We start from the raw sequence: 105,254 nt of genomic DNA on the forward strand, positions 1-105,254 counted from the left end.
TCGCCGCCTCCGCCTCCGTCGCCTCCCCCGTCGCCGCCTCCGCCGCCGTCGCCCCAGCCGCCGCCGTCGAAGCCGCCGCTGTCGCCGCCGCCCCATCTGCCGCGCCGGCGCCTGCGCTTGCCCGTCATGCCCGATATCAGGCCGTAGACCGCGAGTGCGATCACGATGACGATCAGCGCGGCCTTCACAGTGCCCCCCCGTGGATCCGCTCGGGCGTGCGCCGCGGTTGGGGCGCAGATCTGTTCCGTACCCCAACCGCCCGCTGTGGAACCCTCGTTGGCGAGGTCCGCACAGGTCCCACACAGGACCTAGCTTGCCGGGTGCGGGTGGCCGAGGTGGGGGAAGGTGGGGAGCAGGTCGGTGTGCGGGGGGATGTGGTCGCTGGTGATCTTGCCGCCGGAGACCATGGCGAGCCGGGCGGAGGTCACGTCGTCCGACAGCGTCCGGCCGTTGGGGTAGGCGGCCAGCCGGGAGCGGTCGTAGCGCAGGATGTCCGGGAGGATGATCTTCAGCGCCTCGGTGGCGGCGTCCGTGGTGTAGTCCCCGGTGTGCTGGAGCACCGCCGTCCAGGGCTCGCGGTACCGCTCCCAGTCGTCGGCGGGCTCGCCGGCGTTGTAGGCGTCCTTGACCTCCTCGGCGTTGAAGTAGGCGGTCAGCGAGGGGTGGGCACCCCGGTCGACGGAGACGAGCCGGCCGTCCTGGTGGAGGCTGACGCGCGCCCAGACGCCGATCACGGGGTCCGGGCCGAGGTCGTCGTCGGGGACTTCGAGGGCGATGCCGAAGATGTTGGCATCGGCCATCGCGTCCCTGCCGGTCCAGGTGAAGTTGTCGACGATGCCTTCGAGGTCGGCGAAGAAGGGGTCGCTGCGCAGGCCGACGGAGAGCTTGCGGCCGTCGGCCTCGACGACGTCGGGCGCGTCGCCGAACGCGACCGGGACGTTGTCGAACAGGACCTCCCCGCCCGCCTCGTGCTTCTGCGCGGCGGCGCCGGTGGCGCGGTGGACGGTGACGGTCTGCGCACCGGCCTCGGGGTCGGAGAAGACGAAGGAGTAGGCGACGTCGGCACGGTTGTCGCCGTTGTTGTCGATGTTGATGCGGTAGACCGCCTCGGGGTGGAACTCGGCCGCCCCGGTGGGGGCGTAGGGGTTCACGTTCATGATGAGCACCGTGCGCCCGGAGGCGTCGGAGGCCGGGAACGCGAACAGGTCGGTGAGGTCGAGCCGGGCGTCGCCCTGCGGGGACCGGAGGTTCGGGCCGCTGAGGTGGTGGGACATGGCGCTGCGCTACCTCGTCTCTGGGTTCCCCCCTGGACTGTCCGGACGTTCGTACCAGCGGCAGGCGGACGGGGATGGCAGGACACCCGTGCGGACGGCCGCCGTCCGCCGGATGGCGCACGGCCCGGGGCCTGGTTCCGGTAGCGGTGGGGTCCGGCTCCCGCCCCCCTGCGGGCCCTCAGGCCCGGCCCTGTTGCCGCAGCAGCGTCGCGAGGTTCTTCTGCGCCTCGGCCATTCCGGCCGCGGCGGCCTTCCTGAACCACTTCTCGGCCTGCGCGAGGTTCCCGGTGTGCCAGGCGCGGACCCCCGCCTCGTTCATGGCGGTCAGGTCGCCCGCGTCGGCGGCCCGCTCGCGCCAGATTCCCGCCTGGGTCCGCGCTCCGCGCCGTTCGAGCAGCCGCGACAGCCGGAGCATCGCGTCGGGCCGCCCGGCCTCGGCGGCCGCCCGGTACCGGTACTCGGCGCCGGCGCTGTCGCCGATCCTCTCGAGCCGCTCGCCCTCCGCGACCAGCGCGTCCGGGTCGGGAGGGCCGGTGAACACCCGGTTGCGGACCAGGGCGAGCCGGCCCACCGTGCTGGTGTTGCGCTGCTCGGGGCGCGGATGCCCCTTGCTCGGCAGCACCCTGGCGAGGTGCTCGTGGATGGCCAGCAGCGTGAGGTACTCCGCCGACTGCGTCGACCCGTGCTCCAGGAGGTTCAGGAGCTCACCGGTGTAGGCCGTGTGGCGCGCCTCGGAAGGCGCGATGGAGGGCCGGTTCGCCGGCGAGGAGGCCAGGGTGCAGGTCCCGGCGGCCTCCAGCTGGCCGGCGACCACCGAGGTGGCCGAGGCCATCGTGTCGATCGCCATCCCGGAGAAGCAGCAGTCCAGGATCAGCACCCGGTTCACCGCCCGGGCGGTGGCCAGGGTGCGGCGCAGCAGGCTGAACGGCAGCCCCGTCCAGGCGATCAGCTCGGGGTCGCTGGAGGTGCCGGGCAGCGACAGGTACAGCTCGCCGTCCGGTCCGACCAGGCCGTGTCCGGCGTAGTAGACCAGCAGCAGGTCATCCGCCTGCGCGGCCGCGGCCACCAACAGGGCGCCGATTCCCGCGAGGTCGGGCCGGTTCGGCGCCGGCACGCAGTGCTCGCGCGCGAGGGACGTGCCCCACGGGCTGGTGAGCACCGCCGCCAGGTCCTCGATGTTGTTGACCACCGCGGGGAGCTCGGGCAGGTCGGGGTCGGCGTAGGTGCTGGAACCCAGCAGCAGGGCCCTGGAGCGCGGCGGGTCCGGCAGGCGCATTCACCGCTCCCGGCCGGGTCCCGCAGCGGGCCCGGGGTCCGCCGCGGGCCCGGGTACGCGGCGGGGCCGGGCCGTCCGGGCTCTCCAGGCCGTCCGCGCTGTCCGGTCACTCCTCCAGGGCATGGCGCAGCACGGCTTCCCCGTCCGGACCCGGACGGCCCGGGTGCTCCTCCAGGGCATGGCGCAGCACGGCTTCCACGTCCAGACCCGGGGCGTCCCGTACCGAGATCCTGACGCTCCGTCCGTCGGGTCCGGTCACCTCGATGTCCGCGGACGGGCGGCGGTGCCTGATCCACACCGCCACCGAGGCGGCCAGCACGGTGCCGGCGCCCTGGGCCCCGAGGGCCACGATCAGGATGTCGGCGAGCCCGCCCATCTGGTCGGGGCGCGTCTCGGGCTTCTCGATCGCCGTCCGCCCGCGGAGTTCGTCCTCCCGCGACAGCCAGGCCGCCAGCTCGACCAGCTCCGCCGGAGCCCCGTCCCCGGTCAACCGGATGCGTGCCTTCATCGCACTCCCCTTCTCGTCCGTCATCCCCAACGCCGCGCGTCCGTCACGGCCTTCAGATCGATCAGCGCGTTGGCGTAGCCGGCACCGACCGCCAGCCGGCACCAGTGTTCCGCCTGGGCCGTCTCGCCGAGTTCGGCCAGCAGCAGCCCGAGCATCGCCATCGCCGACGCGTTGCCGCAGGCGGCGCTCCTGCGCAGCCAGAGTTCCGCCCCCTCCAGGTCCCGGCGGTTCCACTGCAACCGCCCCACCTGGAACATGCCGAACTCGCTGCCCGCCTCGGCGGACCGCAGGTACCACCGCTCCGCCTCGTCCGGATCCTCGCGCCGCTCCGCCAGCTCACCCAGCCGGAACATGGCGAGCGCGTCCCCGCCGTCCGCCGCCGTGCGGAACCACTGCTCCGCCTCCGCAAGCGCGCCGCGCCGTTCCAGCACGACGGCCAGCCGCAGCACCGTCTGCGGGATCCCGGCGCTCACCGCCTCCCGGTACCACCGCTCCGCCTCGGCGAAGTCCTGCCGCTTCTCCAGCAGCCTGCCCAGCAGGTCCATCGCCAGCGGCGCCCCCGCCCCGGCCGCCGACCGGTACCACGGCTCGGCCCCGGCGTCGTCCCCGCGCTCCTGCAGCAGGGTGGCCAGCATCATCATCGAGCGGACGTCCCCGGCCTCCGCCGCCTGGCGGTGCCACTCCTCGGCGCCGGCCAGGTCCCCCTGCTGCTCCCGCAGGCCGGCCATGCCGAAGACCGCGGGGAGGTGCCCGACGCCGACGGCCCAGCGCAGCATCCCCTCCGCCTCCTCCGGTTCGCCGCGCTCCATCAGCAGGGACGCCAGCAGGGTCAGCAGCTCGGCCACCAGCTCGACCGCGTCGTTCTGCGGAGCGTCACTCGCCTGCGACACGATCGTGGCGGCGCTCCGCACCAGCTCCTCCGCCTCGACCAGGTCACCGCGCTGCATCGCCAGGCGCGCCAGATCCCTCAGCGCGTTTCCCCGCACCACGGAGTAGCCCGCGGTGTCGGCCGCCCTGCGCAGCCACTCCCGCGCCGCGTCCAGACGGCTCTCCTGCACCAGCAGGCACCCGATCTTCCACATCGCGTAGGTGTCGCCGTGTTCGACCGCCCGGTGGTACCAGCTCCGGGCGCCGGCGAGGTCGCCGCGCTGCTCGAGGAGGTAGCCCATGCCTCCCATCGCGTTCACGTTCCCCGCCTCAGCGGCCCTGCCCATCCACTCCTCGGCCGCCTCCGGCTCGCCCCGGTCGCGGAACAGCTGGCCCAGCCGCGCCATCCCGTCCGGGTCCCCGCCGGCGGCGGCCCGCCGGTACCACTCCTCGGCCCCGCCGGAGTCCCCGCGCTCCTCCAGCAACCAGCCCAGCCGGATCATCGCCTTGAGATCGCCGCGCTCGGCGGCCGCACGGTCCTGCTGCTCCTCCACCTGACCCCCTGTAGGTGTACGGATGGTGCACGCCGGACACCGGTCGGGCGTCCACCCGACCGGACGGCGGCGCCGCAGCGCCGCCCCTCCCATGCTGCCCGAGATCGGCCATGATCATCCGGCTTTCGGACACCACCGCCGGACGCCCGGCCTCGGTGGGGCGGACCTCCTCCGGCGCCCCCTGCCCGTCAGGACCGCACGTCCGCGGACGGCGTCTCCGTGGTGCTGACGACCAGACCCGCGGTCAGCGTCCGGTGCACCGGGCACTTCTCGGCGATGTCCAGCAGCCGCCGGCGCTGCTCGGCGTCCAGCGGCCCGTCGAACCGGATCTCCCGGGTGATGAGGTCGACCAGCCCGTGGCCGCTCTCGCACTCGGCGCAGTCCTCCGCGTGCACCCGCTGGTGCCGCAGCGCGACGGTGACCTTCTCCAGCGGCCAGCCCTTGCGCTCGGCGTACATCCGCACCGTCATCGAGGTGCAGCTCCCGAGCGCGGCCAACAGCAGGTCATACGGGTTCGGCCCACTGTCCTCCCCCGCCGGCGCGGGCTCGTCGGCCGTCAACTCGTGCCGCCCCGCCAGCACCCGCTGCCCGTACCGGCCGACACCGTTCTCGCTCACCACGACGAGCCCCTGCTCGGTCCTCTGCTGCTCCACCGTCACTCCTCACCTGCGGATCCACCACGGGCACGCACCTCGTGCCTCTCACCCGGCCGAGGCTACGTGCCGGGTGCCACCGGTTCCAGCACGGGCAGCGGGCAGCGGGCAGACCAACGGCGCCCCGTGGAGCCCCTGGCGCGCCCTCCCCGGCCGCACCTTCAGGACCACCTGAACTCCCCCACCACCGGCCAGGCCGGCCACCCGACCACAGTCGGGTGGCCGGCTCACCTCACTGGACTGCGCCCGACGGGACTGTGCCCGAGGGGACTGCGCCCGAGGGGAATCCGACCGTCACCCCGGCCGGGGCCGTGGGGGCGGTGGTGCTGCCCGCGGTGCTGCCGAGGGTGCGTTCGGCTTTGGCGAGGGCCGCGCGGTAGTAGAGGGAGGCGAGTTGGGAGGAGCCGCTGTCGCGCTGGAAGAAGCCGTAGGCGAGGGCGACGCTGCCGAGGCGTTCCAGGGCGAGGTAGCCGTTGAGTTGGACGCCGGCGAGGGTGCCGTCGAGGCGGACGGCGGGGGCGTCGGGGCGGTCGCCGAGGGCGAGGGGGGTGACGGTGAAGCTGACCTCGGAGTCGGTGCCGCTGTTGAAGGTCAGGGTGTGGCAGGTGTTGAACGCATCGCTGAAGGCCGCGAAGTCGGTGGTGAGTTGGGCCTGATCCTCGGCGGTGAGCGACTCGGTGATCATCGGATTGGCGTCTTCGCCGTCGAACTCGACCTCGGCGTGAGGCTGTTGGGGGGAGACGCCGGTGTCGTGCCGGTTGAGGAGGGCGCTGAGGGCCTCGCAGCCGCTCACCGGTGACGGGGTCGCACCGGGGGACGCGGCCTCGGAGGCGGGTACCTCGGTGAAGTTCGGGCCGAGTTCGGCGACGGTGAGCAGGGCCGTCCGGAGCTGCTCCGTGGTGGGCAGGTCCGCGGCCGGGGCGGCGGCCCGGAGTTCGATGGCCGTCGCGGTCGGCGGGCCGGCGAATCCGGTCGCCCCGAGGGTGGCCACGGTGACGACGGCGGCGGCGGTCAGGGCGAGGAGAGGCCTCGGGTGTGACGACATGCGGGCCCCCGGTCGATGGTTCGGGCAGGGACGGGAACGCGGGAGGAGGGGACGGGAGACAGGCACCCAGTGTCCCACCCGGCCTGCCGACCCGCCCGAGGGGAGGAGAATCCGCAGGTCAGGACTGGTCCGACGGCGGCAGCGCGGCCAGCGTCTCGGTGAGCCACTCCACCCAGAAGGCCTCCAGCCCGAGGCCGGCCCGCAGTACGGCGTGCTGGAGGCGGTTCTCGTCCGCCGCCTTCTCGGGCGGGAAGTCGCGCTGCTCGATCTCCAGGTAGCGGGCCAGCTGCGCGCGGTGCAGGGCGAGATGGCGCTCCAGTTCGGCGTCCAGGCCGCTCGCGCCGACCACCGCCGCCGCGCGCAGGCGCAGCAGCAGTGGTTCGCGGATCGTCTTGGGCTCGTCGCCGCCGGCCGTCCAGCGCTCCAGCTCCGCGCGGCCGGCCGGCAGCACCTCGTACTCCTTCTTCTGGCCGCGCACCGGGCCGGTGGCCGCGAGTGCGCGGATCAGGCCGCCGGCCTCCAGCCGACTCAGCTCGCGGTAGATCTGCTGGTGGGTGGCGGACCAGAAGAAGCCGATCGACTTGTCGAACCGCCGGGTCAGCTCCAGCCCCGAGGACGGCTTCTCCAGGAGGGCGGTGAGGATGGCGTGTGGCAGCGACATGCGTCGATCCTAGGGCCCGACCCACCCGAGAGGCCGAACGGCGTCAGAGGGCGGCCGCCAGTTCGGTGCCCTGCTTGATGGCCTGCTTGGCGTCCAGTTCGGCGGCCACGTCGGCGCCGCCGATCAGGTGCGGGGTGAGGCCGAGGCCGCGCAGCGCCGTGTCCAGGTCGCGGCGCGGCTCCTGGCCGGTGCACAGGACGACGGTGTCGACGGGCAGCAGTTGGCGCTCGCCGTCCACGGTGATGTGCAGCCCGGCGTCGTCGATGAGGTCGTACGTGACCCCCGCCTGCATCACGACGCCGCGGTGCTTGAGCTCGGTGCGGTGGATCCAGCCGGTGGTCTTGCCGAGGCCGGCGCCGACCTTGGTGGTCTTGCGCTGGAGCAGGTGGACGCTGCGCGGGGACTCGGGCCGCTCGGGGCGGGCGAGGCCGCCGCGCTCGCGGTACTCGGGGTCGATGCCCCACTTGCGGTGGAACACGGGCGGGTTGAGGCTGGCCGCGTCGCCCTGGTCGGTCAGGTACTCGGCGACGTCGAAGCCGATGCCGCCGGCGCCGAGGATGGCGACCCGCCTGCCGACCGGCGCGCCGTCGCGCAGCACGTCCAGGTAGCCGAGCACGCTGGGGTGGTCGATGCCGGGGAGGTCGGCGGGGGTGCGCGGGGTGACGCCGGTGGCGAGGACGATCTCGTCGAAGGCCTCGGCGGCGAGCTGTGCGGCGTCCGCCGTGGCGCCGAGGCGCTGGGTGACGCCCAACTCGGCCAGCCGGGTGCGGTAGTAGCGCAGCGTCTCGTTGAACTCCTCCTTGCCGGGGATCCGCCGGGCGATGTTCAACTGCCCGCCGATCGTCTCGGCGGCGTCGAACAGGGTGACGGCGTGGCCGCGTTCGGCGGCGGAGACGGCGAAGGCGAGGCCGGCCGGTCCGGCGCCGACCACGCCGATCCGCTTGCTCAGCCGGGTCGGGGCGAGCACCAGCTCGGTCTCGTGGCAGGCGCGCGGGTTGACCAGGCAGGAGGTGATCTTGCCGCTGAAGGTGTGGTCCAGGCAGGCCTGGTTGCAGCCGATGCAGGTGTTGATGGAGTCGGCGCGGCCGCCTTGGGCCTTGGCGACGAAGTCGGCGTCGGCGAGGAGCGGGCGGGCCAGCGAGACCAGGTCGGCGCTGCCCTCGGCGAGCAGCTGCTCGGCGATCTCGGGGGTGTTGATGCGGTTGACGGCGACGAGCGGGACGGCGACCGAGCCCATCAGCTTCCTGGTGACCCAGGCGTAGGCGCCGCGCGGGACGGAGGTGGCGATGGTGGGGATGCGCGCCTCGTGCCAGCCGATGCCGGTGTTGATGATGGTCGCGCCGGCCGCCTCGACGGCCTTGGCGAGCTGGACGACCTCGTCGAGGGTGGAGCCGCCGGGGACGAGGTCGAGCATGGAGAGGCGGTAGATCAGGATGAAGTCGGGGCCGACCCGCTCGCGGACCCGGCGGACGATCTCGACGGGGAAGCGCATCCGCTGCTCGTACGCGCCGCCCCACTCGTCCTCGCGCCGGTTGGTGGCGGCGGCGATGAACTCGTTGATCAGGTAGCCCTCGGAGCCCATGATCTCGACCCCGTCGTACCCGGCACGGCGGGCGAGGTCGGCGCAGCGGACGAAGTCCTCGATGGTCTGCTCGACCTGCTCGGGGGTGAGCGCGTGCGGCACGAACGGGCTGATCGGGGCCTGCAGGGCGCTGGGGGCGACCAGGTCCTGGTGGTAGGCGTAGCGGCCGAAGTGCAGGATCTGCATCGCGATGAGGCCGCCGGCGGCGTGGACGGCGTCGGTGACCACGCGGTGGCGGTCCGCCTCCGCCTCGGTGGTGAGCATGGCACCGCCGGACCAGGGGCGGCCGGCCTCGTTGGGGGCGATGCCGCCGGTCACGATGAGGCCGACGCCGCCCCGGGCGCGCTCGGCGTAGAACGCGGCCATGCGGTCGAAGCCGCCGCGGGCCTCCTCCAGGCCGACGTGCATGGAGCCCATGATCACGCGGTTGGGGAGAGTGGTGAAGCCGAGGTCCAACGGGCTCAGCAGCCGGGGGTAGGGGCTCTCGGCCTGCTGGGCCTGCGGGGTGGGCCGGAGCTCCTGGGGGTCGTTGCTCATCGGTGCTCCTGGTGCGGCGGGCGGCTCGTTGCCACCAAACGGTAGGGGACTCCCCCAGGGTTATGCAACCAGTTGCATAAGGCGCCCGGCGGGCACCGACGGGGAGGCCGACCGGGAGAGGGGCCGCGAGGGTCCGGCGGATTTCGCTGACCGGCCGTCAGCACGCCACCTATTACGCGTATGGTCATACCGCAGTAGTCGCTTCGGGGAGGGCACGGTCATGCGCGGTGACACGGACGGCATACGCGGCGGATCGATCGCCGTGGTCGGCGGCAGCATCGCCGGCTGCGCCTTCGCTCGGGCGGCCGCCCGCAACGGCGCCGAGCAGGTGGTGGTGCTCGAACGCACCCCCGGCCGGCTGGAGGACCGCGGCGTCGGGCTCTGCGTCCACGACGACCGCTTCGCCGAACTGGCCCAGGCCGGCCACCTCGACGACGGCATCCGCCGCCACCGGCTCACCGAGCGCCACTGGGTGGCCCGCGACGGCGCGGCCGGCCCGCGCGGCCGACTGCTCTGGGTGCAGCCGATGCCCTTCCACTCCTACCACTGGGGCGTGCTCTGGCAGGCCCTGCGCGAGCGCACCCCCGACACCGTCGCCTTCCGGCTCGCCGAGACGGTCGCCGGCGCGGGCGGCGACCAGGCCGGCGCCTGGGTGGAGGGCGCCGACGGCCGCCGGGAGTCGTACGACCTGGTCATCGGCGCCGACGGCTACCGCTCGATGGTCCGCGAGGCCGTCTGCCCGGAGGCGCGGCCCGAGTACGCCGGGTACATCTGCTGGCGCGGCAGCTTCCCCTCCGAGCACCTGGCGGAGCTGCCCGGCGGCGCGGGCGTCTGGCCGGAGACGGAGGCGATCACGGCCTGCTTCCCCGGCGGCCAGTGCGTGATCTACCGCATCCCGGGGCTGACCCCGGGCTCCACCCAGGTCAACTGGGTCCTCTACGGCGCCCCGCCGGCCGAGCTCGGGCGGCGCCTGGACAACCCCACCAGCATCCCGCCCGGCGAGCTCACCGACGAGCTGCTCAGCCACGGCAGGCGGCTCGCCGAGGAGCAGCTGCCGCCCTACTGGGCGGGGGTGCTCGGGCTGACCCCCGCCGAGCGAACCTTCGTCCAGCCGATCTACGACCTGGAGACCCCGCGCCGCGCCGCGGGCCGGCTGCTGCTCGCCGGGGACGCGGCCACCGTGGTCCGCCCGCACAACACCAGCGGCGCGGTCAAGGCCGTCCAGGACGCCTGGGCGTTCGAGAACGCCTGGCGCGAGGGCGGCTCCTGGGCGGAACTGCTCGACTCCTACGACCGCGAGCGCGGCCAGGTCGGGCGGGAGCTGGTGGCCCTCGGCCGCCGGCTCGGCACCGCCCAGGTCGGGCCGCATGCGCCGGACTGGTCGGCCATCGACGAGGCCGGCATGACCGCCTGGTGGCAGCACCAGGTCACCGGCGGCGGCGGGTTCGGCGGCCAGGCGCTCAGCGCTCCCCCGGCACCCCGACAGGCCTCCTCGGCGGCCCCGGTCCGGCACCGCTGACCTGACCCCGGTACCCCCGGTGACCTCGGCGGCTCGTCGGCTCCGGCGCGCGGCCCGCAGCACCCACGCACCCATCGCGATGAGGCGCGCCCACGCACCCACCGCGACGAGGCGCCCGCTCACACGTCCCGGCGCCGCACGGCCACCAGCCCGAGCAGGATCGCGGCCGCCGGCCAGAGCGCGAGGACGATCCAGGAGCCGGTGACGGTGGCGTAGTCGAAGCCGCTGCCGCTCCCGGGCGGCGGTGACCAGTGCTGGACCAGGCGCTTCCAGGCCGAGGCCACCATCGCGTGGTTGATGTCGGCGGACCAGCGCTGCGAGGTGGAGAAGAACGGCGGCAGCAGCAACAGGACGAAGGTGGTGGTGGCCGTGGCCCCGGCGGCGTGCCGGACCAGGGCCCCCAGGCCGAGTCCGACCAGCGCGCAGACCGGCGCCAGCAACGCGGACACCAGCACGGCCCGCGCCACCCCGGGGTCGCCGGGCGAGACGTCGGCGTGGCAGCCGCTCAGGACGGCCTGGGAGACGGCGAAGGAGCCGATCGAGACGACCGTGCCGACCGCCGTCCAGACCGCGGCGACCACCGCCGCCTTGGCGAGCAGCACCGACCCGCGGGCGGGCACCGCCACCGTCGTGGTCCGGATCAGCCCGCTGCCGTACTCGCCGACCACGGCGAGCCCGCCGACGCAGCCGGCCACGAGCATCAGCGTCAGATAGCCGGCCATCGGGTAGGCGTCGAAGACCTGGAAGCCGTCGTCGCGCCGGGCGCCGGGATCGAGGCCCGCCAGCCGGGCGCGGTCCGCCGTCGAGGCCACCACGGAGGACCCGACGACGACGAGCGTGACGAGGGCGAGCGCCCAGGGGGTGGAGCGCAGCGACCGCATCTTGATCCACTCGGCGGCGACGAGGTCCCCGAAGCGGGCGGGCGGTTCGGCCGCCCGGGAGAGCGGCGGAGCGGAAGGGGCGGCGAGCGTGCTCATCGGGTCCGTCCTGACTGGTACTCGACGCTGTCGGCGGTCAGTTCCATAAAGGCCTCCTCCAGGGAGGCGCTGCGGGTGGAGAGTTCGTGCAGCACGATCCGGTGCTCGAGGGCGAGCGCACCGATCCGGTCGGCGGCCGTCCCGGTCACGACCAGCCGCTCGGCGCCGGCCGAGCCCTCCGGTTCGACGGTCGCGCCGGCCGCGGTCAGCAGCACCGTCAGTTCGGCGGCCTGCGGGGTGCCGACCAGCACGCTCGACCGGTGGTCGCCGCGTGCCGCGAAGCTCCGCACCGACTCGGCGGCGATCATCCGGCCCCGGCCGATCACCACGAGCTGGTCGGCGGTCTGCTCCATCTCCGACATCAGATGGCTGGAGAGGAATACGGTACGGCCCTCGGCGGCCAGCCGGCGGAAGAGCCGGCGCGCCCAGAGCACCCCCTCCGGGTCCATGCCGTTGACCGGTTCGTCGAACATCAGCACCGGCGGATCGCCGAGCAGTGCGGCGGCGATGCCGAGCCGCTGCTTCATCCCCAGCGAGAACCCGCCGATCCGGCGTCGCCCCGCCTCGGCCAGGCCCACCTCCTCCAGCACCTCCGCCACCCGGCGGCGCCCGATGCCGTTGCTGCGGGCCAGCGCGGCGAGGTGCGCCTCGGCGCTCCGGCCGCCGTGGACGTGCCCGGCGTCGAGCAGCGCCCCGGCGTGCCGCAGTCCGCGCGGGTGGCTGCGGAACGGGACGCCGCTGACGGTGGCGGTGCCGCCGGTGGGCGTCTCCAGCCCGAGGATCATCCGCATCGTGGTGGTCTTGCCGGCGCCGTTCGGTCCGAGGAACCCGGTGACCTGCCCGGGTCGGACGGTGAAGGACAGTTGGTCGACGGCGGTCTTGTCGCCGTATGTCCTGGAGAGTTCGTTGACTTCGATCACGGGCCCCACCCTTCCGCCCGGACGGGGTGCGGCGCGTCTGCCCGGGGGCTGCAGATCGCGCGGACGGACCATCCCGGGGGTGTACGCCCGTGGGCCAATGTCCGGCCGGCGTCGGGCCGATAGGCTCGCGGAATGACGAGAAACAGGCTGATGACCTGGGGCGGGGGCCTGCTGTACGCCTTCCTGGTAGCGGTGTTGCTCACCGGAGCACCCCGCGCGCCCGGCGGGCTGCACGCCGCCGGGGCGGTACTCGCGTTCGGCCTGCTGCTCGGAGTGCTGCGGCGCAGCCCGCCGGTGGCGCTGGCGCTGACCCAACTCGCCGCCCTCGGCGTGCTGGAGCTCGCCCCGGGCAACGCGCCGACCCGGTTCGTCCCCTTCCTGGTGGTGGACTTCGTCCTGGGCGTCACCGTCGCCACCCGGTCCCGGTCGGTACGCACCGCCGCCGTCTCGGTGACGGTGCTGCTGCAGGTCCTGGCCCTCGGCCTGTACACCGGGCCGGACGCCATGCTCGGCATGGGGGTGGTGGCGCTGCTGGCGATGGCGACCTCCGTCATGGTCGGCCTGCTGGTCCGGGAGCGCCGTGAGCACGCGACGGCCCTGCGCTCGCAGGAGGTGGCCGAGGCGGTGACGGCCGAACGGCTGCGGATCGCACGGGAGTTGCACGACATGGTCGCGCACAGCATCGGCATCATCGCGATCCAGGCCGGGGTCGGCGGCCGGGTCATCGAGACCCAGCCCGCGGAGGCCCGCGAGGCACTGCGGGCCATCGAGGCCACCAGCCGGGAGACCCTGTCGGGCCTTCGGCGCACCCTGGTGGCCCTGCGTCAGGCGGATCCGCACCCCGGCTCGGCGCAGGCGCCGCTCGGGCCGACGCCGGGCCTCGCGGACCTCGAACGGCTGGTGGCGGCGACCGCGGACGCGGGGGTCCGGGTCGAGCTGCACTGGGCCGGTGAGCAGCGCCGACTGCCGGCCGACATCGATTTGTCGGCCTACCGTATCGTGCAGGAGGCGGTGACCAACGTGGTCCGCCACGCGGGCACCGGGCACTGCCGGGTGGCCGTCGACTACGGGGTGGAGGAGCTGTCGGTGGAGGTTGTCGACGACGGGCGCGGCCTGTCTGCGACCGGGGGTCCCGGCTTCGGGGGGTCGGGCTTCGGCATCACCGGCATGCGGGAGCGGGTCAGCCTGCTGCACGGCCGGTTCAGCGCCGGGCCCCGGCCCGAGGGCGGCTTCCGGGTGTCGGCCCGGCTGCCGCTGCCCGAACCCGTCGGAGCCGCAGCCGCAACCGCAGTTGGAGCCGGCGTCAGCGCCGGAGCCGGGGCGGGCGGGCGATGAGCATCCGCGTCCTGCTCGCCGACGACCAGCCGCTGGTCCGCTCCGGCCTGCGCGTGATCATGACCGACCACCCCGACCTGGAGGTGGTCGGCGAGGCGGCCTCGGGCGCCGAGGCGGTACAACTGGCCCGGGAGACCGGCCCGGACGTGGTGCTGATGGACATCCGGATGCCCGGCATGGACGGCATCGAGGCCACCCGGCTGATCGCCGGGTCCTGCCCCGCCACCCGTGTCCTGGTCCTGACCACGTTCGACGAGGACGAGTACGTCTACGGTGCGCTGCGGGCCGGCGCCAGCGGATTCGTCGTCAAGGACATGGCGGTGGACGACATCCTCGCGGCGGTCCGGGTGGTCGCGGCCGGGGACGCCCTGATCGCGCCGGGCGTCACCCGCCGGCTGATCGCCGACCTGCTCGACCGGCCGGCGCCCACCGCGCAGCGCCCGCCGCGGTCGGTCGAGGGCATCACCGAGCGCGAACGGGAGGTGCTCACCCTGGTCGGCCGGGGCCGGTCGAACAGCGAGATCGCCGACGAACTCGTCATCTCGGTGGCCACCGCGAAGTCCCACGTGGCCCGGCTGTTCACCAAGTTGAACGCCCGCGACCGGGTCCAACTCGTCATCACGGCCTACGAGATGGGCCTGGTCGCGACGCCGCGGTGAGGCGCCGCGCCCAGGCGCACCGAACGCGCCGGCCCTACCGGACGTACCGGACGTACTAGACGTTCACGCCGTAGTCGGTCGCGATGCCGCGCAGGCCGGAGGCGTAACCCTGGCCGATGGCACGGAACTTCCACTCCGCGCCGTTGCGGTAGAGCTCGCCGAAGACCATGGCCGTCTCGGTCGAGGCGTCCTCGGTGAGGTCGTAGCGGGCGATCTCCCGGCCGTTGGCCTGGTCGACCACCCGGATGAAGGCGTTGCGGACCTGGCCGAAGCTCTGCAGCCGGGCGTCGGCGTCGTAGATCGACACCGGGAAGACCACCTTGGCCACGTCGGCCGGCACGGCGGCCAGGTCGACCCTGATCTGCTCGTCGTCCCCGTCGCCGCCGCCGGTCAGGTTGTCGCCGCTGTGCTCGACCGAACCGTCGGGGCTGTGCAGGTTGTTGAAGAAGACGAAGTGCTGGTCCGAGACCACCTTGCCGAGCGCGGTGCAGAGCAGCGCGCTCGCGTCCAGGTCGTAGTCGGCCCCGGTGGTGGTGCGCACGTCCCAGCCGAGTCCGACGATGACGGCGGTCAGCCCCGGCGCCTCCTTGGTCAGCGAGACATTGCCGCCCTTGGCCAGCGAAACTCCCACGATGCCCTCCTCGGTTGCTCTCCCTGGCAATGAATCTACAACACTGTAGAGATCACCAGAACGCATCCGCCCACAACCGGCACCACCCGCCGGGGCGCGCCCCATCAGTCCCGGGACGCGCCCAACAGGGCCGAGACGTGCGGCGGCAGCAGACAGGCCTGTCGGGCCAACAGGTCGACGAAGGCCGCCGTGAGCGGGTCGGGCCGGGTTCGGGTGTACGCGACCAGTGGGCGCCGCACCGGCGGTTCGGGGCGGCGGACCAGTCCGTCGAAGCCCGGGGGGACGATGTTCGCGGGCACCAGCGCGGGCCCCAGCCCGGCGGCGGCGAGCAGCGGCGCGGCCGCGGTCTGCTCGGTCCGCACGGCGGCCCGCGGCCGGAATCCGGCCTCCGCGCAGACGCCGTCGACCAGTTCGGCGAGGCCGTTGCCCGGCGCGTAGTGCACCCAGGGACGCTCCGCCAGCTCGGCGAGCGGCACCGCCCGGCGGTCCGCCTCCCCGCCCTCCCCGCCCTCGGCGTCCTCGGCGGGCAGCGCCAGGACGAACTCCTCGACGCCCAGCTCCCGGATCGGCCCCTCCCAGTCCGGCGGCGGGGTGCCGACCGCCACGTCCGCCTGCCCGGCGGCCATCGCCGCGCGCAGCTCGTCGTTGTGCGCGTACTCGCGCAGCCGGATCCGCACCTGCGGGTGCTCGCGGCGCCAGGCCCGCAGGACCGGCGGGAGGATGCCGAGACTGACCGAGTAGACCGTGGCGAGCTCCAGTTCACCGCAGTCCAGTCCGGCCGCGAGCCGGGCGGCGGTGCGCAGCCGTTCGGCGTCGGCGAGGGCGGCGCGGGCGTGCGGGAGGACCGCCCGGCCCATCGGCGTCAGCCGCACGGCGCGCGGCAGGCGCTCCAGCAGGGTGCCGCCGACGGACCGCTCCAGCGCCCGGACCTGGTGGGAGAGCGCGGGCTGGGTGACGTGCAGCAGTTCGGCGGCCCGGGTGAAGGAGCCGGTGTCGACGACGGTCACCAGGTATTCGAGCTGTCGCAGCGTGGTCATGCAGGGAGTTTATGGCCGGCGGAGAAAACAAGCCTTGGACGCATCACCGCTGGTGGGCGCAGGGTCGGAGCAACACCACTCGACCTCTGGAGCCCCCGATGACCACTCTTTCCCCCTCCTCCCCCGCCGTGCCCGCCGCGCTCGGGGGCCGCCGTGTCGTCGTGGTCGGCGCCGGTTCGAACACCGGCCGCGCGCTCGCCCGCGCCGCCTCCGCGGCCGGGGCCGAGCTGGTCCTGGCGGGCCCCGACCCGCGCAAGCTGGAGTGGACCGCCGGGGAGCTGGCCGGCCCGGCCGAGGTGGTGCCGGTGGACCTCGCGGACGAGGCGTCGATCGCCGCGCTGGCCGCCGCCACCGGCCGCTTCGACCACCTGGTCTCCACCGCCGCGATGCCCGCCAACGGCCCGCTCGCCGAGTTGGAACTCGCCGATGTGCAGCGGGCGTTCGCGGCCAAGGTGATCGGCCCGATGCTGCTCGCCAAGCACCTCGCCGGGCAGGTCGCGACCGGCGGCCCGGAGGGCGGCTCGTTCACCTTCTTCTCCGGCGTCGCCGCCTGGCGCCCGGCCCCGGCCCGCACGGTGATGGCCACCACCAACGGCGCACTGGCCTTCCTGGTACAGGCGCTCGCGGTGGAGATCGCGCCGGTGCGGGTGAACGCCGTCTCCCCGGGCATCGTGGACAGCGGCTCGTGGGACGGGATGGGCTCGGACAAGGAGCCGTTCCTGCGCTCCGTCGCCGAGCGCAACCCGGCCCGCCGGGTGGGCAGCACGGAGGACCTCGTCCGGGCGGTGCTGTTCGCGATCGGCAGCCCGTTCGTGACCGGCACGGTGCTGCACGTGGACGGCGGCGGACGGCTGGTCTGACCGGCGGGCCGGGCCGCACACCGCGACCTAGACTGGCGGGGCGGGCGGCCGTCGGCGCGCCCGCCCCCTGCGGGAGGTCCCGATGCGCCAGCGGCACAGCTTCCACCTCGACCAGGCCGGCCACTCCGTCACCGTGAACGTCCGCTCCGGCTGGATCACCGAGACGGAGGTGCTCGTGGACGGCAAGGAGTGCGCCTTCCACCGGGTCCGCGGGCACGGCGGCTACCCGCTCACGCTGTCCGCCGAGGTGTCGCAGGAGCCACCGCTGCCGCTCTCGGTGCGGTTGGAGCGGACCGGCGCGCCGGAGCGCCCGCTGGCCTGCGTACTGGACCTGGGCGGCGCGGTCCGGCCGATGCCGGAGCACACCGGGCGCTGATCCGCGCCCGACCGGGCCGGGTCGGCCTACGCCTTCCGGCAGCCCGCCACGATCTCCTCCACGGCCGCGCGGGCGTGCTCCGCGTCCTCGGCCACCAGCCCGATCCTGGTCCGGCGGTCGAGCACGTCCGAGGCGTCCAACGCCCCCTCGCGCGTGACGGCGTAGGCGATCTCGGCACGGGTGACGTCGATCCCCTCGGCGATCCGGTCGGCGGCGGCCGGCACCAGCGCCTCCCCCACCGCGAGCACCTCCCGGGACGCCCCGCCGTGCCGGGCGGCCAGCGAGGCGGGCGTCCCGGCCGGGACCGGCCGGCTGTCGCGGTGCGCGGGCGCGCCGACCAGGGGCAGTCGCGCCGTCCAGCAGGCCCTGGCCGGCAGGCCGCGCAGCCGGACGGCGGTGTCCACCGCGTCCTCGGCCATCCGCCGGTAGGTGGTGAGCTTGCCGCCGACCACCGTGACCACGCCGGACGGGGACTCCAGCACCGCGTGCCGGCGCGAGATGTCGGCCGTGCTGCCGCCGCCGGTGTCGATCAGCGGCCGCAGCCCGGCGTAGGCGCCGCGGACGTCCGCCCTGGTCAGCGCGGTCTGCAGGGCCCCGTTGACGGTGTCCAGGAGGAAGTCGAGCTCGGCGTCGGTCGGCACCGGCTCGTCCGGGATCGGGCCGGGCGCGTCCTCGTCCGTCAGTCCGACGGCGACCCGGCCGAGCTGCTGCGGCAGGGCGAAGACGAACCGGCTGGTGGAGCCGGGCACGGGCACGGTGAGCGCGGCCGTCGGGTGGCCGAGGGCGGCCGCGTCGAGGATCAGGTGGGTGCCCCGGCTGGGCCGCAGCCGGATCGACCGGTCCACCTCGCCCGCCCACACACCGGTGGCGTTGACGACGGCGTGCGCGGCGAGGGTGAGCGACTGGCCGGTGAGGGTGTCGGTGAGCCGGGCCGAGCCACCGGTGACCTCCTCCGCCCGCACCCGGGTGAGCACGGTGGCGCCGTACTGCGCGGCCGTCCGGGCGAGTGCCACCACCAGCCGCGCGTCGTCGACGAGTTGGCCGTCGTGCGCGACCAGGGCGCCGCGCAGGCCGTCGGCCTTGAGCGCGGGCGCGAGCCGGCGGGCCCGGTCGGCGTCGACCCGGCGCATCCGGGGCAGCACCGTGCCGGGGGTGCGGGCGCCGAGCCGCAGCGCGTCCCCCGCGTGGAAGCCGACCCGCACCAGCGCGGCCTGCGCCGGGCTCAGCAACTCCGGCAGCAGCGGTACGAGTTGCGGCAGCGCGCGGACCAGGTGCGGGGCGGTGGTGGTCATCAGCACACCGCGCTCGACCGCGCTCTCCCGGGCCACGCCGATCCGGCCGGAGGCGAGGTAGCGCAGACCGCCGTGAACCAGTTTGGAGCTCCAGCGACTTGTCCCGAAGGCGAGGTCCCGGGCTTCGACCAGAACGGTGCGCAGCCCGCGCGAGGCCGCGTCCAGGGCGACGCCGGCACCGGTCACGCCGCCGCCGATCACCAGCAGGTCGACGGCTCCCCCGCCGCTGAGCGCGTCCAGCTCCAGGCCCCTTCGCCGGGCGTCGAGTCGGGCCGTCCCGGCGTACGGGCCGAGCGGGGCGCCTGCGGCGGGCGGGCGTGCGGCGGTCGAGGTCATGGCGCGAGGTATCCGTTCAGTGCTCTGGCCAGTTCGCGCCGCCAGGCCGCCTCGGACAGCAGGGAGGCGACCATGCGGTGCGACTGGACGGTGGACTGGGCGATCAGCAGCACCATCGCCGCGAGTTCGATGGGCTCGCCGGCCCGGATCGAGCCGTGCCGCTGCCCCTGGGCGATGCCGGCGCTCAGTGCTTCGAGCAGGCCGCGCTGGCTGGTGCCGAGCCGCTCCACGACGTACTCGAAGAGCGCGTCGGAGTCGGCCGAGCGCAGCAGCGCGCCGAGCACCGGGTGGTCGCGCAGCCGGACGGCGACCTCGACGACCCCGTCGACGAAGGCCTCGCGGTCCTGCCCGGCCAGTTCGACCTGCTCCTGGGTGGTGCGGATCTCCCGGGTGAGCAGCGCGCCGATGACCGCCCGGACGTCCGGCCAGCGCCGGTAGACGGTGGGCCGGCTGACCCCGGCGCGGCGCGCGATCTCGGCCAACTGGGTTCGGCGCACGCCGAGATGGACGATCAGCTCGGCGGCGGCGTCGAGGATGGCGTCGTCGGTGCTGCGCGGTTCCTGGGGCGCCGGCTGCTCGGCGTTACTACTTGACATGATGTGTGAAACTGTAACGCATGGCACCTGAGACGCAAGCGGGACCGGCCGGCGCCGCGCTTCCGCTCCCCCCGATGAAGTGGGACGCCTGGGGCGACCCGGCCCTCGCCAAGGAGCTGTCCGTCGAGGTCAAGGCGCTGTTGGCCGCCGCCCTCGGCGTGACCGGCGCCCCCGCCCCCGGCCCGAGCGCCGCCGAGGCGGTACTGCAGCCCTCGCTGCTCACGGACGCGGACCTGAAGGCGCTGGCCGCCGTCGTCGGCGACGCGCACGTCAGCGCGGCCGACGCCGACCGCCTCCCCCGGGCCGGCGGCAAGTCCACGCCGGACCTGCTGCGCCGCCGCAGCCACCGGCCCCAGGACGCCCCGGACGCGGTCGTGCTGCCCGGCACCGAGGACGAGGTCGCCGCGCTGCTCGCGCTCTGCGCCGAACGCCGCATCGCCGTGGTCCCGTTCGGCGGCGGCACGAGTGTGGTCGGCGGGCTGGAGCCGCTCCGGGAGGGCTTCGCGGCCGTCGTCTCGCTCGACCTGCGCCGCTTCGACGGGCTGCTCGACCTGGACGAGACCTCCGGCGAGGCCGTCCTCGGCGCCGGCCTCACCGGCCCGGCCGCGGAGGCGCTGCTCGCCGAGCGCGGCTTCGAACTCGGCCACTACCCGCAGAGCTTCCGCTTCGCCACCATCGGCGGCTTCGCGGCCACCCGCTCCTCCGGCCAGGACTCCGCCGGCTACGGGCGCTTCGACGAGATGGTGCGCGGCCTGCGCGTCGTCACCCCCTCCGGCGTGCTGGACCTCGGCCGGGCCCCCGCCTCGGCCGCCGGGCCGGACCTGCGCGAGCTGTTCCTCGGCTCGGAGGGCACTCTCGGCGTGATCACCGCCGTCCGGGTGCGGGTGCACCCCGTCCCCGCCGCGAAGGCCTACGAGGCGTGGAGCTTCCCGGACTTCACGGCCGGCGCGCAGGCGCTGCGGGCGGTCGAGCAGCAGGGCACCGGACCGACCGTGATCCGGCTGTCCGACGAGGCCGAGACGGCGATCAACCTGGCCCTGACCGAGCGGATCGGCGGGGAGCCGGCGGTGAGCGGGTGCCTCGCGGTCACCGTGTTCGAGGGCGGCGCCGAGCAGGTCGCCGCCCGGCAGCAGCTCACCCGGGCGGCCCTGCTGGCGGCCGGCGGCAGCTCGCTCGGCGAGGCGCCGGCCCGCGCCTGGGAGCACGGCCGGTTCAACGCGCCGTACCTGCGCGACTCGCTGCTGAACGCGGGCGCGCTCTGCGAGACCCTGGAGACGGCCACCGACTGGCGGCAGCTGCCGTTCCTCCGGTTCGCCGTCACCGCCGCGCTGACCACCGCGCTGCCCGGCGCGCTGGTGCTGTGCCACATCTCGCACGTCTACCCGACCGGCGCCTCGCTCTACTTCACCGTGGTGGCGGCGATGGGCGAGGACCCGCTGGCCCAGTGGGCCGCCGCCAAGCGCGCGGCCGGGGACGCGATCATGGCGAACGGCGGCACCATCACCCACCACCACGCCGTCGGCGCCGACCACCGGCCGTGGATGACCGACGAGGTGGGCGAGTTGGGCGTCCGGATCCTGCGCGCGGTCAAGGCCGCCGTCGACCCGGCGGGCATCCTCAACCCCGGCAAGCTGATCCCGTGAGCGGCCCGAGACCGATCGCCAGGGTGGTCGTGCTGACCAACCCGGCGGCGGGCGGCGGCCAGGCCGGGGCCGCCGCCCGCCGGGCCACCGCCCGGCTGCGCGCACTCGGCATCGAGGCCCTGCCGCTGGCCGGGGCCTCGGCGGAGGACACCCTGCGACTGGCCCGCGAGGCCGTGGCCGGGGCCGGGGCGGGCCGCGGTGTGACGAAGGAGGGACCGGGCATCGACGCCCTGGTGGTGGTCGGCGGCGACGGCATGATCAACCTCGCCCTCCAGGCGGTGGCCGGCACCGCCACCCCGCTCGGCGTCATCCCGGCCGGCACCGGCAACGACCACGCCCGCGCGTACGGCCTGCCGCGCCGCTCCCCCGAGGAGGCCGCCGAGGTGGTCGCGGCCGGGCACACCACCACCGTGGACCTCGGCCGGGTGAGCGCCGCCGACGGCTCCACCCGCTGGTTCGGCTCCGTCCTCGCCGCGGGCTTCGACTCCCTGGTCAGCGACCGCACCAACCGGCTGCGCTGGCCGCGCGGGCGGATGCGCTACAACCTCGCCATCCTCGTCGAGTTCGCCAACCTGCGGCCGCTCCCGTTCCGCCTGGTGCTGGACGACGGCACGGTGATCGAGCGCGACCTCACCCTCGCCGCGGTCGGCAACACCCGCAGCTACGGCGGCGGCATGCTCATCTGCCCCGGCGCCGACCCGGCCGACGGCCTGTTCGACGTCACCCTCGTCGCCGCCATGCCCCGGCTGCGGGTCGCCCGCTTCTTCCCCACCGTCTTCAAGGGCACCCACATCCACCACCCCGAGGTCACCACCCACCGCACGGCCTCGCTGCGCATCGAGTCGCCGGGCATCACCGCCTACGCGGACGGCGAGTTCATCGCACCGCTCCCGGTCGACGTCACCGTCGCCCGGGCCGCCCTGCACCTGCTCGTCCCGGGCCCCGCCTGATCGCCTCGGGCCCACTGCGGGGAGGGCCGGCCGATGATCCGGCCGGCCCTCCCCGCGGGCCGTCTCCCCCGCAGGCCGTCACCCCGGCCCGGACGCCCGTTCAGACGCCGCGCCGCGCCTTGAGCGGCCCGTCGTCGATGGCCGCCTCCAGCGCGGCGTGGTCGACCAGGGTCTGGTCGGCGTACAGGACGGCGAAGTCGGCGATCGCCTCGGCGAAGGTGTCCGCGCCACCGAGGTAGCCGTCGATCGCGAGGCGGTCCCCGGAGCGGGCGTGCGCGCGGGCCAGGGTGCGGCCGCAGAGGTCGGCGTAGGCGCGCAGCCCCGACGGGGTCATCTCGGAGACCTCCGCGGAGCCCTTCATGTCGCGCAGCTGGCGGCCGTAGAAGTGCCGCCCGGCCGGGCCGCTGGTCCAGCCGAGGAAGATGTCGCTGGCGGCCTGCATCAGGTGCTGGCCGGTGACGACCCGGCGGCCGCCGTGGGCGATCGGCGCCTCGGCCTCGGGGCGGGCGTCCGGGAGGTGGTCCTCCAGGACGGACCGGCCGACCTCCTTGATCTGGAGGAAGAGCGGGTCCTGTTCGTCGCGGCCCTCCAGCAGGAGGATGAAGCAGCGGGTGCCGACGCTGCCGACGCCCACCACCTTCCGGGCGGCGTCGACGAACCGGTAGCGGTCGAGCAGGACCCGGCGGTCCTCGGCCAGCGTGCTGCGGTAGTCGCTGAAGATCTTGCCGACGTCGCGCAGGTCGGTCTTGGCGAGCGGCTCGATCAGCGGCGGGTCGTCGATGATCCGCCGGCGGCCGTCGCGGATCTCGGTGAGCTTGCCGAAGGCCTGCATGCTGGTGCGGCGCCGGGCGCGGGCGAGGCCGGACTCGAGTCGCTTGCGCTGCTTGGCCTTGCGGACCAGCGCCAGGATGTCGGCGGAGTCGATCCGGGCGTACCAGACGTCGAGTTCGCCGGCCTCGGCCAGCGTGCGCATCGCGGTCGTGTACCCCTCCGCCGCGGCGAGCGCGGCCCGGCGGACGCGTTCCTCGTCCTGGCCGTTGTCGCGGGCGGCGACGGCGACGCTGGCGGCGAGCCGCTTGACGTCCCATTCGAACGGGCCCGGGTAGGTCTCGTCGAAGTCGTTGACGTCGAACAGCAGGGCGCGCTCCGGCGAGGCGTACACCCCGAAGTTCACCAGGTGGGCGTCGCCGCAGAGTTGGACGGTCAGTCCGGTGTCCGGGCCGGCCCCGAGGTCGGCGGCCATCACGGCGGCCGAGCCGCGCAGGAAGGCGAAGGGGGACTCGGCCATCCGGCCGTAGCGGATCGGCAGCAGTTCGGTGACCCGGTCGGTGCCCTGCCGTTCCAGGACGGAGACCGGGTCGGGGCGGTCCGCGGCCGGGATCCAACGGCCGTGGGCGGAGCGCGGGACCCGCTCACGGGCGGCCCGGCCGCGCCGGCGGCGCTCTACAGGACTGGTCATGCTCGGCTCCCGGGTCGGCGTCGGCGGGGCAGGGCCTGGATACGGCCTGCTGGTGACGCTAGGGCACCCGCGGCGGCCCGGCACTTCGAGGCGCCGACGGGCGCACGGGGCGCCCGCCGACGCCAGGGCCGGTCTTCAAGCCCCCGCCTGCGGGCCGGCCGGGCGGACAACGGGGGCTTGAAGACGGGCCCCAGGGCCGAACGAGTGAGCGGGTCCGGTCGGGAGAGCCGCGCGGCGGGCTCACTCCACGACGAAGTCCGCCATCATCGCCATGTCCTCGTGCTCCAGGTTGTGGCAGTGCAGCATGTACGTCCCCCGGTAGTCGGTGAACCGCACCAGCACCTCCACCGCCTCGGCCGGCCGCAGGTCCACGGTGTCCTTCCACCCGGCGTCGTACGGGCCCGGGTCCTTGCCGTTGCGCGACAGCACCTGGAAGTGGTCCAGGTGCAGGTGGACGGGGTGGTGCAGGTCGGTGAAGAACCGCCAGATCTCGGTGGTGCCGAGGGCCGGCCGGGCCAGCGCCCGACCGGGCTGGTACGGCTGGTTGTTGATCGTCCAGCCGTCGCTGCGGCTGCGCTTGAAGGAGAAGGTGCGGGTGGTGACGGCCGCGCCGGGGTCGAGCCGCTCGATGGTGGAGAGCCGGTCCGGCACGGCCGAGTCGTCGGAGACCGTCCGGGTGGAGACGTCGAAGCGCATCACCTCGGCGGCCCGATCGCTGCCGAAGCGGTTCACCAGCCGTACTGACGTCCCCGGCTCGTAGCGGGCGAAGTCGACGACCACGTCGAAGCGTTCGGCCGGGGCCACCTCCAGCGCGTCGTGCCCGATCGGGCTCTCCAGCAGGCCGCCGTCGCCGCCGATCTGCACCAGGGCGTCGCCGCCGGAGGGCTGCGGGTCCAGTTCGAGCCGGTACAGCCGGGCGTTGGAGGCGTTGAGGAACCGCAGCCGGTACCGGGCCCGGTCGACGGTCAGCCTCGGCCAGGGCGCGCCGTTGACCAGGATGACGTCGCCGAGCACACCGTTCATGTAGTCGGTGGTGACGCCGGGCCCGTCCGCGTCGGCGGCCGGGTAGCGGAAGGAGCCGTCCTCGGCGAAGGAGCGGTCGGCGAGCATCAGCGGAATGTCGCGCTCGCCGCGCGGCAGCGGCAGCGCCGCCTCCTCGTCGTCGTGCAGGAGGTGGAACCCGGCCAGGCCGCGCCAGACGCCGGGGCCGGTGTACCCCATCCGGTGGTCGTGGTACCAGAGGGTGGCGGCCCGCTGCGTACCGGGATAGGTGTACGTCCGGTCGCCGACGACGGTGCTTCCGGGGGACGCCTCGGCGTGGTGCTCCATCCCCGGCATGCCGCCCGCCTCCGCCATGGCGGAGGCGTTGGAGCCGACCGGCAGCACCAGGTCGATCGGGTAGCCGTCGCTGGCCGCCGGGGTGTGCCCGCCGTGCAGGTGGACCACGGAGGGCACCGGCAGCTCGTTGCGGTGGTGCACCGCCACCTGCCGCCCCGACCTGGCGACCACCGTCGGACCGGGGAAGGTGCCGCCGTACGTCCAGGCCTCGGTGCGCAGGCCGGGCAGGATCTCCAGCCGGGCGAGCTGCTGGGTGATCTCGTAGTAGTCCGTCGTCGCGTCGGTGCGGACGGGCTTCAGTACGGCGGGCACCGGCAGGTCGACCTGGAACGGCGCGGGGAGGTCGAGCTGGCTGGGCAGCAGCCGGCCCGGCCGGCCCTCGGCGAGCAGCCGCGCCGCCGAGGGGACGGCGACCGCGCCGACCGCGCCCGCGCCGACCACGGCCGCACCGATGCCCAGGAACCGGCGGCGGTTCACTTGACCACCTCGACGTGCCCGCCCGGCCTGGGCAGCCGGCCGCCGGCGTCCGCCGCCGACGGGGCGCCGCCCTTCGCGGGCAGCGGCTGCCGCCAGGCGCCGACCAGCCCGAACAGGATGCCGCTGACCAGCAGCACGCCGAGCGTCACGTGCAGGCCCAGCGACCGCTCGTACCCGAAGACGATCTGCATCGTCACCGCCACGGCGAGCAGCGCCGACCCCCAGAGCGGCCAGAGCGGGCCGCGGCCGACCCAGCGGACCGGTACCGCCACCGCCAACTGGGCGAGCACCACGGTGGCCAGCGTCATCGCCGTGCCCTCGTGGGCCTCGAGCGACTCGTAGTTCCCGTTGAGGAAGCTTCCGGCCAGCATGGCCTGGAGGACGGCCAGCAGGGCGAGCGAGGTCGCGGTGGTCCGCAGCAGGATCAGTGGCCAGCGGGGCGCGTGGGCGACCGCGGGGGGACTGCTCATGTCGGTCTTCTCTCTGCTCGCGGGGCGGGAGGGCGCAGCAAACCGGACGGCTCGGCACCGTAGGGGTGCCTCACCGGAAAGGTCCAGCAGCGGGGATTGCGCGGCCGAGAGCGTAGCTGATCCGACATCACGATCAGTGCCAATAAACGGTTTTGCCTCCCTCGGCCACCCCATTGCCGCTGCTCAGCACGGCTGGATAGCCCGAACGGGCGATACGCCTCGGCGTATCGCCCGTTCGGGCCTGACCGGTCCTGCCTTGTCCCGGCTGATCCGCTCTGATCCGAACTGATCCGGACTGGTCCGAGCTGGTCCGGGCTGCCCCGAGCTGTCCCGGATGCGACCGGTTGGTTCCGACCGGTCCTCGGTGCGGCCCGCCCCCGCGCCGCTACTGCCGTCCGCCGCCCGCCTCCACCGGGCGGGCCCGCAGCAGCGCGCGGGCCGGCAGGCCGGTCGCGGCCACGCAGAGCAGTACGGCGCCGGCGGCCAGCGGCAGGGCCGTGCCGACCGGGATGTGCGGCGCGGTCCTGGCGATCCCCCGGGTGATCGGCACCAGCGTGATCCAGGCGATCACACCGCCGACCAGCAGGCCGGTCGCGGCGACCAGCAGCGCCTCCCAGCGCATCATCCCGCGGACCTGGCGCCGGGTGGTGCCGGCCAGGCGCAGCAGCGCCACCTCGCGGCGCCGGTCCAGCACCATCATCACCAGGGTGTTGGCGGCGGTGACGGCCGCGAAGCCGCCGAGCACGCCGGCCATCACCGTGTTGGCCCAGGCGCCGATCTCCTGCTGGTGGTCGGACTGCGCGGCGAATCCGGCCCGGTCGGTGACGGCGGCGCCGGGGAGGCCGGCCAGCTTGGCAGCGACCGCGGCCCGGTCGGCGCCGGCCGCGTCGGCGACCAGCACCTGGCTGTCGTAGGCGGCCGTGACGTGCGCCGCGACGGCGGCCCGGGGCAGCAGCACCTGGCCGAAGCCGAGGCCGCGCTCGTAGGTGGCGACCAGCGTCGGGCGGACCTTGGCGCCGTCGCCGAGCCAGAGCGGGACGCCCTCGCCGATCTTCACGCCGAGGGCGTCGGCGAGGCCCGCGTCCAGGGCCACGGTGTCGGCCGAGCGGCCGAGGTCGGCGAGCGCGCCGCTCTTCACGCCGAGGTCGAGCACCCGGGGCAGCTTGGCCGGGTCGCCGGCCACGCCCAGCGCGGTGGCCTGGGAGAGCATCGAGCCGTCCTGGTAGACCGCGGCGGTGCGCAGCACGCCGACGGCGGCGTCCACGCCGGGCACTCGGCCGGCCTGGTCTGCGGTGGCGGCGGCCAGGCCGGGGCCGGTCGAGGAGATCACGTGGTCGGCGGTGATTCCGCTGCGCACCTGCTCGCCGGTGGCGTGCGTGATGGTGCTCTGCATGAACAGCAGGGTGCCGCAGAAGGCGGTGACCATGATGATCGGGGTGATCGCGGAGGCCAGTCGGCGGGCGTTGGCCCGGGTGTTGTCGGCGGCCAGCGAGCCGGGCGCGCCGGCCCCGGCCCGCAGCGGGGCGCCGAGCACCCGGGAGGCGATCCCGGCCACCCAGGGGCCGAGCAGTCCGACGGCCAGCAGGAAGCACATCACCACGCCGAGTGCGGTGTTGGCTGCGTTGGCGCCGTCCAGGCCGGCGGCGAGGCCGGCCAGTGCGACGGCGCCGGCGATCGCGACCAGGCCGAGGACGGTACGGACCTTGCCGGGGCGGCCGGCCTCCACGGCGGCCTCGCCGAGCGCCTGGCTCGGCCGCATCCGGGACGGGCGGCGGGCCGCCAGGAAGCCGGCGCCGAGCGCGGCGAGGGTGCAGCCGCCGACGGCGGCGAGCATCGGGACCGGTCCCACGGACAGGGCGACCGACGGGGGGACGGCGCCGCGCGAGGACAGCTCGCCGAACCACCAGCGGGCCAGCGCGAGGCCGGGCAGGATGCCGAGGGCGCCGGCCACGGGTGCGACCAGCATCGCCTCGGTGGCGATGGTGCGGCGGATCTGGCGGGGGGTGGCGCCGATGGCGCGCAGCAGGGCGAACTCGCGGGCCCGCTGGCCGGTGGCCAGGGCGACGGTGCTCATCACGACGAACACCGCGGTCATGGTGGCGACGCCGCCGAAGGAGCCGCCGAGCGCGGTGAGCATGGTGCGGCTCTCGACGAGCGCGGGCTGTTCGACGCCGCCGCGGGCGTCGCCGGTCAGCACCTCGGCCTCGCCGCCGACGGCCTGGCGGACCTGGTCGGCGAGCGCCTTGCGGTCGACGCCCTCGCGGGGCTGGACGGCGATGGCGTCCACCCGGCCGGGGTGGCCGGAGAGCTGCCCGGCCGCGGTGTCGGCGAACCAGGCGGTGGGGCCGGCCTGCTGCGGGGCGGCCAGGCCGGAGATCCGGTAGGAGCCGGTGCCGCCGGGGGCGGTCAGGGTGATGCTCGCGCCCGGGGCGAGGTGGGCGGCCCGGGCGGTGGCGGTGTCCAGCACGACCTCGCCGGCCCCGGGGGCCCGGCCCTCGGTCAGCCGGTCGGCGCCGCCGGCGATGCCGAGGGAGGCGATGGCGCGCCCGGTGAGGCCGGGGGTGGCCTGGCCGGGGGCGATCGGGAAGGCGGTGTCGGGGCGGGCGGCCGCGACACCGGGCGCGGCGGCGATCCGCCCGGCCAGTGCCGCGTCCACCCGGGCCCGCTCGGGGAGGCTCTGCTCCACGGCCTCGGTGTCCTCGCCGACCTTCCGGGTGATGCTGACGGTCGGGTCGGCGGCGACCACCACCGGGGTGTCCGCGTACCGCACGGGCGGGACGCTCGCGGTGAGGCCGGTCTGCAGCAGGGTGCCGCAGGCCATGATGACGGCCGCGCCGAAGAACAGCGCGATGAAGGTGCCCGCGAAGGACGCGGGCCGGAACCGCACCGAGGAGCGGGCGAGTCCGTTGCTCACGCCGCCACTCCCATCGGGCGCGTGGCCAGCGAGACCATCCGGTCGGCGACGGTCTTCGGGTCGGGCTGGTGCAGCTCGCCCGCGAGGGCGCCGTCGGCGAGGAAGACCACCCGGTCGGCGACCGAGGCGGCCACCGGGTCGTGGGTGACCATGACGACGGTCGCGCCCATGGTGTCCACCGCGTGCCGCAGCAGGCCGAGCACCTCGTGCGCGGTACGGGTGTCCAGGGCGCCGGTCGGCTCGTCCGCGAACACCACGTCCGGGCGGGTGATCAGCGCACGGGCGATCGCGACGCGCTGCTGCTGGCCGCCGGAGAGCTGCCCGGGGCGCCGGCCGCCGTGCTCGCCGAGGCCGACCTGGGCGAGCAGCTCCTTGGCCCGGGAGCGGTCCTGGCGCTCGCCGGCGAGGCGCTGCGGGAGCAGCACGTTCTGCAGCACCGTCAGCGAGGGCAGCAGGTTGAAGGACTGGAAGATGAAGCCGATCCGGCTGCGGCGAAGCTTGGTGAGCCGGTTCTCGCTCAGCCGGGTGATCTCCTCGCCGCCGAGGTACACCTCGCCGGAGCTCGGGCGGTCCAGGCCGGCCGCGCACTGCAGGAAGGTGCTCTTCCCGGAGCCGGAGGGGCCCATCACGGCGGTGAAGGTGCCGTGGCCGAGTGCCAGGTCGACTCCGCGCAGGGCGTGCACGGTCTCACCGCCGCGGCCGTAGCTGCGCTGCACCGACCGCAGCTCGATGGCGGCGTGGGCGGGGCGCCCGTACTGCTCGGTCCGGGGGCGGTCGTGGCGGGGTGCCATGGTGGGCCTTCCTTCGTGGATCGTCGCTGGTCGTCGACGTGTTCCAGCCTAGGAAGGCCCCGCGCGCCCAACCATGGAGGCCGCTGGCGGACCGGGGGTGGGGTTATCCCCACCAGCGTCCGGGGGCTCGCCGTCCGGGCCCCCAGGGGCGGGTCAGACCTCGTCCGCCGCGATCCGCTGGTACTCCTGCCGGAGGACGGCCAGTACGGGGTGGTCCGGGTCGAAGGCGGTGCCGTCGATGGCGGCGATCGGGCGGACGCCGACCCCCGCGTTGAGGGCGAAGGCCGCCGCGAACCGGCCCGGGTCGGCGGCCCGGACGGGCTCGCGGCACTGCGGGCCGGTGTGGGCGGCCGCGAGCAGGGCGGCGGTGACGCCGGGCAGTTGGTCGCCCTCCGGCCAGACCAGCCGCCGGCCGTCGTGGAAGCCGATGTTCCAGGTGGCGCCCTCGGTCACCCGGCCGGCCGTGTCGACCAGCAACGCGTCGTCGTAGCCGTCCAGTTGGGCCAGTCTCCGCTGGCGGACCAGGCCGAAGAGGCCGGTGTGCTTCACCTCGGGCAGCTCACGGGTGTACGCCGTGGTGCGGACCCGCAGCGGGCCGGGGGCGACCGCCGCGGCCGCCCGGGTGGTGACCAGCAGGCTCGGGGCGGCCGCCGCGCCGGGGCGCTCCACGCCGAGCGCCGGGTCGTACGCCGTCACCCGGACGACCACCGGGCCGCCGTCGGGCGGCAGGACGGCCCGCACCCGCTCGCGCACCAGGGCCCGGTCCGGCTCGGCCCCGAACAGCAGCCGGCCGTCCCGGGCCAGGCGGTCCAGGTGCAGCGCCAGGCCGCGCACCCGGCCGTCCTCGACCCGCAGGGTGGTGAAGTGCCCGTAGTTCAGCAGCCCCAGCGCGGCGAGCTGCCCGGCCCCGGGCGGCGCGCCGTCGATCTCGATCTCAGCCATTCCCCGAGTCTCCCAGCCGGGCGGCGGCCAGTGCGGCCGGGCGGTCCGGGCGGTCGGGGGCGGGGCGGTCCGGGCGCGCCGGGGTAGGGAAAACCCGACCACGAGGTCTCGACCTGACCGTCATGACCGCGCCGGGCCGCGCGGCTGGAATGGTCGTGTGCTGATCACCCCTCGTCGAAGCCCGGCCCGCCCGAGTCCCGAACAACCCTCCCCGCAAGGCCTGTTGACGCACCGCCGCCGGGCCGCCTGGTGCGTCGGCTGGCTACTCGCAGCCGGGTGGGCGGGCGCCTTCCCGGTGGTCTCCACACTGGGGCCGCACCGGCTCTGGGGCCTGTGCGCCACCGCCGGATACCTGGCGGCGGCGGCCGCCGTGCTCGCCCTGCCGGGGCGGCGCGGACGGGCGGTCTCCGTCGTCCTCGCGCTCGCCGGGGCCGTCGTCGTGCCGCTGCTCGCCCTGGTCCTGGCCGGGCAGGGGCAGAGCGAGGTCGGCGTGATCGAGCGCTCGGGCGCACAGCTGCTCCAGCACGGCACGCCCTACCTGGCCGAGCCGCGCACGGTGCAGGAGTACACGCCGTACCTGCCCGGCATGGCCCTGTTCGGGCTGCCGCGGGCCCTGCTCGGGACGGACGGGTGGGTGGTGCGGCTGCTCGGCGACGCCCGGCTGTGGTGTGCGGCGGCCTTCCTCGGCTGTCTGCTGCCGACGGCCCGGCGACGGCCCGCGCCCGCCGCGCTGATCGCCTCGCCGCTGGTCGCGCTGCCGCTCTGCGTCAGCGGGGTGGACCTGCCGCTGACCGGCCTCTGCTGCCTGGCGCTCGCCCTCGCCGCACCGGCCGGGGGCCGCCTGCGGGCCGCCGCGAAGGGCGCGCGGCCGACCGCCGCCGGGCTGGCGCTGGCCGCCGCCTGCGCGCTCAAGTGGACGGCCTGGCCGGCCGTCGCGGTGGTCGCCGCCCTGCTCGCGGCGACCGCGGGCCGGCGGGCGGCGGTGCGCTGCACCTCGGCGGCCCTGGCGGGCACGGCCGCGCTGGTGCTGCCGGGGGCGCTGCGTTCTCCCGGGCCGCTGCTGGAGCAGGTGTTCGCCTTCCCCACCGGGCGCGGCGGGCTGCCGACCCCGGCCGGCAGCCCGCTGCCCGGACGGCTGCTCGCCCAGGCCGGCCCGGGCGGCTGGTACGTCGCCGTCGCCCTGCTGCTGCTCGCCGGGCTCGCCGTCGCCGCGTCCCTGCTGCTGCGCCCGCCGCGGGACGCCGTCGCCGCCGCCGACCGGCTCGCGCTCGGACTCTGTCTGGCCTTCCTGCTGGCGCCCGCCGGGCGGTTCGGCTACCTCGCGCTGCCGCTCGTGCTGGTCCTGCACGCCCGGGCCCGCCACCCGGGCCCCGCCGAACAGCCCGTCCGCCCCGTCCGCCCCGTCCGCCCCACCGAACCCGTCACCGACCCCGTCCGCTCCACCGAACCGCGAACCGAGGCTGAACCGACCCCATGGCCACCACGCTCGTCATCACCAACGACTTCCCGCCCCGCCAGGGCGGCATAGAGACCTTCGTCCACGCCCTGGCCACCCGCCTCCCCGCGGACGAGGTCGTCGTCTACACCTCGGCCGAGCCCGGCGCGGCCGGCCACGACGCGGGGCTGCCGTTCCCGGTGGTCCGCGACCCGGCCGGGATGCTGCTGCCCACCGGCCGGGTCACCCGGCGGGCCGCCGAGATCGCCCGCGCGCACGGCTGCGACCGGGTCTGGTTCGGCGCCGCCGCACCGCTCGCCGCGATGGCTCCCGGGCTGCGCCGACAGAGCGGCGGCGCGATCCGGCGGATGGTCGCCACCACCCACGGCCACGAGATCTGGTGGGCCCGCACCCCCGGGGCCCGCCGGCTGCTGCGGCGGATCGGCGACGGCGTCGACGTGGTCACCTACCTCGGCGGGTACACCCGCGACCGGATCGCCCCGGCGCTCGGCCCCCTGGCCCGGCTGGAGCGGCTGGTCCCGGGCGTGGACACCGACCGCTTCCACCCCCTGGCGGAGCCGGCCCCGCCGGAGACGGCCGGGCACGACGGACCGGTGATCCTGTGCGTCGCCCGGCTCGTCCCCCGCAAGGGCCAGGACACCCTGATCCGCGCCCTGCCGCTGATCCGGCGGGCCGTCCCGCAGGCCGTCCTGGTGCTCGTCGGCCAGGGCCCGGACGAGCGGCGGCTGCGCGACCTGGCCCGGCGTCACACCGAGCCCGGCTCGGTGGTGTTCGCCGGCGGCCGGGAGCACGCCCGGACCCCCGCGTTCTACGCGGCCGCGGACGTCTTCGCGATGCCCTGCCGGACGAGGCGCGCGGGCCTGGAGGCGGAGGGCCTGGGCATCGTCTTCCTGGAGGCCGCGGCCGCCGGCCTGCCGGTCGTCGTCGGCGACTCCGGCGGCGCGCCCGACACCGTCCTCGACGGTGTGACCGGCTCGGTCGTCGACGGCCGCGACCATGCGGCCGTCGCGGCGGCGCTCACCCGGATCCTGCGCGACCCCGGGCGGGCCGCGATGGGCGCGGCCGGGCGGCGCCGGGTGGCGCGGGAGTGGTCCTGGGAGGCGTCCGCCCGCCGCCTCGCCGAGCTGCTCGACCCGGCGCAGGCGCCCGCCGCGCGCCGCTGAACCCGGGCCGATACCAGGCCCTACTCGCCCCGCAGATGGGCCAGGACCGCCAGCACCCGGCGGTTGCCCTCGGTCGGGTCGAGGTCCAGCTTCATGAAGATGTTCCCGCAGTGCTTGACCACCGAGGCCTCGGTGATGGTCAGCCGCTGGGCGAGGGCCTGGTTGTTCAGCCCCTCCGCCATCAGCGCGAGCACCTCCCGCTCGCGCGGGGTGAGCCTGCTCAGCGGCCGGTCGCCGGACTGCTGGCGGAGCAGCACCCGGACCACCTCGGGGTCGATCACCGTCTCGCCCGCCGCCACCCGGCGCAGCGCGTCCAGGAAGTCGGCCACGTCACCGACCCGGTCCTTGAGCAGGTAGCCGAGCCCGGCGGGCTGGGCCCCGGCCGCGCCGAGCAGCCGGGTGGCGTACGGGGTGGCCACGTACTGGGTGAGCACCAGCACCGGCAGGCCCCGGTGCCGCTCGCGCAGGTCGAGGGCGGCCCGCAGTCCCTCGTCGTGGTAGTCCGGCGGCATCCGGACGTCGGTGATCACGGCGTCGGGCCGGTCGGCGTCCACCGCGGCGGCCAGCTCGGCCGCGTCGCCGACGGCGGCGATCACCCGGTGCCCGCCGCGGGTGAGCAGTTCGACCAGCCCGGCGCGGAGCAGTACGGCGTCCTCGGCGATCACGATCCGGAGCACGGCACCTCCACCCGGAGCCTGGTCGGCCCGCCGATCGGACTGGTCACCATGAGCCTGCCTCTCAGAATCGCCACCCGGTCGGCCAGCCCCTGCAGTCCGGCCCCGGCGGCCGGGTCGGCCCCGCCGCGGCCGTCGTCCGTCACCTGGACGACCAGTCGGCCGTGCTCGACCCGGCCCAGCACGGAGATCGCGCTCGCGCCGCTGTGCTTGGCCGCGTTGGTGAGCGCCTCGGTGACGGTGAAGTACGCCGTCGTCTCGACCAGGCCCGGCAACCGGGCCGGCAGGTCGATGTCGACCTCCACCGGGACGGGGTGGCGCAGCGCGACCTCGGCCACCGCGGCGGCCAGCCCGTGGTCGGTGAGCACCTGCGGGTGGATGCCCCGGACCAGGCTGCGCAGCTGCTCCAGCGCCTGCCGGGCCTCACCGCGGGCCCGGGCGACCAGCTCGGCCGCCGGGCCGGCCGGTTCGGCGGCGCGCAGCTCGTACTCGGCCAGGCCCAGGGTCATGCTGAGGGCGACGAGCTGCTGTTGGGCGCCGTCGTGCAGGTCGCGTTCGATCCGGCGCCGCTCGGCCTCGAAGGCGTCGGCCAGCCGGGCCCGGGAGCGGGTGAGTTCGACGACCTGGCGGCCGAGGTCCTCGTCCCGGGGGCCGAGCAGGAACCGGGCGAGCCGGACGTGGGCGGTGGTGAGCAGGGCGCCCGCGTAGCCGCAGAGCAGCAGGCCGGCCAGGCCGACGGCGGTCGCGGGCAGCGCCTCGACCGGTCCGGGGATGGCCCGGCCGGGGATCAGCATCACCGTCTCGGGGGCGAGGGCCCAGACCACGACCGGGGTGGTGACCAGGGTGGCCGAGCCCGCCAGCAGGACGGTGAAGCCGAGGTCGGCGGCGCCGAGTACCGGTCCGAGGAGGGCGGTGTAGCCGAGTGCGCGCCAGGTCGCCCGCTCCCGCAGCCGGGTGCGCAGCCAGGCCCGGCGGCCGGCGCCGGGCAGCGGGCGGTGCGGGTCGGCCACCGGCACCGGCTCGACCAGGCGCAGGCGGCGGCGTTCCAGGGCGCCGACCGGGAGGCCGGACAGCGCGACGGCCAGCAGCACCAGCAGGCCGAGGCCGAGCACCGACAGGCCGAGGCCCGCCAGCAGCAGGACGGTCAGCAGGGCCCACAGCAGCGGGCCGAGTACCGCGCCGCCGACCAGGTAGCCCCAGCAGCGCAGCGCGCGGAGGGTGAACGGGAACCGCCGGGGGTGGGCGCACAGCTGCGCCCAGACGGTCACCGGCTGCTGTTCCTCGCTCACCCCGTCACTCTAACCGCCCAGCTGACGGCCCCTCCGGTGGCCGGAGCCCGCGGCCCTCAGCCGCGCCGGGGCACGGCCCGGGAGCGAAGTTTGACGCCGTCCAGCACCACGCCCACCACGCTGTGCGCGGGGACGGCGCCCCAGAGCCGGGAGTCGGTGCTGAACGCCGGGTTGTCGCCGATCAGGACCACCTGGCCGCCGGGGACGGCGGGGTCGGGGACGGCGGCGCGGACCGACTCCGGCACCGGATCCCCGGGCAGCGCGGCGAGGCGCTTCACCAGCAGGCGGTGCCGGCGGGGGCCGGAGGGGTCGGCCTGGTCGGCGGCGTCGGCCGGGAGGTCGAGGGCCTCGCGGGAGACCACCACGATCCGGCCCGGCCGCAGCCGGGCGAACCGCCGGCTCAGGACCAGCACCCGCTGGCCGGGCCGGAGCGTGGGGGCCATACTCCACCCCGCGACCACGATCACCGACAGCACGGACCGGGCCAGGACGGCGGCGGCCACCAGCAGTACGGCCAGGGCGCCGCCGACGGTGAGGAGCAGCTGCATGACGGAACTCCCTCTGTTACCACGGACGGGTGTTACCGCTGGTGGACCGGCTGTCCGGGCACCGGGCCGAGCCCTGGCACCGCGCCGGGCACCGGGCCGAGGCCGGGCACCGCGTCCTGGTAGCCCGAGGCCTGGAGCGTGAACAGCTCCGCGTAGCGCCCGCCGAGCGCCATCAGCCGCTCGTGGGTGCCCTCCTCGATGACCTGTCCGCCGCCGAGGACGACGATCCGGTCGGCGTCGCGGACGGCGGCCAGCCGGTGGGAGATGACCACACTGGTCGCCCCCCGGCGCAGTTCGCGCAGGCTGTCGTGGACCTCCTGCTCGGCGGCCGCGTCCAGTCCGGCGCTGGGCTCGTCGAGGATCATCAGGTCCGCGTCCGCCCGCATGAACGCCCGTGCCACGGCCAGCCGTTGCCATTCGCCACCGGAGAGCGAGTGGCCCCAGCCGGTACCCGCGCCCTCCGGCATGAAGATCCGGCTGAGCAGTGCGTCGTAGCCGCCGTCCAGTCGGCCGATCCGCTCGTGCACGCCGGCCGCGCGGGCGGCCGCGGTGAGCCGCTCGGCGTCCTGGAGGTGGGCGAGTCGGCCGAGGCCGATGTTCTCGCCCGCGGTGAGGTCGTAGCGGCAGTAGTCCTGGAAGACCACGCCGATCCGCTCCCGGTAGGCCTCGGGGGTGAACTCCCGGATGTCGACGCCGTCCCAGAGGATGCGGCCGCGCCCGGGGTCGTAGAGCCGGCAGAGCAGCTTGACCAGGGTGCTCTTGCCGGCGCCGTTGAGGCCGACCAGGGCGGTGACCGAGCCGGCCGGGATGGTCAGGTCGACGCCGCGCAGGGTCCACGGCGCGTCCTCGTGGTAGCGGAACCAGACGTCCTGGAACTCGATCGTCCCGCCGAGCCTCCCCGGGGTCAGCGGCACCACGGGCAGGACGAGGTCCGGTTCGGCGTTGCTCAGCGCGCGGTAGTGGGCGAAGGTGATGGCCGCCTGGTAGGCGGACGAGCCGGTGCTCGCGAGCTGGCCCACCCCGGCCTGGATGCCGGCCACGGCCGCCAGGCAGACCGACACCTGGCCGATCGACAGTTCGCCGTGCCGGGCGGCCTGGACGGCCCAGACCAGGCCGAGCCCGTACACGGCGACCCCGAGCAGCGAGGCGGGCAGCCGCCAGGAGAGGTTCCGCCGGTCGGTCCGGTTCTCGGCCGCGGCGACGGCGACGAGTTCGGTACGGGCCCGCTGCTTGATGAAGTCCTGGAGGCCGAAGAGCCGGATCTCCTTCACCGCGTCCACGTCCGCGACCAGGCTGCCGTAGAACATCTGCCGGCGGTTGCGCGGCATGGTCTCGCGCAGGACGGCCGCGCGCCGCCGCCCGGCGGCCAGCTGCACCCGGACCAGCGGCAGCGTCAGCAGCAGGGTGAGCCCGCCGAGCAGCGGGTTGACGACGAACAGGGTGACGAGGAAGCCGCCGACCGTCAGCAGCGCCTGCAGGCTGCTGAACGCCGAGCCGACCAGCAGGTCGGGGGCGATGCCGCCGGCCTGCTGGGCGAGCCGCAGCTCGTCCTGGAAGCGCGGGTCCTCGAAGTTGCGCAGGCCGGGCAGGCGGTTGACGGCGTCGAACAGCTCCTCCTGCACGCGCAGCCGGATGGCCCGGCTGCTGCGGGCCCGGGCGTACTCGCCGAGCGAGGGGGTGAGCGCCAGGCCGAGGCTCGCCGCGATCAGCAGCACGCAGGTGCCGACCGGGGCACCGGCCGGGGCTCCCCCGACTCCCGCCAGGCCGTCGAACAGGTCGCTGACCAGCAGTGCGGTACCGGCCGGCAGCAGGCCGACGACCAGGCTGCAGAGCAGCGACAGCACCAGGGCGGACGGGCCCGCCCGCCAGGCGAGCGCGCAGGCCGCGAGGCCGGAGCTCAGCGCCAGGCGGCCCTCGGCCGGGGTGGCGGGCCGGTGGCGGGCCGGTCCGTCGCCGGGGGCGGGGCCCGGGCCTGCGGCCTTGGCGCCGACCGGAGGGCCGGTCGGGGCGCCGCCCGGTGGGCTGGTCGGGGGGCTGGTCATCGGGCCGGTCACAGCGCGGCGGGCGCGATGGTGAGGTCGCCGGAGACCAGCCGGTTGGTGATCCGGCTCTCGGCGTCGATGTCCACGTAGCTGGGCCAGCGGACGATGCCGAACGCCTCCGCCACGGACCCCTCGCCGGCGCCGGCGGGCTCGACCACCACCCGGGCGACCGGTTCGAGCAGCTCGACGAGCTTGTCGCCGACCGCGCCGCTCCCCTTGACCACGGCCAGCACCTGGTCCCGCCCGCCGGGGTACCCGGCTACGGCCTTGACGAAGTCCGGGGCCTGCTCCAGGCACGGCCCGCAGCTCGTCGAGAAGAATCCGACTACTGCCCGGTCACCGGTCAGGTCATTTCCGGATACCGGACCGTCCGATATCGAGACGGCCTGGAATCGGGGCATCAGGGCGCCGTCCGGCAGCTTGTTCTCCGGAATCGAGACGCCCGTCAGAATTCCCCCGGAGGAACCGCTGGAATTCCCGTGCGAGTTTCCGTGGGAATTCCCGTGGGACATCTGGGTTATTTTCTTCGCAAGCGCCAGGGTGAGTACCAGATTGACTACCGAGAGACAGCCGACGAGAATGACGGAGATCGTGGTCATGGGAATCTTTGCCTCGTTCCAGCACGCGGCCGTACAAAACGGCAGGAGGGTGGTCGGGAGGATCCGCCGGGAATGGGTCAGCGGGCGGTCGAGAAGAGTTCGACCAGCGTGTCGGTGGCGATGATCAGGATGCTGGCGAAGGCCGCGACGAGCAGGGCGAGCGCCACTCCGGCGACCGCGAGGCCGTCCGAACCGGTGGCGGCGCTCGCCGCCAGACCGGTCCCGGCGATGGCGAGCAGGACCAGGTTGCGCACCACATGGGCCCGGTTCACGGGCACACCGGACGCCCCGAAACAGGAGCAGGAGACGTCCAGTCCACGCCGGAGCACCGAGACCAGCACCGCCGCGAACAGTGCGATCAGCCCGCCGGCCAGGGCAAAAGCCCAGGTCGCAATGGGTTTGGGCGCCCAGACCAGGAGGCCGAGCCCCAGCTCGGCGACCGGTACCGCGACGACGGTCACGCCGGTCAGCCGTTCGGGGACGACGGCCATCGCGCGCAGCGCGGACGCGAAGTCGCGCGGCGCGCGGAACTTGGCCAGGGCGGAGACGGCGAACACCGCCGCGAGCACGCAGCGGGCGCCGAGCAACAGGTATGCAGTCATGGCTCCCCCGTCACCGGCGCCCCCGCCCTGGTCGGGCGGGGGCGCCGGCGGACTTGTTTCTCAGCTTGCCGGTTCCGTCAGGACGAAGGTTTCGTCAGGACGGGATTCAGCAGGCGTTGGTGATCCCGTAGACGTCACACGTCGGGGCGACGGCGCAGTTCCAGGAGCAGCACGTGCGAACGAAGAGCGTGCTGCCCGAGCACCACGAGCTGGTGCCGGCCGGGCACGCGCACTGCGCGTCCGCGGCCTCTTCCTTGAGCCCACGCGAGAAGGCGGCGTCAACCAGGTTGAGAATTGCCTTGACCATTTGTTCCTCCACACTGCGGCAGGGGGGTACGAGCGGCTGTTCAGTTACTGACGAGATCTCGCGTTCGGAAACGTATACGACACATGAACAGCTTGTCTAGACCAACTTCGACCGCCATCGACATCTGGACTCCGGGCGGTGAATTCGGAATCGGATTCTCCGATTCCGAATCGATGGCGGGACGCGGTCCCGACCGCGAAAGGCGGCGGGTGGCCGCCCCCTGCGGTCAGCCGCGCAGGGTCGCGGCGGCCTTGTAGGTGCGCAGGACCGGGGCGGTCTCGATGCGGGTGATGGCGTCCAGCGCGACCCGTCGGGTCAGGTAGTGGTGCAGGGCCTCCGCATCGCGGCACAGCGCGTGGGCGACCAGGTTGGTGGGGCCGGTGGTGGCGGCGACGACGGCGAGCTCCTCGTGCCCGGCCAGCTCGGTGGCGACCTCGTCGAGACGGCTGGGGGCGACCTGCATCCACAGCAGCGCGGACACGGTGGCGCCGAGGACGGCCGGTTCGATGTCGACGTCGAAGAACAGCGCGCCGCGCGAGCGCAGTTCGGCCAGCCGCCGGGTGACCGTGGCGGGCGTGGAGCCGGTCGCGGCGGCCAGCTCCGCGTAGCTGGTCCGGGCGTCCTCGCGCAGCACGGCCAGCAGGCGGAGATCGGCGTCGGTGAGCGTGTACGGCTCCTCGCCCTCGGCCCCGGCCCCGGCCGGGGCGTCGTGGGCGCGCAGCCGGGCCTCCTGCTCGGGGGTGAGCACGCCGACCCGGCCGCGCCACGCGGTGGGCCCGCCGAGGTAGGTGTGCAGCAGGTAGTGCGCGGAGACCGCGGTGATGCCGGCGGTCCGCGGGATGTCGCGCAGCAGCAGGGAGTGGGCGTCCGGGCCGCTGGGCGCGGTGTGGATGATCGCGACGATCTCGGTCCCGCCGGAGGTCAGCCGGACCCACGAGGTGTCGGGCCGGCGGGCCAGCGCGACCGCGATGTCGTGGGCGGTCCGGGTGGCGGCGGTCAGCCGGACGAACCACTGGTGCGTGCGGGCGCTGCGCGGGCTCGGCAGGGCGACCACCCGCAGGCCGCCCTCGGCGTGCAGGCGGCGGTAGCGGCGCACCACGGTCTGGGTCGAGGAGCCGAGGACGTCGGCGATGAGGGTGAACGGGGCACGCGCGTCCACGTGGAGGGCGTGGATCAGGCCGCGGTCGAGGTCGTCCGGTTCGATCATATTCCTCAAAATAGCCGCCCCAGTTGGATGAAATCATCGATCTGGCGGCCGGGAGTGGAACCGGCCGGCCGGGCGGGGCCAGGGTGGTTCCCAGCCGGGGCCGGCCGCCGCGGACACCCGGCCGGCCGCGGCTCCGAAGATCCGCACACCGCATCTCGCCACCCACCGGGGGACCTCATGGCCGAGCACTCCACCGCGCCCGCCGGCACCGCCGACGGCACGGCCGACACCCGCAACGACAGCACCGCCCACGACGCCCCGCCCGCCTACCGCTGGCGGTGGACCGCCCTGATCGCGCTGCTCACCGCCGAGGCCATGAACCTCCTCGACGCCACCATCGTCCAGGTCGCCGGGCCCGTCATCCACGCCGACCTCGGCGGCGCCGCCGCCACGATCCCCTGGTACAGCGCCGCCTACACCCTCGCCTTCGCCCTGGGCCTGCTGACCGCCGCCCGCCTCGGCGACATCGCCGGCCGCCGCCGCGTCTTCCGGATCGGCGTCACCGCGTTCGCCCTCACCTCGCTGGCCTGCGCGCTCGCCCCCGACGCCGCCGTCCTCATCGGCATGCGCGCGGTGCAGGGCGCCGCCGCGGCCCTGATCATCCCGCAGACCTTCGGACTGATCCGCACCATGTTCGACGGCGACGAACTCCCCAGGGCGCTGGGCACCATCGGCCCGGTGATGGGCCTGTCCGCGGTCCTCGGCCCCGCCCTGGGCGGCCTGCTCACCCACGCCGACCTGTTCGGCACCTCCTGGCGGGCGGTGTTCCTGGTCAACCTGCCGCTCGCGGCCGCCGTCCTGGCCATCGCCCCGCGGCTGCGCGAGGACCGCGCCCCGGCCCGCCCCCGCCTCGATCCGGTCGGCACCGCGCTGGCGATGGCCGGTACCGCGCTGCTGGTGTGCCCGCTCGCCGCGGGCACCGGCGCGCCGGACGACGGCGCCTGGGCCGCCGCCGGGCTCGGCGCGCTCGTCCTGGCCGTCTTCGCCGCCCACCAGCGGCGTGCGGCCGCCGCCGGCCGTACGCCGCTGGTCGAGCCCTCCCTGCTGCGCGGCCGCGTCTTTCCCGCCGCGCTGGCCACCTCCACCCTGTTCTTCGCCGTCATGAACGGCGTCATGATCACCGTGGTGCTGCACCTGGAGCTCGGCCTGCGCACCGGCCCGCTCACCGCCGGACTCACCCTGCTGCCGTGGTCCGCCGGTCTGGCCGTCGCCTCCTGGGCGGCCGGCAGCCGTCTCGTCCCCCGCTACGGCGACCGCGTCCTGCACGCCGGAGTCGCCACCCTCGCCGCCGGCCTGTCGGCCGCGGTCCTCGCTTACCGGTGCGCGCCCGCCGGCCACTACCCGGTCGGCCTGCCGTTCGCCCTCGCCCTGGCCGGCCTCGGTGTGGGCCTGTTCACCCCGCCGTTCTTCACCGCCGCGCTGCGCCGCGTCTCCCCGCAGGAGACCGGCTCGGCGGCGGGGCTCCTCAACGCCGTCCAGCAACTCGGCGGCACGCTGGGCGTCGCCCTCGTCGGCGGCGTCTACCTGGCCGGCGACGGCTCCGGACAGGCCGCCGGGCTCGGCGCCCAGCACGCGCTGGGGGCGGCCGGGGTGCTGCTCGCGGCGGCCGCGGCGGCTGCCTGGGTGATGACCGCCCGCAGCGGCGGCGCGGCGCAGGGCGAGGGTGGCACGCACTGACCGCACGGGCCGGACGGTCCGCGCCGGCCAAGGCTTGACCATCCCAGGGTTGACGGCGTTTCCAGACAGGTCTATACCAGTGGAGGCCGCCCGCAACTTCGCCCTGCCGTGCGGCTGTTGAGCCCGCTGCGCCGCCCCCACCTTGGCGCGGACGGGCCTTCCCCTGCCGTTTCCTGGAGAGGTTCCGATGGAACGCGCCCTTCCCCCACAGCACTCCACCGTCCACCCGCACCGCAGACGCCACCGGACCACCGCGGCCGTGGCCGGGGTGCTCGGCCTGCTGGCCGGCGGCCTCGCGGCCCTGGCCGGAACCGGCTCCGCCAGCGCCGCCGCCGAGACCGCCAACGCCGGTCTGGGCAGCAACTGGTACGCCTCGGCGCCGTACCTGATGCCCGAGGACAACAGCCCGCCGGACGCCGCCGCGGTGATGGACGCCACCGGGCAGAAGGCCTTCCAACTGGCCTTCATCCTGGACAAGGGCGGCTGTACGCCGGCCTGGGGCGGCACCTCCCCGATCGACACCGACACCGTCATGCCGGCGGTCATCCAGACCATCCGGGCCAAGGGCGGCGACGTCTCGATCTCGGTCGGCGGCTACGGCGGCAACAAGCTCGGCCAGGGCTGCGGCACCCCGGAGGCCACCGCCGCCGGGTACCAGAAGGTCATCACCAAGTACCAGTTGAAGGCGATCGACTTCGACCTGGAGGAGCCGGAGTACGAGAACACGGCCGCCATCCACAACGAGATCGGCGCCGCCCGCATCCTGCAGCAGAACAACCCGGGCCTGTACGTCTCGATCACCACCGCCGGCACGGGCGCGGGCACCGGCTGGTTCGGCCAGCAGATGCTCAACGAGGCCAAGTCGCAGGGCTTCACGCCCGACAACTACTCGATCATGCCCTTCGACGGCGGCTTCAACGGCGCCACCGCGCAGACCGACGCGCTGGTCGCGTTCAACCGGATCCTGCAGACCACCTTCGGCTGGAGCGAGGCCAACGCCTACGCGCACGAGGGCGTCTCGCTGATGAACGGGCGCACCGACGCGGCCGAGTACTTCCGCCAGGCGGACTTCCAGACCGTGCTGGACTTCGCCACCGCGCACAAGCTGGCCCGGTACACCTACTGGTCGGTCAACCGCGACCGCCAGTGCCCGGGGACGGTCGACCCCGGCCTGTCCGGCTCGTGCTCCAGCGTGGCCCAGAACGACTGGGACTTCACCAGGTTCACCGTGAAGTTCGCGGGCGCCACCCCGCCCACCACGCCGCCCACGACCCCGCCCACCACGCCGCCGACCAGCCCGCCGCCGGGCGTCTGCAGCGACCCGGCGTGGAGCGCCACCACCACCTACACCAACGGCAACAAGGTCTCCTACAGCGGCCACAGGTACCACGCCAAGTGGTGGACCCTGAACGAGAACCCGTCCGCGAGCGGCCAGTGGGGCGTCTGGTCCGACGACGGCCCCTGCTGATCCTCCGCACGGCGCGGGGCGGGCCCGCCGCAACCGGCGGGCCCGCCCCTGGTCCGGCCCCCGCGCGGGGCCGGACACGCCCTACTGCTCCAGCCGGCCGCGCAGGTCGGCCAGGATCTCCGCCGCCTCGGACAGGCCCGCCCTGCGGCAGCGCTCGATCGCCGTGGTGAGCCGGTCCCGGGCGGCGGCGGTGCGGCCGAGGTCGGTGCCCTCGATCAGCGCGGCCAGCCGGACCGCCTCGGCCCGCGGCGTCTCCGCCGGCACACCACCCGCCTCGTACCCGGTGATCGCCCGCTCCGCCGAGGCCAGCGCCTCCTCGTGGCGGCCGGCCACCGCGTAGACGCGGGCCCGCTCGTAGTGGGCGGCGCCGCGCAGGTACCAGCCGGTGTACCCGTCGTCGCCGCTCTCCTCGGCGCGCTGCCGCACGGCGTCCGCCTCGGCCAGCCGCGCGAGGGCGGACTCCAGCCCGTCCGGGCCCTCGGCCCGCATCGTCAGCCGGGCGAACTCCCGCAGCATGGCCGCGACCTGGTCCGTCCGGGCGGCCTCGGCGTGCGCGGCGAGCGCCCGCTCGCGGGCCGCGTGGGCGGCCTCCCAGAGCTCCGCGTTGGCCAGCGCGATGACCGCCTCGGAGGCGACCATGGTGTGGGTGTTCCGGTCGTCCTCCCAGCCGCCCACGAGGTCGGCGAGCCGGAGGTACTCCTCCGCCGAGTCCCGGTACTCCTCCAGCTCGAACAGCCCGCGGGCGAGGTCCAGCCGGACCTGCGCCAGCATCCGCTCGTCCGTCTCCGGGCCCGCGTCCAGCAGCACCGACTCCAGGACGGCCACCGCGTCGGCCGGCCGGCCGGCGTCCCGCAGCAGGTCGGCCAGCTGCAGCCGGACCTGGGCGGCGTCCGCCGCGCCCGCCGCGCCCTTGCGGTCGAACCGTGCCGCGGCCTCGGAGAACGCCCGGACGGCCGCGGCGGTGTCCCCGAGGTGCACGCCCGCGTGGCCGAGCATCATGTACGTCGGACCGAACGGGTAGGAGTCGTCCGCCCACTGGACGGCCTCGGCGAGCGCCCGGTGGAGCACCGTGACCGCCCCGGCCGCCTCGCCCGACTGGAGCAGCACCTGCCCGAGCAGGCCGAGCACCCGCGGGGTGTGCCAGGGCAGCCCCGCCTCGTCCAGCAGCTCCAGGGTCTGCTCCAGCAGCGCCGACGCCTCCGCGAGACGCCCCTGCCGGGCGGCCGCGTCGGCCGCGTACTGGCGGGCGGTCGCACTGCGCCGGGCCGCGCCGTGCGCGACGCTCTCCTCGTCGTAGCGCGCCACGGCTGCCTCGAACCGCTGGGCCGACTCGGCCGGCGGATTCGGCAGGGCGTGCACCAGGTCGAAGTGCGCGGAGAAGGCCCGGGCCTGGAGGATGACCAGGTGGTCGTCCGGATCGATCGCCCGCGCGGCCGCCAGCTCGGCGGAGCGGAGCAGCGCGTCGTCCAGGGCGGGCCAGTCCGTCGTCACCCCGTCGACGTCGCCGAGCTCCACGACCAGTGCACGGGTGCGCAGCGCCAGGGCCCGGCCGGGCATCCCCTCCTGCTCGAACAGGTCGGCGGCGCGGAGGAGTTCGGCCTTGCCTCCGGTCCAGTCGTCCCGGTCGAGGGCCTCCACCGCCCGCTGTTCGGCGATCTCGGCCCGCAGCCGCCCGGCGGTGCCGGCCGCGGTGCCCTCCTGGTGGACGTAGCCGTCCGCCTCGAAGCGTTCGGTGACGGTCCGCCAGAGCCGGTCGGCGTCGGGGTGTGCGACGGTGTCCAGCTCGCGGGCGCGGGCGACCAGGTCGGCGAAGTCCTCCGGCGCCGTTTCGACCGCGCGGCGCGGCGCGGGCGGCGTGCTCTCCACCAGCTGGGCCGCGGCGGCCCGGACGCCGAGGGCGAGCGGCTCGGCGAGCAGCGGCCGCCGGGCGAGGCGCTCGCGGCGGCCCTCGCCGATCCGGCCGGTGCCGTTGCGGGCGTCGAAGCGGGCGGCCAGTTCGTCCGCCTCGGTGCGGACGAGGGCCAGCAGGGTGTCCACCGTCCAGCTGCCCCCGGGCGGGCCGCTGACGGTCAGCCCGCCGTGGCCGCGCTCGGCGAGCAGGGCGACCAGCACCTCGACGCCGGTGAGGAAGCCGAGCCGGCCCAGCGGGTCGCCGGTGGCGGTGAACAGGTCGCGGTTCTCGGAGAGGATCTCCAGGCCGCGCGGCTCGTTGCCGGAGAGGGCGCAGAACTCCAGGTGCAGGCCGATCACCCGGGCCATCCCGGCCTTGCCGCGGGCGAACCGGTAGCCGACCAGGTGGCTGGAGCGGGCCTCGTCCAACCGGCCCAGGCGCAGCATCGGGAGCAGTGCGTAGGCGTGGCTGAGGTAGGGCTCCTCGGCGCAGGTGCTCTCGCCGCCCAGCACCGGCCGCCAGGCCTCCAGTGCGCGCCGGTCGTCGCCGGCGCGCACGTGGTGGACGGCCTGGGAGCGGATCTCGCAGGCGGCGCAGTCGCTCAGCGCGGTCCGCGGCCGGGCGGCCCACAGGTCGAAGGCGTCCGCCTCGCCGACGCCGGTGTGCGCGGCCAGGTGGTAGCGCTGGGCGTAGTAGGGCTGGAGGCCGTGGCCGGCGGCGCGGTAGCGGTCGCGCATCTCGGTGTGCCAGCGGCGGATCCCGTCGAGCGGGACGTCGGGGGTGGCGACCAGCGAGGAGGCGACCCACTTGAAGCGCCAGAAGACCTGCTGGCCGGCCCACTCGCCGAAGGCGTCCGGTTCGCGCTCCCAGAGCTTGAGCACCCGGGCGAAGACCACCGGGGACTTGGTCCGCTCGCCGTCGTACTGGTAGGCCTCCATCAGCTCCAGCAGCGCCAGCGCCCTGGTCGCGGTGTCGTCGAACTGCTCGGCGGCGTCGACGAGTTCCTCGGCGGTGACGGTCCGCTGGCGGCCGTAGGGGCGGGTGTCGTTCTCCCGCAGGGCCGCCATCACGGCCTCGGTGGTGTCCAGTCGGTCCATCGGTCAGGACTCCTTCTGCGGGCCGGCCGGCTCCTGGCCGAGCATGGCGTGGTCGAGCAGGCTGATGAACGACCGGTTGAGCAGGGCGCTCTCGCTGGAGCGCAGCGGGCGGCGGGTGAGCAGCACCGCCTGGCCGTAGAGGGCCTCGACGGCGGTGACGGCGAGTTCGCGGCCGGTGATGGAGGCGGCCCGGCGGACCAGCGGGTTGAGGTGGTTGAGCACCAGCTGGGCGCGGGGCACCTCGGCGCGCAGCGAACCGAGGATGTCCGCCCACAGGCCGTCGGCCTCGTCGGCGAGTTGGGCGCGGGTGCGCTCGTGCCTGGCCTCCCGGTTGTCCAGCAGCAGGGCGGGCGCGCTGGTGGGGTGGAAGCTGCGCAGGGCGACGTCGCAGTCGAACCGGCCGACCACCTCGCGGGCGATGGTGAGGAAGGCCGCGGCGGCGAGCTCGGCGGCCGGGTCGACGGTGTCCAGGTGGGCGGTGACGGTGGTCGGGTCGAGGTCGGCCACCGAGGTGCCCGGGCGGATCTCGGGCAGCCGGTGCACCAGGTCGCGGTCGTAGGTGTAGCCGCCGTTGACGACGCCGAGGCCGGCGGCGCCGGCGATCGGGGCGACCTGGCGGAACTCCTCGACGGTGCGGGTGACCAGGACGACCGGGTGGGCACGGGCGAACTCGTCCAGGGTGACGTTGCCGTCGGTGGTCTCGAACGGCAGCCACGGCAGCAGCATCCGGAGCAACTCGTCGTCGTAGCGCGCGAGTTCCTTGACGGCCAGGTGGTGGACGGAGATGAAGCGGTGCAGCAGCGCCGGGTCGCTGGCGGACAGGCCGGTGAGCCAGTCGCGGATCCGGGCGCCGAGGGCGTCCCGGACGGCGGCGAGGGTCTCGTCGGCGTACAGGCCCTCGCGGGAGGCGGTGGGGCGCAGGCTGTCGGTGTCGACCACGCAGCGGGCGAAGAACGCCCAGTCGGGCAGGAGTTCGGCGGCCTGGTCGGAGAGCAGCATGCCCTTGAGGTGGACCCGGTGGCCGACCCGGCGGGAGGGCGGGGCGGCGTCCGGCAGGATGTAGGCGACGCCGCGCAGACCGACCAGCGGCAGGTCCAACTCGATGGTGTCCAGTGGGGTGAAGTCGAAGGTGGCGCGGCAGTACTCGGCGAGCGCGTCGCGGCGGGCGAGCGGGGAGCCCTGCCGGTCGGCCCACGGCGGGGTGTGGTTGACCCGGTGGGCGGTGCCCCGGCCGTCGACCACGGTGACCTCGTGGCGCAGCAGGCTGCCGAAGTCCCGGGCCAGCGACAGGACGCGGTCCGACCTGGTCCACTCGGCGGCGTCGGCGCGCGGTGCCAGCCGGACGGTGGTGCCGGGCTCGGGCTTGGCCTCCGGCGCCAGCGTGCGGATGGTGTACCGGCCGTCGGAGCGGCCGCGCCACTCGATGACGGGCGCGTCCGGGACGGCGGCGGAGCGGGTGACGACGGTGATCTCGTCGGCGACCACGAAGCACGCGAGCAGGCCGATGCCGAACTGGCCGATGAAGTCGCCGCGGGCGACGGCCAGCCCGGCGCCGTCCAGCCGGCCCTCGGCGTCGCGCTTGGAGCTGCGGCCGATGGTGGCGAGGAAGGTGTGGACGTCGGCCTCGGTGAGGCCGACGCCGGTGTCGGTCACGGTGAGGTCGTCGGCGGCGTGGACGGTGATCCGGGCGGGCGCCGCCGGGTCGAGGGCCTGCCGGGCGGAGATCGCGTCCACCGCGTTCTGCAGGAGTTCGCGCAGGTAGACCCGGGGGCTGGAGTAGAGGTGGTGGGAGAGCAGGTCCACCAGGCCGCGCAGGTCCACCTGGAAGGTGTGGGCGCTCGCAGGGTCGCCGCCCGCCTGGTTCACGGGCGGGTTCGCGGCGGGCTGGGACGGGTTCTCGTGACGGGACACCGGAAGGGCTCTTTCGGTCGCGTGGGTGACGGTGGGCGGCGGCGCGCGGTCAGCGGGCCTGGCGGGCGCACCGGTCCCGGTGGGCGCGGAAGTTCTCGACCGGGTCGCCGGAGAGGTAGTTCCAGGGGGCTTCGGTGACGGTGCCGTCGAGCGCCTCGAACAGCGTGTGCGCGGTCTGCGCGTCGCCGGCCAGCGCGAACGTCATCGCGAAGGTGTTGTGGGCCTTCTGCCAGCCGAGCGAGCGCCGGTACGCGGGGTGCAGGACGGACCGCTCGGCCGCCTCGAGCAGTTCGGCCCGGACGGCCGGGCTCGCCAGGTGGGCGCGGTCCTCGCCGTCCGGCAGGTCGAGCCAGCGCTCCAGGTGTGCGAGGGCGACCAGCTCGCCCAGCGGGCTGCCCTCGGGGGCGTCCAGCATCGAGGCGCGGGCGAACGCGTGCATCGCCTCGTGCGAGCCGCCCCACTTGGCGCAGAGCTGCTGCAGCCGCTGCTTGTGCGAGCCGGGGTGTCCCGGCCCCCGGCGCACCGCCGCCTCGAAGCGGCACCGGCCGATCTCCCGGCCGAGCGAGGCGCCGCGGGCGCTGATCTGCAGGAAGTACCAGGGGGCGAGCCACTGCGGCTCCCGCTCGGCCACCTCGAACAGCTGCGCCTCGGCGGTCTCCAGCCGCTCGTGGAAGGTCTTCCACTGCTCCTCGGTGACGTACTCGGCCCGCCGGCCGGTCCGCGCCTCCCAGGCCCAGGTGACCTGCCGGGCGCCGGACAGCAGCAGCGGCAGGGCGGCGTCCGGCTCGTCGGCGACGACCCGGCCGATCCACTCCTCGACGCCGGGGACGTCGGCCAGCTCGGCCAGGATCCAGGTCAGCTCGGCCTGGTCCTCGACGGCCGCCAGCGCCGGCCGCAGCGCGGCCCAGTCCCCCGCGCCCGCCTGGGCGAGCAGCAGCGCCAGCCCCTCGTCCCGGTACGCCGGGTCCAGCACGGGCACGGCGCCCTGCCCGGCGGCGCCGCGCCGCCCGAACCCCCAGCGCCCGGACCGGCCGTCGGCCGGGTCCGTGCCGGAGCCGCGTCGGAAAAGCGCCATCGGTATGGCCCCCCTCAAAGCATCATTGGCATGTTTCGCATGGCCGCTCGGCGGCCACTCCAGACGCACTGCATATCACGCATGCCTGACAGCTCCGCCGCCCAGCCCCAGGTCACGGGGCGTCCACGGGCGGCCGCCCGACGGTGTCCGACGATCCGCCACCCGGCCGTGCCTGTACGTGATGCGCGTCCGCCCGGGCGCGCGGCGGCCGCCCGCCCGGCCCGGGCTGGCCCGCCGGCGCCCCCGGGACATGCCGAAGCCCCGGACCGTGGAGACCACCCACCGGTCCGGGGCTCTACGCGCGGCTGCTCCCGCGCCGGGTCAGCGCGCCACCGGGTCAGACGACCGTCGGGGTGCGCAGCGCGGCCAGTGTCTCGGAGTACAGCATCTCCTTGATCTGCCCCCGGGCCGCCCGCGACTTCCCGGCCAGCGGACGGGCCAACTCGACGGCGGCACCGAGGAGTTCCCCGGCGTCGGCGACCGCGTCGACGATCCCGGCGGCGAGCGCCTGCCCGCCGCCGTAGCGGCGGCCGGTGGTCATCGCCTCGTGCGCGACCTGCGGGGCGAGCCGGGCCCGGATGAGGTCGGACATCCCCCGCTGGAAGGACAGGTCGAGGTCCACCTCGGGCAGGCAGACGTACCCGCGGTCGGCACGCATCACCCGGAAGTCGTGGGCCAGCGCCCACATCGCCCCGGCGGCGAAGGTGTGCCCGTTGAGCGCCGCCACCGTGACCACCGGCGAGGCGAGCGTGCGGGCCAGCAGCGCGTGCACCCGGTCCAGGTACCCGGCGTACTGGTCGCCGTGGTTCAGCAGCCAGTCGAGGTCCAGGCCGTTCGACCAGAACTTCCCGCTGCCCGCGGTGACCAGCGCGCGCGGGCCCTCCGCGGCCTCCACCTCGTCGAACGCCGCCTCCAGCGCGGCGAGCCGATCGGGGTGGAAGCGGTTCTCGTCATCGGCGTCGAGGTGCAGGACGAAGACCTCGCCGTCCCGTTCCAGCTTCGGCATGCATCGCTCCTATCGCGTAGTGGCGCCCTTGTCCGCACGGAAACCTGCCCACGGACGGGCGGGCGGAAAGCACTCGTCGGGGGCGGACGCGGACGTCCGCCCCCCGTCTCAGCTCTCCAGGCCGAACGTCAGCCCCTCCAGCCGCCCCTGCTCGTACGCCGCCACGATCGCCCGCCGCTGCAGCTTGCCGCTGCTGGTGCGCGGGAGCTGCCCGGGCTTCAGGTAGTGGACGTCCCCGGCGTGGACCGTCACGCCGATCGCCTGCACCAGGTGCTCGACGATCCGCGCCCGGGTGCCCGGCACGTCCTCCCGCGCCTCGCGGTCGACCTCGGTCAGCACGACGATGTCGGCACCGATCTGCGCGACCGCCGTCCGGCCGTCGCGGACGAACGACAGCTGCTCCACCGCCTGTTCGAAGTCGGCGGCGAACAGGCTGCGGCCGTTGACCTTGATCCGGTCGCTGATCCGGCCGGTGATGAACAGCTCGCCGTCGGCGAGGAAGCCGATGTCGCCGGTGGCGTAGTAGCCGTCCTCGCCCAGGATCGGCAGGCCGGTGCCGTAGTAGGCGGCGGCCAGGCTGCCCCCGGCCAGCTCGATCTCGCCGAGTTCGCCCTCCGCGCAGACCCGCCCGTCCTCGTCGCGCAGCCGCACGGCGAACTCCGCGAGCGGCGGGCCGACCGAGATCGCCGGCACACCGGACGGCGAGGTCTCCACCCGGACCGGGCTGCCCACCGGGCGGCTCGCCACCAGCAGCACGGCCTCGGCCATCCCGTAGCAGGGCATGAAGACGTCGCGCCGCAGGCCGGCGGGCGCCATCAGGTCCAGGAAGGCCTCCAGGTTCGGCAGGTTGATCGGCTCGCTGCCGAGGTAGACCGACCGCATCCCGGACAGGTCGATCTCGGCGATCTCCTCGGGGTCGAGGTCCTGCATCAGCTTGAGCGAGTAGTCGACCGCGAAGTTCGGGATGACGGTGCCGATGGCCCGCTCCCGGCCCATGTGCTCCCACCAGCCGCGCGCGTCGAACAGGAAGGTCACCGGCTCGGCGAGCAGCAGGTCGCAGCCGATCGCGAAGCAGGAGAGCATCCCGCCGACCAGGCCCATGTCGTGGTAGAGCGGCAGCCAACTGCTCACCCGCTCCTCGGGCTTGCGGCCGTCGGTCCGGGTGATCATGGTCAGGTTGGCGCGCAGGGCGCCCTGCCGGACGGGTATCCCCTTGGGGAAGGAGGTCGAGCCGGAGGAGAACTGCACGAAGGCCAGCTCGTCGTCCCCCGGCGTGCGCAGCCGGGCCCCGGCCTTGCGCAGGCCGGCCGGCGGCAGCGGGAGGGTGTCGACCGGCAGGTCGATGGTGGCCAGGGTCGGCACGTTCAGGATGCGGACCGCGTCGTGGTCCCGCGCCACCCGGGCCAGGAACTCCTGGTAGCCGTCCTTCGGCGTGTTCAGCACGAACGGCTTGACGGACAGCGGCACCGCGCCGAGCTCCAGCAGTCCGAGGAACGACAGGATCACCGGCACGGAGGTCTCGAACGGGAAGAGCACCCGGGAGCCGGGGGTGATCCCCTGCTCGCGGAAGAAGTCCGCGTAGGCGGCGATCCGCTCGGGGAAGTCCCGGTAGGCGGTGAACTCCGGCGGATCGCTGAACTTGTCGTAGAGGTGGAGCCCCCGCTCGGGCGGACACTCCTGGTTGCGCTGGATGAGTTCGAGCACCGGGCCCCTCCTACTGGTTGACGGTCGCCGCGAGGGCGGCCTCGGGCGTGGACGCGGACACGGGCGCGGGAACGGCGGCCTCGGGTACGGCCTCAGGTGTGGACGCGGCAAGGAAGTCCTGCAGGGACACCAGGCACCGCTTCCCCGCGTCCAGGAAGGCCACCGTCACCAGCGCGTCGACCGCGGGCCGGTCGGCCGCCGGGCCGTCCCCCGCCAGGTGGATCCGCTGGCGGAACCGCGCCCGGAAGGTCATGCCCTCCTCGTCCCACTCCTCCTCGGAGGGCGTCTCCAGGGACGTCCGGACCTCGACCCGGCCGCGCGGGATCTCCGCCAGGTAGTCGATCTCGGTGCGGGCGACCACCGCGATCATCCGGTCGCCGTGGACGAGCCCCAGCCGGCCGAGCCAGTCCCACCGCCCGGCCTCCAGGTACTCGAGTGCGACCGCGTTGTTGACGTGCCCCAGCACATCGAGGTCGTTGGGGCGCACCGGGAGCATGAGGCGTGATTCGCCGAAGAACACGTCGGAACCGTCCGATTGATCGTGCGGAAGTCTGCCGGGCAGGGCGCCGGCCGGGGGCGGAGGGCACCAACCGCCCTCCGCCTGCTGCACATACCGCTGTACACGGCGCCTCGCGGCACCGAAGGGCGCCACGGGGCGCCACGCGGCGCTGCACCGTGCCAGGCAGCGCCACGCAGGCCGCGTCAGCCGTCGAGGAGGTCCATCCAGGCGTCCTCGACCTCGTCCCGGGAGTGGACCTCGATCCCGGTGATCTTCTTGAGCGCGCCGCAGACCAGCTGCTCCTTCTTCTCCAGCGCCTCGGGCCGGTAGCCGGTGTCCGCGGTGTCGAGGTGGTCCCACCAGTTGACGTGGGTGCCGCGGTCCACCTTCTGCTCCCGGGCGCTGCCCTGGAGTTCGCCGTCCTCGCGCAGGAACAGGTGGGCCACCGCGAAGGCGTCCTTGGCGGGGTACTCGCCGCTGTCCACCAGCGCCTTCGCGAAGGACACGAAGTAGTTGCGGTGCTGGATCTCGTCCGCCGCGACCTGCTTGAAGATCCGGCGCAGTCCCTCGTCCTGGATCACGTGCTGGCACTGGCCGTAGTTGACCGCGGCCGTGATCTCGGAGATCGCGAGCAGCACCAGGGTCCGGAGCATGTCGTCGTCCGGGAACACCTTGCGGAACGCGAGGAAGGTCTCGTCGTCGATCGGCTCCATCCCGCTGACGTCGGCCAGCCGGTTGAAGACCGTCTCGTGGTGGGCCTCCTCCTCGTTCCAGTACCGGCTCCAGGTACCGCAGGCCTCCATGACCGCCGCGAGCGCCGGGTTGGTCTTCTCCCAGCGGCGCACCTCGGCCTCGGCCTGGCGCTCCAGCCGGTCCGCGCCCGGCTTGGTGGTCAGCTCGGCGCGGCCGGCGTTCCAGACCAGGTTGCGGTCGAGCGGGGTGAGGCTGTCCAGGTCGACCGCCGAGAGCATCTCGACGACGCTCCACCGGCGGGACTCGTGCAGCCGCTGCTGCTCCCAGGTCACGTCGATCAGGGACATCTTGCGCACCGTCAGCGCGTCCCAGAGGTCGGTGATGAGGGCCGGCGGCTCGGTGGGGATGATCGACTTCCGGATGACCGGAACGGCGGTGTCCGACTCGATGATGCTCATGCGGCCTCCTCCTTGGCCTTCTGGCGCTCGAACTCCTCGAGGAAGACCTTCAGCACCGTCGGGGTCGGGGTGTCGAGGGGCAACGAGGGCAGCCGAACGCGCACGCCGTAGTCCTTGCGGAGTCCGTTCGCGGTCCGGGCGAACGCCTCCATCAGATCAATGCTGTTGGTCATTTTCGGGCTGCGGCTGATCACCGCGGCCAGCGTCACGTCGTCGGCGAAAACCTCGTCGTCCGCGAGGCCGGCGTGCTCGCCGAATTTCTGCCGGATGTAGGACTCAACTTCGGGCGTCACCATAGTCCGGAATCATACAAGTTGGCCGCTGACCTGGCCAAGTGATCAGAGTTACATTGCAGTTAACGGTGCGTCAGACGCATTTCGGCGCAAGGTCCAATAACCTCCGTGATCCACTGGAGGGTTGGGTCCGAATCAGCCGCGGCGACCGTGCCGCATTCCGCCGGAATTACTACAGAACGGCCGTCGGGCCGGCCTGGGCCGGGGATTGCGACCCCGTCCCGGCACCCGGCCGGACGGTCACCGCCGCGAGCACCGCGACGGCCAGCGCGAAGCCGATCGCCAGGCACCAGGTCGCCCGGGCGCCGCCGAGCGCGTCGGCCCCGGAGGAGGTCACGACGGACACCGCGAGGGCCGTGCCGAGCACCGCGCCGAGCTGGCGGAACGCCGCGTTGGCGGCGCTCGCGGTCGCCAGCCGGGCCGGCTCCACGCCGGCCAGCGCCACCGCGCCCAGCACCGGCCAGACCAGGCCGGCGCCGACCCCCATGACGGCCGCCCCGGCCAGCCAGTGGGTGAGGAAGTCCGGGCTGCGCCCGCCGCCCCAGAGCAGCAGCAGCGTGCCGCAGACGTAGGTCAGACAGCCCGCGACGACCACCGGCCGGTCCCCGAACCGCACCGCGAGCCGGCTCGCGGGCCGGGCGACCAGCGCGGTGGCGATCGGCGGCGGCGTGGTGGCCAGTCCGGCCGTGATCAGCGACCAGTGCCAGTGCCCGGTCAGGAAGAGGATGTTGTTCAGGATGACGGCGTAGAAGGTCACCGAGAACAGCATCGAGCCGATGTTGCCGGCGACGGCGTTGCGCGAGCGCAGCAGGTCCAGCGAGATGACCGGCGCCGGGTGGCGCGCGCTGCGCAGGACCGCCAGCAGCACCAGCGCCGCGCCGGCCGCCAGGCAGCCGAGGGTGCCGGGGCTCGCCCACTCCCAGTCCGGGCCCTTGACCAGGCCCAGTGCGAGCAGGCCGAGCGCCGCGCCGAGCAGGGCGGCGCCGAGCACGTCCGGGGTGGGACCGCCGCGTTCGCGCTGCTCGGTGAGCCGCCGGGAGGCCCAGACGGCGACGGCCCCGATCGGGACGTTCACCAGGAAGACCGCCCGCCAGGACCAGTGTTCGGCCAGCAGCCCGCCGAGTCCGGGGCCGATGCCGGCGGCCAGCGCCGCGGCCGCGCCCCAGATGGTGACCGCGATCAGCCGTCTGGCCATCGGGAACATCGGCATCAGCAGCGCGAGCGAGGTCGGCACCAGGATCGCCGCGCCCACCGCCTGCACCAGCCGGGCGGCGATCAGCACGGCGGCCGAGCCGGCCATCCCGCAGACCACCGAGGCGAGCGTGAAGACGGTGAGGCCCGCGGCGAAGGAGCGGCGGCAGCCGAGCCGGTCGGCGGCCCGTCCGGCGGGCATCAGGAAGGCGGCGATCACCACGTTGTAGCCGTTGAGCACCCAGGAGAGCGTCGGCAGGTCCGTGGCGGAGAAGGTCGCGGCGATGTTCGGGAACGCCACGTTCACGATGGTGCTGTCCAGGAAGGCCACGAAGGCGCCGAGGCAGCACAGCAGCACCAGGGCGACGGGCGGTCCGGCGGCGGGTGTGGCGGGCGGATCGGCGGATGCGCCGCCCTTGGCGCCCCGGCTCGCGCCGGACGTCACGGGTAGGTCGGCCATACGGGCGTCCTTCCTCGGCGGACGGGTGGTCTGATGCACCTCCGGGGGTGATCCGGCCACCGGCGCCGATCCGGTCCGCCCGCGCGGCCCCGCTACCGGGACCGCCGTCAGGGCCGCGCCGTCAAGGCTGCCGCCGGCCCGTATCTCCCCCGATGGGCCGCACGCCCGGCGCGTGCGCAGGCCCGTGCCGGGAGGATTCCCCCGCACGCCAGCCGAGTGATCTACGCCTCAACTCCCCACGCTGCCAACATGGTTGGCAGCGAATGCGGCCGCACTCGACCCCCCGCACACGCTGGTGGGCCTGATCACCATGCGCTTTGTTACCCGCCAGTGTCAATCCCCGCCCGCATGCCGGATGCACATGCCAAGAAGATCATTGACCACATGTCAATACTGCTGTAACACTTCACCGACCGGTCAAGTACGGGGGAGGGCACCGGGGTTGGATTCTTTGGATGCACGCGGGCCGGAGGGCTTCGCGCAACTGCTGCACAGACGGGCGGTCCAGTCGCCCGACGCCGTCGCGTACCGCTTCGTCGCGGAGGACGAGTCGGCCGTCGAGATCGGCTACGCCGAGCTCGACGCACGGGCCCGTACGGTCGCGGCCGCGATCCTGGCCGCCACCGACGGCCGGCCCGAGCCCGCCCTGCTGCTCTTCGCACCCGGGCCGGACTACCTGGCCGGCCTGTTCGGCTGCTTCTACGCGGGCGCACCGGCCGTCCCCGCGTTCCCGCCCGACCCGACCCGGCTGGCCCGCACCCTGCCGAGGCTCGCCGCGATCATCGAGGACGCCGGCACCGACGTCGTGCTGACCACCTCGGACCTCGCGCCGCTGATGGCCGACTGGCTCTCGGTCGCGCTGGCCGGCCGCACCCCGCGGGTGATCGCGATCGACCTCGCCGAACCCTGCCCGGCCGACGGCGTCGAGCTGGCGCCGCCACCCGCCCGGCCGGAACTGCCCGCCCTGCTCCAGTACACCTCGGGCTCCACCTCGCTGCCCCGCGGCGTGCTGCTCAGCCACGCCCGGCTGCTGCACAACTGCGCCGAGATCGCCCGCGGCTTCGGCATGCACCCGGCCAGCTCGGGCGGCCTCTGGCTGCCGCCGTACCACGACATGGGCCTGATCGGCGGCATCCTCACCCCGCTGTCCCACGGCATCCCGGTGACGCTGATGTCCCCGGTGGGCTTCCTGCGCCGCCCGCTGGCCTGGCTGCGGATGGTCTCCCGCTACGGCGCGACGATCACCGGCGCGCCCAACTTCGCCTACGACCTCTGCGTCCGCCGGGCGACCGACGCCGACGTCGCCGGGCTCGACCTGTCCGGCGTCGAGCTCACCTTCACCGGGGCCGAGCCGGTCCGGCCCGAGACCCTCACCCGCTTCGCCGAGCGCTTCGCCCCGGCAGGCTTCCGGGCCGAGACCTTCTACCCCTGCTACGGTCTCGCCGAGGCGACCCTGTTCGTCACCGGCGGCAAGCCGCTCGGCGGCTGGCGCTCCGTCGACCTCGCCCGCGACGCCCTCGAACTCACCGGCACCGCACGCCCCGCCGAACCGGGCGAGGCCGTCCGCTCGCTGGTCGGCTGCGGCGTCCCCGGACCGGACACCCGGCTGCTGATCGTCGACCCGGAGACCGGCGAACCCCGGCCCGAGGGCGCCGTCGGCGAGATCTGGGTCGACTCCCCCAGCGTCGCCGAAGGCTACTGGCGGCGCCCCGAGGAGAGTGCCGACACCTTCGGCGCCACCACCGCCGACGGCGCGGGCCCGTTCCTGCGCAGCGGCGACCTCGGCGTCCTGCTGGAGGGCGAGCTCTTCGTCGCCGGGCGGATGAAGGACCTCATCGTGCTCAACGGCCGCAACCACCACCCGGTCGACATCGAGCGCGTCTGCGAGGCGGCCGTCCCCGGGATCCGCCGCAACTGCGGCGCCGCCTTCGCGGTCGAGGACGACGCGGGCGCCGTCGAGCGGCTGGTCGTCGTCTACGAGGCCGACCCCGCCGGGGAGGCCCGCTACAAGGCCACCGCCGATGCCATCCGGCGGGCCGTCTCACTCGAACTGAGCGTCCCGCCGCACACCGTCGTCCTCATCCCGCCGCGCACCCTCCCCAAGACATCGAGCGGCAAGGTGCAGCGCTGGCTGACCCGACGGCAGTTCCTCGCCGGGGAGCTGGAGGAGCTGGCCCGTTGGCAGGCCCCCCTCCCGGCGCCCCGCACCACCACCACATGACCGTCTCACCGAAGGAATCCCGACGATGATCGTCAAGGTCAGGGGCATCCTGCTCCGCTTCACCGACTACCAGAACGAGATCGAGGTCGACGGCGCCACCGTCCGCGAGGGTCTGACCGCGCTCACCGAGCGCTACCCCAACCTGGGCGACGTCCTGCTCGACCGCGAGGGCACCGTCCGGGCCACCCATCTGATCGCCCTCAACGGCGAGAAGCTCACCCTGGACGAGCTGGACCGCGAGGCCACCGAGGACGACCGGGTCGACATCGTCACCGCGATCTCCGGGGGCTGAGGCGCCGATGGCACGCAGCTCCCGCTACGAGGTCGTCCTCGACGCGAGCCTGTTCTCCCCCACCCAGCTGCACCCCACCGCCGTCGGCCGGATCGGGTTCCAGGCCGGCACCCGCTGGCTGCGCGACCACGTCGCCAGCCACCGCACCCTGGTCGCCGAGCACCAGGTCGGCCTGGTGCTCTGGGCCTGGCAGCTGGAGTACGAGCGCCCGCTGCGGTTCCACGAGGCCGACGAGGTGCAGGTCGAGGTCGACGCCAAGGTCCGCGGACCGCACGCCTCCCAGCTGGAGGTCGCAATGACGCTCTCCGGCCCGGACGGCGTCGCGGTACGCACCCGCGCCGCCTCCGTACCGCTGCGGCTCAGCGGCGACCAGGCGCTGTCCGGCTCGCCCGCGGGCCTGCCGGCCGACCTGCTCGCCCGCTTCGAGCCGGACGAGGTCGAGCGGGCCCCGTACCGCTCGCCGGTGCCCGCGCTGCGCGCCGAACTCGCCCGCCAGGGCGGGCAACTCGCCTCCGGCACCGCGGAGTTCCGGGTGCACCGGCACCACTGCGAGGTGGCCGACCAGTGGTACTGGGCCGAGTCGCTGGGCTTCGCCGCCGGCTCCCGCGAGGAACTCCTGCGGACCAACGGCGGCCGGGTCCCCGAGCTGCGCCGCGCGCTGAGCGAGGGCATCCGCCGACTGGACGTGACCTGGCTGCGGGCGGGCCAGCTCTGGGACCTCCTCCAGGTCCGCACCACCGCCCACCGGTACGGCACCGGCCTCGCCTTCGTCCATGAACTGGTGTCCGCCGAGGAGGACGGCGGCGGACCGTACGCGATCGTGGTGGAGCGCACCTGATGCCGACCGAAACGCCGACCGGAACGCCCACGGGCCAGCCCGCCGCCGGGCCCGCCGCGCTGCCGGCCTTCGCGGCCGCCGAGGAGCTGGAACGCGCCCTGGGCTGCCCCTTCGACCCCGACACCGGGATGTCGCTGGCCCGCGGCCTGCACGCCGACGAGACGGAGACCGAGCCCGTCGACGCGTACCGCGCCGCCTGGGCCGCCGGCCTGCACGAGCACCTGGTGCCGGTCGCCGAGGGCGGCCGGCTGGCGTCCTTCGAGACCCTCACCGCCGTGGTCCGCGCGGCCTCGCGCCGCGACCTGGCCGTCCCGGTCGGCCTGGGCTCGACCTTCCTGGCCGCCACCCCGGTCTGGATCTGGGGCGACGACGAGCAGCGCCGCCGGGTCGCCGAGCTGGTGCTCGGCCGCGCCTGGGGCACCGCCGGAATCAGCGAGGAGGCGGCCGGCAGCGACCTGCTGGCCACCGCCACCCGCGCCGCGCCGGTCGACGGCGGCTTCCTGCTGAACGGGCGGAAGTGGCTGGTCGGCAACGGCCGGCGGTCCTCCTTCGCCACCGTGCTCGCCGCCTCCGACCCGTCCTTCGGCCTGTTCCTGCTCGACTTCGACGCCCCCGGCCAGCAGGCCGGCGACCTCCCCGAAGGCCCCGGCGGGGTGCGGCGGCTGCCCAGGGTCCGCACCCACGGCCTGCGCGGCCACGACCTGAGCGGCTTCACCCTCGACGACCTGCCGGTCGGCCCCGAAGCCGTGCTCGGCCGCCCCGGACGCGGCATCGAGATGGTCTCCGGCATGCTCCAGTACACCCGGACCCTGGTCGGCGGCATGGGCCTCGGCGCGGCCGACACCGCCCTGCGGATCGCCCTGCGGCACGCCCGCGAGCGCGTCCTCTACGGCGAACCGGCCCTGGAACTGGCCCCCGTACGGGCGCTGCTGGCCCGCGGCTTCGCCGATCTGCTGGTCGCCGAGTGCACCGCGCTGTCCGCCGCCCGCGCGCTCGACGTGGCCCGGCAGCGGATGCCGCTGTGGTCCGCGGTGGCGAAGTACGTCGTCCCCGGGCTCTGCCTGGACGCCATCGGCGCCTGCGGCGAGGTGCTCAGCGCCCGCGCCTACCTGCGCGAGGGGGTGGCGGGCGGCGCGTTCCAGAAGCTCAGCCGCGACGCCGCGATCACCCCGGTCTTCGAGGGCACCGAGCTGGTCCAACTGGACACCATCCGTGCCCAGTTGCTCAGCCGGGCGCGCCGCTCCGGCGGCTCCCCCGCACTGCCGCTGCCGCTGCTCTTCGGCTTCGGCGAGCCGGTGCCGCCACTGGCGCCCCGGGACCAGCGGCCCTCGCTCACCTACGGCGGCACCGACGAGGTGGTCGACCTCCTCGACGAGGCCGTGGCCGCCCTCGCGGACGATCCCGAACTCGCCTCGATGGCACGGCGGTTGCTGACCGTTCGGGACGAGACCAGGGAGACCTTCCGCAACCTGTCCGCGGTGCGCGGAGCCGACGCCTACGAGGCGGCCCGCCGGCACTGCCTGGTGCACGCGGGCGCCTGCTGCCTGCACACCTGGCTGCAGCGCCGGACGGCTCTCGGCGGCCTGGCCGCCGACCGCGCCTGGCTGAGCGTGGCCCTGCGCCGCGTACTGGCCCGGCTGGGCCTGCCGGTCGAGCCGGACCGCGAGTCCGAGCACCGACTGGTCCACCGACTGCAGGAACTCGACGACGACGACCGCGCGTTCTCCCTCGTCCCGCTGCGGCTCGCCCCGCAGTACCGGGGGCCGGAGCCGGTCCGAAACCCCTAGGAGAACGTCATCACCACCGGACACCAGGACGCCGTCACCGGGTCCGCCACCGGGTCCACCGGCAGCTGGCTGCCGGGCCTGATCGGGGAGCTGCTCGGCGTCGACCCGCAGGAGATCCCGCTCGACCGCCCGCTCGGCGAGCTCGGCATCGACTCGCTCACCGCCGCCCAGCTCTCCGTCGAGGTCGAGGAGCGCGCGGGCCTCACCATCCCGCTGGAGCGCTTCCTCGGGGACGAGACCATCGGACAACTGCTCGCCCAGGCCGGGGAGTCCGCCGCATGACGCCGACCGGAGCCCGGGTGCCGCGCGCCCACGCCGTCGACGTGATGAACCGCGCCGGGGCCACCCACCGCACCCTCGACGCCGAGGTCGAGCAGATCCGCCGCGAGGCGCGGCGCCGGTTCGGCGGACTGGTCCTGGACGTCGCCAACCCCGGCACCCACTTCCGCAACCGCGAGAACCGGCCGATCGACCGCCGGGTCTTCCAACGCGCGGGCGAGCTGGGCCTGTTCGGATTCTCCCTGCCGGTCGAGGCGGGCGGCGCCGGGCGCGACAAGCTGGCCTGGGGGGTGGTGGTCGAGGAGCTCTCCCGGCTCTCCCGCGACCCCGGCCTCGCCGTGCTGATCGACATCAGCGTCGAGATCACCGAGCTGATCCTGTCCAGCGGCCGCCCGGAGCTGATCGACCGCTACGTCCCCGACCTGGTGGCCGGCCGGCGCTTCGGCGTCCAGGGCGCCTACGAGAACCGGGACCCGTACGACTACCGGTCCACCGCCCGGCTCGACGGCGACACCTGGGTGCTCAACGGCGCCAAGCGCTTCATCGCCGGCGCCTGCTTCGCCGACCTGTTCGTCCTCTTCGTGCGCGAGGAGTCGTCCAACGACATGCTCGCCTTCGCGGTCGAGAAGGACGACCCGGGCGTCAGCGCGGTGCCGCTGGACACCATGGGCCTGCACACCATGGGCCTGGGCCAGGTCCTGCTGGACGACGTCCGGCTGCCGCAGTGGCGGCTGGTCTGGCGCGCCGACGCGCTCAGCGAGCTCAACACCTACGCCCGCATCCGGCGGACGATGAGCGCCTGCGGCGTGCTCGGCGCCCTCGACGGCGTCACCGAGGCCTGCGTCGAGGCGCTCGCCGACCGCCGCCGCACCGGCCGCCGGGTGCTCGACCACACCAACGTCGAACGCTCCGTCGGCGAGCTACGGATGCTGCTGCAGACCTCCCGGGCCGCCGTCCACCGGGCACTGGACGGCACCCGATCGCCCGACCGGGACCCGCACTTCGACGAGTTCGCCACCGTCGCCAAGCACCACGCCGCGGAGTGCGCGCTGCGGGTCGGCCAGGTGGTGATGGGCCTGCAGGGCGGCGAGGCGTACATGGCCACGTTCCCCTGGGAGCGCTTCATGCGCGACGTCCTGGGCCTGATCTCCGGCCAGGGCTCGCAGGAGATGCTGCTGGTCCAGCTCGGCCAGCGCACCATCGTCGGCCTGGAGGGCCGGCGGGTCCGCGAGGAGGCCGCCGAGCGGAACGTCGCCAAACTGGCCGACGCCTGGTGGGCCCTGCACGCCGCCACCACCACCGAACCCTCCGAGGCCACCCGGGCGGTGGTCGCGGCGGCCCGGCTCGACGGCCTCACCGCCGAGGACCGCGCCGGCTGCGCCGCGTTCCTCGACCGCGCACACGCCCTGGTCGCGGCGGTCCGGGCCGACCGGGCCCCGGACGCGCTCCCGCCCGGCCCCTTGGGCCTGCCCGCCGGGCGTCCGGCCGAACTGGCCGCCGGCGCCCGGGCCCTGCTCGCCTGCGCCCTCGCCCGGGAGACGGGCCTGCTGGCCCGGCTGCTGGAGCCCTGCACGGCGGCCGAGGCCGCCGGGGACCTGCCCAAGGGCCTGACCGAGGACCTGCTCGCCGTCCTGCTCGACGCCGGCGTGGTGCGCCAGGACGCCGACGGCCGCCACCTCGTCGACCCGGGCCTGGAACGCGTCCTGATCGGCGGCCCGCGCACCGGCGCGTTCGCCGCCCGGCTGCGCCGTGCCCTGGCCGGGGGCGCCCGCCTGCACACGCCAGGCACCCCCGGCACCCCCGCCGACGGCACCCCCGCCCCCAGCACCCCCGCCGACGGCATCCGCGAACCGGTACCCGGCTGCGGCGACGAGGCCGCCGCCACCACGGACGCCCTGGTCAGCACCGCCCTCGGCCAACTGGAGGGCCTGCCCGCCCTCCTGGACCGCCCCGGCGCCCGGATCGGCTGCGCCGCGGCCGACGGCGGACGCTCCGCCGCCGCGCTGGCCCGCCAGATCCCCTTCGTCCCGGTGCTCGCCCTGGACCCGGACGCCCCGACGGCCGCCCCGACCGACGGCACGGTCGAGTACCGCCCCGGCGGCGCCGCCGACTTCACCCCGGACGACGGGCTCGCCCTCGCCTGGCTGCCCGCCGCCACCCTCGCCGCCGACGCCGTCGGCCCCGCCGTCGAGGCCGCCGCCGCAGCCCTCCACCCCGGCGGCTGGCTGCTGCTCCCCTGCCCGCTGCTGCCCAAGCGCCCCCTCGGCGCCGCCGCCGCCCGGCTCGACCTCGCCCTCACCGGCGGCCGCGCCCCCGACCCCGCCGAGCTCGAAGCCGCCCTGCGCTCGGCCGGCCTGACCCAGCTCCGCACCCCGTGGTCCGACCCCGCCCTGGGCCTCACCCTCCTCGCCGCCCGCCGCGCGTAGCGCCCCGGCCAGGTCGGCCACCCGGGCCGGAAGGGGTGCTCGACGACGTACTCCCGTAACGTCGTCGAGCACCCCTTCGGCATCACCGCCGATGCTCAACCGGCGATGCCAACCACCCCCGCCCCGGGCACCGTTGCCGTATCAGCACGGTGCCACGGCGTTGAGGTAGACCGTGTACCAGCCGTCGCCGGGCCGCTGGATCGAGAGCCGCACGGAGCACCGGGTGCCGAGAGCCCCGAGGCTCGCACTCGAACCGGACACCTGCTCGCCGTAGTTCACGTAGGTGTTGTTCTCGTTGCGGTAGGTCATGTCGATGGCGAAGCGGCACCAGGACGGGCCGCTGATCTTCTTGATGCTCGCCCACATCGTGTTCGGATGGGCATGGGCGGTGGTGTAGCGGAAGTACCCGTCCGCGACACATTCACCGGCGGCGAACTGGACGTCGTTCGTCCCGTTGGTCCAGATCACCCGGTCCCCGGAGGCCGCGTGGGCGGCGGGCGCCGGCAGGGACACGGCCAGCGCTCCCACTGCGACGAGGGACAGCGCGGCCTTCTTCGTCCTACTCATTGGATTCTCCTTCAGAGGTCCGTCCGAACCCCGACTCGGCTCCGGCCACGGAGGATCGGCGCGACCTCCGAGCGGAGTCCGGAGGGCGCCGGTCATGCCCGTTCATTCCACGGGCCTTCCGCCGGGGTGGCCGGCGACCCGGTGGATCTCCACAGTGGAATCCGCCCTGATTGTCCATCAACAAAAGAATCCAGGCTCCCAGGTGAACGGCGGACAATCCCGGTTGGCCGCGGACAGGGCGGAAACGGGAGGCGCGCGACGGTTCGCGCGCCACGCCCGCAGGGACGGCTCGCGAGAGTGGACGGCAGGCGAACACACCGGGTCGGCTTGCAACTTGTCCGAAGAACCGGTGGAGGTCCCACGGCGGGCATGTTTGATTGTGCATCTACAAGGAACTGGTCCGGCTCGGTGTGCAGCGGGCAGGCCGGTTCGGCCGCAGGCACAGGAGGGGCACAGGCGTGAGTCGTGCGGGGCGTCCGCAGGGGCGGTTCAAGGGAGAGACCGAGGAGGCGGACGCCCTGGCCCGGTTCGTGCGGGAGGTGACATCCGGGGTCACCGTGCGCGAGCTCGCCCGGCGGTACGCGGCGGGCAAGACCAGCTGGAGCGAGTACCGCTCCGGGGAGAAGGACATCCCGTGGCACCTCCTCCAGCGGCTGGTCCACGACCAGGTGGCTGAACCCCGGGCCCGGACGGTGCTGCTGGAACGTGCCGCCCACCTCCACGAACGTGCCGCCCGGGCGGCACTCAAGCCGCCCGCGGAGGGGCGGTCGGCCGCCCGGCAGGCGCTGGAACTGGCCCGGCAGGCGCAGCGGCAGGCCGAGGCGGGCGTGGCCGAGGCGGAGGAGCTGATCCGCGTGCTGGTGGCCATCGTGGCCGAGCTGCGGTGTGAACTCGGCGCCGGTGCCGGGGACGAGGCCGGGGCCGAGGACGAGGCCGGTGCCGGGGACGAGGCCGGTGCCGGGGACGAGGCCGGCCCCGCCTCCTGGCAGCCGGCCGACGGCTCGCCGGCGGATCAGCGGCGGTCCCGGCTGCGGGAGGCGACGCGCTGCCTGGCCGAGGTGCGGCGCATCCGGGAGACCGCGTGTGCGGCGCAACGGACGGCGGAGCGGGAGTACAGCGCCATCGGGCTCCTGATCGACCAGGAGCGGGCGCCGGCCCGGGCGGACGACGGCCGGCGGCCCGGGGCGGAGCTCGTGGTGGCCGGCGCGATACCCGACCACCTGCCGGTACTGCGATGTCTGGGTGCCGGACTCGTGGAGGTGCGGCAGGCCTTGGCCGACCGGTGCCGGGAGGTGGTCGGACTGGCCCTCGCCACGGTCGGCCCCGGGATTGTCCGCAGCGGGCTCGGCCGGACCGCGGACACCCACCCGACCGGCCCGCTTGCGCTCGGTACGGCGTTCGTCGGCCGACCGCACCGGGAGCCTGCCGGTGTACGGCGGCGCCGTGCGGTCGGCATCGGCGCGGCCATGGGGGCGGCGGCGGTGCTGGCCGGGGTGCTGGTGCTGGCCGGGGTCCTGGTGGGCATGCACCTGGGCCCGGCGCCCGTCACCCTCGGCGCGGCTCCCCAGCCGGTGGGCACCCGGGTCGGGCCGGAGACCGGTCCGATCGGCGGCGTCCCCTCCGCGACGGGTGACAACCCGCCGGCTCCGAGCCCCGGCGGCGGGCCGACCGCCTCGCCGACCTCCCGGCCGTCGAGCGATACACCGCCCGGGCCGACGGCAACGGCGGCCGTACCGACGGTGCCCACGGCGAGCACGCACGCGCCGACGGAGCCCGTACGGAGCGGGCCCACGCCGACCGGCACCGCGGTGCGGAGCGCGGCACCCGGCGACCTGCCGGATCCTCCGGCCCCCGCACCGTCCACCCGGAGCGAAGGGCCCACGCCGACGCCTTCGCCATCGGGGACGACGCCGACGGCGGCCGCCCCGGTGCCCGGCCGTCTGGGCGGCACCCCGATGACCCCGCCCTCCGGGTCGGTGGAGATCAGGAACGCGAAGAGCCTGCAGTGCATGGCCACCTCCGAGGGCAGCCGGGAGGAGGGCCGACAGGTCCAGCAGTTCCCCTGCGGGGACTACCCCGACCACTTCTGGGAGGTCCAGCGGGCCTACACGGACGCCGAGGGCGACACCTTCTACAAGGTCGTCAGCTACAACAGCGCCCTGTGCCTCTCGGTCCGGGACTTCAGCACGGAGGCCACCGCCCCCGTCGTCCAGTCCGGGTGCAGGAACGACCCCGGGCAGTCCTGGAGGATCGAGAAGTGGCCGAACGGCATCCGCTTCGTCAACGGCAGCAGCCGCCAGTGCCTCGCCGTCTCCCACAGCAGCAGCACCCCGGAGGCCCCCCTGATGCAGTACCCGTGCGGGGACTACCCGGACCACTACTGGGACTACGGCCCTCGCCGCTAGGGAGCAGGCCGGGCCCGAAGTCCCGGCGGGGTTAAGGGAGGTGGGCACCCCGTCCGATCCGGCCGGCGGCCCGCGAAGTAGTGTGCGAGGTGTGAACGAACTGATCTTCCGGGGAAAGGACCGGTACCGGCCGTCCTGGTCCCACCTTCTGCTGGCGCTCGCCGTCATCGCCGCCCAGGGCACCCTCGCCGCCGTCAAGCTCGGGCCCACCGGGACCGTCTGGCTGGTCGGCGGGACCATCGCGCTGATGGTCCCGCCGGCCTGCATGACCTACCGGTGCTGGTCCTCGGTCGGGCCCGGCGGGATCACCATCTGCTGGGGCCTCGGCCGCGGCCGCACCTACCCGTGGCACGAGATCCAGTGGCTCGACGTGCGCACCACCAAGAGCCAGGGCAGCGAGTCGCGCGCGGCCCGGATGTTCCTCACCAGCGGGCGCCGCCGCACGCTCCCCGGCCTCCAGTACAGCGACATGTACCCCGACCCGGACTTCGAGGTCGACTTCCGACGCGTCGTCAACTGGTGGGAGTTCAGCACGGACGCGGCCGCGCGGATCAGCCCGCCGAAGCGCCTGCGGGACCGGTTCACGCCGATGGTGAGCGCCGTCATCGTCACACTCCTCCTCACGGTCGGCGCCGGCGCCTACTTCACCCTCACGGCCTAGGGGCCGGCCCCAGCGTCACCCCGCCAGCAGTTGCCGCAGCACCGCCATCCGGACCGGTACCCCGTTGGCGACCTGCTGGAAGTACCCGGCCCGCGGGTCGGCGTCGACGTCCACCGCCAACTCGTCGGTGCGCGGCAGCGGATGCAGGACGAGGAGCTGCTCAGGCGCCCGCCCGAGCAGCTCCCGGGTGACGGGCGGCAGCTCCGGTGCCATCGCCGCCGGCCACCGCTCGCGCTGCGGCCGGGAGACGTAGAGGACGTCGAGGCCGGACAGCACCTCCGCGGGCCGTTCGGCCGTCGCGGTCGCCGCCCCGCGTCCGCGTACGGCCGCTACCACCTCCTCGGCCGGCTGCAGGTCCGCAGGCGCGATCCAGGTCAGCTCGGCGCCGAAGCGGGAGAGCGCCAGCGCCAGCGAGTTGGCGGCCCGCCCGAACCGGAGGTCGCCGTAGAACCCCACCCGCAGACCGTCGAGCCGCCCGAACCGCTCCCGCACGGTGAACAGGTCGTAGAGCGTCTGGGTGGGGTGCTCCCGCCCGCCGTCCCCGCCGTTCACCAGCGGGACGGCCGCGACACCCGCCGCCTCGTGCGCCGCCCCCGCCCTCGGGTGGCGCAGCACGATCAGGTCCGCGTAAGTCTGCACCACCTGGATCGTGTCGGTCAGCGACTCGCCCTTCGCCGCGCTGGACGTCGCCGGATCGTCGAACCCGATGACGCCCATGCCGAGCCGCTGGGCCGCCGAGGCGAACGAGAGCCTGGTCCGGGTGCTCGGCTCGAAGAACAGCAGCGCGGCGATCCGCCCGGCGAGCTCCGTCCCGCGGACCCCCTCGCTCTTGATCCGGGCCGCGTTGTCGAGCACGGCGGATATCTCGTCGTTCGCCAGGTCGTCAATACTCAGAATGTTTTTCACGATCATTCCATCCGTCTCATTTCACCATGTACGAAATCCCGCAGATCGACAGGATTGCCCCCGCTCCGACCTGCCCTTATGATCCTGTGGCCCGCCCGGGTGCCACCCGCTCCGCATATCCGCTCGGGGGACCAGTGAATATCCGCAGACTCCAGGTCTTCCTGGAGATCCTGGAGGCCGGCAGCCTTTCCGCCGCGGCCCGGCGGCTCCGGGTGAGCCAGCCCACCGTCTCCCAGCACCTGCGCCAGCTGGAGGAGGACCTGGACACCGAACTCCTCCACCGCGGACCGGGCGGACTGCGCCCCACCGACGCGGGCACGGTCCTCGCCGGCTACGCCCGCGACCTCGTCCGGCTCACCGCCGAGGCCCGCGAGGCCACCAGGGCGGCGGGCCGCGCCGACGCCCTGGTCCTGGCCATCGGCGCGACGACCACCGTCGGCAGCTATCTGGTGCCCCCGCTGCTGCAGGCCTTCCGGCGGCGCTTCCCGCAGGTCGCGGTGGACCTGCACATCGGCAACCAGGAGGACATCGCCCGGCGGCTGCTCTCCGGCGCCTGCTCGATCGCCCTGGTCGCCGGCCGGTTGCGGGAGGAGCGCCTGGTCCAACTCCCGCTCTCCCAGGAGGAGCTGGTCCTGGCCGCCGGACGAGGCCACCGGCTGCGCGGCCACCGGATCACCCCCGCGCAACTCGCCGGAGAGGTGTTCCTGCTCCGCGAGGCCGGCTCCAGCGACCGCCGCGCCCAGGAGGAGACCCTCGCCCTGTGGGGCCTCCAGCAGGCCAGGACCGCCCAGGTCGGCTCCGCCGAGGCCATCAAGCGGCTGCTGGAGACCGGTCACGGCGTGGCGCTGCTCTCCCGGCCCGCCGTCCACCGCGAACTGGTCGGCGCCGAACTCACCCGGCTCGACGTGCACCCGGCCCCGCCGCGCCGCCTGATCTCGGCCGCCTACCGCGCCGACCACGCCCTCACCGTCGCCGAGCGCGCCCTGCTCGCCCTGGCCCGCGAGCCCGCCCCGGCCTCCCCCGCATCCCCCACCACCCCCGCGTCCCCCACCGCCGACCGCTCCGACCGCTCCGACCGCTGACCACCACCCCCGCCACCACCCGCTCCCCGCCTCTCCTTCGCCGCCCGGCGCGCCGACCGCGGGACCGTCCGGAGACGAGGCTGCCCGATCGGCGCGGCGCCGGGAACAGCCCATCGGCCGGGGCCTTCAGCCCATGTGTCAGCGGCTATGGCCCCGGCCGACGGGCTTCGACGGCCCCCGGGTGGCGTCCGGTCAGGCCCGGCCGGCCGCCTTCTGGGTGCGGCGGGCGAGCGAGTCGACGACCACCGCGGCCAGCAGCACCGCACCGGTGATCATGAACTGGATGGCGTTGCTCAGCCCCTCGATGTTCATCCCGGACTGGATCGAGCCGATCACCAGCGCACCGAGCAGCGCCGACCAGGTGGTACCGCGCCCGCCGAACAGGCTGGTCCCGCCGATGACGGCCGCCGCGATGGCGTTCATCAGCAGGTTGCCGCCGCCGGAGGTCTGGCTGGCCGACTGGATCTGCCCGGCCAGGAAGAGGCCGCCGATCCCGGCCATCGTCGAACAGATGACGAAGACGCTGATCCGGATCCACGACACGTTGATACCGGCCCGGCGGGCGCCCTCGATGTTGCCGCCGAGCGCGAACACCTGCCGGCCGTAGGCGGTGCGGCGCAGCACGAAGTCCAGGATCACGATGAAGATCAGGAAGATCAGCAGCGCCAGCGGCAGCCCCTTGTACTGGTTGAGCGTGTACGCCGCCAGGAACGCGATGATCGCGAGCGCCACCGTGCGCAGCACGAGGTCGGTCGGCGGCCGGTAGGGCACCCCGGCGGCCCGCCGCCGTCTGGCGCCGACCAGCGAGGAGAGGAGGAACAGCGCCACCCCGATCAGCGCCACCCCGTAGGCGGCGGCCTGCTGCCCGTAGATGGTGCTGTAGAGCCGCGAGACGATGTCGTTGCCGGGGAGGTTGACCGTGCCGCTGGAGCCGAGGATCTGCAGCATCGCGCCGTTCCAGCCGAGGTTGCCCGCGAGGGTGACCACGAAGGCGGGCACGCCGACCTTGGCGAAGAACACGCCCTGGATCAGGCCGACGAGCGCGCCGCCGGCGATGGCGACCAGCAGCGCCACCCACTCGTTGACGCCGTGGGTGACGTTCAGGACGGCGAAGATCGCCGCGCACAGGCCGCTGACCGAGCCGACCGAGAGGTCGATCTCGCCGAGCAGCAGCACGAAGACCACGCCGATCGCGATCATCCCGGTGCCGACGATCTGCTGCGACAGGTTGGAGAGGTTCTGCGCGGAGAGGAAGCTGCTGTCCAGGCTGCCGAACACCGCCCAGATCACGATCAGCGCCAGCACCACGGGCACCGAGCCGAGTTCGCCGCTGCTCAGCCGCCGGCGGAACTCGATCAGGTAGCCCTTGACGCCCTCCTGGCGCACGATCAGCCGCGGGTCCACGGCCGGGGTCGCCGACGCGGCCACCGGGACGGGGGCGTTGACGCCGCCCTTGGGCATGCTGTCCTCGGGCAGGACGTGCCGGCCCGGCTCCTCGCCGGGAGAGTTCTCGGTCACTGGGAGCCCTCCGTGCCGCGGGCCTGCCGACGGGTCACGGCGTTGTCCGTGGCACCGGTGATGGCCGAGATGATCTGTTCCTGGTTGGTGTAACGCCGGTCGAAGACACCGTTGTTGCGGCCGAGGCGCAGCACCGCGACGGTGTCCGCGACCGCCATCACGTCGGCCATGTTGTGGCTGATCAGGATCACGCCGAGGCCGCGCTCGCGAAGCCGCTCGACCAGGTCCAGCACCTGGGCGGTCTGCTCGACGCCGAGCGCGGCGGTCGGCTCGTCCAGCATCACGACCTTGGGCGAGCCGATCAGCGCGCGGGCGATGGCCACCACCTGGCGCTGGCCGCCGGAGAGCGAGGCGATCGGGATCCGCACGCTGGGGATCCGGATGGACAGCGTGTCGAGCAGTTCGCGCGAGCGCTTCTCCATCTCGACCTCGTCGAGGACGGCGAACCGCCGGATCTCCCGGCCCAGGAAGAGGTTGCCGACCACGTCGAGGTTGTCGCAGAGCGCGAGGTCCTGGTAGACGGTGGCCACGCCCAGGTGCTGGGCGTCCTGCGGGCGGTGGATGGAGACCGGGCGGCCCTCCCATTCGATGACGCCCTCGTCGGGCTGGTGCACCCCGGCGATCGCCTTGACCAGCGTCGACTTGCCGGCGCCGTTGTCGCCGACCAGCGCCACCACCTCGCCGGTGTGCACCTCCAGCTCGATGTCGGTGAGCGCCTGCACGGCGCCGAACCGTTTGGAGACCCCGCGCAGGGCCAGTACGGTCTCACCTGCCACAGTGACCAACTCCCTTGCCCCGCCCGCCGGTCCGGGGGGCGGGGCGTGTTCCGCTACGGGCGTTCCGGGCGCGTGCGTACGGGCCTTCGGGGGCCCGGTCACGCGGGCCCCGCTACGTGAGGCCGGCCTGGGCGCAGGCGGCGGCGTAGTCCGGCGTGCAGATCTGCGCGACGGTGTAGAGGCCGTCGGCGACCACCGTGGTCTTGATGTTGTCCTTGGTCAGCACGATCGGGGTGATCAGGTCGGCCGGCACCTTGTTGCCGCTGCCGTTGGTCACGGTCACCGGGATCAGCTCGGGCTCCGGGGTCTTGCCCTCGGCGAAGGCCACCGCCATCCGGGCGGCGGCGTCGGTCTCGGGCTTGAACGGCTTGTAGATCGACATCGTCTGGGTGCCCGCCAGGATCCGCTGCACCGCGTCCAGCTGGGCGTCCTGGCCGGTCAGCGGCACGCTGAGGCCGGCCGCCTTGAGCGCGGTGGCGATACCGGCGGCCATGCCGTCGTTGGCCGAGTAGACGCCGACCACGTTCGGGCCGCCGATCGCGGTGATCGCCGCGGACGCCTCCTGGTTGGCGTTGTTCGGGTCCCAGTTCGGCGTGTCGTACTCCTTGCCGATCGTGAGCTTGCCGTCGATCGCGCTGTGCGCGCCCGCCTTGAAGTCGGCCGCGTTGGGGTCGGTGGGCGACCCGTTGATCATGATGATCGACCCGGCGTCCGCCTTGCCGTCCACCGCCGCCACCAGGGCCTGGCCCTGGAGCTCGCCGACCTTCTTGTTGTCGAACGACACGTACGCGTCCACCGGGCCCTGGGCCAGCCGGTCGTAGGCGATCACCTTCACGCCCGCGTCGTGCGCCTTCTGGACGGAGGACTGGATCGACTTGGAGTCCACCGCGTCCAGGATCAGCACCTTGTCGCCCTTGGTCAGCGCGGTGTCCACCTGGGTCTGCTGGGTGGTCGCGTTCTCGTTGGCGTTGTAGTAGTCGATCTGCGCGTTCGGCGCGAGCTCCTTGATCCTCTGCTCGATCAGCGGGCGGTCGAACTGCTCGTACCGGGTCGTCTTGGTCTCCGGGAGCAGCAGGCCGATCTTGATCGCCCCGCCCCCGCTCGCGCTGCCCGAGGACGAGCTGCCGGTCGACTGCTTGGCGCTGCCGCACGACGCCAGTCCGAGCCCGACGGAAACCACTGCGGCCACCGCGACGGCGCGGCGAAGCCCGATGCTCATGAGGATGCCTCTCCAGTTGAGTCCACCCCCGCCTCCGAGTGTGCGAACCCGGGGCCGTCCCCACGATCCGGACTGCGCCGAACGGGTAGCCGGAACCCCTTGGCACCCCCGGACAGCCGAAACGGCCCGCCGGGTGAAGCCGGCGGGCCGTCGTGGTCCGGTGCGGTGCAGTTCGGTGCAGTGCAGTGCGTTGCAGTGCAGTGTGATGCAGTGCGGTCAGGCCTGGTCCGTCGCCGGAGCCGGGGCCGGTCCGGTCGAGGAGCGGATGACCAGCTCCGGGTCGAAGAGCAGCTCGCCGGTCGGCACCTCCCGATTGCTGACCAGCGCCAGGATGCTGCGGCCCACCTCCAGCGCCAGCCGGTCGGCCGGCTGGCGGACGGTGGTCAGCGGGGGGTCGACGAACTCGGTGATGGCCGAGCCGTCGTAGCCGACCACCGAGACGTCGCCCGGGACGCTGCGGCCCTGGCGGCGGATCCCGCGGATCGCGCCCAGGGCCATGTAGTCGCTGGCCGCGACGATGGCCGTGGCCCCGCGGGCGAGCAGCGGGCCGACCGCGGCCTGGCCGCCCTCCACCGTGTAGGACTGGCGGATCACCCAGTCCTCGGCACCCTCGATGCCCCGCCGGGCCATCGCGTCCAGGAAGCCCTGCACCCGGCGGTCGGCGGGGTGGTTGCCGGCCGGTCCGGAGGCCATCCCGATCCGCCGGTGCCCCAGCCGGTAGAGGTGGTCGACCGCCTGCTCGGCGGCGAGCGCGTCGTCGGTGGAGAAGACCGGGGTGGGCACGCCGTCCGCGAACTCGCCGTTGATCCCGACGAACGGCACCCGGCGCTGGCGCAGCAGCTCGTACGTCTCCAGGTCCGCGCCGTCGACGGTGTTGGAGGCGGAGAGGAAGACGACCGCCGCGATCCCCTTCTCCACCAGTGTGGCGATGAAGTCCCGCTCCTGCACCCCGCCGGGGAAGGCGGGGCAGAGCACCGTCTTCAGCCCGTGCGGCGCGAGTGCCGACTCGATCCGCTCCGCGACGTCGGCGAAGAACGGGTTCGAGACGAACTCGGTTATCACCGCGACGAGTTGACCTTGAGTCTGGCGTTCGTAGCCGAGCTCGGCCATGGCCAGTTCGACGGCGTCCCTGGTCTTCTTCGAGACGCCCTGGCGCCGGTTGATCACCCGGCTGACAGTCGCCTCGCTGACTCCCGCGCGGGCTGCCACGTCGGTGATCCCGACCTTCATCGTGGTCCTTCCGTGATCGTGAGCGTTGCCAGACCTCCGCGGGGGACGGCCAGCGGTCGGGGACCGTCCGGCATGAACTCCAGCGAGCCCTCCATGATACGGCCGTCGGGGCCGTGGATCTCGCCCCGGACCCAGACCCCGCCGCCGTGCACCTCCACCACCACCCGGTCCCCGGCCGAGCCGTTGACCAGCTGGACCTGGCGGTACGCGGCGAAGTCCAGCGGCACCACCAGGTCGCCGTGGACGCTCAGCAGGGCGCGGTCGCCCGCGGCGGCCCGCACCAGCGGGTACAGCTCGTCGGGGCGGCCGGGCTCGACCTCGCCGTCCAGCAGCAGGTCGGCGTGCCGCTGCCACTGACGCAGCCAGAACGCGATCGCGTCGCGGTGCGCCTGCGGGATCCGGTCGAGCCGCACCGAGATCTGCGGCACCGAGTGCAGGGCGCCGATCAGTTGGCGGGCCACCGCCTCGACGGGCGCGTCCGGGGACCACAGCAGCATGTCGGAGTGGACGGCGCCACCGACGGCGAGCAGCGAGGTGTCGAGCGTGCGCACCCGGTTGGCGGGCGCGTCCGCCGGGCAGTCGAAGGACCGCAGCATGTTGCCGAACGGCGCCATGCCGGGGCCGACATAGGGCTGGCGCAGCTCCAGCAGCAGGTCGGGGCGGGCCGCCTCCAGGGCGTCCCGAAGCTCCGTCAGCAGCGCGATCATGGCCTGGCCGACGTCCCCCGCACCGTCGCCGGCGTACACCATGGCCTGGTCGAGGAAGTCGACCTTCAGCCCGTCGAGGCCCGACTCGCGGACCAGGCCCGCCATCTGGTCGACGACGTGCCGCCGCACCTCGGGCCGGCGCGGGTCGAGGACGTACGCGCCCGGCACCCCGGCGGGGGTGGGGGCGAACGGCGCCCACTCGGCGAAGCACTCGGCGTCGGGGCCGAGCAGCAGCGGCGCGACCCACGCCATGTACCGCAGCCCGGCCTCCTGGACGCGCGCCACGTGCCCGGCGAAGTCGGGGAACTTGGCCCGGTCGGGCCGCCAGTCCCCGCACCCCGCGTAGCCGCGCCCGTGGCCCAGCTCCTGCCACCCGTCGTCGAGGATCAGCACCCCGCAGCCGAGCCCGGCGGCCAGGTCGGCCTGGGTCTCGACGGCCTGCTCGTCGACGTTCTGGTTGAAGGCGTACCAGGTCGAGTAGACCGGCGTACGGGCCGACCCGGGCACCTTCATCGGGGTGGTCGAGCGGGCGAACCAGCCGCGCAGCAGCCGCATCGCGGTGGCCACCGACGGCGCCCGCGGGACCAGCAGCAGCCGGTGCGGCCGCTCGGAGGCCGGCAGGCTCAGGTGGACGACGTGGGTGTCGTCCTCCTCCGACACCCCGAAGCGCACCGACGTCTCCGGGACGGGGTCGGTCGCCGCGAAGGCCAGCATGGTGGCGCCGGACTGGTCGTACAGGCAGCCCGCGGCGTGCCCGGCGACCAGCGAGACCCGGGCCTGGCCCTCCCAGTCGGCGAGCAGGGTGCGCCGCCACCCGCCCTGCGGGTGCCAGTAGCCGACGGCGTCGCCCAGCGGCACGGAGAAGCGGACCTCGACCGGGGAGTTCCCGGCCGTCACCTCCAGGACCCGCAGCCCGTCGGCCGGTTCGCCGAGCGTCCAGGCCGCCCGGACGCCGGGGGCCTCGGCGAGCAGGGCGATCGACACCCCGTCGAGCAGCGGCTCCCAGGGGGCCTGCGGGAGTCCCGCGGTCGTCACGGCCTCGCCGGTCTTCACGGTCTGGGTCTGCACGTTCACTCCTTGACAGCGCCGGCGAGGAGGCCGGAAACGAAGTGGCGCTGAAGCGCCAGGAAGACGGCGGCCATCGGCAGCGCGGCGATCGAGGTGCCGGCCAGGATCGCGCCGTAGTCGGTCTCGTCGAGGCCCTGCAGCGAGGCGAGGGCCACCGGGATGGTGAACGAGGCGCCGTCGCGCAGCACCAGCAGGGGCCACAGGAAGTCGTTCCACTGGTAGAGGAAGAGGAAGATCGCCAGCGCCGCGAGCGCGGGCTTCATCGGCGGCAGCGCCACCCGCAGGAACAGCCGCAGCTCACCGCAGCCGTCCATCCGGCCGGAGTCGAGCAGCTCGTCCGGGAGTGCGCCCATCGACTGGCGCATCAGGAAGATCCCGAAGGGCAGCGCCAGGTTGGGCATGATCACGGCCTGGTAGGTGTTCAGCCACTCCAGGTCGGTCATCATCCGGAACAGCGGCACCAGGGTGACCTGGGCGGGGATCACCAGCCCGAGCATCAGCAGCCCGAACACGGCCTCGCGGCCGCGGAAGCGGTACTTGGCGAAGCCGTAGCCGGCGAGCGTGCAGACGGCGCCCGCGCAGAGCGTGTAGACGGCGGCGATCAGCAGCGAGTTGAGTACGACGCGGCCGAACTGCGCCGAGTCCTGAAGGGTGTTCAGGTTGTCGAGGAGGTGTCCGCCGGGCAGCATCGGCGGCGGGCTGTCGAAGATCTCCTTCGAGCTGCGCGTGGAGGCGACCACCAGCCAGTAGAAGGGGAGGCCGACGACGGCGAGCACGATGGCGAGGCCGGAGGTGAGCAGGATGCCCCTGCCGCGTTGGCGTGTGGTCACGACTTGTCCCCCAGGACGCGGAACTGGATGACGCCGAGGATCCCGATCAGCACGGCGAGGGCGTAGGCGATCGCCGACGCGTAGCCGAAGTCGAAGAACTTGAAGGCGGTCTGGTACAGGTACACACCGATGGTCAGGGTCGCGTTGTCCGGACCGCCGCCGGTGAGGATGTACGGCTCGTCGAAGATCTGCAGGGTGCCGATGGTGGAGAGCACCGTGGTGAGCAGCAGCGCGGGCCGCAGGCCCGGCAGGGTGACGTGGACGAAGGACTTCCACGCACCGGCCCCGTCCACGGCCGCGGCGTCGTACAGCTCGGACGGGACGGTCTGCAGCCGGGAGAGCAGGATCACCGCGTTGTAGCCGGTGTAGTGCCAGCTCAGCGCCAGGCCGAGGGAGATCTTCGCCCAGAGCGGGTCGGTCAGCCACGGCACCGCGTCGATGCCGGTCAGCCCGAGCAGCCAGTTGACCAGGCCGTACTCCTGGTTGAGCAGCACCGAGAAGATGATCCCGTACGCCACCAGGCCGGTGACCATCGGCAGGAAGAACCCGAGCCGGAAGACGGTCCGGCCGCGCAGCAGCGTGGAGTTGAGCGCGACCGCGAGCCCGGTGGCGAGGGCCAGCATCACCGGCACCTGGACGGCGAGGATGACCCCGGTGTTCTTCAGCGCGGTCCAGAACAGCGGGTCGTCGATCAGCCGGGCGTAGTTGTCCGCGCCGACGAAGGTGTCCACCCCGCCGACCGTCCGGTGCAGGCTGAGGACGAAGGACCAGCCGATCGGGTAGAGCTTGAACCCGGCGAAGAGCAGCAGTGCGGGCAGGACGAAGAGGTAGGGGGCGAGCCGCCGCCCCCGCGGGGGGCGCGGACGGCGGACCGCGCCCCCGGTGGCGGGGGGCGCGGACGCCTTCCCGCCGAGGAGCGTCGCGGTCATCGCACGACCTTGCGTCCGGTCTGCTTGCCGAGCAGCTCCGCGGCCTCCTTGAGGACCTTCGCCGGGTCGGCGCCCTTGAGCAGGACCTTGGACTGGGCGTCGGTGACGACCTTGAGCGCGCGGGCGTAGTCGGCGGTGTAGTTGACCGCGGACGAGGGCGCCTTGAGCGCCTCCAGGAAGATCTCGCCCTTCTTCTGCCCGCTGAAGAACGGCGACGGCTCGTGGAAGACCGCGTCGTCGTAGGCCTTGATCAGGGCCGGTGCGATGCCCTTGCCCTTGTAGATGCTGACCTGGGAGGCCGGGCGGGTCAGCACGAACTCGATGAAGCTCCAGGCGGCGGCCTGGTGCTTGCTGCTGCCCGCGATCGCCAGGTGGGTGGAGTTCACGGTGGCCGCGGTGGCCCCGCCCCGGCGCACGGCCGGCGGGAGGCGGACCTTCCACTTGCCGGCCTCCTCGGGCACCTGCTCCTCGATGATGCCGCCGAACCAGGTGGGCCAGGGCAGGACGGCCGCGGTGCCCTTCTTGATGGAGCTCATCAGGGCGTTCCAGCCGCCGGCGAGGTCGCTGACCAGCTCGGCGTCGTTCATCGTCTTGATGAGCGTCATGGCCCGGACGGACTCCGGGGAGTCGAGGGTGATCTCCCCGTCGAGGTTGAAGTAGAAGGCGCCCTGGAGCTGGAGCAGCATCTGGAAGAAGTTGGCGGCGTCCGGCTGCGAGGCGGGCTTGTCGATGCCGAGCAGGTAGGCGCCGGTCTTCTCCTTGATCTTCTTGCCGGCCTCGATCGCCTCGTCCCAGGTCTGCAGCGCGTCGGCGTCGACGCCGGCCTGCTCGAAGAGGTCGGCGCGGTAGTAGAAGCCGGCCGAGTTGGCCTCCCAGGGCAGCGCGTTGATCCGCTCGCCGCGCGGCGAGACGGTCTGCCACATCCCCTGGGCGAAGGCGTCCCGGTAGCCCTCGGCGCCGAAGGCGTGCAGGTCGGCGAGGCCGTTCGGGAACTTCTCGACGTAGCCCGGGAGGTAGTCGACGCCGATGTGCAGGACGTCGCCGAGGCCCTGGCCGCCCGCCGCCATGGCGGTGGTGATCTTGTCCCAGATCGCCGGGTTGCCGATGTCCTCGACGGTGACCGCGATGTCCGGGTACTTCTTGTTGAACTCCGGCAGGAGGGCCTTCATCTCGGCCGCCGGCCCCTGCCAGGACCAGACCGTGATCTTGCCCTTGTCCCGGTCGCCGGCCGCCCCGGACGCACCGCTGCCGCTTCCACTGCCGCCCGAACAGGCCGTGAGACCGGTGAGGCCGGCCCCGGCCGCGATCGCGCCGCCGATCTGCAGAACTCTTCGTCGTTCCAGCTCCATGGCTGTTTCCACCCTGCTCGCACACTCTTGCGGACCCTGACGAGCCGGGACTCTAACAACGCGTTCTTCAAACTTGCAAGCCTTCGTTGAAAACTTTCAGTTCGACCCGTCAGAAAATTCTGTCGGATCCATTGCAAGTCTTCGCGCGGGCTTGTTAGCGTGCCCCGGCCCTGGCCGACGAAGGCCGGCCGCTTCCCCACAGCCCGGGAGAACCCGATGAACCGTTCCCGCTTGTCGCTGCTGACCGCCTGCGCGCTGCTCGCACCGCTCGCCCTCGGCGTCCCGGCCGCGTCCGCCGCACCCGCCCAGGGCGGCGACCCGCGCGCCGCGGCCGCCGCCCCGGCACCGCTGACCATCGTCAACCCCGGCTTCGAACAGGGCGCCGCGGGCTGGCAGTTCACCGCCGGAACCGGGGTCGCCACCAACTACCCGCACGGCGGCGGGAAGCTGGTCTACCTCGACGACGGCGCCGGGAAGAAGATCTCCCAGACCGTGACGGCCACCGGCCGCGGCACGTACGACATCACGGCCTGGATCGCCACCGGCGGCACCGGCGGCCGCTACGTCGCCCGGGTCAACGGCGTGGTCGCCGCCTCCCAGGCCCTGCCCGACGCCGCCAACTACCGGCGCTACACGCTCAGCCGGATCGCCCTCACCCGGGGCGACAAGCTGGAGATCGCCTTCGAGTCGGGCGACGCCTGGATCAACGCCGACGACCTGATGGTCTCGCCCTCCTCACCCGCCGACCCCAGGATCAGCTCCTCGGACCCGAGGATCGTCGAGATGTTCGACTGGTCCAAGCGCAAGGCCAACAGCTGGGTCCAACTGCCGGGCGTCCAGGGGCCGCTCAACGTCGACGAGCGCAACACCGGCGGCACCGGGACGGGCACCTACGGCGCCTCGTACTGGGCCGGCTACGCCAACCGCAGCGGCTACTACTCCCGCGACTTCGCCCACCAGCTGTCCGGCGCGGGCGTCCTCGGGCTGAGCGCCGCGAACAAGTCCATGCTGCGCTCGTACGCCGCCTCCGCCACCCCGGAGCACAAGTACTACCCGGTGTGGGCGATGAACTTCGACACCACCACCTACCTCTCGATCGACTACGGCAGCCCCGCGAGCTTCGTCCGCGAGGTCCCCGCCACCTTCGAGCTGGTGCAGAAGGCCGCCGAGGCCTACCGGTGGAGCGGCGACCGCTCCTACGTCGACGACCCGGCCCTGTGGAACTTCTACCGCCACGCCACCGACGAGTTCGTCGCCCTGCACGACGGCCTCAAGGACAACGGCGCCGTGAAGGTCGCCGAGGGCACCGGCAAGGGCATCTTCCAGGGCACCGCCAGCTACAACGAGCAGAGCGGCGAGCCGCTCGCCGAGGCCGGCGACGCGATCGGCTCCCAGTACCAGGCCTACCTGGCGATGGCCTCCCTCGCCCGCGCCAAGGGCGACTGCACGCTCGCCGACACCTACGACAGGAAGGCCCGGGACCTCAAGGCCTACTTCAACTCCACCTGGAGCGGCACCGGCTCGGGCGCGGACATGGTGCGCGGCTACACCACCGACGGACGGGCGCTGACCGGCTGGGGCATGGAGAACAGCTGGTTCATGCCGCTGAAGCAGATCATCGACCCCGGCGCCCGGCTGGACGCCTACCTCGACTACATCGACCAGCAGGCCTCGGGCGACGGACAGCCCTCCAACATCGAGGCGCTCACCTACCTGCCCGACACCTTCTTCCGGAACAACCGCAACGACACCGCCTGGAAGTGGATGCAGCACGTCTACGACCAGAAGGACGTCCAGCACGTCAACGCCGCGCAGGGGACCAACGGCGACTACCCCGAGGTCTCCTTCACGCTGCTCGGACAGACCGTCGAGGGCCTGATGGGCGTCGCCCCCAACGCCCCCGAGCGCACCCTCACCACCCAGTCCCGGCTGCCCTCGGGCATGGACTGGCTGAAGATCGACGACCTCCGGATCGGCGGCGAGACCTTCTCGCTGCGCCACGACGGCGCCACCAGGTCGACCCTGACCAACGTGTCCGGCGGGTCCGCCTACACCTGGGAGGCCCGCTTCCCCGGCGTGCACGCCACCGTCACGGTCGACGGCGTGCCGCGCAAGGCCCGGACCAAGGTGGTGGACGGGGTGACGTACACCTACGTCACCCAGACCGTCGCCCCGGGCCGCACGGTGACGGCCCAGGTGGGCTGAGCACCGCCGGCCGACGGCCGGGCCGGGCTCCGCCCCGACGGCGAGGCCGCCCCCGCACACGTGCGGGGGCGGCCTCACGACCTGCGCCTTTGCAGGTCACCGACGGCAGGGCCGGACCGGGGTCAGTGCGCCGGAGCCGGGTAGGTCGGGTACTCGACACCGGAGACGTACTGGACGACCCGGATCACCTGGCAGGAGTAGCCGAACTCGTTGTCGTACCACAGGTAGAGGATCGCGTTGTCGCCCTCGACCTTGGTGGCGCCGGCATCGACGATCGAGGCGTGCCGCGAGCCGATGAAGTCGCTCGACACCGCGTCGGGGGCGGTGATGAAGTCGATCTGGCGCTTGAGCGTGGAGGTCAGCGACACGTCGCGCAGGTAGTCGAGGACCTCCTCGCGGTTGGTCTCACGCGCGAGCTGCAGGTTCAGGATCGCGATCGAGACGTCCGGCACCGGGACGCGGATCGAGCTGCCGGTGATCTTCGCGTCGAGGTCCGGCAGCGCCTTCGCGACGGCGGAGGCCGCACCGGTCTCGGTGATGACCATGTTCAGCGGCGCCGAACGGCCACGGCGGTCCGAGCTGTGGTAGTTGTCCAGCAGGTTCTGGTCGTTGGTGAACGAGTGGACGGTCTCCACGTGGCCGCGCAGAACGCCGTACTCGTCCGCCATCGCCTTCAGCGGCGGGACGATCGCGTTGGTGGTGCAGGAGGCGCAGGACAGGATCTGCTCGTCCGGCTTGATCGTGTCGTGGTTCACCCCGTGCACGATGTTGGGGACGTCACCCTTGCCCGGCGCGGTCAGGACGACCTTGTCGATGCCGGGGCGGAGGTGCTTCGACAGGCCCTCGCGGTCGCGCCACCGGCCGGTGTTGTCGATCAGGATGGCGTTCTTGATCCCGTACTCGGTGTAGTCCACCGTGGTCGGGTCGTCGGAGTAGATCACCGTGATCTCGTGACCATTGGCGATGATCTTGTTGTTGGACTCGTCCACGGTGATCGTGCCCTGGAACTGGCCGTGGATGGAGTCCCGGCGCAGCAGCGAGGCGCGCTTGACCAGGTCCTCGCCACCGCTGTTGCGGACGACGATGGCACGCAGCCGCAGGCCGTTGCCCGAGCCGGCCTTCTCGATGAGCAGGCGGGCCAGGAGCCGGCCGATCCGGCCGAAGCCGTACAGGACGACGTCGCGCGACCCCTGGCGCTCCAGCTTGTTCGGGCCGGTCGCGCCGGCGACCGCCTCCGCGGTGAAGTCCTCCACCGAGAGGCCGCGGTCGTCGGCCTTGTAGGTCGCGGCGAGCATGCCGATGTCGATCTGGGACGGGCCGAGATCAAGAGCGGTGAGCGCCTGCAGGAACGGCAGCGTCTCGGTGACCGAGAGCTCCTCCCCGGCGATCTGGCGGGCGAACCGGTGGGTCTTGAGGATGCTGACCACCGACTTGTTCACCAAGGAGCGGCTGTGCAGCAGGACCGTGACGTCCCTCTCCCGATGCAGTCTCCCGATGATCGGAATCATCGACTCCGCGATCTCCTCGCGGTTCATCCAGTTCGTGAACACGTCTTCGTTGACAGTCACAGGTCCATCTTTCGAGCTAGGCGATGCGTACATGCTAGCTTTGGGCCATTTTGCTCTCGCGGGGGGACCCGTCTGAGCGCGGCCTTCCCGCTGCACAGGGCCGGTGGGCGGGCCGGCCGCCCGGCCCCGCCGCGCTGGTCGGATCAGGCCAAACCTGGCCGCCGCGGCATACCGGGCCGGATCCCGACCCCTTCCGAGGCCGGGACCCTACCGTAGGGCGACACCCTGCGGTTTTACCTCCCCGGCCCGGGCGCCCCGCCCGAGCACCCCGGGCCGGACTCGCCGGCCCGGGCATCCGGCCCGGGCATCCGACCCGGGCGCCCGGGTCAGGCGACGGCGGCGGCCCGGGTCGCGAGCAGGTCGGCGAGGCCGCCCACGGTGGGGTGGTTGAAGAGGTCGCGGACGGTGATCCGGGCCGGCGCCGCACGGTTGATCCGAGCGACGACCCGGGCGGCGAGCAGGGAGTGGCCGCCCACGGTGAAGAAGCTCTCGTCGTCGCCGAACTCCTGGTGTCCGAGGGCCTGCTCCCAGACGCCGCGGACGGTCCCCCTCTGCTCCTGCCAGAGCGTGCCCGCCGCGTCCTCCCGACCCTGCGCGGCCGGGGCGCCCTGTTCGCCCGAAAGGCCCTGCTCGTCCAAAACGCCCTGCTCACCCGGCTGTTGCTGGTTCATTCTCGTGTGCCCCCTGTTCCTTCTGTGGCGTACACCACAATCGCCGACGCCACTCCAACGTGACATCTGATGTGTGACATTGTATCGAGCTGGAGGTGGCCGATGCATGTCGCACATGGCGCCGGGATTCCCCTGACGCAGCAACAGGAGACGGTCTGGAAGGCCCAGTTGATGGCGCCGACCGCCGACTCGTACCACATCCCGCTGGCGTTCCGACTGACCGGTCCGATCGCCCCGCCGGTACTCGACCAGGCCTTGCGCTACGTGGTCGAACGCCATCCCGTGCTGCGCACCGCGATCGCCGACGGACCGGTCGATGGATCAGCCGGCGGATCAGCCGGCGGACCGCCCGAGGGCCCGGAGCGCGGGCCGCTCCAGTTCGTCCAGCCGCCGCCGGCGTCGGTGCTGACCGTGCACGCGACCACCCGGGAGCAGGCCTCCGAGCTGCTCGCCGGGACCGCCGCCCTGCCGTTCGACCCGGCCGCGCCGCTGCGGCTGGCCGCCCACCTGTTCCGCTGGGCCCCCGACGAGGCCCTGCTGCTGCTGGTGTTCGACCATGTCGCGGTGGACGCCCCCTCGGTGGCCATGCTGCTGACCGAGCTCTCCCGGTACTGCGCCGAGCCGCCCGCGCCGGGCACCGGGGAGCCCCCGGAGGAGGGCTACTTCGCCTACGCCCTGGAGCAGCGGGACAGGTTCGCCCGGCCCGACGCCGAGACCGCCGAGGGCGCCGCGTTCTGGACGGCCCGGGTCACCGGACTGGACACCGGGGCGGCGGCGCGGACCGGCCGCGACACCGACGGCCCCGCCGGCGAGCTGGTGGTGGACCTGCCCGCCGACCTCACCCCGGCCGTCACGGCCACCGGCGGCTCCCTGTTCACCGTGCTGATGGCCGCCTACTGCCTGGCCCTGCGCCACCTCTCCGCGGCCGCGGACGTCCTGGTCTCCTACCCCGCCATCGACCCGTGGCGGGCCGACCACGAGGACGCGGTCGGCCTCTTCACCGACATGCTGCTGCTGCGCGCCCCGGACCTCGACGACCGCAGCCTCTCCGGCTACGCGGCCGAGGTGCGCGAGGAGCTGCTGGCCGGCTTCGAGCACCAGGGCGCACCGCTGGCCGGGATGCACCGGGCGCTGCGGATCGCCGGCGGTGAAGTCCGGGCGATGCTCTCCGTCCACGATGTCGGCGCCGAGGAGCTCACCCTGCCCGGCATCGCCGTGGAGCGGGTGCCGATCCACCCGCAGACCGGCAAGATCGACCTGCTGCTGGCCGTCGAGGTGGCCGGCGAGCGGACCAGGGCCCGCCTCCAGTACCGCCGGGACCGGCACACCGACGAGCAGGCCGGCACCATCGCGGCGGCCTTCCGGGTGGTCCTCGAAGCGCTGGCCGGGATCGCGGCGGGCGTCGACCCGCCCGCCGCCCGGGTGGAGCTGCTGCCCCGGGCCGAGCGGGAGCGGGTGCTCGCGCTGGCCCACGGGCCGGCCGCCGCCGCGTTCGTCCCGGTGACCCGCGCCTTCCTGGAGCACGCCCGGCGCGCCCCGCAGAACACGGCCGTCCTGGCCGGCGGGGAGCGGCTCGACTACCGCGGGCTGGAGCGCGCCTCGGCCCGGATCGCGGGCCGGCTGCACGCCCTCGGCCTGCCGCGCGGCAGTACCGTCGCCCTCTGTGTGCCGCGCTCGGCCGGGTACGTCACGGCCGCCCTCGGGGTGCTGCGCAGCGGGCACGCCTTCCTGCCCGTCGACCCCGAACTCCCGCGCACCAGAATGGGCTTCGTGCTCGCCGACGCCGATGCCGCGGCCGTGCTGGTCCAGACGGCCGAGGACGCCGCCGCACTCGGCGGACGGCTGCCGGCGGTGGCCCTCGACGAGCCTGACCCCGCCGAGCCCGACCCCGACGCAGCAGGGTTCGACGCCGCGGGGTTCGACGCCGAGGAGCCCGGGCCCGCGGACGCCGCCTATGTGATCACCACCTCGGGCAGCACCGGCCTGCCCAAGTCCGTCCGGGTGCCGCACCGGGCGCTGGCCAACAACCTGCGCTGGAAGGCCGACACCTTCGGCTTCACCGCCGCCGACCGGTTCCACTTCAAGACGCCGCCGGTCTTCGACGCGTCGGTGTGGGAGTACCTCGCCCCGCTCACCGTCGGCGCCTCGATCGTCGTCGCCCCCGCCTGGGCGCACCGCGACCCGGCCGCCCTCGCCGCGGAGATCGCCGCGCAGGGCGTCACCGTCGTCCAGTTCGTCCCGACCCTGCTCAAGGCGCTGCTCGCGGAGCCCGCGCCGACCGGGGGCAGCCCGGTGCGCGGGGTCTTCAGCGGCGGCGAGGCGCTGGACGCGGCGGTCGCCGAACGGGCGGCCCGCTGGTTCGGCGCACCGGTGGTCAACCTCTACGGACCGGCCGAGACCGCGATCGACGTCACCTCCCACACCGTCCCCGCCGACGGGCCCGACGGGCGGGTCCCGATCGGCCGGCCGGCCGCCGGGGCGCAGGTCCACGTCCTCGGCCGGGGCGGCCAGCTGCTGCCCGCCGGGGTGCCCGGCGAGCTCTGGGTGGGCGGGGTGCCGCTGGCCGACGGCTATGTGAACCGCCGGGAGCTCACCGGGGAGCGCTTCGTCCCGCACCCCTTCGACCCCGATCCGCAGGCGCGGCTCTACCGCACCGGCGATCTGGGCGTGCGGCGCGCGGACGGCACCCTGGAGTTCCTCGGCCGGGCCGACGGGCAGGTCAAGCTGCGCGGGATCCGGCTGGAGCTGGACGAGATCCGGGCGGTGGCGCTGGACCACCCCGAGGTCCGCGACGCGGTGGCCCGGCTGGTCACGGCCGGCCGCGAGGAGATGCTGGCGCTCTACTTCCTCGGCGAGCACCCCGGCACCCGGGAGCGGCTGCGCGACCACCTCGCGGAGCGGCTGCCCGCCGCGCTGCGGCCCGGCGCACTCGTCCCGCTGGACGCGTTCCCGCTCACCGGCAGCGGCAAGGTGGACACCCGGGCGCTGCCCGCACCGCCGCCCGCCGCCCCGCCCGGCCCGGCCGACCTGCCGCGCTCCGAGACCGAGCGCCGGATCGCCGTCCGCTGGGCCGAGGCCCTGGGCACCGGCCCGGAGCAGGTGCCCAGGGACGTCAGCCTGTTCGAACTGGGCGGGAGCTCGCTCACCCTGATCCGCCTGCACCGTCTGCTCCGCACGGAGTTCGGCACCGTCCTGCCGATCACCGACCTGTTCTCGTCCCCCACCGTCGCCGCCGTCGCCGAGGCGCTGAAGGCAGCCGGCCAGCACGAAGGATCCTCATGAACGAGCACGCGAACGGGCGGCCGGGCGCCGCCCACGATCCCGGCCCCCCGCCCGGCCCCGCCGTCGCGGTCGTCGGCCTGGCCTGCCGGTTCCCCGGCGCCCGCGACCTGGACGAGTACCGGGAGCTGCTGCTGCGCGACGGCGGCGCGGTCCAGCGGTTCACCGACCAGCAGGACGGCCCGGACGCCCCGGCCGCGGACCCGCGTTACGTCCCGGTCGGCGGCGAGCTGGCGGACGTCGACCTCTTCGACGCCGAATACTTCGGCATCGCCCCCGCCGAGGCCGCCGCGATGGACCCCCAGCAGCGGCTGCTGCTCCAGGAGGCCGTCCACGCCCTGGAGCACGCCGGGTGGGCCGGCGGCGACGGCCTCGGCCGGGTCGGCGTGTTCTGCGGCAGCGGCGACAACCGCTACGGCACGCTGATCGCCGCCGACGGCACCGAGCCCGCCCCGGGCACCACCGCCGCCGCGCTGCCGCTGCGGGTCTCCTACCACCTCGGGCTGACCGGCCCCAGCGTGTTCGTGGCCAGCCTCTGCTCCACCGCGCTGACCGCCCTCCACCTGGCCCGGCGCAGCCTGCTCGCCGGGGACTGCGACGCGGCCCTGGTCGGCGCGGTCTCCGTGGCGCTGCCGCACGAGCGCGGCTACCTGGCGGTCGACGGCGGGGTGCTGTCGCCCAGCGGCGCCTGCCGCCCCTTCGACCGGCGGGCCGACGGCACGGTGCCCGGCAGCGGCGTCGCCGTGGTGGTGCTCAAGCGGCTCTCCGACGCCCTGCGGGACGGCGACACCGTGCACGCGGTGCTGCGCGGCTCGGCGCTCAACAACGACGGCGCCGCCCGGCTCAGCTTCGCCGCGCCCAGCGTGGACGGGCAGCGGGACGTCCTGCTGGCCGCCTGGGCCGAGTCCGGGGTGGACCCGGCGACGATCGGCTACCTGGAGGCGCACGGGACGGGCACCCCGCTCGGCGACCCGGTCGAGCTCGCCGCCCTGCTGGCCGCCCGCCGACGGCTCGGGGTGACCGCGCCCTGCGCGGTGGGCAGCGCCAAGGCGGCGCTCGGACACCTGGACGCGGCGGCCGGCATGGCCGGGCTGATCCGGGCGGTCCTCGCGGTCCGGGACGCGGTGGTGCCGGGTACCGCCGGCCACCGGGAGACCACCACGGCGGTCGACCTCGCGGGCAGCGGCCTGCACGTGCCGGCCGCCGCGGCCCCCTGGCCCGCCTCGGACGGACCGCGCCGGGCGGCGGTGACGGCGCTCGGTGTGGGCGGCACCAACGCGCACGCCGTCCTTGAGCAGCCGCCCGCCCGCCCCGCGGCGCCCGCCGCCGCCGGGCCGCAGCTCCTCCCGCTCTCCGCCCGTTCGCTCTGGTCCTTCGAGCGCTCCGCCGCGGCCGTCCGGGACGTGCTGGCCGGGGAGGGCACCGACCCGGCCGCGCTGGCCCGCGCGCTCCAGAGCGGCCGGGCCCCCGGCCGGCTGCGCCGCGCCTGGACCGCCGCCGACCCGGCCGGGCTCGCCGCGGCCCTGGCCGCCGGCCCGGCCACCCCGGTCGACGGCCCGCTGGTCCTCGGCCTGGCGGACGGCGACGACGCCACGGACACCGCCGCGGACACCACCGCGGACACCCCCGGCTTCGACCGGCGGCTCGCCGCCCTGCGGGCGCTCGCCGCACTCGGGGTCGAGCCCTCCGCCCTCGCCGCCTCCGGCGCGGGCGAGTTCGCCGCGCTGGCCTTCGGCGGGGCGTTCGACGAGGACACCGCCCGGCGCTGCGCCGGGCACCACGCGACGGCCGTGGCCGCCGCCCGCCCCGGCGGCGACCTCAGCGCCTGCGAGCGCGCGATGGCCGCGCTGGAGGCCGAGTTGGCGGCCGCCGAGCCCGGCCTGCTCCAGGTCGAGGTCCGCTCGGTGACGCTGGACACCGTCCTGCCCGCCGGCACCGCCCCCTCACCCACCCACCTGCTGGACGTCACCGCCTCGGCCGTCCTCGGCGAGGAGCCGGCCCCGCTGCCGCCCGAGGCCCGCGCCGTCGTCCCGGTCGACGGCGACGCCGAGCGCTGGCTGCGGCTGGTCGCCGACTGCTGGGAGCGCGGCGCGGACGTCCGCTGGGAGCTGCTGCACCCGGCCGGCGGCGGGCGGAGCGCGGCGCCGCCCTACCCCTTCCAACCGGTGCGGCACTGGCACCCCGCCGTCCCGGACGGCCGGGCGCAGCGGCCCCCGCTGGCGGAGCCCCCGCCCGGACCGCAGGACCCGCCGCCCGGGGCGACCACCCTGGAGACCGTCCTGGCCATCTGGTGCGAGGTGCTGGGCCTGCCCGAGGTGGCCCCGGCCGACGACTTCTTCGTCCTCGGCGGCCACTCGATCCTGGCCGCCCAGGTGCTCGCCCGGATCCGCGAGTCGTACGGCGTGCGGATCCCGCTGGGCGACCTGCTGGACGCGGAGACCGCCGAGGCCACCGCGGAGCTGATCGACACCGAGCTGGCCTCGTCGCGGCTGTACCGGACGCTGGTCGGCGCCCCGGACGCCGGCGCCGGGGACGACTGGGAAGAGGTGGAGCTGTGACCGCGCAGGACGTCCTGGAGGAACTCGCCGTGCGCGGGGCCCGGTTGGCCCTCGCCGAGGGCCGGCTCGCACTGTCCGCCCCGGAGGGCGCGCTGGACCAGGAGCTCACCGCCCGGGTCCGGGAGCACCGCGAGGCGATCGTGCAGTTCCTGCGCGAGCGGGCCGAGGAGGAGGCCCGCCGGCAGGTGCGGATCGGCCGGGCCGACCGCACCGCCGCCCTGCCCGCCACCTACGCCCAGCAGCGGCTCTGGCTGGTCGAGCAGCTGGGCACCGAAGTCCCCGTCTACAACATGTACTTCGCGACGGAGCTGACCGGGCCGCTCGACGAGGCGGCGCTGCGCTGGGCCGCCGACCGGCTGATGGAGCGCCACGAGGTGCTGCGCACCGCGCTGCGGGAGGGCCCGACCGGGCTGTTCCAGGAGATCGCGGAGGACTGCCCGACGCCGTACACCGTGTTCGAGGCGGACGGCGCCGAGGAGGAGGAGCGGCTGATCCGGCAGGTCACCGAGACCAGGTTCGACCTGGCCGCGGCCCCGCTGATCCGCTTCGACCTGATCCGCTGCGGGCCCCGCCGGTGGATCTTCGTGGTCACCCAGCACCATGTGATCTCGGACGGCTGGTCCACCGGCGTGATCCGCTCCGAGCTCACCGAGCTGTACGCGGCCCGGATCGCCGGCCGCCCCGCCGACCTGCCCGAACCGACCGTGCAGTACGCCGACTTCGCGGTCTGGGAGCGGGAGTGGCTGGGCACCGAACTGGCCGCGCGCCAGCGCCGGTTCTGGCGCGGTCAGCTGGCCGACCTGCCACCGCTGGTCGACCTCGCCCCGGCCCGCACCCGGGAGGCCGTGCAGAGCTTCCGGGGCGACTCGCTGGACTTCCGGCTCGGTCCCGAGGCCACCGCGGCGCTGGAGCGGCTCTGCTCCTCGGCCGCCGCGACCCCCTACAGCGTGTTCATGGCGGTGCTCACCCTGCTGCTGGCCAGGGTCTCCCGGTCGGCCGACATCGCGGTGGGCAGCCCGCTGGCCAACCGGCCCTACCCCGCGCTGGAGCGCACCCTCGGGCTGTTCTTCAACTCCATCACCGTACGGACGGTGGTCGACGACGCCGAGAGCGTACGGGAGTTCCTGGCCAGGGTCCGGCGGACGGCCTTCGACGCCTTCGCCCACCAGGACCTGCCGTTCGACCAGGTGGTCCAGGCGGTCGCGCCGGAGCGCAGCAGCTCGCACTCGCCGGTGTTCCAGTCGATCTTCATCTACCAGAGCTACCCGGACACCGATCTCGACCTCCCCGGGGTGCGCTCCGGCTTCGCCCCGGAGCCGGTCTACGCGGCGCAGTACGACCTGATGCTGAAGCTGCGCCAGGAGACCGAGGGCTTCCTCGGCCAACTCATCTACAGCACCACGCTGTTCGAGGAGGCGCAGGCCCGCCGCCTGGTGGTCTGGTTCGAGCGGCTGCTGGTCGCGATGGCGCAGGACCTCGACCAGCCGGTCGGCGAGCTGTCGCTGGTCGGCGTGGAGGACGTGCTGCGGCAGGAGGCCTGGGACGCCGAGACGGAGCTCGGCGTCCCCTCGACCCCGGTGCACCGGGTGGTGCTGGAGCGGCTGGCCAGCCTGGCGGACACCGGGATGGTGGCGTTCCGGGACGAGGCGCTCACCGGGGCGCAGCTGGCCGAGCGGGCGGCGGCGGTGGCGGCCGGACTACGGGCGGCGGGCCTGCGCCCGGGCGACCGGGTCGGACTGCTCGTGCCGCGCTCCCCCGCGCTGGTCGCGGTGCTGCTCGGGGTGCTGTCCGCCGGCCTGGTGTACGTACCGCTCAACGGGTCGGACCCGCGCACCCGGCTGGAGGGCATGCTGGCCGACGCCGGCTGTGCGGCGCTGCTCACCGACGGGCCGTACGCCGGGCTGTGCCCGGACTTCACCGGTCTGCGCCTGCCGCTCGCGGGCATGACGGAGCGTCCGCCGCAGGGCGGCCCGATCGAGGAGCCCGCCCCCGGGGACACCGCCTACGTCATCTTCACCTCCGGCTCCACCGGTCGGCCCAAGGGCGTCGAGGTCGCCCACCGCGGCCTGGCCAACCTCTTCGCCGCGCTGGACCGGGCCGTCGCCCCGGAGCCCGGTACCCGCTGGCTGTCCGTCACCTCGGTGACCTTCGACATCGCCGTGCTGGAGCTGCTCTGGACGCTCTCCCGCGGCATCCCCGTGGTGCTCGCCGAGAACGCCGAGACGCTGGCCACCGGGCCGGACGGCGCGAGCGCCGAAAGCCTGCCGGAGCTCGTCGAGCGCAGCGGCGCGACCGCGCTCCAGGCCACCCCGACCCTGCTGCGCAGCGTGCTGCGGCTGCCCGGCGGCGACCGCGCACTGGCCCGGCTGCGGCTGCTGCTGGTCGGCGGGGAGCCGCTGGACCAGGCACTGGCCGCCCGGCTGAAGGAGCTGGGCATCCCCCGGGTGCTCAACCTGTACGGGCCGACCGAGACCACGGTCTGGTCGACCGGCTGGGAGGTGCCGGAGCAGCCCGCGGCGGTGCTGGTCGGCCGCCCGCTGGCCAACACCCGGGTGCGGATCGTGGACGCCGCGCTGCGCCCGCAGCCGGACGGCCTGTTCGGCGAGCTGGCGATCGCCGGGGCCGGCCTGGCCAAGGGCTACCTGGGCGATGCGGAGCTCACCGGGCGGCGCTTCGTCACCGACGCCCGCGGGGAGCGCCTGTACCGCACCGGGGACCTCGCCCGGCGGCTGCCGGACGGCACCCTGGAGCTGGCCGGGCGGCTGGACCACCAGGTCAAGGTGAACGGCTACCGGATCGAGCTCGCCGAGGTGGAGCGCGCACTCGGCGCGGTGCCCGGCATCGCCGCCTGCGCGGTGGTGGTGCAGCGCACCGGCGCGGAGGCGGCGCTGGTCGCCCACTACGTGTCCCGGGACGGCCGGGACCACCCGGCCGGGGAGCTGCGCGCGGCCCTCGCGGACGGCCTGCCCGATCCGTACCTGCCGGCCGCCTTCCACCGCCTCCCGGCGCTGCCGACCACGGCGGGCGGCAAGACCGACCGGGCCGCGCTGCCCACGGTCGCGCTGCCCGGCAGCGAGCCGCCGAAGCCCGGCACGGCGGCGGCGCAGCCCGCGGACGAGCTGGAGGAACGGCTGCTGACGGCCTGGCGCACGGTGCTGGACCAGCCGCTGGCCGGCGTGGACGACGACTTCTTCCAGCTCGGCGGCAACTCCATCCTGGTCGCCCGGCTGCTCACCGAGATCCGCGCGAAGGTCAACGCCGAGGCCCGGATCGTCGACCTGTTCCGCTACCCGACGGCCCGGGCGTACGCGGCCCGGCTGCGCCGCCCGGCCCCGGCCGGTCCGGAGGCGCCGGTGACCGGGCCCGAGGCGCCGTCCGCCGGGCGGACGGTCGGCGACCGCCGCCGCGAGCAGGTGCTGCGCAAACGCCGGTCGCGCGCCGCCGGCGCCACCGCCCCCGCCCGACCCGCGATCGAGGAGTGAGCGCCGTGTCCGCCGTACCCGAGGACGAGCAGCCGTACGAGGAGCTGCTCGACGACGACCTGTCCGCGATCGCGGTGACCGGGATGGCCTGCCGGTTCCCCGGGGCCGACTCCCCGGCGGAGTTCTGGGAGCTGCTGCGCGCCGGGGCGGAGCCGCGCGAGGAGGTCCCGCCCGGGGAGCTGCTCCGGGCCGGGGTCGCGGAGCCGTCCCCGGGCGGCCCGGTGCACGTCCCGGTCCGCCGGAGCCTCGCCGACCCGGCGCTGTTCGACGCCGCCGCGTTCGGGATGACCCCCGCCGAGGCCGCGCTCACCGATCCGCAGCAGCGGGCCCTGCTGGAGCTCGCGGTGCACGCGCTGGAGGACGCGGGCATCGACCCCGCGGCCTTCCCCGGCGCGATCGGCACGGTGGTCGGCCTCAACCACTCGGAGTACCTGCTGCGCCATGTGCTCAGCCACCCCGAGGTGGTCGCCACCCACGGCTGGCACCGGGTGCTGATGGGCAACGACCGGGGTTTCACCGCCACCCAGATCGCCTACCGGCTGGGCCTGACCGGTCCGGCCTTCGCGGTGGACTGCGGCTGCTCCGCCAGCCTGGTCGCGGTGCACCAGGCGGCCAGGATGCTGCTGGACTACGAGGCGGACGCGGTGCTGGCGGGCGGCGCCGCGATCAACCCGCAGGACGTCGGCTACGAGTACACCGAGGGCGGCATCGTCTCGCCGGACGGCCGCTGCCGGCCGTTCTCGGCCGAGGCCGCCGGCACGGTGTTCGCCAGCGGGGCCGGGCTGGTGGTGCTGCGCCGGCTGGAGGACGCGCTGGCGGACGGCGACCGGGTGCTCGCGGTGATCCGGGCCGGTGCGGTGAACAACGACGGGCGCCGCAAGAGCGGGTACACCGCGCCCAGCGTGGCCGGCCAGGCCGAGCTGGTGGCCCGGGTGCACCGGCTGGCCGGGATCGGCGCGGACCGGGTGGGCCACCTGGAGGCGCACGGCACCGCGACCCTGCTCGGCGACCCGATCGAGGTCGCCGCGCTGACCGAGGCGTTCCGGCAGACCACCGCGGCCCGCGGCAGCTGCCTGCTCGGCTCGGTCAAGTCCAACATCGGGCACCTGGACTCGGCGGCCGGCATCGCCGGGCTGATCAAGACGGTGCTGATGCTGCGCCACCGGGAGTTCGTCCCCACCCTCGGCTGCGAGTCGACCAATCCGCACATCGACTTCGCCACCTCGCCGTTCAGGGTCTCCGGTGAGCTGCTGCCCTGGGAGTCCGAGCTGCCGAGAATGGCCGGGGTGAGCGCCTTCGGGGTGGGCGGCACCAATGCGCACCTGCTGCTGGAGGAGGGCCCGGAGCGGCTGCCCGAGGGCGACCCGCCGCGCCGGGTGTTCGACCGCCGCCGCCACTGGCTGGACGCCCGGCCCACCGGCGTGCCCGAGGCCGGCGCCGAACAGACCGGCGCCCTGGGAGCCGAGGCGCTGGAGGCCGGCGCGCTGGAGATCTTCCGGAGCGCGCTCGGGACGCCCGAGGTCGGCCCCGAGGACGACCTGTTCGTGCTCGACGGCGACTCGCTCACCGCGCAGCGGATCGCCGCGCTGGCCCGGGCCCGCTGGGAGGTCCGGGTCCCGCTCGGGACCTTCCTCGACGAGCCGACGCCCGCCCGCCTCGCCGCCCTGGTGGCCGAGGCCCTGGCCCGGACGCCCGACCCGGTACCGGCCCCCCGCCCCGAGGAGTCCGGACCGCTGCCGGTACCGGCCCTGCTGGAGCGGTTCCTCTTCCTGGACGAAGTCCCCGGCGCGGCCGAGGCCTACCACGTCCCCGTCCTCGCCGAGCTGGCCGGTCCGCTGGACCAGGCCGCCCTGGCGGGCGCGCTCCAGGACGTGGTGGACCGCCACGACGGGCTGCGGCTGCGCTTCCACCGCTCCGAGCACGGCCCGCGGTTCGAGATCCTGCCGCACGCCGCGACCGCCCTGCCGGTGGTCGACGTACCCGACGAGGACGCCCTGCACCGGGCCGTCAACGACCTGCTCGGCACGGCGATCCCGCTCGATCCGGCGCCCGCCCTGGTCGCCCGGCTGTTCCGGCGCTCCCCCGAGCGCCACGTGCTCGCCCTCGTGGTGCACCACATCTGCGCGGACGCCCACTCCACCGAGGTGCTGCTGCGCGACCTGTACGCCTGCTACGCCCGGCGCACCGGCGCCCCCGCACCGCAACTCCCCGAGCTGGCCGGCCTGTTCGCCGAACACGCCCGGTCCGTCGCCGACTGGGCGGACTCCGCCGAGGCCGAGCTGCAGGCCGCGTTCTGGCGCGCCGAGCTGGCGGACCCGCCCGAGCGGCTGGAGCTGCCCGGCCGGGCCCGCCGCGCCGAGCCCCGCTACCGGGGCGAGCTGCTGGAGTTCTCGCTGCCCGAGCGGACCGCCGACCAGGTCCGCGCGCTGGCCGAGCGCCGCCGGGTGACCCCGTTCACCGTGGTGCTCGCCGCCTTCACCGTCCTGCTCGGCCGGCTCGGCGCCCGCTCCGACCTGGTCGTCGGCACCCCGGTGGCCGGCCGCCAGCACCCGCGCACCCGCGACCTGGTCGGCAACTTCGTCAACACCCTCCCGCTGCGGCTGCGGCTCGACCCCGCCGAGGACTTCACCGCGCTGGTCGACCGGGCCGCGGGTCGGCTGCGGGCCGCCCTGGACCACCAGGACCTGCCCTACGAGCTGCTGGTCCGCCGGCTCGGACAGCCCGCCGACCAGCGCGAGGCACCGCTGTTCGACGTGCTGTTCAACATGCTCGGCGGCGAGTCCGGCCCGCCCCCCGCACCGCCCGGGCTGACCGCCCACCCGGTGCCGTTCGACCGCGGCGGCAGCCCCTACGAGCTGTCGCTCGACTGGTGGTTCGACCCGGACGGCGGGCTCGGCGGGCGGTTCCGCTACGACACCGACCGCTTCGAGCGGGCCGCCGTCGAGGACTGGCGGGACTGCTTCACCCACCTGCTGGACCGGCTCACCGCCGAGCCCGGGGAGCCCGTCGCCGCGTGGCCGGCCGAGCCGCCCGCCCTCGCCCGCCGGACGGCCCAGGCCCTGCGCGGGCCGGTCGCCGAGGTGCCGCAGCCGCCCGTGCACGAGGTCTTCGCCCGCTGGGCCGACCGGGAGCCGGACCGGCTCGCCCTGGCCGGCGGCGGGACGGAGCTGACGTACGGGCGGCTCGCCGCCGTCTCGGCCGCCGTCGCCGGGCTGCTGGCCGGACACGGGGTGCGCCCCGGCGACCGGGTCGGCCTGGTCCTGCCCAAGGGCGTGCCGGCGGTGGCCGCTCTGCTCGGGGTGGTCCGGGCCGGCGCCGTCGCCGTCCCCTTCGACCCCGGGCTGCCCATCGCCCGTCTGGCCATGATGGCCGCGGACTGCACCCCGGCGGTGGTGCTCTGCGAGCAGCCGGAGGCGGCCGCCTTCGCGCCGGAGGCCGAGCCCCTGGTGCTGCCGTCGCTCGCCGAGCTGGCCGCGGCGCCCGCGCCCGCCGAACTGCCCTCCGTCGGCGGCGCGGACCTCGTCTACCTGACCTACACCAGCGGCAGCACCGGTCGGCCCAAGGGCATCGCCTTCCCGCACCGGGCGCTGACCAACCTGATCCACTGGGAGACCGAGGGCTACCACCGGGGGCTGCGCTGGCTGCAGTTCGCCCCACTGGGCTTCGACGCCGCCTTCCACGAGATATTCGGCGCACTCTGCGGCGGCGGCTCGCTGCACGTCGCGGACGAGGAGACCCGCTACGACCACGAGCTGCTCGCCGACCTGATCGCCGGGCACCGGGTGCAGAAGGCGATCTGGCCGGTCTCGCTGCTCAACTCGGTGGCGGCGGTGTTCGAGGACGACCCCGAGCCGTTCGCCTCGCTGTGCGAGATCGCCGCGACCGGCGAACAGCTGCGCCTCGGCGCCGGGGTGCTCGCCTTCTTCGACGGGCTGCCCGACTGCCGGCTGATCGACAACTACGGCCCCGCCGAGACCCATGTGGTCACCTCCTACCGCTTCCAGGGCCCGCCCGCCGACTGGCCCCGGTACGCGCCGATCGGTCGGCCGCTGCCCAACACCGTGCTGCGGCTGACCGACCAGGCGGGCCTCGACGTGCCGTACGGGACGGTGGGCGAGCTGCGGATCGGCGGGGTCTGCGTCGCCGACGGCTACCTCGGGCTGCCCGAGCAGACCGCCGAGCGCTTCGGGCGGGCCGACGGTCTCGACTGGTACCGCACCGGCGACCGCGCCCGGCTGCTGCCCGGCGGGGAGCTGGAGTTCCTCGGCCGCGAGGACGGCCAGGTGAAGATCCGCGGCCACCGGGTGGAGCTCTCCGAGGTGGACCTGGCGATCCGCCGGGTGCCCGGGGTGCGGGACGTGGCGCTGGTGGTGGCCGGGCAGGAGGGCGAACGGCGGCTCGACGCCTACCTGGTGGCCACCGCGCCGGTCGAGGCGGTCCGCGAACGGCTGCTGGCCGAGCTGCCGTCGGCGCTGGTCCCGGCCACCTTCACGGTGCTGGACGCGCTGCCGGTGAACGCCAACGGCAAGGTCGTCCCGGCCCTGCTGCCCGCCCCCGGCCGCCCGGCCCCCGCCGCCTCCGCGGACCTGTCGGCTCCGGCAGGTCCGGCAGCTCCGGCAGGTCCGGCCGGGGAGGTACTGGCGCTGTTCCGCCGGGTCCTGGAGCGCCCCGACCTGGCGGCCGACGCGGACTTCTTCGCCGTCGGCGGCCACTCCCTGCTGGCCATCCGGGTGCTGTACGGGCTGCGCGAGCGCTTCCCCGCGGCGCACGGACTCTCCGTGGCGGAGTTCTACCGCTGCCGCACCGCCGAGGAGGTGGCCCGCCGGCTGGCCCCGCACGGCGCCGAACCCGCCCCCGGCCTGCCCCGGCCGAGGGTCCAGCTGCCGGCGGGCGGACCGCCCCCGCGGCTCCCGGCCGGCCTGCGCCCGGCGGCCCGGCCCGAGGCCACCGCGGGCGGCAAGAGCTTCGTCCTGGAGCTCGGCCCGCACCCCGACCCGCAGGCGCTGCGCCTGGCGTACCGGGCGCTGCTGCGCCGCCATCCCGCGCTGCGGCTGTCGGTCGCGGCGGACAGCGGCGAGCTGACGGTCCGCCCGGCCGAGGCGCTCGACGACGCGGTGCCGGTGCTGGAGCCCGGCCCCGCCGTCCGCCCGGCCGACCGGCCCGACTGGCTGTACCGGACCGCCCGCGGCCTGGCGCCCGACCCGCGCCACGACCCGCTGCTGCGGCTGGTGCTCGCGACCCCGCCGGACGGGCCCGCGCTGCTCGCGCTGAGCGTGCACCCGCTGGCGCTGGACGGCCTGGGCCTGCTCACGCTGGTCCAGGAACTGGCCACCGCCTACCGGGATCCGGCGGCGCTCGGCCCGCAGGACGACGGCTTCCTGCGCCAGCTGGCCTGGCGGGACGGCCTGACCGACGGCGAGGAGGCCAAGCGCGCCGCAGAGATCTGGCACGAGCTGCTCGCCGGGCCCGACACCCCGGACGCCCCGTCCGACGCCGCCGGCACGGACGCCCCGGACACCGAGGCCGAGTGGGCCCCGCACTCCGGCCTGCACACCGCGGTCCGCGAGGCCGGCGCCCGGCTGGGGATCTCGCCGTACACCCTCCAGCTGACCGCCTTCGCCATCGCCGCCGCCCGGACCGCGGGCACCGGTGCACCCCGGATCGCCCTGCCGTGGGACGGCCGGGCCGCCGCCGGCCTGGAGGACAGCGTCGGCGCCTTCGCCGAGGTGGTGCCGCTGCCGGTGACGGTCCGCCCGGACGAACCGGTCGCCGCCGTCCTGGCGACGGTCCGGGCGCTGCTGGCACGGATCGAGGAGGCCCGGCCGGTCCCGTTCGCCGACCTCGCGGCCGCCGACCCGCGGCTCGCCGCCGCCGGCCGGGCCGACCTGGTGTTCAACTACGCCTGGGACGACGGCGGGGAGCCGCTGTTCGCCGGGCACCCCGTCCACTGGGTCGGCCCCGAGCCGCTGCAACCCGGGCAGCGGACGCGCTTCTCCGTCGTGGACGGCCCCGACGGCTTCCTGGTGCGGGCGCGCTCCCGGCCCGGCGGGGCGGACGCACACGCGCTCACCGCCGCGTACCGGGAGGCGCTCTACGCGCTGCTCTTCGACCCGCAGGCCCGCCCCGACGGGCTGCCCTCGGCCACCACCCCGGATGAGGAGTCATGAGGTTCGGCCTGTTCTTCTTCGCCAACGGGGACGACCCCGACGAGCAGTACCGGCTGCTGCTGGAGGCCGCGGCCTTCGCCGACGCCGAGGGCTTCTCCGCGGTCTGGACCCCGGAGCGGCACTTCCACCCCTTCGGCGCGCCCTTCCCCAACCCGGCCGTCACCGGCGCGGCCGTCGCCGCCGTCACCCGCCGGATCTCGGTCCGGGCCGGCAGCGTGGTGCTGCCGCTGCACGACCCGCTGCGGGTCGCCGAGGAGTGGGCCGTGGTGGACCGGATCTCCGGGGGCCGGGCCGAGATCGCCCTCGCCTCCGGGTGGAACCCGCAGGACTTCGTACTCGCCCCCGAGCGCTTCGCGGCGGCCAAGGCCGAACTGCGCAAGGGCCTCGACAAGGTGCGGCTGCTCTGGTCCGGCGGCGAGGTCGACCGGCCCGGGCCCGGCGGCGGCACCCACCGGGTCCGCACCTACCCGACGCCCGCGCGGGGCGGCCTGCCGCTGTGGATCACGGCGGCGGGCTCCCCGCAGACCTACGCCCTCGCGGGCGAGACGGGCGCCGGGGTGCTGACCCACCTGCTCGGCCAGTCGCTGGAACAGCTGGAGGACAACCTCGCCGGGTACGCCGACGCGCTGGCCGCCCACGGCCACGGTCCCGAGCGCGAACGGGTCTCCGTCATGGTCCACACCCACCTGGGGTCGGACCGCGAACAGGCACTGGCCCGCGCCCGGGAGCCGCTGCTGGCGTACATGCGCTCCTCGCTCAACCTGTTCGGGCTGAACACCCGGCCGGGCGCCGACGCCTCACCGGAGGCGATGGACGAGCTGCTGGAGCTGGCCTACCGGGACTTCTCCCGGGAGCGCTGCCTGCTCGGCTCGGTAGAGGACGCCCTGCCGCTGGTCGAGTCGCTGGCCGAGATCGGGGTCGACGAGATCGCCTGCCTGATCGACTTCGGCATCGGCACCGACGCGGTGCTGGAGGGCCTGCACAACCTGGCCGAACTGCGTCGCCGCTGCGAGCGGCTGTGACCCCCGGCCGCGGCACGGCACCGCGCACAGCACGGGGCACCGCGGCCCGGCCCGGGCTCGGCTCGACCCGACACGCCGTCCGACCCTGACCAACCTGACCGACCTGACCGACCTTGCTGATCTCTACCGACCTTGACCGACCGACAGGAGCAACCCGGTGACAACGAACGACGGACCGCGGACCGCCGGGGAGCGGATCAGAAGGATCGCCGGCGCCGCGCTGCCGCTCTATCTGACGATGATCGCCGCCTCGGCCGGCGCCCTCGTGGACACCGCCGTCCTCGGCCACCACGGCACCGCCTCGCTGGCGGGCCTCGGGGTGACCATGGCCGTGTTCGGCCCGGCCACCGCCGCGATCGCCGGCGCCCAGCGCGGGGTGATGCCCTTTGTGACGGAGCACCAGGACGACCCCCGGCAGCTGCTGTCCGTCCTGCGCAACAGCATGTGGCTGGCCGTGGCCACCGGCGGCCTCGGGGCGCTCGCGGTCGCCGGGGTGCCGCTGATCGCCCGGCTCGGCGGGGTCCCGGACGAGACCGTCGACGGGCTCGGCTTCTTCCCCCTGCTGCTGGCGCTCGACACGCTGACGGTCGCGCTCTCCACCACCGCGGCCTCGGCGCTGATCGGACTGGGCCGCAGCCGGGTGGTGATGCGCTCCGGGCTGGCCGGCACCGCCACCGCCGTGGTGCTGTCGCTGCTGCTGGTCGGCGGACCCGGCCCGCTGCCCGCGCTCGGCCTGAACGGCGCCGGGATCGCGATGCTCGCCTCCGGGCTGATCAGCGCCGTGGTCGCGCAGGTGGCGCTGCGCCGGGTCCCCCAGCTTGGCGGGCAGCCGCTGCGGCTGGGCCGGCCGCAGCCGGCCGAGGTGCTCGGCCTGGCCCGGGTCGGGATCCCGCTGGCCGCGACCGTGCTGATCAAGTTCGCGGTGCTCGGGGTGCTGGCCTTCTCGGCCGCCCGGATCGGCACCCAGGACGCCGCCGTGCACAGCGTCGCGGTGTCGCTGGTGAACCTGGTCTTCACCGCCGCCGTCGCGGTGGGGCAGGCGGTCATCCCGTTGGTGGCCGACCGGTTGAAGGAGGAGGACCTGCCGGGCGTGCGGGCCGGGGTGGGCTCGGGGCTCGTCGTGGCGGCCGGGGCGGTGCTGCTGCTGGCCACCGTCCTGACGGTGCTGCGCGGCCCGGTGCTGGAGGTGTTCAGCACCGACCCGCAGGTGCGGACCGGTCTGGTCGACCTGCTGCCGCTGGTGCTGGCCGCGACCCTGGCGGACGCCCTGCAGGCGCTGTTCGGCTTCGGGCTGATCGGGGTCCGGCGGACGCTGCCGAGCATGCTCTGCTTCGCCACCGGTTACGGCGTGCTGGCCTTCGCGGCCGGTCCGGCGGCCGCCTACGGCGGGCTCACCGCGCTCTGGTCCACCCTGGCCTGCGTCAATCTGGCCCTGGTCGCCGCCCAGGGCTGGTGCTTCCGCCGGTACAGCGCGATCGCGGTCGCCGGTCAGGCGGTCCCCGCCGCGGCCTGATCGGCCCGCCGCCCGGCCGCCCGGGGAAACCACCAGGCCCGCGCCCCCTCTCCCCGGGGGCGCGGGCCTGGTCGCGTCCGGCCGATCCAACCCGGCGTCGCGCGCCCGGCAGGATCGGCCGGAAAGGGCCTGGTCGTGTCACCGCCCCGGTTCGACCGCCGACAGCGGTGTGTCCGGCTGCTCGACGGCGGCCCGCAGCAGTGTGAGCAGGCCGTCGGCGAGCCGGCGGGCGGTGGCCGGTTCGAAGAGCCCGGCCGCGTAGTCGAGTTCGCCGGTGATCCCGGCCGGGCGCCCGGTGACCGGGTCGCCGTGCTCGGTCAGGGTGAAGAGCAGGTCGACCTTGGCCGTGCCGGTGCCCAGTTCACGCGCCCGGACGGTCAGCCCCGGGCACTCGGGCAGCCGCGGCGGCTCGACCTGGAACGCCAGCAGCACCTGGAACAGCGGGTGGTGCCCGTTCGCCCGGGGCGGCGCGGCGAGCGCCACCACCCGGTCGAACGGGGTGTCCTGGTGGGCCAGGAACTCCAGGTCCGCCTCCCGGACCCGGGCCAGCAGCCGGGCCGCCGACGGGTCGCCGGAGACGTCGGTCCGCAGCACCAGGGTCTCGGCGAAGAAGCCGACCAGGCTCTCCAGGTCGCGCTCCGGGCGGCCCGCCACCACCGTGCCGATGGCCACGTCCGTCCCCGCCCCGGCCCGGGCGAGCAGTCCGGCCAGCGCCGCGTGCACCACCATGAAGACCGTGCAGCCGTGCCGGCGGGCGAGGTCGGCCAACCCCTCGTGCAGGGCGGCCGGGACGTCCAGCGGGATCCGCCCGGTGCTCCCGTCGTCCCCGGCCCGGGGCCGGTCGGTGGGCAGGGCCGGCTCGGCCGGCAGTCCGGCCAGCGCGGTGCGCCAGAAGGCGTCGTGCCGTCCGGCGCCGGCCGGGTCCGTCCCGGACCGGTCCGCGCGGTGCCGGCGCAGGGCGTGGTCGGCGTACCGCAGCGGCAGCAGCGGGAGTTCGGGGGCGCGGCCGGCGAGCCGGGCCCGGTAGGCGGTGAGCAGGTCGTGCAGCAGCGGCCCGGTGGACCAGCCGTCGGCCGCGGTGTGGTGCAGCAGGAGCAGCAGGGTCGCCCGGTCCGGCCCGGTGTGCCAGAGCGAGGCCCGCAGCGGGAGGTCGGTGGCCACCTCGAAGACCTCCTGGACGGCCTCCCGCAGCCGGTCCTCCAGCCCGTCCGGGGAGACGTGGTGCTCGACCGGCTCCGGACGGGCCAGCGCGGCGGGCACGACCAGCTGGTACGGGTCGCCGTCCTCGTCGGGGAGCAGGGTGCGCAGGGGTTCGTGGCGGTCCGTCACGTCGGCCAGCGCGTCCCACAGGGCGGCGGAGTCCAGCGGTCCGGCCAGGTCGACGGCCAGCGGCAGGTTGTAGCGGGGGCTGGGGCCGTCCAGCAGGTCGATGAACCAGAGCCGGCGCTGGTTGGCGGTCAGCGGGAGGCGCTCGGGGTCCGGGCCTGGCTGCTCGCCGGACCCGTCTGCGGGCCCGGCGTCAGGTCTGGCGCCGGGGCGGCCCGCCGACCGCGCGGGTGCCTGGTCGGCGAGCACGGCCAGCCGCCGGGCCAGGTCGGCCACGGTGGGCGCGGCGAGCAGGTCCCGCAGGGTCGGTTCGACCGACAGCCGGTCGTCGAGGCGGGCGATCAGGCGGACGGCCAGCAGGGAGTTGCCGCCCAGGGCGAAGAAGTCGTCGTCGGCGCCGAGCGGTCCGGTGCCGAGCACCTCGGCGAACAGCTCGGCCACGGCGGGTTCGAGCGGCCCCTCGGCGGGGCGGCCCCCGGCGCGGGCGGCGAGCCGCGGGGCGTACCGCGGCCCGGCCAGCGCCTTGCGGTCCAACTTGCCGCCGGGGGTGGTGGGGAGGCGGTCCAGCCAGACCAGGGCGGCGGGGACCATGTAGCCGGGCAGCGCGCGCCGGGCCCGTTCGAGCAGCCGTGTGGTGGCCGCCGCCTCCTGCCCGGGGGCGGGCTCCGGGGTGAGGTAGGCGACCAGGCCGAGCCGTTCGGGGGCCGCGCCCCGGGCGACGACGGCCGCCTGGGCCACCGCCGGGTCGGCGAGCAGGACGGCGGCGATCTCCCCGGGTTCCACCCGGTGGCCGCGGATCTTGATCTGGTCGTCGGCCCGCCCCCGGTACTCGGCGGTGCCGTCGGGGCCCAGGGCGACCAGGTCGCCGGTGCGGTACATCCGGCCGCCGGACACCCCGGCCGGGTCCGCGACGAAGCGGGTGGCGGTCAGCCCCGGCCGGCCGAGGTAGCCCCGGGCGAGGGTGGGGCCGGTGAGGTACAGCTCGCCCTCGGTGCCCGCCGGGACGGGTCGCAGGTCCTGGTCGAGCACCCGCACGCCGGTGCCGGGCAGCGGCAAGCCGATCGAGGGCGGCCCGGTACCGGCGTCGACCTCGGCGGTCAGCGACCAGATGGTGGTCTCGGTCGGCCCGTACAGGTTGGTGACGCTCACCGCCACCGACCGCAGCCGGTCGGCGAGTTCGCGGGTCAACGCCTCTCCCCCGACCAGCGCCCGGACGCCGTGCAGCCGTTCGGGCCGGCCCGCCAGCAGGGCCTGCCAGAGCGAGGGGGTCGCCTGGACGACGTGCACGCCGGTGGCGGCGACCAGTTCGGCGAGCGCCACCGGGTCGCCGGCCTGGCCCGAGTCCGCGAGGACGACGGTGGCACCGGCCAGCAGGGTGCCGAAGAGCTCCAGGCCGGCGATGTCGAAGGCCACGGTGGTCGAGGCGAGCACGCGCTGCCCCGGCCCGATGCCCAGCCGGTCGACCAGGGTGGCGAGGGCGTGCGCGTAGGCGCCCCGGCTGATCACCACGCCCTTGGGGCGGCCGGTGGAGCCCGAGGTGTGCAACACGTAGGCGGGCAGGTCGGGTTCGGGAGCCACCGGCTCCCCCGCTGCGCGCACCGGACCGTCCGGGGTGGCGTCCGCCTCGTCGAGCAGCAGGGCGGCCAGGCCGTCCGGGGCGAGGCGGTGGGCCCCGGCGCGGTCGGTGAGCAACAGCCGGGGGGCCGCGTCCTGGAGCGTGAGCGCGGTCCGGTCCGCCGGGAAGCCCGGGTCGACCGGCAGATAGGCGGCGCCGACGCGGAGGACGGCGAGCAGGGCGGCCACCAGCTCGGGGCCGCGCGGCAGGGCTACGGCCACCAGGTCCCGCGGCCCGACCCCGTGCGCGACCAGCCGGCCGGCCAGCACGGCGGCCCGCCGGTCGAGCTGCCGGTACGTCAACTGTCGTACGGCTCCGGCCCGGTGCCGGGTCAGCACGGCGATGTCCTGCGGCCGGTCGACGGCGTGCCGGGCGACCGCCTCGACGGGGTCGAGGACCCTGGCCGAGGCGGGCGTCCGGTCGTGGGCCTGATCCCTGGTGTGGCCGCGAGGTGGTGCCGGCCAGGCGTCGATGGCGGCCAGCGCCTCGTCCCGGCCGGTGTCCCTCAGCACGGCCCACCATCCGTGCGGGACGGCCAGCTCCTCGGGCCACAGCGAGTACTCGGCGGAGTCGTTGCGCAGGACCTGGTAGCGCCGCCGCGGGTCGTCGAACGGATCGTGCACGGGTACTGCCTCCTGGACGGCCGATCATCCCATCATCTGTGACATGTGAAATGCTACATACGCTCCACCGCCACGTCAGCCGTACCCGAAGGCCCACCCCCGCCGGCCCGGCGCGGCCACCCCACCCGGGCCTGGTCGGCACCCGCTCGACCCCGGGCGGCACCGCCTGGACATCATCCGGGAATCAACGCCTGGAAATCAGCGTCCGGAAATGCAGAGAAGCCCTGACCGGTGACCGGTCAGGGCTTCTCTGGAATGATTGTTCGGCGGCGTCCTACTCTCCCACAGGGTCCCCCCTGCAGTACCATCGGCGCTGTGAGGCTTAGCTTCCGGGTTCGGAATGTAA

The 105,254-nt window shown here is 74.7% G+C and carries 78 protein-coding genes and 1 rRNA gene (1 of these 79 running past the window's edge); 27 read left to right on the forward strand and 52 right to left on the reverse strand.

What is annotated here, in order from left to right; all coding sequences use genetic code 11:
• The 9 genes from ACGFZP_RS14390 to ACGFZP_RS14430 form a co-directional block, all read right to left on the reverse strand.
• On the reverse strand, positions 1–188 hold the 5' portion of the coding sequence (locus tag ACGFZP_RS14390) for a hypothetical protein (RefSeq protein WP_392932063.1). The gene continues 28 nt to the left of window position 1, outside the view; 188 of the gene's 216 nt are visible here — the first part of the coding sequence; its start codon is at positions 186–188; its stop codon lies beyond the left edge, outside the window.
• Positions 189–308: 120 nt separating this feature from the next.
• Positions 309–1,274 carry a DUF4331 family protein gene (locus ACGFZP_RS14395; protein ID WP_392932065.1) on the reverse strand — a complete coding sequence of 322 codons (966 nt, stop codon included), beginning with the start codon at positions 1,272–1,274 and terminating at the stop codon, positions 309–311.
• Positions 1,275–1,452: 178 nt separating this feature from the next.
• Entirely contained in the window at positions 1,453–2,550 is a 1,098-nt protein-coding gene (locus ACGFZP_RS14400) for a caspase family protein (protein WP_392932067.1), read from the reverse strand.
• A 106-nt stretch (positions 2,551–2,656) separates the two neighbouring features.
• Complete coding sequence (locus ACGFZP_RS14405; protein WP_392932069.1) at positions 2,657–3,058, reverse strand: hypothetical protein; 402 nt, start codon at positions 3,056–3,058, stop codon at positions 2,657–2,659.
• Positions 3,059–3,078: 20 nt separating this feature from the next.
• Complete coding sequence (locus ACGFZP_RS14410; RefSeq protein WP_392932071.1) at positions 3,079–4,479, reverse strand: tetratricopeptide repeat protein; 1,401 nt, start codon at positions 4,477–4,479, stop codon at positions 3,079–3,081.
• A 188-nt stretch (positions 4,480–4,667) separates the two neighbouring features.
• Positions 4,668–5,132, reverse strand: coding sequence for an OsmC family protein (locus ACGFZP_RS14415; protein ID WP_392932073.1), 465 nt, complete (start codon positions 5,130–5,132; stop codon positions 4,668–4,670).
• Between the two features lie 232 nt (positions 5,133–5,364).
• A complete protein-coding gene (locus ACGFZP_RS14420; protein WP_392932075.1) occupies positions 5,365–6,177 on the reverse strand; it encodes a hypothetical protein in 813 nt (270 codons plus the stop codon).
• Between the two features lie 118 nt (positions 6,178–6,295).
• A complete protein-coding gene (locus ACGFZP_RS14425; protein ID WP_392932077.1) occupies positions 6,296–6,838 on the reverse strand; it encodes a PadR family transcriptional regulator in 543 nt (180 codons plus the stop codon).
• A 43-nt stretch (positions 6,839–6,881) separates the two neighbouring features.
• Positions 6,882–8,957, reverse strand: coding sequence for an FAD-dependent oxidoreductase (locus ACGFZP_RS14430; protein ID WP_392932079.1), 2,076 nt, complete (start codon positions 8,955–8,957; stop codon positions 6,882–6,884).
• 220 nt (positions 8,958–9,177) lie between these two features.
• On the opposite strand from ACGFZP_RS14430, the gene ACGFZP_RS14435 reads away from it, so the two are divergent.
• A complete protein-coding gene (locus ACGFZP_RS14435) occupies positions 9,178–10,476 on the forward strand; it encodes an FAD-dependent monooxygenase (protein ID WP_392932081.1) in 1,299 nt (432 codons plus the stop codon).
• Between the two features lie 119 nt (positions 10,477–10,595).
• Here the strand turns inward: ACGFZP_RS14435 and ACGFZP_RS14440 are convergent, their stop codons facing one another.
• Positions 10,596–11,453 (reverse strand): ABC transporter permease, encoded by an 858-nt coding sequence (locus tag ACGFZP_RS14440; protein WP_392932082.1) that lies wholly within the window; start codon positions 11,451–11,453, stop codon positions 10,596–10,598.
• Positions 11,450–12,373, reverse strand: coding sequence for an ABC transporter ATP-binding protein (locus tag ACGFZP_RS14445; RefSeq protein ID WP_392932084.1), 924 nt, complete (start codon positions 12,371–12,373; stop codon positions 11,450–11,452). The genes ACGFZP_RS14440 and ACGFZP_RS14445 overlap by 4 nt, the downstream gene beginning before the upstream one ends.
• A gap of 132 nt (positions 12,374–12,505) precedes the next feature.
• On the opposite strand from ACGFZP_RS14445, the gene ACGFZP_RS14450 reads away from it, so the two are divergent.
• On the forward strand, positions 12,506–13,708 hold the full coding sequence (locus tag ACGFZP_RS14450) for a sensor histidine kinase (protein WP_392932086.1): 1,203 nt from the start codon (positions 12,506–12,508) through the stop codon (positions 13,706–13,708).
• Entirely contained in the window at positions 13,705–14,367 is a 663-nt protein-coding gene (locus ACGFZP_RS14455) for a response regulator (RefSeq protein WP_392932088.1), read from the forward strand. The genes ACGFZP_RS14450 and ACGFZP_RS14455 overlap by 4 nt, the downstream gene beginning before the upstream one ends.
• Positions 14,368–14,422: 55 nt before the next feature.
• Here ACGFZP_RS14455 and ACGFZP_RS14460 read toward each other — a convergent pair whose 3' ends face one another.
• Together ACGFZP_RS14460 and ACGFZP_RS14465 are read right to left on the reverse strand one after the other, a co-directional pair.
• Positions 14,423–14,998 (reverse strand): TerD family protein, encoded by a 576-nt coding sequence (locus tag ACGFZP_RS14460; RefSeq protein WP_392932089.1) that lies wholly within the window; start codon positions 14,996–14,998, stop codon positions 14,423–14,425.
• 104 nt (positions 14,999–15,102) lie between these two features.
• Positions 15,103–16,035, reverse strand: a complete 933-nt coding sequence (locus tag ACGFZP_RS14465; RefSeq protein WP_392932091.1) for a LysR substrate-binding domain-containing protein — start codon at positions 16,033–16,035, stop codon at positions 15,103–15,105.
• Between the two features lie 98 nt (positions 16,036–16,133).
• Here ACGFZP_RS14465 and ACGFZP_RS14470 point away from each other — a divergent pair, with 98 nt between their 5' ends.
• Both ACGFZP_RS14470 and ACGFZP_RS14475 read left to right on the forward strand, forming a co-directional pair.
• Positions 16,134–16,895, forward strand: coding sequence for an SDR family oxidoreductase (locus ACGFZP_RS14470; RefSeq protein ID WP_392932093.1), 762 nt, complete (start codon positions 16,134–16,136; stop codon positions 16,893–16,895).
• Positions 16,896–16,977: 82 nt separating this feature from the next.
• A complete protein-coding gene (locus tag ACGFZP_RS14475; protein WP_392932094.1) occupies positions 16,978–17,271 on the forward strand; it encodes a hypothetical protein in 294 nt (97 codons plus the stop codon).
• Positions 17,272–17,297: 26 nt separating this feature from the next.
• Here ACGFZP_RS14475 and ACGFZP_RS14480 read toward each other — a convergent pair whose 3' ends face one another.
• The gene (locus ACGFZP_RS14480) at positions 17,298–18,899 is read right to left on the reverse strand and encodes a glycerol-3-phosphate dehydrogenase/oxidase (protein WP_392932095.1); all 1,602 of its coding nucleotides are present in this window, start codon (positions 18,897–18,899) and stop codon (positions 17,298–17,300) included.
• Complete coding sequence (locus ACGFZP_RS14485) at positions 18,896–19,495, reverse strand: TetR/AcrR family transcriptional regulator (protein ID WP_392932097.1); 600 nt, start codon at positions 19,493–19,495, stop codon at positions 18,896–18,898. Before ACGFZP_RS14485 ends, ACGFZP_RS14480 begins: the two co-directional genes overlap by 4 nt.
• A gap of 74 nt (positions 19,496–19,569) precedes the next feature.
• On the opposite strand from ACGFZP_RS14485, the gene ACGFZP_RS14490 reads away from it, so the two are divergent.
• On the forward strand, positions 19,570–21,138 hold the full coding sequence (locus tag ACGFZP_RS14490; protein ID WP_392932098.1) for an FAD-binding oxidoreductase: 1,569 nt from the start codon (positions 19,570–19,572) through the stop codon (positions 21,136–21,138).
• Positions 21,135–22,088 carry a diacylglycerol kinase gene (locus ACGFZP_RS14495; protein ID WP_392932100.1) on the forward strand — a complete coding sequence of 318 codons (954 nt, stop codon included), beginning with the start codon at positions 21,135–21,137 and terminating at the stop codon, positions 22,086–22,088. The genes ACGFZP_RS14490 and ACGFZP_RS14495 overlap by 4 nt, the downstream gene beginning before the upstream one ends.
• A gap of 100 nt (positions 22,089–22,188) precedes the next feature.
• On the opposite strand, the gene ACGFZP_RS14500 is transcribed toward ACGFZP_RS14495, so the two are convergent.
• The 6 genes from ACGFZP_RS14500 to ACGFZP_RS14525 form a co-directional block, all read right to left on the reverse strand.
• Positions 22,189–23,547 (reverse strand): DUF2252 domain-containing protein, encoded by a 1,359-nt coding sequence (locus tag ACGFZP_RS14500; RefSeq protein WP_392932102.1) that lies wholly within the window; start codon positions 23,545–23,547, stop codon positions 22,189–22,191.
• A gap of 240 nt (positions 23,548–23,787) precedes the next feature.
• Entirely contained in the window at positions 23,788–25,362 is a 1,575-nt protein-coding gene (locus ACGFZP_RS14505) for a multicopper oxidase family protein (protein ID WP_392932104.1), read from the reverse strand.
• Positions 25,359–25,832 (reverse strand): hypothetical protein, encoded by a 474-nt coding sequence (locus ACGFZP_RS14510; protein WP_392932106.1) that lies wholly within the window; start codon positions 25,830–25,832, stop codon positions 25,359–25,361. The genes ACGFZP_RS14505 and ACGFZP_RS14510 overlap by 4 nt, the downstream gene beginning before the upstream one ends.
• 385 nt (positions 25,833–26,217) lie before the next feature.
• Entirely contained in the window at positions 26,218–28,746 is a 2,529-nt protein-coding gene (locus ACGFZP_RS14515; RefSeq protein ID WP_392932108.1) for an FtsX-like permease family protein, read from the reverse strand.
• A complete protein-coding gene (locus ACGFZP_RS14520) occupies positions 28,743–29,537 on the reverse strand; it encodes an ABC transporter ATP-binding protein (RefSeq protein ID WP_392932110.1) in 795 nt (264 codons plus the stop codon). The genes ACGFZP_RS14515 and ACGFZP_RS14520 overlap by 4 nt, the downstream gene beginning before the upstream one ends.
• 153 nt (positions 29,538–29,690) lie before the next feature.
• A complete protein-coding gene (locus ACGFZP_RS14525; RefSeq protein WP_392932112.1) occupies positions 29,691–30,479 on the reverse strand; it encodes an aminotransferase class IV in 789 nt (262 codons plus the stop codon).
• A gap of 223 nt (positions 30,480–30,702) precedes the next feature.
• Here ACGFZP_RS14525 and ACGFZP_RS14530 point away from each other — a divergent pair, with 223 nt between their 5' ends.
• Together ACGFZP_RS14530 and ACGFZP_RS14535 are read left to right on the forward strand one after the other, a co-directional pair.
• Positions 30,703–32,007: a hypothetical protein gene (locus tag ACGFZP_RS14530; RefSeq protein ID WP_392932114.1), complete on the forward strand. Its 1,305-nt coding sequence runs from the start codon at positions 30,703–30,705 to the stop codon at positions 32,005–32,007.
• The gene (locus tag ACGFZP_RS14535; RefSeq protein ID WP_392932116.1) at positions 31,953–33,098 is read left to right on the forward strand and encodes a glycosyltransferase family 4 protein; all 1,146 of its coding nucleotides are present in this window, start codon (positions 31,953–31,955) and stop codon (positions 33,096–33,098) included. Before ACGFZP_RS14530 ends, ACGFZP_RS14535 begins: the two co-directional genes overlap by 55 nt.
• Positions 33,099–33,118: 20 nt before the next feature.
• Here ACGFZP_RS14535 and ACGFZP_RS14540 read toward each other — a convergent pair whose 3' ends face one another.
• The 8 genes from ACGFZP_RS14540 to ACGFZP_RS14575 form a co-directional block, all read right to left on the reverse strand.
• Positions 33,119–33,775 carry a response regulator gene (locus tag ACGFZP_RS14540; protein WP_392932117.1) on the reverse strand — a complete coding sequence of 219 codons (657 nt, stop codon included), beginning with the start codon at positions 33,773–33,775 and terminating at the stop codon, positions 33,119–33,121.
• Positions 33,760–35,061, reverse strand: a complete 1,302-nt coding sequence (locus ACGFZP_RS14545) for a sensor histidine kinase (RefSeq protein WP_392932119.1) — start codon at positions 35,059–35,061, stop codon at positions 33,760–33,762. Before ACGFZP_RS14545 ends, ACGFZP_RS14540 begins: the two co-directional genes overlap by 16 nt.
• A gap of 56 nt (positions 35,062–35,117) precedes the next feature.
• Positions 35,118–35,609, reverse strand: coding sequence for a S26 family signal peptidase (locus ACGFZP_RS14550; RefSeq protein WP_392932121.1), 492 nt, complete (start codon positions 35,607–35,609; stop codon positions 35,118–35,120).
• A 32-nt stretch (positions 35,610–35,641) separates the two neighbouring features.
• Entirely contained in the window at positions 35,642–37,651 is a 2,010-nt protein-coding gene (locus ACGFZP_RS14555; RefSeq protein WP_392932123.1) for an ABC transporter ATP-binding protein, read from the reverse strand.
• A gap of 8 nt (positions 37,652–37,659) precedes the next feature.
• Positions 37,660–38,250 (reverse strand): TlpA disulfide reductase family protein, encoded by a 591-nt coding sequence (locus ACGFZP_RS14560; RefSeq protein WP_392932125.1) that lies wholly within the window; start codon positions 38,248–38,250, stop codon positions 37,660–37,662.
• 77 nt (positions 38,251–38,327) lie between these two features.
• Positions 38,328–38,852 carry a MauE/DoxX family redox-associated membrane protein gene (locus tag ACGFZP_RS14565; RefSeq protein WP_392932127.1) on the reverse strand — a complete coding sequence of 175 codons (525 nt, stop codon included), beginning with the start codon at positions 38,850–38,852 and terminating at the stop codon, positions 38,328–38,330.
• Between the two features lie 106 nt (positions 38,853–38,958).
• Positions 38,959–39,159 carry a hypothetical protein gene (locus ACGFZP_RS14570; RefSeq protein ID WP_392932128.1) on the reverse strand — a complete coding sequence of 67 codons (201 nt, stop codon included), beginning with the start codon at positions 39,157–39,159 and terminating at the stop codon, positions 38,959–38,961.
• A 226-nt stretch (positions 39,160–39,385) separates the two neighbouring features.
• On the reverse strand, positions 39,386–40,366 hold the full coding sequence (locus ACGFZP_RS14575) for an Lrp/AsnC family transcriptional regulator (RefSeq protein ID WP_392932130.1): 981 nt from the start codon (positions 40,364–40,366) through the stop codon (positions 39,386–39,388).
• A 177-nt stretch (positions 40,367–40,543) separates the two neighbouring features.
• Here ACGFZP_RS14575 and ACGFZP_RS14580 point away from each other — a divergent pair, with 177 nt between their 5' ends.
• Both ACGFZP_RS14580 and ACGFZP_RS14585 read left to right on the forward strand, forming a co-directional pair.
• Positions 40,544–42,043, forward strand: a complete 1,500-nt coding sequence (locus tag ACGFZP_RS14580) for an MFS transporter (protein WP_392932132.1) — start codon at positions 40,544–40,546, stop codon at positions 42,041–42,043.
• A gap of 187 nt (positions 42,044–42,230) precedes the next feature.
• Positions 42,231–43,511 (forward strand): carbohydrate-binding protein, encoded by a 1,281-nt coding sequence (locus tag ACGFZP_RS14585; protein WP_392932134.1) that lies wholly within the window; start codon positions 42,231–42,233, stop codon positions 43,509–43,511.
• Between the two features lie 81 nt (positions 43,512–43,592).
• Here the strand turns inward: ACGFZP_RS14585 and ACGFZP_RS14590 are convergent, their stop codons facing one another.
• From ACGFZP_RS14590 to ACGFZP_RS14630, 9 genes are all read right to left on the reverse strand, one after another.
• Complete coding sequence (locus tag ACGFZP_RS14590; RefSeq protein ID WP_392932136.1) at positions 43,593–46,499, reverse strand: hypothetical protein; 2,907 nt, start codon at positions 46,497–46,499, stop codon at positions 43,593–43,595.
• Positions 46,500–46,502: 3 nt separating this feature from the next.
• Positions 46,503–48,365, reverse strand: a complete 1,863-nt coding sequence (locus ACGFZP_RS14595) for an HSP90 family protein (protein ID WP_392932260.1) — start codon at positions 48,363–48,365, stop codon at positions 46,503–46,505.
• Positions 48,366–48,459: 94 nt separating this feature from the next.
• Positions 48,460–49,485, reverse strand: a complete 1,026-nt coding sequence (locus ACGFZP_RS14600) for a hypothetical protein (protein ID WP_392932137.1) — start codon at positions 49,483–49,485, stop codon at positions 48,460–48,462.
• A 337-nt stretch (positions 49,486–49,822) separates the two neighbouring features.
• Positions 49,823–50,491, reverse strand: coding sequence for an enoyl-CoA hydratase-related protein (locus ACGFZP_RS14605; RefSeq protein WP_392932139.1), 669 nt, complete (start codon positions 50,489–50,491; stop codon positions 49,823–49,825).
• Positions 50,492–50,599: 108 nt separating this feature from the next.
• Positions 50,600–52,195 carry an AMP-binding protein gene (locus tag ACGFZP_RS14610; RefSeq protein ID WP_392932141.1) on the reverse strand — a complete coding sequence of 532 codons (1,596 nt, stop codon included), beginning with the start codon at positions 52,193–52,195 and terminating at the stop codon, positions 50,600–50,602.
• Between the two features lie 10 nt (positions 52,196–52,205).
• Positions 52,206–52,682 carry an acyl-CoA thioesterase gene (locus ACGFZP_RS14615; RefSeq protein ID WP_392932143.1) on the reverse strand — a complete coding sequence of 159 codons (477 nt, stop codon included), beginning with the start codon at positions 52,680–52,682 and terminating at the stop codon, positions 52,206–52,208.
• Positions 52,683–52,897: 215 nt separating this feature from the next.
• Positions 52,898–53,845: an acyl-ACP desaturase gene (locus ACGFZP_RS14620; RefSeq protein WP_392932144.1), complete on the reverse strand. Its 948-nt coding sequence runs from the start codon at positions 53,843–53,845 to the stop codon at positions 52,898–52,900.
• Positions 53,842–54,141, reverse strand: a complete 300-nt coding sequence (locus tag ACGFZP_RS14625; protein ID WP_392932146.1) for a hypothetical protein — start codon at positions 54,139–54,141, stop codon at positions 53,842–53,844. The genes ACGFZP_RS14620 and ACGFZP_RS14625 overlap by 4 nt, the downstream gene beginning before the upstream one ends.
• A gap of 169 nt (positions 54,142–54,310) precedes the next feature.
• Positions 54,311–55,789 carry an MFS transporter gene (locus ACGFZP_RS14630; RefSeq protein ID WP_392932147.1) on the reverse strand — a complete coding sequence of 493 codons (1,479 nt, stop codon included), beginning with the start codon at positions 55,787–55,789 and terminating at the stop codon, positions 54,311–54,313.
• Between the two features lie 451 nt (positions 55,790–56,240).
• Here ACGFZP_RS14630 and ACGFZP_RS14635 point away from each other — a divergent pair, with 451 nt between their 5' ends.
• The 6 genes from ACGFZP_RS14635 to ACGFZP_RS14660 all read left to right on the forward strand — a co-directional run bounded on the left by ACGFZP_RS14635 (position 56,241) and on the right by ACGFZP_RS14660 (position 63,632).
• A complete protein-coding gene (locus ACGFZP_RS14635; RefSeq protein WP_392932149.1) occupies positions 56,241–58,010 on the forward strand; it encodes a fatty acyl-AMP ligase in 1,770 nt (589 codons plus the stop codon).
• Between the two features lie 25 nt (positions 58,011–58,035).
• Positions 58,036–58,302: a MoaD/ThiS family protein gene (locus ACGFZP_RS14640; protein ID WP_392932151.1), complete on the forward strand. Its 267-nt coding sequence runs from the start codon at positions 58,036–58,038 to the stop codon at positions 58,300–58,302.
• A 7-nt stretch (positions 58,303–58,309) separates the two neighbouring features.
• Positions 58,310–59,140, forward strand: coding sequence for an acyl-CoA thioesterase (locus ACGFZP_RS14645; protein WP_392932153.1), 831 nt, complete (start codon positions 58,310–58,312; stop codon positions 59,138–59,140).
• The gene (locus ACGFZP_RS14650; RefSeq protein WP_392932155.1) at positions 59,140–60,927 is read left to right on the forward strand and encodes an acyl-CoA dehydrogenase family protein; all 1,788 of its coding nucleotides are present in this window, start codon (positions 59,140–59,142) and stop codon (positions 60,925–60,927) included. Before ACGFZP_RS14645 ends, ACGFZP_RS14650 begins: the two co-directional genes overlap by 1 nt.
• Before the next feature lie 114 nt (positions 60,928–61,041).
• Entirely contained in the window at positions 61,042–61,209 is a 168-nt protein-coding gene (locus ACGFZP_RS14655) for an acyl carrier protein (protein ID WP_392932262.1), read from the forward strand.
• On the forward strand, positions 61,206–63,632 hold the full coding sequence (locus tag ACGFZP_RS14660; protein ID WP_392932157.1) for an acyl-CoA dehydrogenase family protein: 2,427 nt from the start codon (positions 61,206–61,208) through the stop codon (positions 63,630–63,632). The genes ACGFZP_RS14655 and ACGFZP_RS14660 overlap by 4 nt, the downstream gene beginning before the upstream one ends.
• 141 nt (positions 63,633–63,773) lie before the next feature.
• On the opposite strand, the gene ACGFZP_RS14665 is transcribed toward ACGFZP_RS14660, so the two are convergent.
• Entirely contained in the window at positions 63,774–64,199 is a 426-nt protein-coding gene (locus ACGFZP_RS14665; protein WP_392932159.1) for a hypothetical protein, read from the reverse strand.
• Between the two features lie 458 nt (positions 64,200–64,657).
• Here ACGFZP_RS14665 and ACGFZP_RS14670 point away from each other — a divergent pair, with 458 nt between their 5' ends.
• Together ACGFZP_RS14670 and ACGFZP_RS14675 are read left to right on the forward strand one after the other, a co-directional pair.
• A complete protein-coding gene (locus tag ACGFZP_RS14670) occupies positions 64,658–66,604 on the forward strand; it encodes an RICIN domain-containing protein (RefSeq protein WP_392932161.1) in 1,947 nt (648 codons plus the stop codon).
• A gap of 91 nt (positions 66,605–66,695) precedes the next feature.
• Entirely contained in the window at positions 66,696–67,265 is a 570-nt protein-coding gene (locus tag ACGFZP_RS14675; RefSeq protein WP_392932163.1) for a hypothetical protein, read from the forward strand.
• A 15-nt stretch (positions 67,266–67,280) separates the two neighbouring features.
• Here the strand turns inward: ACGFZP_RS14675 and pyrB are convergent, their stop codons facing one another.
• Positions 67,281–68,171 (reverse strand): aspartate carbamoyltransferase, encoded by an 891-nt coding sequence (pyrB, locus tag ACGFZP_RS14680; protein ID WP_392932165.1) that lies wholly within the window; start codon positions 68,169–68,171, stop codon positions 67,281–67,283.
• A 134-nt stretch (positions 68,172–68,305) separates the two neighbouring features.
• Between pyrB and ACGFZP_RS14685 the strand changes: the two genes are divergently transcribed.
• On the forward strand, positions 68,306–69,253 hold the full coding sequence (locus ACGFZP_RS14685; RefSeq protein ID WP_392932167.1) for a LysR family transcriptional regulator: 948 nt from the start codon (positions 68,306–68,308) through the stop codon (positions 69,251–69,253).
• Positions 69,254–69,445: 192 nt separating this feature from the next.
• Here ACGFZP_RS14685 and ACGFZP_RS14690 read toward each other — a convergent pair whose 3' ends face one another.
• From ACGFZP_RS14690 to ACGFZP_RS14725, 8 genes are all read right to left on the reverse strand, one after another.
• A complete protein-coding gene (locus ACGFZP_RS14690; RefSeq protein WP_392932264.1) occupies positions 69,446–70,714 on the reverse strand; it encodes a sugar ABC transporter permease in 1,269 nt (422 codons plus the stop codon).
• Between the two features lie 53 nt (positions 70,715–70,767).
• Positions 70,768–71,547, reverse strand: coding sequence for an ATP-binding cassette domain-containing protein (locus ACGFZP_RS14695; protein WP_392932169.1), 780 nt, complete (start codon positions 71,545–71,547; stop codon positions 70,768–70,770).
• 112 nt (positions 71,548–71,659) lie between these two features.
• Positions 71,660–72,766, reverse strand: a complete 1,107-nt coding sequence (locus ACGFZP_RS14700) for a substrate-binding domain-containing protein (protein WP_392932171.1) — start codon at positions 72,764–72,766, stop codon at positions 71,660–71,662.
• Between the two features lie 216 nt (positions 72,767–72,982).
• The gene (locus ACGFZP_RS14705) at positions 72,983–73,996 is read right to left on the reverse strand and encodes a LacI family DNA-binding transcriptional regulator (protein ID WP_392932173.1); all 1,014 of its coding nucleotides are present in this window, start codon (positions 73,994–73,996) and stop codon (positions 72,983–72,985) included.
• Complete coding sequence (locus ACGFZP_RS14710) at positions 73,993–75,771, reverse strand: glycoside hydrolase family 36 protein (protein ID WP_392932175.1); 1,779 nt, start codon at positions 75,769–75,771, stop codon at positions 73,993–73,995. The genes ACGFZP_RS14705 and ACGFZP_RS14710 overlap by 4 nt, the downstream gene beginning before the upstream one ends.
• Before the next feature lie 2 nt (positions 75,772–75,773).
• Positions 75,774–76,601, reverse strand: a complete 828-nt coding sequence (locus ACGFZP_RS14715; RefSeq protein WP_392932177.1) for a carbohydrate ABC transporter permease — start codon at positions 76,599–76,601, stop codon at positions 75,774–75,776.
• Complete coding sequence (locus tag ACGFZP_RS14720) at positions 76,598–77,530, reverse strand: carbohydrate ABC transporter permease (protein WP_392932179.1); 933 nt, start codon at positions 77,528–77,530, stop codon at positions 76,598–76,600. The genes ACGFZP_RS14715 and ACGFZP_RS14720 overlap by 4 nt, the downstream gene beginning before the upstream one ends.
• Complete coding sequence (locus ACGFZP_RS14725; protein ID WP_392932181.1) at positions 77,527–78,879, reverse strand: ABC transporter substrate-binding protein; 1,353 nt, start codon at positions 78,877–78,879, stop codon at positions 77,527–77,529. The genes ACGFZP_RS14720 and ACGFZP_RS14725 overlap by 4 nt, the downstream gene beginning before the upstream one ends.
• Positions 78,880–79,095: 216 nt before the next feature.
• Between ACGFZP_RS14725 and ACGFZP_RS14730 the strand changes: the two genes are divergently transcribed.
• On the forward strand, positions 79,096–81,084 hold the full coding sequence (locus tag ACGFZP_RS14730; RefSeq protein WP_392932183.1) for a hypothetical protein: 1,989 nt from the start codon (positions 79,096–79,098) through the stop codon (positions 81,082–81,084).
• A gap of 122 nt (positions 81,085–81,206) precedes the next feature.
• Here ACGFZP_RS14730 and ACGFZP_RS14735 read toward each other — a convergent pair whose 3' ends face one another.
• Both ACGFZP_RS14735 and ACGFZP_RS14740 read right to left on the reverse strand, forming a co-directional pair.
• Entirely contained in the window at positions 81,207–82,652 is a 1,446-nt protein-coding gene (locus ACGFZP_RS14735; RefSeq protein WP_392932185.1) for a glyceraldehyde-3-phosphate dehydrogenase, read from the reverse strand.
• 326 nt (positions 82,653–82,978) lie between these two features.
• Entirely contained in the window at positions 82,979–83,323 is a 345-nt protein-coding gene (locus tag ACGFZP_RS14740) for an acyl carrier protein (protein WP_392932187.1), read from the reverse strand.
• A 102-nt stretch (positions 83,324–83,425) separates the two neighbouring features.
• Here ACGFZP_RS14740 and ACGFZP_RS14745 point away from each other — a divergent pair, with 102 nt between their 5' ends.
• The 6 genes from ACGFZP_RS14745 to ACGFZP_RS14770 all read left to right on the forward strand — a co-directional run bounded on the left by ACGFZP_RS14745 (position 83,426) and on the right by ACGFZP_RS14770 (position 101,344).
• A complete protein-coding gene (locus ACGFZP_RS14745; RefSeq protein WP_392932188.1) occupies positions 83,426–86,605 on the forward strand; it encodes an amino acid adenylation domain-containing protein in 3,180 nt (1,059 codons plus the stop codon).
• Positions 86,602–89,160 carry a beta-ketoacyl synthase N-terminal-like domain-containing protein gene (locus tag ACGFZP_RS14750; protein WP_392932190.1) on the forward strand — a complete coding sequence of 853 codons (2,559 nt, stop codon included), beginning with the start codon at positions 86,602–86,604 and terminating at the stop codon, positions 89,158–89,160. Before ACGFZP_RS14745 ends, ACGFZP_RS14750 begins: the two co-directional genes overlap by 4 nt.
• Positions 89,157–92,642 carry an amino acid adenylation domain-containing protein gene (locus ACGFZP_RS14755; RefSeq protein WP_392932192.1) on the forward strand — a complete coding sequence of 1,162 codons (3,486 nt, stop codon included), beginning with the start codon at positions 89,157–89,159 and terminating at the stop codon, positions 92,640–92,642. Before ACGFZP_RS14750 ends, ACGFZP_RS14755 begins: the two co-directional genes overlap by 4 nt.
• A 5-nt stretch (positions 92,643–92,647) precedes the next feature.
• The gene (locus ACGFZP_RS14760) at positions 92,648–98,809 is read left to right on the forward strand and encodes an amino acid adenylation domain-containing protein (RefSeq protein WP_392932194.1); all 6,162 of its coding nucleotides are present in this window, start codon (positions 92,648–92,650) and stop codon (positions 98,807–98,809) included.
• Positions 98,806–99,831, forward strand: a complete 1,026-nt coding sequence (locus tag ACGFZP_RS14765; RefSeq protein ID WP_392932196.1) for a MupA/Atu3671 family FMN-dependent luciferase-like monooxygenase — start codon at positions 98,806–98,808, stop codon at positions 99,829–99,831. Before ACGFZP_RS14760 ends, ACGFZP_RS14765 begins: the two co-directional genes overlap by 4 nt.
• Before the next feature lie 157 nt (positions 99,832–99,988).
• A complete protein-coding gene (locus ACGFZP_RS14770) occupies positions 99,989–101,344 on the forward strand; it encodes an MATE family efflux transporter (protein WP_392932198.1) in 1,356 nt (451 codons plus the stop codon).
• Between the two features lie 138 nt (positions 101,345–101,482).
• Here ACGFZP_RS14770 and ACGFZP_RS14775 read toward each other — a convergent pair whose 3' ends face one another.
• Positions 101,483–104,908 (reverse strand): amino acid adenylation domain-containing protein, encoded by a 3,426-nt coding sequence (locus ACGFZP_RS14775; RefSeq protein ID WP_392932200.1) that lies wholly within the window; start codon positions 104,906–104,908, stop codon positions 101,483–101,485.
• Between the two features lie 261 nt (positions 104,909–105,169).
• A 5S ribosomal RNA gene (gene rrf / locus ACGFZP_RS14780) occupies positions 105,170–105,254 on the reverse strand; the annotation flags it as partial.

It is taken from the genome of Kitasatospora sp. NPDC048239, from assembly GCF_043202015.1.
Lineage (GTDB): Bacteria > Actinomycetota > Actinomycetes > Streptomycetales > Streptomycetaceae > Kitasatospora.

Coding starts and splice junctions, on each gene's coding strand:
- ACGFZP_RS14440 (WP_392932082.1), bottom strand. CDS start 11,453: ATGAGCACGCTCGCCGCCCCTTCCGCTCCGCCGCTCTCCCGGGCGGCC.
- ACGFZP_RS14485 (WP_392932097.1), bottom strand. CDS start 19,495: ATGTCAAGTAGTAACGCCGAGCAGCCGGCGCCCCAGGAACCGCGCAGC.
- ACGFZP_RS14550 (WP_392932121.1), bottom strand. CDS start 35,609: ATGCAGCTGCTCCTCACCGTCGGCGGCGCCCTGGCCGTACTGCTGGTG.
- ACGFZP_RS14470 (WP_392932093.1), top strand. CDS start 16,134: ATGACCACTCTTTCCCCCTCCTCCCCCGCCGTGCCCGCCGCGCTCGGG.
- ACGFZP_RS14395 (WP_392932065.1), bottom strand. CDS start 1,274: ATGTCCCACCACCTCAGCGGCCCGAACCTCCGGTCCCCGCAGGGCGAC.
- ACGFZP_RS14625 (WP_392932146.1), bottom strand. CDS start 54,141: ATGGTGACGCCCGAAGTTGAGTCCTACATCCGGCAGAAATTCGGCGAG.
- ACGFZP_RS14730 (WP_392932183.1), top strand. CDS start 79,096: ATGAACCGTTCCCGCTTGTCGCTGCTGACCGCCTGCGCGCTGCTCGCA.
- ACGFZP_RS14605 (WP_392932139.1), bottom strand. CDS start 50,491: ATGCCGAAGCTGGAACGGGACGGCGAGGTCTTCGTCCTGCACCTCGAC.
- ACGFZP_RS14430 (WP_392932079.1), bottom strand. CDS start 8,957: ATGAGCAACGACCCCCAGGAGCTCCGGCCCACCCCGCAGGCCCAGCAG.
- ACGFZP_RS14525 (WP_392932112.1), bottom strand. CDS start 30,479: ATGGCTGAGATCGAGATCGACGGCGCGCCGCCCGGGGCCGGGCAGCTC.
- ACGFZP_RS14630 (WP_392932147.1), bottom strand. CDS start 55,789: ATGGCCGACCTACCCGTGACGTCCGGCGCGAGCCGGGGCGCCAAGGGC.
- ACGFZP_RS14765 (WP_392932196.1), top strand. CDS start 98,806: ATGAGGTTCGGCCTGTTCTTCTTCGCCAACGGGGACGACCCCGACGAG.
- ACGFZP_RS14510 (WP_392932106.1), bottom strand. CDS start 25,832: ATGAGCAGTCCCCCCGCGGTCGCCCACGCGCCCCGCTGGCCACTGATC.
- ACGFZP_RS14750 (WP_392932190.1), top strand. CDS start 86,602: ATGAACGAGCACGCGAACGGGCGGCCGGGCGCCGCCCACGATCCCGGC.
- ACGFZP_RS14455 (WP_392932088.1), top strand. CDS start 13,705: ATGAGCATCCGCGTCCTGCTCGCCGACGACCAGCCGCTGGTCCGCTCC.
- ACGFZP_RS14580 (WP_392932132.1), top strand. CDS start 40,544: ATGGCCGAGCACTCCACCGCGCCCGCCGGCACCGCCGACGGCACGGCC.
- ACGFZP_RS14480 (WP_392932095.1), bottom strand. CDS start 18,899: ATGACCTCGACCGCCGCACGCCCGCCCGCCGCAGGCGCCCCGCTCGGC.
- ACGFZP_RS14600 (WP_392932137.1), bottom strand. CDS start 49,485: ATGGCGCTTTTCCGACGCGGCTCCGGCACGGACCCGGCCGACGGCCGG.
- ACGFZP_RS14575 (WP_392932130.1), bottom strand. CDS start 40,366: ATGATCGAACCGGACGACCTCGACCGCGGCCTGATCCACGCCCTCCAC.
- ACGFZP_RS14465 (WP_392932091.1), bottom strand. CDS start 16,035: ATGACCACGCTGCGACAGCTCGAATACCTGGTGACCGTCGTCGACACC.
- ACGFZP_RS14740 (WP_392932187.1), bottom strand. CDS start 83,323: ATGAACCAGCAACAGCCGGGTGAGCAGGGCGTTTTGGACGAGCAGGGC.
- ACGFZP_RS14620 (WP_392932144.1), bottom strand. CDS start 53,845: ATGAGCATCATCGAGTCGGACACCGCCGTTCCGGTCATCCGGAAGTCG.
- ACGFZP_RS14500 (WP_392932102.1), bottom strand. CDS start 23,547: ATGACCAGTCCTGTAGAGCGCCGCCGGCGCGGCCGGGCCGCCCGTGAG.
- ACGFZP_RS14520 (WP_392932110.1), bottom strand. CDS start 29,537: ATGGCACCCCGCCACGACCGCCCCCGGACCGAGCAGTACGGGCGCCCC.
- ACGFZP_RS14570 (WP_392932128.1), bottom strand. CDS start 39,159: ATGGTCAAGGCAATTCTCAACCTGGTTGACGCCGCCTTCTCGCGTGGG.
- ACGFZP_RS14425 (WP_392932077.1), bottom strand. CDS start 6,838: ATGTCGCTGCCACACGCCATCCTCACCGCCCTCCTGGAGAAGCCGTCC.
- ACGFZP_RS14585 (WP_392932134.1), top strand. CDS start 42,231: ATGGAACGCGCCCTTCCCCCACAGCACTCCACCGTCCACCCGCACCGC.
- ACGFZP_RS14475 (WP_392932094.1), top strand. CDS start 16,978: ATGCGCCAGCGGCACAGCTTCCACCTCGACCAGGCCGGCCACTCCGTC.
- ACGFZP_RS14690 (WP_392932264.1), bottom strand. CDS start 70,714: ATGCCCAAGGGCGGCGTCAACGCCCCCGTCCCGGTGGCCGCGTCGGCG.
- ACGFZP_RS14490 (WP_392932098.1), top strand. CDS start 19,570: ATGAAGTGGGACGCCTGGGGCGACCCGGCCCTCGCCAAGGAGCTGTCC.
- ACGFZP_RS14555 (WP_392932123.1), bottom strand. CDS start 37,651: ATGACCAGCCCCCCGACCAGCCCACCGGGCGGCGCCCCGACCGGCCCT.
- ACGFZP_RS14405 (WP_392932069.1), bottom strand. CDS start 3,058: ATGAAGGCACGCATCCGGTTGACCGGGGACGGGGCTCCGGCGGAGCTG.
- ACGFZP_RS14535 (WP_392932116.1), top strand. CDS start 31,953: ATGGCCACCACGCTCGTCATCACCAACGACTTCCCGCCCCGCCAGGGC.
- ACGFZP_RS14720 (WP_392932179.1), bottom strand. CDS start 77,530: ATGACCGCGACGCTCCTCGGCGGGAAGGCGTCCGCGCCCCCCGCCACC.
- ACGFZP_RS14450 (WP_392932086.1), top strand. CDS start 12,506: ATGACGAGAAACAGGCTGATGACCTGGGGCGGGGGCCTGCTGTACGCC.
- ACGFZP_RS14645 (WP_392932153.1), top strand. CDS start 58,310: ATGGCACGCAGCTCCCGCTACGAGGTCGTCCTCGACGCGAGCCTGTTC.
- ACGFZP_RS14705 (WP_392932173.1), bottom strand. CDS start 73,996: ATGAAGGTCGGGATCACCGACGTGGCAGCCCGCGCGGGAGTCAGCGAG.
- ACGFZP_RS14420 (WP_392932075.1), bottom strand. CDS start 6,177: ATGTCGTCACACCCGAGGCCTCTCCTCGCCCTGACCGCCGCCGCCGTC.
- ACGFZP_RS14745 (WP_392932188.1), top strand. CDS start 83,426: ATGCATGTCGCACATGGCGCCGGGATTCCCCTGACGCAGCAACAGGAG.
- ACGFZP_RS14560 (WP_392932125.1), bottom strand. CDS start 38,250: ATGACCACGATCTCCGTCATTCTCGTCGGCTGTCTCTCGGTAGTCAAT.
- ACGFZP_RS14640 (WP_392932151.1), top strand. CDS start 58,036: ATGATCGTCAAGGTCAGGGGCATCCTGCTCCGCTTCACCGACTACCAG.
- ACGFZP_RS14725 (WP_392932181.1), bottom strand. CDS start 78,879: ATGGAGCTGGAACGACGAAGAGTTCTGCAGATCGGCGGCGCGATCGCG.
- ACGFZP_RS14400 (WP_392932067.1), bottom strand. CDS start 2,550: ATGCGCCTGCCGGACCCGCCGCGCTCCAGGGCCCTGCTGCTGGGTTCC.
- ACGFZP_RS14665 (WP_392932159.1), bottom strand. CDS start 64,199: ATGAGTAGGACGAAGAAGGCCGCGCTGTCCCTCGTCGCAGTGGGAGCG.
- ACGFZP_RS14650 (WP_392932155.1), top strand. CDS start 59,140: ATGCCGACCGAAACGCCGACCGGAACGCCCACGGGCCAGCCCGCCGCC.
- ACGFZP_RS14660 (WP_392932157.1), top strand. CDS start 61,206: ATGACGCCGACCGGAGCCCGGGTGCCGCGCGCCCACGCCGTCGACGTG.
- ACGFZP_RS14565 (WP_392932127.1), bottom strand. CDS start 38,852: ATGACTGCATACCTGTTGCTCGGCGCCCGCTGCGTGCTCGCGGCGGTG.
- ACGFZP_RS14700 (WP_392932171.1), bottom strand. CDS start 72,766: ATGAGCATCGGGCTTCGCCGCGCCGTCGCGGTGGCCGCAGTGGTTTCC.
- ACGFZP_RS14590 (WP_392932136.1), bottom strand. CDS start 46,499: ATGGACCGACTGGACACCACCGAGGCCGTGATGGCGGCCCTGCGGGAG.
- ACGFZP_RS14435 (WP_392932081.1), top strand. CDS start 9,178: ATGCGCGGTGACACGGACGGCATACGCGGCGGATCGATCGCCGTGGTC.